Source organism: Vibrio sp. R10-SG-ISO4, assembly GCF_059834135.1.
Genome location: NZ_JCBDHJ010000017.1, coordinates 114,850 through 230,192 on the forward strand (window position 1 = coordinate 114,850; position 115,343 = coordinate 230,192).

Annotated in this window: 96 protein-coding genes and 1 pseudogene (2 of these 97 only partly in view); 49 read left to right on the plus strand and 48 right to left on the minus strand. The window is 50.1% G+C overall.

Annotated features, from left to right (window positions below; all coding sequences use genetic code 11):
* A protein-coding gene (gene fusA, locus AC6R03_RS11230; protein ID WP_500630782.1) for an elongation factor G crosses the window boundary here: on the plus strand, window positions 1–975 show its 3' portion. Its footprint begins 1,044 nt before the window's first position; the window shows 975 of its 2,019 coding nt (coding positions 1,045–2,019); the start codon falls outside the window, past its left edge; it ends in the stop codon at window positions 973–975.
* Window positions 976–1,093: 118 nt separating this feature from the next.
* Here the strand turns inward: fusA and AC6R03_RS11235 are convergent, their stop codons facing one another.
* Window positions 1,094–1,798 carry a TetR/AcrR family transcriptional regulator gene (locus AC6R03_RS11235; protein ID WP_487901414.1) on the minus strand — a complete coding sequence of 235 codons (705 nt, stop codon included), beginning with the start codon at window positions 1,796–1,798 and terminating at the stop codon, window positions 1,094–1,096.
* A 184-nt stretch (window positions 1,799–1,982) separates the two neighbouring features.
* Here AC6R03_RS11235 and AC6R03_RS11240 point away from each other — a divergent pair, with 184 nt between their 5' ends.
* The 4 genes from AC6R03_RS11240 (at window position 1,983) to AC6R03_RS11255 (ending at window position 8,044) form a co-directional block, all read left to right on the plus strand.
* Complete coding sequence (locus tag AC6R03_RS11240) at window positions 1,983–3,059, plus strand: efflux RND transporter periplasmic adaptor subunit (RefSeq protein ID WP_500630783.1); 1,077 nt, start codon at window positions 1,983–1,985, stop codon at window positions 3,057–3,059.
* Window positions 3,059–4,114 carry an efflux RND transporter periplasmic adaptor subunit gene (locus tag AC6R03_RS11245; protein ID WP_500630784.1) on the plus strand — a complete coding sequence of 352 codons (1,056 nt, stop codon included), beginning with the start codon at window positions 3,059–3,061 and terminating at the stop codon, window positions 4,112–4,114. The genes AC6R03_RS11240 and AC6R03_RS11245 overlap by 1 nt, the downstream gene beginning before the upstream one ends.
* Window positions 4,111–7,170 carry an efflux RND transporter permease subunit gene (locus tag AC6R03_RS11250; protein ID WP_500630785.1) on the plus strand — a complete coding sequence of 1,020 codons (3,060 nt, stop codon included), beginning with the start codon at window positions 4,111–4,113 and terminating at the stop codon, window positions 7,168–7,170. The genes AC6R03_RS11245 and AC6R03_RS11250 overlap by 4 nt, the downstream gene beginning before the upstream one ends.
* 169 nt (window positions 7,171–7,339) lie before the next feature.
* On the plus strand, window positions 7,340–8,044 hold the full coding sequence (locus tag AC6R03_RS11255; protein WP_500630786.1) for an aspartate/glutamate racemase family protein: 705 nt from the start codon (window positions 7,340–7,342) through the stop codon (window positions 8,042–8,044).
* 58 nt (window positions 8,045–8,102) lie between these two features.
* On the opposite strand, the gene AC6R03_RS11260 is transcribed toward AC6R03_RS11255, so the two are convergent.
* Complete coding sequence (locus AC6R03_RS11260; protein WP_500630787.1) at window positions 8,103–9,902, minus strand: choice-of-anchor I family protein; 1,800 nt, start codon at window positions 9,900–9,902, stop codon at window positions 8,103–8,105.
* Window positions 9,903–10,037: 135 nt separating this feature from the next.
* Window positions 10,038–10,223 carry a hypothetical protein gene (locus tag AC6R03_RS11265; protein ID WP_500629469.1) on the minus strand — a complete coding sequence of 62 codons (186 nt, stop codon included), beginning with the start codon at window positions 10,221–10,223 and terminating at the stop codon, window positions 10,038–10,040.
* Between the two features lie 256 nt (window positions 10,224–10,479).
* Here AC6R03_RS11265 and AC6R03_RS11270 point away from each other — a divergent pair, with 256 nt between their 5' ends.
* Complete coding sequence (locus AC6R03_RS11270) at window positions 10,480–13,278, plus strand: EAL domain-containing protein (RefSeq protein WP_500630788.1); 2,799 nt, start codon at window positions 10,480–10,482, stop codon at window positions 13,276–13,278.
* A gap of 114 nt (window positions 13,279–13,392) precedes the next feature.
* Here AC6R03_RS11270 and AC6R03_RS11275 read toward each other — a convergent pair whose 3' ends face one another.
* The 4 genes from AC6R03_RS11275 to AC6R03_RS11290 all read right to left on the minus strand — a co-directional run bounded on the left by AC6R03_RS11275 (window position 13,393) and on the right by AC6R03_RS11290 (window position 17,358).
* On the minus strand, window positions 13,393–14,769 hold the full coding sequence (locus AC6R03_RS11275) for a nucleobase:cation symporter-2 family protein (RefSeq protein WP_500630789.1): 1,377 nt from the start codon (window positions 14,767–14,769) through the stop codon (window positions 13,393–13,395).
* Between the two features lie 225 nt (window positions 14,770–14,994).
* Complete coding sequence (gene puuE / locus AC6R03_RS11280; protein ID WP_500630790.1) at window positions 14,995–15,924, minus strand: allantoinase PuuE; 930 nt, start codon at window positions 15,922–15,924, stop codon at window positions 14,995–14,997.
* A gap of 18 nt (window positions 15,925–15,942) precedes the next feature.
* A complete protein-coding gene (locus tag AC6R03_RS11285; protein ID WP_500630791.1) occupies window positions 15,943–16,674 on the minus strand; it encodes an aspartate/glutamate racemase family protein in 732 nt (243 codons plus the stop codon).
* A gap of 9 nt (window positions 16,675–16,683) precedes the next feature.
* Window positions 16,684–17,358: a GntR family transcriptional regulator gene (locus AC6R03_RS11290; protein ID WP_334551967.1), complete on the minus strand. Its 675-nt coding sequence runs from the start codon at window positions 17,356–17,358 to the stop codon at window positions 16,684–16,686.
* A 269-nt stretch (window positions 17,359–17,627) separates the two neighbouring features.
* On the opposite strand from AC6R03_RS11290, the gene AC6R03_RS11295 reads away from it, so the two are divergent.
* Genes AC6R03_RS11295 through AC6R03_RS11315 form a run of 5 tightly spaced genes read left to right on the plus strand, consistent with a single transcriptional unit; the run spans window position 17,628 to window position 23,940 of the window.
* Window positions 17,628–18,626 (plus strand): bile acid:sodium symporter family protein, encoded by a 999-nt coding sequence (locus AC6R03_RS11295; protein WP_500630792.1) that lies wholly within the window; start codon window positions 17,628–17,630, stop codon window positions 18,624–18,626.
* 31 nt (window positions 18,627–18,657) lie between these two features.
* Window positions 18,658–19,884: an amidase gene (locus AC6R03_RS11300; protein ID WP_500630793.1), complete on the plus strand. Its 1,227-nt coding sequence runs from the start codon at window positions 18,658–18,660 to the stop codon at window positions 19,882–19,884.
* Window positions 19,847–21,415, plus strand: a complete 1,569-nt coding sequence (locus tag AC6R03_RS11305; protein WP_500630794.1) for a gamma-glutamyltransferase family protein — start codon at window positions 19,847–19,849, stop codon at window positions 21,413–21,415. The genes AC6R03_RS11300 and AC6R03_RS11305 overlap by 38 nt, the downstream gene beginning before the upstream one ends.
* Complete coding sequence (locus AC6R03_RS11310; protein ID WP_500630795.1) at window positions 21,415–22,665, plus strand: pyridoxal-phosphate-dependent aminotransferase family protein; 1,251 nt, start codon at window positions 21,415–21,417, stop codon at window positions 22,663–22,665. The genes AC6R03_RS11305 and AC6R03_RS11310 overlap by 1 nt, the downstream gene beginning before the upstream one ends.
* 9 nt (window positions 22,666–22,674) lie before the next feature.
* Window positions 22,675–23,940 carry an allantoate amidohydrolase gene (locus tag AC6R03_RS11315; protein WP_500630796.1) on the plus strand — a complete coding sequence of 422 codons (1,266 nt, stop codon included), beginning with the start codon at window positions 22,675–22,677 and terminating at the stop codon, window positions 23,938–23,940.
* A 10-nt stretch (window positions 23,941–23,950) separates the two neighbouring features.
* Here AC6R03_RS11315 and AC6R03_RS11320 read toward each other — a convergent pair whose 3' ends face one another.
* From AC6R03_RS11320 to AC6R03_RS11380, 13 genes are all read right to left on the minus strand, one after another.
* Complete coding sequence (locus AC6R03_RS11320; RefSeq protein ID WP_500630797.1) at window positions 23,951–24,229, minus strand: putative quinol monooxygenase; 279 nt, start codon at window positions 24,227–24,229, stop codon at window positions 23,951–23,953.
* A gap of 115 nt (window positions 24,230–24,344) precedes the next feature.
* The gene (locus AC6R03_RS11325) at window positions 24,345–24,605 is read right to left on the minus strand and encodes an EF-hand domain-containing protein (protein WP_500630798.1); all 261 of its coding nucleotides are present in this window, start codon (window positions 24,603–24,605) and stop codon (window positions 24,345–24,347) included.
* 126 nt (window positions 24,606–24,731) lie between these two features.
* Window positions 24,732–26,033: a urate hydroxylase PuuD gene (locus AC6R03_RS11330; RefSeq protein ID WP_500630799.1), complete on the minus strand. Its 1,302-nt coding sequence runs from the start codon at window positions 26,031–26,033 to the stop codon at window positions 24,732–24,734.
* Window positions 25,979–27,346, minus strand: coding sequence for a guanine deaminase (gene guaD, locus AC6R03_RS11335; RefSeq protein WP_500630800.1), 1,368 nt, complete (start codon window positions 27,344–27,346; stop codon window positions 25,979–25,981). The genes AC6R03_RS11330 and guaD overlap by 55 nt, the downstream gene beginning before the upstream one ends.
* Before the next feature lie 2 nt (window positions 27,347–27,348).
* Complete coding sequence (uraH, locus tag AC6R03_RS11340; protein ID WP_500630801.1) at window positions 27,349–27,672, minus strand: hydroxyisourate hydrolase; 324 nt, start codon at window positions 27,670–27,672, stop codon at window positions 27,349–27,351.
* Window positions 27,669–28,187 (minus strand): 2-oxo-4-hydroxy-4-carboxy-5-ureidoimidazoline decarboxylase, encoded by a 519-nt coding sequence (locus AC6R03_RS11345; protein ID WP_500630802.1) that lies wholly within the window; start codon window positions 28,185–28,187, stop codon window positions 27,669–27,671. The genes uraH and AC6R03_RS11345 overlap by 4 nt, the downstream gene beginning before the upstream one ends.
* Window positions 28,174–29,076 carry a xanthine dehydrogenase accessory protein XdhC gene (gene xdhC, locus AC6R03_RS11350; protein WP_500630803.1) on the minus strand — a complete coding sequence of 301 codons (903 nt, stop codon included), beginning with the start codon at window positions 29,074–29,076 and terminating at the stop codon, window positions 28,174–28,176. Before xdhC ends, AC6R03_RS11345 begins: the two co-directional genes overlap by 14 nt.
* The gene (gene xdhB, locus AC6R03_RS11355) at window positions 29,069–31,429 is read right to left on the minus strand and encodes a xanthine dehydrogenase molybdopterin binding subunit (protein WP_500630804.1); all 2,361 of its coding nucleotides are present in this window, start codon (window positions 31,427–31,429) and stop codon (window positions 29,069–29,071) included. Before xdhB ends, xdhC begins: the two co-directional genes overlap by 8 nt.
* Window positions 31,422–32,834 carry a xanthine dehydrogenase small subunit gene (xdhA, locus tag AC6R03_RS11360; RefSeq protein WP_500630805.1) on the minus strand — a complete coding sequence of 471 codons (1,413 nt, stop codon included), beginning with the start codon at window positions 32,832–32,834 and terminating at the stop codon, window positions 31,422–31,424. The genes xdhB and xdhA overlap by 8 nt, the downstream gene beginning before the upstream one ends.
* 93 nt (window positions 32,835–32,927) lie before the next feature.
* Complete coding sequence (locus AC6R03_RS11365) at window positions 32,928–34,004, minus strand: BMP family ABC transporter substrate-binding protein (protein ID WP_334551951.1); 1,077 nt, start codon at window positions 34,002–34,004, stop codon at window positions 32,928–32,930.
* 296 nt (window positions 34,005–34,300) lie between these two features.
* Window positions 34,301–35,230 carry an ABC transporter permease gene (locus tag AC6R03_RS11370; RefSeq protein WP_500630806.1) on the minus strand — a complete coding sequence of 310 codons (930 nt, stop codon included), beginning with the start codon at window positions 35,228–35,230 and terminating at the stop codon, window positions 34,301–34,303.
* The gene (locus tag AC6R03_RS11375) at window positions 35,230–36,336 is read right to left on the minus strand and encodes an ABC transporter permease (RefSeq protein ID WP_500630807.1); all 1,107 of its coding nucleotides are present in this window, start codon (window positions 36,334–36,336) and stop codon (window positions 35,230–35,232) included. The genes AC6R03_RS11370 and AC6R03_RS11375 overlap by 1 nt, the downstream gene beginning before the upstream one ends.
* The gene (locus tag AC6R03_RS11380) at window positions 36,329–37,888 is read right to left on the minus strand and encodes an ABC transporter ATP-binding protein (protein ID WP_500630808.1); all 1,560 of its coding nucleotides are present in this window, start codon (window positions 37,886–37,888) and stop codon (window positions 36,329–36,331) included. The genes AC6R03_RS11375 and AC6R03_RS11380 overlap by 8 nt, the downstream gene beginning before the upstream one ends.
* Before the next feature lie 227 nt (window positions 37,889–38,115).
* Between AC6R03_RS11380 and AC6R03_RS11385 the strand changes: the two genes are divergently transcribed.
* On the plus strand, window positions 38,116–38,772 hold the full coding sequence (locus AC6R03_RS11385; RefSeq protein WP_500630809.1) for a TetR/AcrR family transcriptional regulator: 657 nt from the start codon (window positions 38,116–38,118) through the stop codon (window positions 38,770–38,772).
* On the opposite strand, the gene AC6R03_RS11390 is transcribed toward AC6R03_RS11385, so the two are convergent.
* Window positions 38,756–39,622: an AraC family transcriptional regulator gene (locus AC6R03_RS11390; RefSeq protein ID WP_500630810.1), complete on the minus strand. Its 867-nt coding sequence runs from the start codon at window positions 39,620–39,622 to the stop codon at window positions 38,756–38,758. The two genes, AC6R03_RS11385 and AC6R03_RS11390, sit on opposite strands and share 17 nt — an antisense overlap.
* A gap of 188 nt (window positions 39,623–39,810) precedes the next feature.
* On the opposite strand from AC6R03_RS11390, the gene AC6R03_RS11395 reads away from it, so the two are divergent.
* The gene (locus tag AC6R03_RS11395) at window positions 39,811–40,965 is read left to right on the plus strand and encodes an aminotransferase-like domain-containing protein (RefSeq protein WP_500630811.1); all 1,155 of its coding nucleotides are present in this window, start codon (window positions 39,811–39,813) and stop codon (window positions 40,963–40,965) included.
* Window positions 40,966–41,054: 89 nt separating this feature from the next.
* The gene (locus tag AC6R03_RS11400) at window positions 41,055–41,201 is read left to right on the plus strand and encodes a DUF2256 domain-containing protein (protein ID WP_500630812.1); all 147 of its coding nucleotides are present in this window, start codon (window positions 41,055–41,057) and stop codon (window positions 41,199–41,201) included.
* Window positions 41,202–41,315: 114 nt separating this feature from the next.
* Here the strand turns inward: AC6R03_RS11400 and tkt are convergent, their stop codons facing one another.
* On the minus strand, window positions 41,316–43,307 hold the full coding sequence (gene tkt, locus AC6R03_RS11405) for a transketolase (protein ID WP_500630813.1): 1,992 nt from the start codon (window positions 43,305–43,307) through the stop codon (window positions 41,316–41,318).
* 81 nt (window positions 43,308–43,388) lie between these two features.
* Window positions 43,389–44,339, minus strand: a complete 951-nt coding sequence (gene tal, locus AC6R03_RS11410; RefSeq protein ID WP_500628224.1) for a transaldolase — start codon at window positions 44,337–44,339, stop codon at window positions 43,389–43,391.
* Window positions 44,340–44,836: 497 nt separating this feature from the next.
* On the opposite strand from tal, the gene AC6R03_RS11415 reads away from it, so the two are divergent.
* Window positions 44,837–45,835 carry a sugar-binding transcriptional regulator gene (locus AC6R03_RS11415; protein WP_334551941.1) on the plus strand — a complete coding sequence of 333 codons (999 nt, stop codon included), beginning with the start codon at window positions 44,837–44,839 and terminating at the stop codon, window positions 45,833–45,835.
* 48 nt (window positions 45,836–45,883) lie between these two features.
* Here AC6R03_RS11415 and AC6R03_RS11420 read toward each other — a convergent pair whose 3' ends face one another.
* The 4 genes from AC6R03_RS11420 to moeA all read right to left on the minus strand — a co-directional run bounded on the left by AC6R03_RS11420 (window position 45,884) and on the right by moeA (window position 50,871).
* Window positions 45,884–47,830 (minus strand): methyl-accepting chemotaxis protein, encoded by a 1,947-nt coding sequence (locus tag AC6R03_RS11420; protein ID WP_500630814.1) that lies wholly within the window; start codon window positions 47,828–47,830, stop codon window positions 45,884–45,886.
* A 121-nt stretch (window positions 47,831–47,951) separates the two neighbouring features.
* Window positions 47,952–48,788, minus strand: coding sequence for a sulfurtransferase (locus AC6R03_RS11425; protein ID WP_500630815.1), 837 nt, complete (start codon window positions 48,786–48,788; stop codon window positions 47,952–47,954).
* A gap of 77 nt (window positions 48,789–48,865) precedes the next feature.
* Window positions 48,866–49,624 carry a molybdopterin-synthase adenylyltransferase MoeB gene (gene moeB, locus AC6R03_RS11430; protein ID WP_500630816.1) on the minus strand — a complete coding sequence of 253 codons (759 nt, stop codon included), beginning with the start codon at window positions 49,622–49,624 and terminating at the stop codon, window positions 48,866–48,868.
* Window positions 49,625–49,635: 11 nt separating this feature from the next.
* The gene (gene moeA / locus AC6R03_RS11435; RefSeq protein ID WP_500653664.1) at window positions 49,636–50,871 is read right to left on the minus strand and encodes a molybdopterin molybdotransferase MoeA; all 1,236 of its coding nucleotides are present in this window, start codon (window positions 50,869–50,871) and stop codon (window positions 49,636–49,638) included.
* A 221-nt stretch (window positions 50,872–51,092) separates the two neighbouring features.
* On the opposite strand from moeA, the gene folE reads away from it, so the two are divergent.
* Both folE and dbpA read left to right on the plus strand, forming a co-directional pair.
* On the plus strand, window positions 51,093–51,746 hold the full coding sequence (gene folE, locus AC6R03_RS11440; RefSeq protein ID WP_334551936.1) for a GTP cyclohydrolase I FolE: 654 nt from the start codon (window positions 51,093–51,095) through the stop codon (window positions 51,744–51,746).
* 187 nt (window positions 51,747–51,933) lie between these two features.
* Window positions 51,934–53,250, plus strand: coding sequence for an ATP-dependent RNA helicase DbpA (gene dbpA, locus AC6R03_RS11445; protein ID WP_487901541.1), 1,317 nt, complete (start codon window positions 51,934–51,936; stop codon window positions 53,248–53,250).
* 69 nt (window positions 53,251–53,319) lie between these two features.
* On the opposite strand, the gene msrB is transcribed toward dbpA, so the two are convergent.
* Window positions 53,320–54,474 (minus strand): peptide-methionine (R)-S-oxide reductase MsrB, encoded by a 1,155-nt coding sequence (msrB, locus tag AC6R03_RS11450; protein ID WP_500631245.1) that lies wholly within the window; start codon window positions 54,472–54,474, stop codon window positions 53,320–53,322.
* Window positions 54,475–54,697: 223 nt separating this feature from the next.
* Window positions 54,698–55,900 carry an aromatic amino acid transport family protein gene (locus tag AC6R03_RS11455; RefSeq protein WP_500631246.1) on the minus strand — a complete coding sequence of 401 codons (1,203 nt, stop codon included), beginning with the start codon at window positions 55,898–55,900 and terminating at the stop codon, window positions 54,698–54,700.
* A gap of 334 nt (window positions 55,901–56,234) precedes the next feature.
* Here AC6R03_RS11455 and AC6R03_RS11460 point away from each other — a divergent pair, with 334 nt between their 5' ends.
* The 4 genes from AC6R03_RS11460 to AC6R03_RS11475 all read left to right on the plus strand — a co-directional run bounded on the left by AC6R03_RS11460 (window position 56,235) and on the right by AC6R03_RS11475 (window position 59,806).
* Window positions 56,235–56,357 (plus strand): hypothetical protein, encoded by a 123-nt coding sequence (locus AC6R03_RS11460; protein WP_500631247.1) that lies wholly within the window; start codon window positions 56,235–56,237, stop codon window positions 56,355–56,357.
* 58 nt (window positions 56,358–56,415) lie between these two features.
* Entirely contained in the window at window positions 56,416–57,000 is a 585-nt protein-coding gene (locus AC6R03_RS11465) for an acyl carrier protein phosphodiesterase (RefSeq protein WP_500631248.1), read from the plus strand.
* A gap of 36 nt (window positions 57,001–57,036) precedes the next feature.
* On the plus strand, window positions 57,037–58,296 hold the full coding sequence (locus AC6R03_RS11470; RefSeq protein WP_500631249.1) for a DEAD/DEAH box helicase: 1,260 nt from the start codon (window positions 57,037–57,039) through the stop codon (window positions 58,294–58,296).
* Window positions 58,297–58,606: 310 nt separating this feature from the next.
* A complete protein-coding gene (locus AC6R03_RS11475; RefSeq protein WP_334551929.1) occupies window positions 58,607–59,806 on the plus strand; it encodes a type III PLP-dependent enzyme in 1,200 nt (399 codons plus the stop codon).
* Window positions 59,807–59,945: 139 nt separating this feature from the next.
* On the opposite strand, the gene AC6R03_RS11480 is transcribed toward AC6R03_RS11475, so the two are convergent.
* Window positions 59,946–61,073 (minus strand): acyl-CoA desaturase, encoded by a 1,128-nt coding sequence (locus AC6R03_RS11480; RefSeq protein WP_500631250.1) that lies wholly within the window; start codon window positions 61,071–61,073, stop codon window positions 59,946–59,948.
* A gap of 241 nt (window positions 61,074–61,314) precedes the next feature.
* Between AC6R03_RS11480 and AC6R03_RS11485 the strand changes: the two genes are divergently transcribed.
* The 3 genes from AC6R03_RS11485 (at window position 61,315) to AC6R03_RS11495 (ending at window position 66,293) form a co-directional block, all read left to right on the plus strand.
* Window positions 61,315–61,875, plus strand: a complete 561-nt coding sequence (locus tag AC6R03_RS11485; protein WP_487901456.1) for a GNAT family N-acetyltransferase — start codon at window positions 61,315–61,317, stop codon at window positions 61,873–61,875.
* A 98-nt stretch (window positions 61,876–61,973) separates the two neighbouring features.
* The gene (locus AC6R03_RS11490) at window positions 61,974–63,131 is read left to right on the plus strand and encodes an efflux RND transporter periplasmic adaptor subunit (RefSeq protein ID WP_500631251.1); all 1,158 of its coding nucleotides are present in this window, start codon (window positions 61,974–61,976) and stop codon (window positions 63,129–63,131) included.
* Between the two features lie 9 nt (window positions 63,132–63,140).
* Complete coding sequence (locus tag AC6R03_RS11495; protein WP_500631252.1) at window positions 63,141–66,293, plus strand: efflux RND transporter permease subunit; 3,153 nt, start codon at window positions 63,141–63,143, stop codon at window positions 66,291–66,293.
* Between the two features lie 93 nt (window positions 66,294–66,386).
* Here the strand turns inward: AC6R03_RS11495 and AC6R03_RS11500 are convergent, their stop codons facing one another.
* The gene (locus AC6R03_RS11500; RefSeq protein ID WP_500631253.1) at window positions 66,387–67,943 is read right to left on the minus strand and encodes an arylsulfatase; all 1,557 of its coding nucleotides are present in this window, start codon (window positions 67,941–67,943) and stop codon (window positions 66,387–66,389) included.
* A gap of 397 nt (window positions 67,944–68,340) precedes the next feature.
* On the opposite strand from AC6R03_RS11500, the pseudogene AC6R03_RS11505 reads away from it, so the two are divergent.
* The 8 genes and pseudogenes from AC6R03_RS11505 to AC6R03_RS11540 all read left to right on the plus strand — a co-directional run.
* Window positions 68,341–70,548, plus strand: a pseudogene (locus AC6R03_RS11505) (multiheme c-type cytochrome); the annotation flags it as partial.
* A 131-nt stretch (window positions 70,549–70,679) separates the two neighbouring features.
* Entirely contained in the window at window positions 70,680–71,660 is a 981-nt protein-coding gene (locus AC6R03_RS11510; protein ID WP_500631254.1) for an AAA family ATPase, read from the plus strand.
* Window positions 71,661–71,673: 13 nt separating this feature from the next.
* Window positions 71,674–72,639, plus strand: coding sequence for a DUF58 domain-containing protein (locus AC6R03_RS11515; protein WP_500631255.1), 966 nt, complete (start codon window positions 71,674–71,676; stop codon window positions 72,637–72,639).
* On the plus strand, window positions 72,636–73,124 hold the full coding sequence (locus AC6R03_RS11520) for a DUF4381 domain-containing protein (protein WP_500631256.1): 489 nt from the start codon (window positions 72,636–72,638) through the stop codon (window positions 73,122–73,124). Before AC6R03_RS11515 ends, AC6R03_RS11520 begins: the two co-directional genes overlap by 4 nt.
* On the plus strand, window positions 73,121–74,194 hold the full coding sequence (locus AC6R03_RS11525; protein ID WP_500631257.1) for a vWA domain-containing protein: 1,074 nt from the start codon (window positions 73,121–73,123) through the stop codon (window positions 74,192–74,194). The genes AC6R03_RS11520 and AC6R03_RS11525 overlap by 4 nt, the downstream gene beginning before the upstream one ends.
* Window positions 74,184–75,893, plus strand: coding sequence for a VWA domain-containing protein (locus AC6R03_RS11530; RefSeq protein WP_500631258.1), 1,710 nt, complete (start codon window positions 74,184–74,186; stop codon window positions 75,891–75,893). The genes AC6R03_RS11525 and AC6R03_RS11530 overlap by 11 nt, the downstream gene beginning before the upstream one ends.
* Window positions 75,890–77,185 carry a BatD family protein gene (locus AC6R03_RS11535; RefSeq protein WP_500631259.1) on the plus strand — a complete coding sequence of 432 codons (1,296 nt, stop codon included), beginning with the start codon at window positions 75,890–75,892 and terminating at the stop codon, window positions 77,183–77,185. The genes AC6R03_RS11530 and AC6R03_RS11535 overlap by 4 nt, the downstream gene beginning before the upstream one ends.
* Before the next feature lie 119 nt (window positions 77,186–77,304).
* Window positions 77,305–78,207, plus strand: a complete 903-nt coding sequence (locus AC6R03_RS11540) for a LysR family transcriptional regulator (protein WP_500631260.1) — start codon at window positions 77,305–77,307, stop codon at window positions 78,205–78,207.
* A 62-nt stretch (window positions 78,208–78,269) separates the two neighbouring features.
* Here the strand turns inward: AC6R03_RS11540 and AC6R03_RS11545 are convergent, their stop codons facing one another.
* Together AC6R03_RS11545 and AC6R03_RS11550 are read right to left on the minus strand one after the other, a co-directional pair.
* Window positions 78,270–79,958, minus strand: a complete 1,689-nt coding sequence (locus tag AC6R03_RS11545) for an alkaline phosphatase family protein (protein WP_500631261.1) — start codon at window positions 79,956–79,958, stop codon at window positions 78,270–78,272.
* Between the two features lie 21 nt (window positions 79,959–79,979).
* Window positions 79,980–80,753, minus strand: coding sequence for a formylglycine-generating enzyme family protein (locus AC6R03_RS11550; protein ID WP_500631262.1), 774 nt, complete (start codon window positions 80,751–80,753; stop codon window positions 79,980–79,982).
* Window positions 80,754–80,884: 131 nt separating this feature from the next.
* On the opposite strand from AC6R03_RS11550, the gene AC6R03_RS11555 reads away from it, so the two are divergent.
* Together AC6R03_RS11555 and AC6R03_RS11560 are read left to right on the plus strand one after the other, a co-directional pair.
* Window positions 80,885–82,204 carry an anaerobic sulfatase maturase gene (locus tag AC6R03_RS11555; protein ID WP_500631263.1) on the plus strand — a complete coding sequence of 440 codons (1,320 nt, stop codon included), beginning with the start codon at window positions 80,885–80,887 and terminating at the stop codon, window positions 82,202–82,204.
* Between the two features lie 4 nt (window positions 82,205–82,208).
* Window positions 82,209–83,246 (plus strand): tetratricopeptide repeat protein, encoded by a 1,038-nt coding sequence (locus tag AC6R03_RS11560; RefSeq protein ID WP_500631264.1) that lies wholly within the window; start codon window positions 82,209–82,211, stop codon window positions 83,244–83,246.
* A gap of 66 nt (window positions 83,247–83,312) precedes the next feature.
* On the opposite strand, the gene AC6R03_RS11565 is transcribed toward AC6R03_RS11560, so the two are convergent.
* The gene (locus tag AC6R03_RS11565; protein WP_500631265.1) at window positions 83,313–85,073 is read right to left on the minus strand and encodes a methyl-accepting chemotaxis protein; all 1,761 of its coding nucleotides are present in this window, start codon (window positions 85,071–85,073) and stop codon (window positions 83,313–83,315) included.
* Between the two features lie 151 nt (window positions 85,074–85,224).
* On the opposite strand from AC6R03_RS11565, the gene AC6R03_RS11570 reads away from it, so the two are divergent.
* Window positions 85,225–85,839, plus strand: a complete 615-nt coding sequence (locus AC6R03_RS11570; RefSeq protein ID WP_500631266.1) for a beta-phosphoglucomutase family hydrolase — start codon at window positions 85,225–85,227, stop codon at window positions 85,837–85,839.
* 117 nt (window positions 85,840–85,956) lie between these two features.
* Here AC6R03_RS11570 and AC6R03_RS11575 read toward each other — a convergent pair whose 3' ends face one another.
* Both AC6R03_RS11575 and AC6R03_RS11580 read right to left on the minus strand, forming a co-directional pair.
* Window positions 85,957–87,261 carry an inosine/guanosine kinase gene (locus tag AC6R03_RS11575; RefSeq protein ID WP_500631267.1) on the minus strand — a complete coding sequence of 435 codons (1,305 nt, stop codon included), beginning with the start codon at window positions 87,259–87,261 and terminating at the stop codon, window positions 85,957–85,959.
* 245 nt (window positions 87,262–87,506) lie between these two features.
* Window positions 87,507–87,980, minus strand: a complete 474-nt coding sequence (locus AC6R03_RS11580) for a CreA family protein (RefSeq protein ID WP_334551908.1) — start codon at window positions 87,978–87,980, stop codon at window positions 87,507–87,509.
* Window positions 87,981–88,152: 172 nt separating this feature from the next.
* Between AC6R03_RS11580 and AC6R03_RS11585 the strand changes: the two genes are divergently transcribed.
* Window positions 88,153–88,659 carry a GNAT family N-acetyltransferase gene (locus AC6R03_RS11585; RefSeq protein ID WP_500631268.1) on the plus strand — a complete coding sequence of 169 codons (507 nt, stop codon included), beginning with the start codon at window positions 88,153–88,155 and terminating at the stop codon, window positions 88,657–88,659.
* Between the two features lie 169 nt (window positions 88,660–88,828).
* On the plus strand, window positions 88,829–89,470 hold the full coding sequence (locus tag AC6R03_RS11590) for an HAD-IA family hydrolase (protein ID WP_500631269.1): 642 nt from the start codon (window positions 88,829–88,831) through the stop codon (window positions 89,468–89,470).
* 76 nt (window positions 89,471–89,546) lie between these two features.
* Here the strand turns inward: AC6R03_RS11590 and AC6R03_RS11595 are convergent, their stop codons facing one another.
* On the minus strand, window positions 89,547–90,002 hold the full coding sequence (locus tag AC6R03_RS11595) for a methylglyoxal synthase (protein ID WP_487901476.1): 456 nt from the start codon (window positions 90,000–90,002) through the stop codon (window positions 89,547–89,549).
* 25 nt (window positions 90,003–90,027) lie between these two features.
* Complete coding sequence (gene torT / locus AC6R03_RS11600; RefSeq protein ID WP_500631348.1) at window positions 90,028–91,020, minus strand: TMAO reductase system periplasmic protein TorT; 993 nt, start codon at window positions 91,018–91,020, stop codon at window positions 90,028–90,030.
* Window positions 91,021–91,109: 89 nt separating this feature from the next.
* Here torT and torS point away from each other — a divergent pair, with 89 nt between their 5' ends.
* A complete protein-coding gene (torS, locus tag AC6R03_RS11605) occupies window positions 91,110–93,995 on the plus strand; it encodes a TMAO reductase system sensor histidine kinase/response regulator TorS (RefSeq protein WP_500631270.1) in 2,886 nt (961 codons plus the stop codon).
* Between the two features lie 56 nt (window positions 93,996–94,051).
* Here torS and AC6R03_RS11610 read toward each other — a convergent pair whose 3' ends face one another.
* The gene (locus AC6R03_RS11610) at window positions 94,052–95,200 is read right to left on the minus strand and encodes an iron-containing alcohol dehydrogenase (RefSeq protein ID WP_500631271.1); all 1,149 of its coding nucleotides are present in this window, start codon (window positions 95,198–95,200) and stop codon (window positions 94,052–94,054) included.
* 144 nt (window positions 95,201–95,344) lie between these two features.
* Between AC6R03_RS11610 and AC6R03_RS11615 the strand changes: the two genes are divergently transcribed.
* Window positions 95,345–96,232: an AraC family transcriptional regulator gene (locus tag AC6R03_RS11615; protein WP_487901479.1), complete on the plus strand. Its 888-nt coding sequence runs from the start codon at window positions 95,345–95,347 to the stop codon at window positions 96,230–96,232.
* Window positions 96,233–96,401: 169 nt separating this feature from the next.
* Here the strand turns inward: AC6R03_RS11615 and glgC are convergent, their stop codons facing one another.
* From glgC to fruB, 5 genes are all read right to left on the minus strand, one after another.
* Window positions 96,402–97,619 (minus strand): glucose-1-phosphate adenylyltransferase, encoded by a 1,218-nt coding sequence (glgC, locus tag AC6R03_RS11620; protein ID WP_500627192.1) that lies wholly within the window; start codon window positions 97,617–97,619, stop codon window positions 96,402–96,404.
* A gap of 145 nt (window positions 97,620–97,764) precedes the next feature.
* Window positions 97,765–99,684 carry a GGDEF domain-containing protein gene (locus AC6R03_RS11625; protein WP_500631272.1) on the minus strand — a complete coding sequence of 640 codons (1,920 nt, stop codon included), beginning with the start codon at window positions 99,682–99,684 and terminating at the stop codon, window positions 97,765–97,767.
* A gap of 221 nt (window positions 99,685–99,905) precedes the next feature.
* The gene (fruA, locus tag AC6R03_RS11630) at window positions 99,906–101,642 is read right to left on the minus strand and encodes a PTS fructose transporter subunit IIBC (RefSeq protein WP_500631273.1); all 1,737 of its coding nucleotides are present in this window, start codon (window positions 101,640–101,642) and stop codon (window positions 99,906–99,908) included.
* A gap of 54 nt (window positions 101,643–101,696) precedes the next feature.
* Window positions 101,697–102,647 (minus strand): 1-phosphofructokinase, encoded by a 951-nt coding sequence (pfkB, locus tag AC6R03_RS11635; RefSeq protein WP_500631274.1) that lies wholly within the window; start codon window positions 102,645–102,647, stop codon window positions 101,697–101,699.
* Between the two features lie 9 nt (window positions 102,648–102,656).
* Window positions 102,657–103,787, minus strand: coding sequence for a fused PTS fructose transporter subunit IIA/HPr protein (gene fruB, locus AC6R03_RS11640; RefSeq protein WP_500631275.1), 1,131 nt, complete (start codon window positions 103,785–103,787; stop codon window positions 102,657–102,659).
* A 375-nt stretch (window positions 103,788–104,162) separates the two neighbouring features.
* Between fruB and cra the strand changes: the two genes are divergently transcribed.
* Window positions 104,163–105,140, plus strand: coding sequence for a catabolite repressor/activator (cra, locus tag AC6R03_RS11645; protein ID WP_500631276.1), 978 nt, complete (start codon window positions 104,163–104,165; stop codon window positions 105,138–105,140).
* A gap of 100 nt (window positions 105,141–105,240) precedes the next feature.
* Here the strand turns inward: cra and AC6R03_RS11650 are convergent, their stop codons facing one another.
* Entirely contained in the window at window positions 105,241–105,759 is a 519-nt protein-coding gene (locus AC6R03_RS11650) for a hypothetical protein (RefSeq protein ID WP_487901486.1), read from the minus strand.
* A gap of 216 nt (window positions 105,760–105,975) precedes the next feature.
* Here AC6R03_RS11650 and AC6R03_RS11655 point away from each other — a divergent pair, with 216 nt between their 5' ends.
* The 5 genes from AC6R03_RS11655 (at window position 105,976) to modC (ending at window position 110,928) form a co-directional block, all read left to right on the plus strand.
* The gene (locus tag AC6R03_RS11655) at window positions 105,976–106,773 is read left to right on the plus strand and encodes a MetQ/NlpA family ABC transporter substrate-binding protein (protein ID WP_500627188.1); all 798 of its coding nucleotides are present in this window, start codon (window positions 105,976–105,978) and stop codon (window positions 106,771–106,773) included.
* Window positions 106,774–106,903: 130 nt separating this feature from the next.
* Window positions 106,904–108,379, plus strand: coding sequence for a cobyric acid synthase (locus AC6R03_RS11660; RefSeq protein ID WP_500631277.1), 1,476 nt, complete (start codon window positions 106,904–106,906; stop codon window positions 108,377–108,379).
* Complete coding sequence (gene modA / locus AC6R03_RS11665; RefSeq protein WP_500631278.1) at window positions 108,376–109,131, plus strand: molybdate ABC transporter substrate-binding protein; 756 nt, start codon at window positions 108,376–108,378, stop codon at window positions 109,129–109,131. The genes AC6R03_RS11660 and modA overlap by 4 nt, the downstream gene beginning before the upstream one ends.
* On the plus strand, window positions 109,118–109,807 hold the full coding sequence (gene modB / locus AC6R03_RS11670) for a molybdate ABC transporter permease subunit (RefSeq protein WP_500631279.1): 690 nt from the start codon (window positions 109,118–109,120) through the stop codon (window positions 109,805–109,807). Before modA ends, modB begins: the two co-directional genes overlap by 14 nt.
* The gene (modC, locus tag AC6R03_RS11675; RefSeq protein ID WP_500631280.1) at window positions 109,804–110,928 is read left to right on the plus strand and encodes a molybdenum ABC transporter ATP-binding protein ModC; all 1,125 of its coding nucleotides are present in this window, start codon (window positions 109,804–109,806) and stop codon (window positions 110,926–110,928) included. The genes modB and modC overlap by 4 nt, the downstream gene beginning before the upstream one ends.
* A 55-nt stretch (window positions 110,929–110,983) precedes the next feature.
* On the opposite strand, the gene AC6R03_RS11680 is transcribed toward modC, so the two are convergent.
* On the minus strand, window positions 110,984–111,421 hold the full coding sequence (locus AC6R03_RS11680; protein ID WP_334551889.1) for a DUF3069 domain-containing protein: 438 nt from the start codon (window positions 111,419–111,421) through the stop codon (window positions 110,984–110,986).
* A gap of 169 nt (window positions 111,422–111,590) precedes the next feature.
* On the opposite strand from AC6R03_RS11680, the gene AC6R03_RS11685 reads away from it, so the two are divergent.
* Complete coding sequence (locus AC6R03_RS11685; RefSeq protein WP_500631349.1) at window positions 111,591–112,520, plus strand: GGDEF domain-containing response regulator; 930 nt, start codon at window positions 111,591–111,593, stop codon at window positions 112,518–112,520.
* 69 nt (window positions 112,521–112,589) lie between these two features.
* Here the strand turns inward: AC6R03_RS11685 and AC6R03_RS11690 are convergent, their stop codons facing one another.
* Window positions 112,590–113,825 carry a GGDEF domain-containing protein gene (locus tag AC6R03_RS11690; protein ID WP_500631281.1) on the minus strand — a complete coding sequence of 412 codons (1,236 nt, stop codon included), beginning with the start codon at window positions 113,823–113,825 and terminating at the stop codon, window positions 112,590–112,592.
* A gap of 218 nt (window positions 113,826–114,043) precedes the next feature.
* Here AC6R03_RS11690 and AC6R03_RS11695 point away from each other — a divergent pair, with 218 nt between their 5' ends.
* On the plus strand, window positions 114,044–114,415 hold the full coding sequence (locus tag AC6R03_RS11695; protein WP_334551886.1) for a late competence development ComFB family protein: 372 nt from the start codon (window positions 114,044–114,046) through the stop codon (window positions 114,413–114,415).
* A 10-nt stretch (window positions 114,416–114,425) separates the two neighbouring features.
* Entirely contained in the window at window positions 114,426–114,704 is a 279-nt protein-coding gene (locus AC6R03_RS11700; RefSeq protein WP_334551885.1) for an HlyU family transcriptional regulator, read from the plus strand.
* On the opposite strand, the gene AC6R03_RS11705 is transcribed toward AC6R03_RS11700, so the two are convergent.
* Window positions 114,697–114,972 carry a hypothetical protein gene (locus AC6R03_RS11705; RefSeq protein WP_500627181.1) on the minus strand — a complete coding sequence of 92 codons (276 nt, stop codon included), beginning with the start codon at window positions 114,970–114,972 and terminating at the stop codon, window positions 114,697–114,699. The two genes, AC6R03_RS11700 and AC6R03_RS11705, sit on opposite strands and share 8 nt — an antisense overlap.
* A 125-nt stretch (window positions 114,973–115,097) precedes the next feature.
* Here AC6R03_RS11705 and pntA point away from each other — a divergent pair, with 125 nt between their 5' ends.
* Window positions 115,098–115,343: the 5' portion of a Re/Si-specific NAD(P)(+) transhydrogenase subunit alpha gene (pntA, locus tag AC6R03_RS11710; RefSeq protein ID WP_500631282.1), read on the plus strand. 1,302 nt of this gene lie beyond the right edge of the window; the window shows 246 of its 1,548 coding nt (coding positions 1–246); the start codon lies at window positions 115,098–115,100; the stop codon falls past the right edge of the window.

Here is a 115,343-nt window from a genome sequence, read left to right on the forward strand (position 1 = left end):
GGGGATTTCTGCGTGCTCGCGAAAGTCGATGAGCTGGAGTTTGATGCGATTGTTCATGACTCTCATGATGAAGATGGCGTGAGCCTAAAAACGCTCGATTTCCCTGACTCTATGTACTCACTGTGCCTCAAACCGACCAAGCGTGGCGACGAGCAAAAACTGGGTGACGTACTGAGCAAAATCGCCAGTGAAGATCCCTCTCTGCGGATTGAGCACCGCGCCCGCACCAATGAGACCATCATCAGTGGTCAAGGCGAGTTCCACCTTAAAGTTGCGCTGGAGAAAATGGAGAGCGTCTACAAGTTAAAAGTGGAAACCAGTCAACCTAGCGTTGAGTACTTTGAAACCATCACCAAGCCAGCGCAAGGCCATTACCGCCACAAAAAACAGAGTGGCGGCGCGGGGCAATTTGGTGAGGTGAGTTTGTCGGTTCGACCGCTGCCGCGCGGCGCAGGTTTTACCTTTGTCAATAAAGTGGTTGGCGGCGCGATCCCCACCTCGCTGATCCCTGCGGTTGAAAAGGGTATCCGCCAAGCGCTAGAAGAGGGTGCGATTTCAGGCAATCCTATTCGTGATATCGAAGTGACTGTGCACGATGGAAAATATCACTCGGTGGACTCCAAAGAGATCGCGTTTGTCATCGCAGGGAAAAAGGCGTTTCTTGATGCGGTCAATCAAGCGGATCCGATTGTGCTTGAGCCTATTGTCCAGATGGAGTTGCAAATTCCTACTCAAAACGTCGGCGATGTGTCGGGCGACCTGTCGGGTAATCGCGGTTTGATTGAGGGGACGGTGCCGATTGACGGTAACTTCACGCGCTTGCAAGCGAAGTCACCGGTTAATGAGCTGCAAGATTACGCGCGCCGTCTACGCGCCCTCACCGGAGGCGAAGGCAGCTTTAGCATGACGCTCAGCCACTACGAGCCAGCGCCGGTTCAAGTGCAGCAGCAGGTATGCCAATCGTCGAACGCCTAAATGGGGGGAGTTTAAGTTGAAACGAGCGCCAACCTGAGTTGGCGCTTTTTTTGATTCTGAAGTTTTGGTTCTGAAGTGAATGCGGTTACCGACAAGCCCTTGGGTTGGCTAGGCGTGATTACTCACACGGCACATCGAAAATCAGCGCTTCCACGCTGGTGGGGTGGAGTATGTCTTGTGGATCCACATGGAACTTACGCGACATCATGGTATTGAACATGCGCCAGTGATTGAGTAAACACTGCTGATAATCACTGGTTTCATCTGCCCAAGTTTCTTTCATAAATGGGGTCAGGCTAGCGGCGCCGTGGGCAAACATCATCATCAGCCACTTCATTTCCAAAATCTTAATGGGTGCCTCAGGGTGCGCTTGGTTGTACTCGGTTTCGAGCGATTTGACGATGTTCTCAATTTCACCACTGTTATCGATAAAGTAATCAAACAGCGCATCTTCTTGGCGCACGGCGTCTGCGATCAGTTGGATCGGTTGCTTGAAGTGCAACATATTTGCCAACAAGTGGACCGCAAAACGATAGAGCTGCACATTCGGCGGTGCCCCTTCGGGCATGTTGTCCAAGATGGCACGCATGTACTTTTCCATGTAACGGTGCAGGCCGTCGCTGATGGCGTACCAAATTTGTTCTTTGCTGCCGAAATGATGGCGGATCAGGCTATGAGACACGCCCGCTTTTTCACTGATATTACGTAGCGACACGCGTTCGTACCCCAGCTCGCAAAACAGCTCAGTGGCGATGTTCATGATTTCACATTTGGTTTGCTCAGCGTCTTGTGCGCTGCGTCTACCTTGTTTTCTTTCTGTCATCGTTTTCTTTCATACATCTGCAACAGTGCAGTTTTACCAGATCTTAGTTCAACTTTCATTAAGCGGCGTGACAAACCGAGACACTATAACAAATTTTATATTGTACGTCTGGAAAATAAATATTGATCCCGCCAATAAAACTCATATACTGCACGAGTGTGTAATAAATCGTGATGTGATAATAATGGATACATCGATACAGTCTATGCCTACCTTGGCAAAGCTCGCGCTTGTCGCTGCGGTGAGTTCGTGGATAGCCGGGTGCAATCCCGCTAATTCAGAGGTCACCAACCCCGTGGTCAAACCCGTCAAACTGTTGGAAGTGCCTGATTTGGACAAAAAGCGTTTTGACTCGTTTATTGCCAATATTGATGCCACTGACCGCGCAGAGTTGTCCTTTCAAGTGGCCGGTGAAATTGACACCTTGGCAGTACGCATGGGCAGTGAAGTGAAAAAAGGTCAGGTATTGGCCGAGCTTGATGACACCGATTACCAATTGGCCTACGACGCGAAACTGGCCCAATACCAGTTGGCGAAAACCGCTTACTTGCGCGCCAAACAATTGCACGAGAAGAAGCTCATCAGTGTGGATACGTTTGATCAAAGTGAGACAGAATACAAAGCCGCCTCCGCCGCCCTAGAGCAGGCAAAGACAGATCTTCAATACACGAAGATCGTCGCCCCTTTTGATGGGGTGGTGTCCCTTACGTTCAGTAAAGAGAATCAAGTGGTTGCGGCGAACCAAGTGGTCCTCAATGTCATCAATAACGATGTGCTGGATGTGGTGTTCACCATTCCTGTGAGCTACGCCGAGCGCTATGGTTTGTCTCATATTGGTTCTTCTGACTTTGTGTTAGTGATGGATAGTCACCGTGACGTCATGATTCCTGCCAAATTCAAAGAGATTTCGACCGAGCCAGACAGCGACACCAACAGTTACCGCGCAAGCCTGACATTCACTCGCCCTGAAACGCTTAATTTGCTGCCGGGGATGACGGGTCAGGTGAAACTGCACAACGCGAAGTTGCAAGGTCAGTTTGCTATTGATGACAGTGCCTGGGTGAGCCGTGATCAGCATCATGGTGAGTTATATCGTTTTGATGAACAAACCCAAACGCTGGAAATCGTGCAAGTGATGGTGGATGCGCAAGGCCATATTACCTCGGGTCTTAACCAAGGAGACTTGATTGTGCAAGCCGGAGTGGAACGCTTGATGCCCGGCCAACAAGTCAAAGCGTGGACCAAAGAGGGAGGGATCTGATGAAGTTTTCTCATCTTTCATTGGTAGTGATGGCGGCCAGTCTGACGGCAGCATGCACGCCAGACAATGCGCATCGTCCGCGCCATGATCTGTTGGTTGAAACATACGAAGTGAACCACTCCGTCGAGAGTCAATTTCGCAATTTCAATGGCCAAGTGATGCCCGCAGAACTGACACCACTCTCTTTTCGTTTAGATGGCGAAATCAGCGCCATGTTGGTGAAAGAGGGTGACAGTGTCACTAAAGGTCAAGTGGTCGCGCTGCTCGATGATTCGAAAGCGAAACAAGCCTTGATTGATGCTCAAGTTCGCTACGAATTGGCGCTTAAACAGCAAAAACGCGGTGAAAATCTGCGCCAAGAGAACATGATTTCGAGCGCGGAGCTTGATCAACTGAGCGCCAACTTACAACTGGCGCAGGCAAACTTGGGCTTGGCAAAGGCACAAATGCACTATACACGCTTGAAAGCGCCGTTTGATGGTGTGATTGCGTCGGTTGAGAAGAAGAAATTTGAAAATGCCACACCGGGCGAGTCGGTGGTGTCACTGTATCAGTCGGATAATGTCTACGTGAAAATCGAAGTATCCGATTCTGTGCTCGCCATGCTAAATCCGACCGTGAACGCTAAGCAATATCAACCTGTCGCGACCTTTTCTGGCTTAAGTGGCAGTTATCCGATGCGCTATCTTGAGCACACCAGTGAGCTACACCCGCAAACACAAACTTACCAGTTATGGCTCAGTATGCCCGCTTTGGATCAGCGGTTACTTCCGGGCACTAGCGCCAAAATATCCGTCGATTTGGTCAAAGCGGGTTTGAGTCAAATCAACGCGTACCAAGTACCGATGACGGCCATTGATGCCGGGCGCGATCAGCAAGCCTTTTATGTCTGGAAACTGGAAGATGGCAAGGCGCATCGCTACGCCATCAATGTGGACCAAATTACAGGACAAGGCGCGCTGGTGGCCAGTGGTATTGAGCAAGGGGATGTATTAATTAACTCCAACCTACGCAAATTACGAGAAGGCATGGACATTTCAGGAGCGCAGCTGTGAGTATTGCCGAATATTCAATCAAGAACAAAGTGATCAGTTGGTTGTTCCTGATCATCTTAGCCGTGGGTGGCTACACCTCTTTCATGGATTTAGGCCGCTTGGAAGACCCGGCTTTTACGATCAAAGACGCCATGATTATCTCCACCTATCCGGGCGCGACCTCACAAGAAGTCGAAGAGGAGCTGACGTATCCGCTGGAGAAAGAGATTCGTCAACTGCCGTATATCGATAAAATCACCTCGACCTCGTCCATTGGCATGTCACAAATCACCGTGAGCATGGAAATGGAATACGGACCGGATGAATTACCGCAAATCTGGGATGAAATGCGTCGCAAGATCAATGATTTGAAGCCCAATCTGCCCAGTGGCGTCACTTCTGTTCAGATCATTGATGATTTTGGTGATGTCTACGGCGTCATGTTGATGTTGACCGGTCAGGATTACGACTACATCGAACTGAAACGTTACGCCGATTATTTACGTCGCGAACTGGAGTTGGTGCCTGGGGTGGGCAAAGTTGCGATCAGTGGTGATCAGCAAGAGCAACTGTTTGTTGAGATCTCTTTGGAGCGATTGGCGGCATTGAATCTTGATTTGAACTCCGTGGTGAGCTTGCTCGATCAGCAAAACAGCGTGCAATCGGCGGGTGAAATCATGGTCAATGGTCAAGTGCTGACCATTCGACCGAACGGTTCATTGACTTCTGAGCAAGAACTGCAAGATTTGATCATTCATGGCCGAGATACGGGGAATCTGATTCGTCTCAAGGATGTCGCGACCATCAGTCGTGGCATTGAGGAGAAACCGACCAATGTGCTGACCTTCAATGGTGAACCAGCGATCAACTTAGCCATCTCTTTTGGCGCGGGCGTCAATGTTGTCGAAGTAGGCAAAGCCTTGCAGGCGGAGTTGTCAGCGCTTGAAACCATCAAACCTGCGGGTGTGGATATCCAGTATTTCTACAATCAAGCGGCGGAAGTAGAAAAGTCCGTCGATGACTTTATTGTCAGCTTAGGCCAAGCCGTGGCGATTGTGATCGTGGTACTGCTATTTGCGATGGGGCTGCGTAGCGGGTTGATTATTGGCGCTGTGCTGCTGCTGACCGTGCTCGGCACCTTCATTATGATGAAGCAAAATGACGTTGAGTTGCACCGAATTTCGCTAGGGGCACTGATCATTGCGCTCGGCATGCTGGTGGACAACGCTATCGTGGTGGTTGAGGGGATTTTGGTCGGTCTCAAGCGCGGTAAATCTAAGCTTGAAGCGGCCACCGACATTGTCAAACAAACCCAGTGGCCATTGCTTGGTGCGACGGTCATTGCGATTACCGCGTTTGCTCCGATTGGATTGTCCGAAGATGCAACAGGCGAGTTTATGGGTTCTCTATTTTGGGTACTCTGCTATTCGCTGTTCTTAAGTTGGGTGACGGCCTTGACCCTCACGCCATTCTTGGCTGACTTGTTGCTCAAAGAAGCGCCGCAAAGTGACGACAAGGACGCTGACCCATACCAAGGGGTATTGTTTGCCATCTTTGGTGCGAGCCTTAAATTCGCCCTGCGTTTTCGTTGGTTGACTGTCGCCAGCATGATTGGTCTGTTGGTGGTCGCGGTCGGAGGCTTTGGCCTGGTTAAACAGCAGTTTTTCCCACCGTCCAACACGCCGATGTTTTACGTCGATATGTGGATGCCGGAAGGCACCGACATTCGTGAAACCTTGCAAGAGACGCAGAAAGTTGAGCAGTTTATTCGCTCAAAAGAGAACGTCGAGTTTGTCTCGACCACGACGGGTCAAGGCTTGCAACGTTTCGCGTTGACCTACCAGCCTGAGAAGAGCTATGAAGCGTATTCTCAGCTGCAAGTGCGCACCCACGATCGCGAGTCGATGTTCACCTTGCTGGAAGAGTTAGATCAGACTCTGGCTGTGAGTTTCAACAAGCCGACATTCCAGTTTAAGCTGATGGAATTTGGCCCATCGCCGGCGTCAAAAATTGAAGCGCGTATTACGGGCCCAGATCCTCAAGTATTGCGTGATATTGCGCTGCAAGTGGAAGACGTACTGCTCCAAGATGAAGGGGCACGAAATGTGCGTCATGATTGGCGTGAACGCTCCAAGCAGTTGGTGCCGCAGTTCAACGAATCGAAGGCGCGCCGATTAGGTATCTCGAAACAAGACCTTTCCGATACGTTGCAAATGGCATTTGGCGGGAAAACCATCGGCCTATTGCGGGATGGCACGCATATGTTGCCGATCTTGGCTCGTTTGCCCGAGCAAGAGCGCATTGATTTTGAATCGTTAGCCAATGTCAAAATTTACAGCCCCACGTTGCAAACTTACGTGCCAGTGGAGCAGGTGATTGACGGCGTCGCATTGGATTGGCAAGAGCCGCTCATCCAGCGTCGAGACAGAAAACGCACCTTGACCGTACTCGCCGATCACGATGTGTTGGGTCATGAAACACCGGCCAGCCTTTTTGCCCGCATACAACCGAAAGTGGAAGCACTGCCGTTGCCACAGGGTTATGAGATCTCTTGGGGCGGCGAGTATGAGTCATCAAAAGATGCCCAGCAGGCCTTGTTTGGTTCGTTGCCGATGGGCTACTTATTGATGTTCATCATCACTATGCTGCTGTTTAATTCGCTGCGTAAGCCATTGGTGATCTGGTTTACCGTGCCGCTCTCGATTATCGGGGTGTCGATTGGCTTACTGGCGACGGATATGCCGTTCAGTTTCACCGCGTTTCTTGGGTTACTGAGTTTGAGTGGCATGATTTTGAAAAACGGCATTGTGTTGCTCGACCAAATCAACATAGAACTGTCGGCAGGCAAAGATCCTTATCAAGCGGTGTTTGACAGTGCCATTTCCCGTGTGCGCCCGGTCAGTATGGCGGCATTAACCACCATTCTTGGCATGATTCCACTGGTGTTTGACGCCTTCTTTGGCTCAATGGCTATCACCATTATGGCAGGGCTTGGCTTTGCGACGGTACTCACGTTAATTGTAGTACCGGTACTTTTTGCCCTCTTATATCGAATTAAACCATCCACTGCCGGATAGTGAACCATACCTTGATTCGATAGTTAGGCAGCCCGGGGTTAAGCCGGGCTTTTTTACGCACTGAGAATGGGTTGGCCTGGCATTCGACCAACCCAACGGGTGCTTGCGAGCGATCTATGCCTGCTATAGAGTGGGCTAAGAGCATGATTCGAATTCACAAGGACAGAGTATGAAAACCATAGGCGTGATTGGCGGCATGAGTTGGGAGTCAACGGCAACCTACTACGCGCAGATCAACCAGGGAGTGAAAGCCGCGCTTGGTGGTTTGCACTCCGCAAAAGTGATTATCCACAGTGTCGACTTTGCACAAATTGAAGCGTTGCAACACCAAGGTGAGTGGGAGGCAACGGGGGGGATATTGGCGCAGGCAGCGCAATCGCTCGAACGTGCTGGCGCCGATTTTTTCATCATAGCGACCAACACGATGCACAAGGTGGCGGAGCAGGTTGAGCGCGCCGTGTCGATTCCTCTCTTACACATTGCCGATGCAACGGGGCGTGCACTTCAGGCGCAAGGTATCGAAAAAGTGGGATTACTCGGCACCGCATTTACGATGGAACAAGCGTTCTACAAACAAAGGTTAACGGATAAATTTGGTATTGAGGTGTTGGTGCCCAACGGCGTGCAGCGCCGATTGGTACATGACGTGATTTATCAAGAGCTCTGCTTGGGAACGCTCAATCCACGCTCGAAAAACGATTATCACACCATTATTGATGAGTTAGCGGCAGCCGGCGCACAAGGGGTGATTCTGGGCTGCACCGAAATAGGATTGTTGGTCAAACAGCAAGACACCTCAGTGGCTTTATTCGACACCGTCGCCATTCACGCGGCAGAAGCGGTGGCAATGGCGCTTGAGGAAGGCTCGCTTTAGACAGCGAATTCTTGAGGCTAAGTAGGCCGTCTGTTACGACGGCCTCAATTGAGCAGAGTTACAAATCAATGTGAAAAATCGAGGTTGTGCCGCTGACTTCATTGCCGACCGCGATAAAGTGCTCGCCAGCTCGAGTGAAATAATGAATCGACTCAGGGCCTAAATCACCGGCTTTAGGGTTGTAGGTCTCGTTGTCACATTCTCCCTCATCGACTTTGGTGCAGACAGGTTGGTTAAAATCACGCGGGTTCACATAGTGAAGGAACATCGCATCGCTAGGGTCCGTGACGTCATACACCATGATACCGCCTTGACGTTCTAAGCCAATAAACGCGTAGTGACGGTCGTTAATCTGAGCCACTTCGATCGCTTCAGGTTCGACGCCCTTATCATCACTGCGGTCGTCTGCACTGTCGTTGTTGTCATTGGTGCTGTTGAAGTGCTCCGGCTGCGTGGCGAAGACAATCTGTGCAAATTGATCGCCACTATCGTAAACGCGTTCGCCTTGCTCATTCCAAATAGAAAACGATCGCGCGCCAAACGCCTCGACAACCTCATCTTTCTGTAACGTCTTGCCTGGGTCGATCACCTTTAATCGTGCGAGCTGCTGATTATCTTTTAACGCGAGAGCCAGTGGATGATCGTCACTCACCTTGAGTTTTTTGCCTCGTAATTCATCGCTATACGCGATACAAAAATCGACTTTTGAACCATAATCAGCGGTGCCAGAGTAATCGTCGCCATCCCATTGGTAGCCCTTGGTATCGCATTGCTGTTGAGTGCTATCGAAACCATACTCGCGGCCATCCCCTTCGTTCGCGGTAACGATATAGCTGACGCCATCGACTGAATAGGTGGCAATGGAGTCGGGCATATAAAGGCCAACCAGCTGTGGGTAGGATTGAAAATGACCGAGCCTTTTATCTTTGTTTGAAGCATCAAGAGTGGCGGTAGACCAGGATTTCCCGCCCAGTCCATAAATGGCCTCAACTCGGCCTGTCGTCACATCAATTTTCGCGAGGGCGTTGTTCTCTTGCAGCGCCACAAATAGCTGACCTTTGTCATCAAAGGCAAGGTATTCCGGCTCGAGATCTTGGGCCACGCTGGCACCTGGAGCGGAGAGTCGAACATCACTACCCAATTCGTCGTGACGGACGCCACCTTCATTGAAATCGGTAAAGCCAATTTGCGTGACAATCGCATTTTGATAACCCGTTGAAAGGTCGATGAGGGTGACACTGCCTTCTGGATCGACGCTGTAATCGCTGTTGGGTTCTCCCTCGTTGGCGGCCGCGATATATCGACCGTCTTTGGAGAAACTCACCATATCTGGCAGTGCGCCAGCAGGGTAGGTGGTCAGCAGCTCAAACGTATCACCGCGGTAGAGAGCGATGATGCCCGCTTCTTGCTTGATGCTGTTTTCAATCGCGACCGCGATCCACCCCTGATGCGTTGAGACACTATTGGCTGCGCCAATCTCAATGCCTGCGTGTGTCGCCGCTTGCTGAAGATCGAGTTGCGTCTTCAAACTGGGGGCATGATCGTGACTAAGCGTGAGTACATCGACTTTCTTGGCCTGTGCGTTAACAACAAATAGTTGGTCAGTGCAGGCATCGTATTTGACGATTTCAGCGGCCGAGGTGGCAAACGGCGCATCGGCCGCGTATCGACCCACAAGCGTTAAACCTGCAATAGAAGTCTCACTTTGCGAAGGTGCGACAGTTGCTGTACAACTCAGCGCAGGAACAAGCGTACTGTTTTGTTCTGTAGGTGATGAGCAAGCGGAAAGGGCGGTCAACACGCCGGTGATCGCCAATGTACGAAGAGCAAAAGGCGCGGTATGAGATTGAAAAGACAAAGTAAATCCTCCTTGATGAATGTGGCTCTAGTCTAAGGAGGACTTATGAACAAACCGTGTCGCTTTTGTCTCATCAATGTGAAAGAAAAGTTGATATAGACGGATAAACCAAAGAGTGAGAGCGACTTCTACAAACTAACTTTGTTGTTGAGTAATTAAGTGCACAAGCTCATCTTCGGTAGAGGGGGTTTTTGCAAGCTCCAGCTCGCACTCTGCACCGCCCTTAAGCATGTAGACTCGAGTCGTGCAGTGATCGTGGTGAAACCAACGACCGTCGATACAAACGTCTGTATAGCAGCGAGGATCTTTTTTGAGCTCCATATGTTTCATCCCTGTTTGGTTGTTGTTACATTTTTCAACCTAACTTGGATTTTCTACAGAAAAAATGACCTGGCTCAAGCTTAGGGGAAATGTGGCAGACTCGCGCCGCTTGCGTTGCGAAAATGAAGGTTATAGGCTATTCATTTATTGAAGAAATCGCATAAATTGCGTAGATTCATTGCAAAAATGAAATACGCTAAACATCAAATGCTGAGTGACGGATGATAAAGGATAACGCGCAAAACTGGAGTAATGGATGAATCTAGGCCTTGGACGCTTTACTTGCTGGTGTGTACTGATGTGCTTAGTGGTCTCACTGAAAAGTTTAGCTAGTGATATAGACCATGCTCGCATTCTTGTGATCAAATCCTACGATCCCAACTTTCCTACCTACGCCGATATCTCTTATGGCTTAAACGAAGTGTTAGACCGAGATTCAGTCCTTCTCGATGTCTCTTATATGTACAGCAAACTCGTTTATGATGTCGTCAGTGTCGCCAATTATAAAAGAGCGATCTCCTACCAATTTCTCAACAGCCAGAAATACGACATGGTGATCACGGTGGACGACAATGCGCTAAGATTTGTACTCTCTGAGCGGCAAGGGCTGTTTCGTGACCTGCCGATTGTGTTTTTGGGTGTCAACAATGTTGAGCTTGCCTTATCTCTCAAAGGAGACAAGCAGGTATCAGGCGTGATTGAAGCTGTGTCATTTGATGAAAATATACAGTTTATCCAAGAGGCGATGCCCCACGTGGAGAACATTCATCTGTTAGTGGATGGTACTACCTCAGGGCGTGCCGACTTTGAGAAACTGTTTCGCACTATCGCAGACTACCCCGATTTTAATTGGAAAAAACTCGATTTAGCGACGCTTGCTTGGGGTGAATTGATAGAGGACATGGCGTCGATTGATGCACATAACAGTGTGGTCCTGCTGATTTCGGCTTATCGAGACAAGAACAACGTGGCCCTCTCTTTTGATGAGTCGGTGCATCTTATCACTGATGCTACCACTGCGCCGATCGTCCATCCTTATCAACACGGTATTGGTCAAGGGTTACTGGGTGGATTAGTGGTGGATCACCGCGCTCATGCGGCACTGGCGGGAGAGCTTGCTCACCGATACTTTCATCGTGGCTATTTTATTGAAGAGGACATGGTGGTTCAGCCGCCTACTAAGGCGCTGTTTGATTATGCTCAGCTCAAACGTTTTGGTATTAAAGAGCGCGACTTGCCCTCAGGCAGCCACATATTGGGCAAACCCGAGCCGATATTAAGTCGCTACTATGTCGAAGTCATGACGCTGTTTGGCTTGGTATTTATCATCTTAACGACCTTGGCACTGCTTGCATGGGTGAAAAAGCGCACCGCAGAGCAAGATGAAGACAAATTAAAGTCGATATTGAACAGCTTAGACTCTTACATCTACCTCAAGGATGAGCATGGTAGATATCTGTTTGCGAATAAAAAAATGTGCCAAAACCTCTCTTTGGACGAAGACGAGGTGCTGGGCAAAGACGACTATGACTTATTTGATGAAAACGTAGCAACGCGTATTTCAAGCGTCGATCAGTTAGTGGTCAATTCGAAAAAGCCCTACAGCAGTGAAGAAACCTATTGGCATGAAGATGTCGGCAAGAAGATGATCGTGCATACGCGTAAAGTCCCCTTGATGAATGACAAGGGCGACATCTACGCCATCTGTGGTTCATCCATCGACATCACCCGAAGTAAAACACAAGAGCGCATTATCGAGCAGATTGCTTATCAAGATCCGACCAACGGCTTGGGGAATCGCGTCAAACTCTTTACCTATTTGACGGATGTGATGTCCAAAAGCGAGTTTGTCGGCGGTCAAACTGCGGTTGGCTTTTTTGATATCGATAATTTCCGCTACATCAACGAAACCTATGGACACACTGCTGGGGATCACTGTATTGACATCGTGTTGGATAAATTGAACCGTCTAGTGGGCGAGTCCGGTCAAGCGCTGCGATTGGGGGGCGATGAATTTTATTTGGTCGTCTATGGCGAGACGCACGCTAGCCAAACCATCCGAGACATTCAGCGCCAGTTGCCAGAAGCGGTTAACATTTTAGGCAATACGATACCGCTAAGTGTCAGTGTCGGGATCTCACTCTACCCAGCAGAAGGGGTGACGGAGCCGGAGCAGCTTTTGCGCCGTGCGGAACTGTCATCCTATGAAGCAAAAATGCGAGGCGGGAACCAAGCGGTATGCCTTGACAATACTCAGGATCAAAAAGCGTCCGACAATGAGTTTATCACTGAGGTAATCGGCGCGATCCACCGCAATGAGTTGGAGCTCTACTTCCAACCCAAAGCCAGCTCTAAGCAGAAGAAAATCGTCGGCGCTGAAGCCCTTATTCGCTGGAATCATCCGGTCAAAGGCTTTTTAACCCCCAATATGTTCTTGCCAGAAGTGCATCGTTTAGGCCTCTTTAAACAGATCGATGATTGGGTGATTGAGCGCGCGATGGAGACGCTAGATGCCTGGTGTGAGGCGGGCTTAGCGCTTAATTTGAGCATCAACCTCAGCCACGAATATTTCAGTCAAACCGACCTGTTTGAGATACTACAAGACAAACTGGCGCGTTACCCAAACATCAAACAAGGTTTGCTTGAAATCGAGATCCTAGAGACGCACGCGCTTGAAGATTTGAATCACGTGTCGAACATGATTAAGAAGTGCCGTTTGTTGGGTATTCGTTTCTCGATAGATGATTTCGGCACTGGCTATTCGTCATTGACCTATTTACAGCGTTTGCCGGTCGATACCCTAAAAGTTGACCAAAGTTTTGTGCGCCACGGGCTACGTGAAGTGGACATCGGTATATTGAAAGGGATTTTGGTGTTTTGTCATGCACTGCACATCACCCCGATTGTTGAAGGGGTCGAAACAGTGCAAGAGTTGGAGCGCTTGAATGAGGTGGGTTTTGATTACATTCAAGGCTATTTGATTTCAAAACCGGTGACAGAGAATGCCTTTATCGCGCGAGTAAAAGCGCAACCGGCTAATCTTTCCAGTGCTTGAATTCCACTGCATAAGTACCACTGCATAAGTACCAGTGCTCGATGAATCAGCATTGACACCACTAAAAACGCCCGCCTCTGAAAAAGAGGCGGGCGTTTTTTAGTTAAAGTGTCGTTAAGCGACCGATTCAGCGTCGGTAGAGAGCGTAGCTTCCGCCTTTGGCTGAGTGGGGAGGACCAACGTCATAATGATCGCCGCAATACCGCTGGTTGTGACGGGAGAGCCGAACACGCTTTGCACCAGTTTAGGCATTTGGCCCAAGATGTCTGGCACGAGCATGACACCGAGACCAAAGCCAAACGAGACAGCCAAAATCATCAAGTTGCGACGATCCAATTTCTCGCGCGCGATGATTTTAATCCCAGCCGCTGCCACCGTGCCAAACATGACCAGCGTTGCGCCGCCGATGACGGGTTTCGGTATGGTGGTTAACACGCCACCAATGATGGGGAAGAGGCCTAGCACCACCAAAATCAGTGCCACAAAATAACCCACGTAACGACTGGCGATACCAGTTAAGTGAATGACGCTATTGTTTTGGCTAAAGGTGGTATTTGGAAAGGTGTTGAAAATCGCCGCCAGCATAGAGTTGACCCCATCCCCTAGAATCCCTGCTTTAATGCGCTTCAAATAGCCTTCACCAGAGACCGGTTGTTTGGTGATCATGCAATTGGCGGTAATGTCACCTGTCGATTCTATCGCGGTAATTGCGTAGATAACGGCAACGGGAATAAAGGCATACCAATCGAAATCGAAGCCGTATTTGAACGGTTGAGGGATGCTAAGTAGCGGCTGATTAAAGGCATTGTCGAAATTGACCATACCCATCGACGCGGCGGCGAGATAACCGACCACCATACCCACCAATATGGACGATAAACGCACCATCAGGTTTTTTGAACGGTTAAGCGCAATGATAGTGACAAGAACCAGTGCGCCGAGCACTAAGTTGTGCCAATCGCCAAAGTTGGGCGCTTTGACGCCACCGGCTAAATCTGTCATGCCGACTTTAATCAATGAGATGCCGATAGTGGTGACGACGATCCCTGTGACCACAGGAGTAATGATAAGTTGCAGTTTGTCGATGAACTGAGATAACGCAATTTCAATAAACGCACCGACAAAACAGACACCGAAGATCATCGCGAGAATCTCTTCTGGGCCACCCCCTTGAGATTTAGCAATGAACCCGGCCGCGAGTACGGCGCTAAGAAACGCAAAGCTGGTCCCTTGGACACAGATCATGCCAGCGCCAATCGGTCCGATGCGACGGGCCTGAATAAAGGTACCGACACCCGAAACAATCAGCGCCATACTAATGAGATAGGGAATATGCTGGCCAAGGCCGAGCACGCCACCAATGATGAGCGTTGGAGTAATAATACCGACGAAACTTGCCAGTACGTGTTGCAGACCTGCATAGAGCGCTTGACCCGTTGCGGGGCGATCTTCCAGTGCATAAATCAGGTCACTGTTTTCCTTGTGAGACATGTTGACTTCCTTGTATACAATATTGTTGACATTGTATTGATCAAGTTAGCAACCATTGTGCCATTCATAAATTGGATCGATAAATGAATAAATACAATGGCTTATGTCAGAATGGTCAAGAGACGAAGTCGCTAAGTTGCATAGACTTGGTGCAGTTGACCCGTTTTGGGGGTAGAGAAAGAAAAAACCGCCGGGTAGGAAGGCACCGCAGCGGCAAAACAGAAATTAGGTTGGCGGATGATGCTCTATCCAGTGACGGGCGATTTGCTCTCGCGTGGCGATCCACACACCCGAATGGGATTGCACGTAGTCGAGGAACTTTTTCAGTGCCATAAAGCGACTAGGTTTGCCTATGATGCGACAATGCAGGCCAATTGACATCATTTTCGGTTTGCTTTGCCCTTCTTGGTAGAGGCAATCGAAGTTGTCCTTGAGGTATTGATAAAACTCTTCCCCATGACTGAATCCATAAGGGGAGGCAAATCGCATGTCATTGGTATCCAGCGTGTACGGCACAATCAGATGAGGCCGCGTTTGTCTGGGCTTTTGTGCATCGGGTACTTGCGTCCAAAACGGCAGGTCATCCCCATAATAGTCAGAGTCGTAGAGGAGGTGGTCATGCTCGGCCACGAGAGCGCGCGTATTGGGGGAGTCACGTCCTGTGTACCAGCCGATCGGTTTTTTTCCTGTGAGCGTCTCTATGATTTGGAGCGCTTGCACCATATCTTCACGCTCTTTCTCAATCGGTGCGTCTTGATAGTGAATCCATTTCAAGCCGTGACAGGCAATTTCATGGCCATCGTCGAGTAATGCGTTGGCCACATCTGGGTTTCTTTGCAAGGCTGTCGCGACGGCAAAGGCGGTGAGAGGAAGACCTCGCGCTTTGAACTCATCGAGAATTCGCCACACGCCGACCCGAGAGCCGTATTCGTACAAGGATTCCATACTCATGTGTCTATCAGGGTAAGCGCTCGCGCCAGCGATTTCGGACAAGAAGGTTTCCGAATGTGCGTCGCCATGCAATACGCAGTTCTCGCCGCCTTCTTCGTAGTTCAAGACGAATTGCAGCGCAATCTTTGCCCCATTTGGCCACTTAGCATCAGGGACGTTATCGCGTCCATAGCCTGTATAATTTCTTGGATTATCCATATCCATTTGTATCCCTTAAGTTTTTTATTGACTCCAGTGCTGATAGCGGCCGTGAAAGGCTTTACCTATCGGCGCGCCATAATGACCGCACTTGGCCGTGTTAAGTTGTAAGCTGTACAAAGACTCCGCAAGCTTGACCGCGGCAGTGACGCCATCAATCACCGGGACTTGGAGATCTTGACTCAGTTCCGCCGCAAGATCTGACATGCCCGCACAGCCCAATACGATGGCTTCAGCCCCATCTTGCGAAAGCGCTTGACGGCACTCTTGGCGCAACTGTTCATACAGCGAGGTATGCACCGATTCCAAGGCAAGCACGGCAATGTCGGTTGCGCGCACACCGGTACAGAGATGCGCATAGCCGTAGCGCTGCAAAAGATGGTGGGCGGTGGGGACGGTGCGAGAGAGGGTGGTGACCACACCAAATCGATGCGAGACCAAACTGGCGATTTGAAAAGCCGCGCCGGCGATGCCGATGACAGGCGCTTGCGCTATTTCGCGCGCAGCATCAAGCGCGGGATCGCCAAAGCACGCAATGATATGCGCATCGACGCCTTGTTTCTCCCCGTCAGCGATAAGATCGAGTAAGGCCGCAGAGGCGATGGTTTCATCCAACGCACATTCAATGCTTTCAGGGCCGTGCTCAGGACAGCGAGCGAGGATGTCGCTAGAGGGTAGCGCGACAGTCAAAGCCGATTGGGCAATTTTATCTGTCATGGTAACGCTGGTGTTTGGGTTAATCAGTTGGATTTTCATAGCGCACCTTTACGAGTCCATGTTGGCAAACAGCTGAGTAAAATCAACGTGGGCATCTTTTTTACCTGTTAATGAAATCGACCGCTTAATATGGATCAAATGGTGTCGCATCCACTGCTGCGCCTTGTCGACTTGATGGGTGTCGAGCAAATCAATCAGCTCAAGATGATCGCCACAATCACAACTCACGCTCTCTCTGGTACCGTAGGCGGCGATAACCAAGGATGAGCGGTAGCATAACTGCTCGATAAACTCAGCTAAGACCGAGTTGTTGCCCATATGAGCAAGCTCATAATGGAACTTCGCCGTCAATTGAATGGAACGGGCTAAATCGCCGTCTTGTTCGGCTTGCTTCTCTTGCGCCACCATATCGCGAAAACGTTGCGACACTTTGAGATCCCAATTGTCCGAAATCTCACCGAGCAGCAGAGGTTCTAATGTAATGCGGCTATCCAATACTTCTTCCGCCTCTTGACGACTCGGACGACTGACCTGTGCGCCTTTATTCGGCTGAATCACGACAAAACGTTCAATCGCGAGGCGCTGTAGCACTTTGCGTATCCCGGTACGGCTCACCCCAAACGCTTCCGATAACTTGTCTTCGGGCAAACGCTCACCGGGCGGAAGCTGATGCTCAACAATGGCTTTGAGCATCTTTTGATAAATCTTTTCGTCGTTCGACATGATGACTCTCTATTTGTTTGTATACAATTCATGGTAGCAATATGTATACCATGTTGTGATCCCTTCAAAACTCAATCAGGTACGCAATCGAGTGATAAATCGGCCCGATTTGCACCTTTATAAAGCATAAATGCTTACTTTAAGTGCAATGAGCGATGAGTAATTTGTGGTTCGGTGTAGCTCTGCTGCCATTTAATTGTGGCACAATCTTTGTATTGATGATTGTATACAATGATTATTTAACTTTGATTGAGAGCTCAACAAACAAAATGAATCTATTAGCAAAACTTAAGAAAGAGTGGTTTTTGGTCGGCATGGTGGTCGCGATAGCGCTTGCGACGATCACGGCAGAGATTGGACGCTCCGGCGGGCCGATTCACTTGGACCAATTGACGGCGGTGGGGGTTGCCATTGTCTTCTTTCTTCATGGTCTGGGGTTATCGCCACAAGCGATTAAAGCGGGGTTGACCAATTGGCGCCTGCACATTTACATCCAGGTGGCGACGTTTGTGGCATACCCAATTTTATGGGTAGTGTTTGGCGATCTCTTTATCGCAACCATGCCAGCGGCTCTAGCGTTTGGATTTTGTTATCTCTTGGTTCTGCCGAGCACCATCTCGTCATCGGTTGCGATGACGAGTGTCGGTAAGGGAAACGTGCCGGGGGCGATCTTTAACGCGTCGCTATCGAGCATTATTGGTGTGGTGATCACCCCAGCTTTGATTCAGCTCTTTATGGGCTTTGAAGGGGTATCACTCAATCTGCTCGACTCCGTGTTGTCGATCGCTAAGTTACTTTTGGTTCCGATGATTTTAGGCCAGCTCCTTCGTCCTTACCTGCTGGCTTGGACGGAGAAACACAAAGCGGTGGTCAATAAAGTCGATAAGTATGTGATTCTTTTGATCGTTTACAACGCCTTTTGTGATTCTGTTATTAACGGTATCTGGAGTGAATTCTCTGCGGGGTTGCTGTTGACGGCGATTGCGCTGTGTGTGGTGATTTTGTTGGTGATGGTCCACTCCATTCAGTGGGGAGCAAGAAAAGCCGGTTTCGATCTTCCTGATGAAGTGGCGGCGGTGTTTTGTGGTACCAAAAAGACATTAGCTGCCGGGATCCCGATGGCGAAAGTCATTTTTGGAACCGATCCAACGCTCAGTATGTTGCTACTACCGATCATGTTGTATCACCCAATCCAGATTTTCTATTGCGCCGTGCTGGCTAACCGTTACGCCAAGCAGAGCGGAGAGGTAAAAGCCGCCGCGCTTTAAGCGCGCTAATCGGTGCAACCATTAAGGAAAGATGATGAGTAAGGATACTCGAATTTATTGCGCGCAAGGGCCACACTCTTTGGCGCCGACAAAAAAAGGCCGACTGAGTGGCACTCGGTTTGTCTTTAAAGATCTGTTTGATGTAAAAGGCTACCGAACGGGGGCAGGCAATCCACAGTGGTTAGCCACTCATGATGTTGCCAGCCACACATCGCCGCTCATTACCACTTTGCTTGAGAGTGGTGCAGAGTGTGTTGGGCGAGTACAGACCGATGAGCTGGCGTACAGCTTAAACGGTCAAAATATCCATTACGGCACGCCAGTGAACCCCAAAGCGCCTGACGCGATTCCAGGTGGCTCATCGAGCGGCAGTGCGGTGGCGGTAGCAACTGGAGATTGCGATTTTTCAATCGGCACGGATACCGGTGGTTCAGTACGTGTCCCGGCCAGTTATTGTGGGCTGTATGGGTTGAGGCCGACGCATGGTGCGTTGAGCCTTCAACATTGCTTTGAACTGGCGGCTCGCTTTGACACTGCCGGTATTTTCACCAGAGATTTGGCGATGATGGAGCGAGTATGGACGAGCTTGTCGACTGACCACGGTGCAGCACCTCACCAACGGTCCTTCTATCTTGATGAGCAGTGCCGTGCTCTTATGAGTGCCGATCACACCGAGCAGTTAACGCGCCTCGAAGCATCGGGTGTAAAGATTCAACAAGGTGACTATCTTGCGCGTGCGGGATGGACGCTCGATCAGTTAAGTCACCTGTTTCGTACCCTGCAAGGTTTCGAGATCATTCGCCAACACGGTGAGTGGCTAGAGCGCTATGGGGAGAGCTTGGACCCGGCGATTGCAACGCGCGTCGAGTGGGCAAGAACCTTGACCGAGTCACAGTATACAGCGGCTTGTGATGAGCAACAGCGATTCAAACAGGCGTTAGTGGAGCATATGGAAGACCATGCGTTATGGTGGCTACTGCCTACCACGCCCGCCGGAGCGCCGAAACTGACCATGCCAGCTAATGAATTGGCCGTTTATCGCAGCCAGCTTATGGGTCTGACGAGTCTTGCTGGGCTCTCTGGCTTACCGCAATTGCATCTCCCTAACGCCGCAGCAGCGATGCCGTGCGGACTCTCGTTTATTGGCGGTGCGCACAGTGAACGTGCCCTTATCCAGACTGCCATGCAACTCAACCTAGACACGAGCCAAGGAGTGGCCGATGAAGCATCAAACCGCGTTTACCGCCCCACATCATAAAGCCGCCGAAGTTGGCCAAGCGATTTTAGACGCCGGTGGCACGGCCAGTGAAGCGATGGTTGCCGCCGCTGCGATGATCTCAGTCCAATACCCCCATATGAATAGCATCGGAGGGGATGGATTTTGGTTGATTGCGAAACAAGGCCAAGCCCCAGTCGCGATTGATGGTAGCGGCGATGCGGCGGCGCAGGTGGATGTTAACGCCTACCGATCTCTGGGTGATGAACTGCCCGATCATGGCGCGCTTTCGGCCATCACGATGGCGGGCACGGTCGCAGGTTGGCAAGCAGCGCTTGAGTATGATCATGGCAATATGACGCTGGATAGATTGCTCACCCCCGCGATCGATGCCGCGCACGAGGGGATCACCGCGACGCAAAGCTTGGTCAATGCCAGTGAAAAAACCTATCAGCGACTGGCTTCGCTAGACGGGTTTGCCGATATTTATCTGAGTCAAGGTGAGACGCTCAAGGTCGGCGATCGTATCTGCAATTCGGCGCTGGCCAATACCCTATCGATGCTGGCAGAAAAAGGACTAGAGGATTTCTATCGCGGAGATTTGGCGCAGTCGATGGCCGATGATCTAGCCGCGATGGGTAGCCCTATCCGTCTTGAAGACTTTCATCAATTTCGCGCTAAAGTGATGCAGCCACTGCATGTCAAGACCTCCAAAGGCACACTGTATAACTTTGGTGCACCGACCCAAGGGGTGGCGTCACTGCTGATTTTGGCTATCTACGATCGTTTAGCGGTCAACGCTCAGACCGAAGTGGAGCACATTCACTGCCTCGTTGAAGCCACTAAACAAGCGTTTCTGATTCGTGATCGAGAGGTGTGTGATGAGGCGTCATTGCGAGAGCCTTTGCAGCATTGGCTCAGTGACGACAAGGTGGCTAAATGTACTGCTGCCGTGAATCCTAACCGCGCCCTAGCTTGGCCTCACCAAGCCAAACCCGGCGATACGATCTGGATGGGGGCCAGTGATCAATACGGCACCATGGTCAGCTTTATTCAAAGCATTTACTGGGAGTTTGGGTCCGGTGTTGTGCTGCCAAAGACCGGAGTACTATGGAATATCCGCTCCAAGAGTTTTTCTCTGGATGCGCAACATCACAATGTATTGGCACCCAACAAGAAGCCTTTCCATACTCTCAACCCTGCTTATGCTGAGCTCAGTGATGGCCGCAGAATGAGCTACGGCACAATGGGCGGTGAAGGTCAGCCCCAAACGCAAGCGTGCCTATTTAGCCGCTACCACTATCAATCTTACCCCTTGGATAAGGCGATCTCAGAGCCACGCTGGCTGTTGGGGCGCACGTGGGGCGATGCCACACACAACTTACGCTTAGAGCGCTCACTTGACCAACGCTGCGGCGCTGAATTGGTAGCGCTCGGTCACGACGTCACCACCGTCGACGATAATAACGAGCTGATGGGCCATGCTGGCGCCATTGTGCTGGATGAACAAGGAAGAGCCATCGCCAGTAGCGATCCGCGTAGCGATGGCCAAAGTTTTGTAGGAGAACAATAATGTCACAGGCCAATGAGCTATTTGAAACACTTAACCCACCGCAACGCCTTTTGATGGGGCCGGGGCCAATCAACGCTTATCCTCGCGTGCATCAGGCCATCGCTCAGTCACTGATTGGTCAGTATGACCCTGTGATGACCGGTTACATGAACCAAGTACAGTCACTCTATCGCGGCGTTTTTCACACCCAAAACCCGCAGACGATGCTGGTGGATGGCACTGCGCGCGCGGGGATTGAGGCGGTGTTAGTGTCGGTGTTAAAACCGGGCGACAAAGTGCTGATCCCCGTCATTGGCCGCTTTGGTCACTTATTGTGCGAAATTGCGACTCGGGTTGGCGCTGTGGTGAAAACCATCGATATTGAGTGGGGTGAAGTGTGCGCGCCAGAGCAAATTGAACAGGCGATCAAAACCTTTCAGCCAACATTGCTCGCCACTGTTCAAGGGGACACCTCCACGACCATGAACCAACCGTTGGCTGAGATGGGCGAGCTGTGTCAGCGCTATGGTGTGCTGTTCTATTGTGATGCCACTGCGTCGATTGCCGGTAATGAATTGTATGTCGATGATTGGCATCTCGATGCGGTGTCAGCAGGGCTGCAGAAATGTTTAGGCGGACCTTCGGGCTCAGCGCCGATTACGCTGAGCGAGCGCTGCGCTGCGCTAATCAACAGTCGTAAACACGTCGAAGCGGGCATTCGTGCCGCTCACCACGTTGATGGTGAAGAAGCACCAATCCAATCGAACTACTTTGATTTAGCCATGGTGATGGATTATTGGGGGCCAGAGCGCCTTAACCACCATACTGAAGCCACCAGCATGCTTTATGCCGCACGCGAGTGTGCAAGACTGTTCCTTGAAGAGGGCCCAGAGCAGGTCATCGCGCGTCACAAGCAAGCGGGAGACGCGATGGCATCGGGGCTTCGCGCGATGGGGCTAGAGCTATTTGGCAATCAAAATTACAAAATGAATAACGTGGTCGGTGTGGCAATACCGAGCGTTAAAAAAGCAGCGGGTGAGGTCGATGGCGATGCGGTGCGTCTTGAACTGCTGCACCGGTTTGGTATCGAGATTGGTACCTCGTTTGGCCCACTGCATGGCAAGATCTGGCGCATCGGTACTATGGGGTTCAACGCGAGGCAAGAGTGCGTATTGACCACCTTGGCGGCGCTGGAAGCGGTGCTGATCAAACACCAAGCGGACATCATTCCCGGTCAGGCAGTTCTGGCGGCTATGGCGCATTATCAATAAGGAGCAGCCATGAGTGTAGATACAGTGGATGATAAGAGGCACCAAGCGATGAGCATCGGTGCTGATCGCATTATGGCTCAAGCCGACCAACTCGCTCAGTGCAGCGCGGAACGGGGTGCGCTGACACGCGGATACCTGACCAAAGAGCATCGAAGTGCCCACGATCTGATCGCGAAATGGATGTGCGATGCGGGACTAGAAACCTGGCAAGACAGTGTAGGCAACCAGTGGGGGCGCAAAGTAGGCAGCGACCCTGAGGCGAAAGCATTGGTGCTGGGCTCTCACAGTGACACGGTCAGAAATGCAGGTAAATACGATGGCAACCTCGGTATTATTCTCGCGATTGAAGCACTGTCGCAACTAAAAGAGTGCCGCTTTCCGTTCCACATCGATGTGGTGGCATTTGCAGACGAAGAAGGGATGCGTTTTAACACCACGCTCATTGGATCGAGTAGTGTTGCAGGGCAGTTTGATCCCAACTGGCTCGATATCGCGGATGCCGATGGTATGACCATGGCAGACGCCATGCGCCAGTTTGGACTGGCGCCGAGTCTCGCAGGTAACGACGCGCGTAACGATCTGCTTGCCTATTTGGAAGTGCATATTGAGCAAGGCCCAGTGCTAGAAGCAGAGTCATTGCCCGTCGGTATAGTGACCGGTATTGCCGGGGCAAAACGTTTTACCTGCAAGGTAGAGGGCATAGCGGGACACGCAGGCACAGTACCGATAGATTTGCGTCAGGATGCGCTGTGCGGCGCGGCTGAAATGGTGAATTTTATTGAACGTTTTGCCCGAGAGCAAGAGATTGTCGCGACGGTGGGTAAACTATCCGTCGCACCGGGTGCGGTGAACGTGATCCCAGGTGCAGTCGAGTTTACTCTGGACATTCGCTCTCTCAATCAGCCGACGCTGGAGGCGTGTTGTGAGGTCGTCATCAACGAGTTGAACTTGATTGCGAAAAAACGTCGCCTACATTTCGACAGTGACAAGATATATCAAGCGCAAGCGGTCCTGTGTGATGCCGCCTTGCAGCAGCAATGGGCCTCAGTCGTTGAGTCGGTGACCGCTCAAACGGCGCGCTGTTTGCCGAGTGGCGCAGGCCATGATGCCATGGTGATGGCGAACGTGACCGACATCGCAATGTTGTTTGTTCGCTGTGAGAAAGGCATTAGCCACCATCCTAAAGAACAAGTGAATCAAGACGATGTCGCGGTGGCACTGGAATGCTTGATAGGCATGATTGATTCAATGAACCTCAAGGCAAAGTCGCCTTAACGCCCTCTAGCTAGGATTCAGTGATGTCGTAATATCTTGCGACATTCTGAGTCACTTTTCCCCACTGTGACTCTTGTACTCGTCGTTGATGCTGCAGAAATGCTTCATGATCGACAAACTCTTCATACACATCAAATCGATGGATGTCGTCAGGATTTTGCGTGACCTCAAAGCACAGGCAGCCCGGCTCATTTCGAGTGAGTCTACAGTGTGTCTCCAGTTCGGCCAATACGATACTACGATCTTCGAAGGGAATAATGATATGGCCGGAGAGTGTGACTTTGTTCATTGTGCGTCCTTGGTAGAAAGTGCCTTCAGCATACCGTGCCCATAGGTGAAATCATAGGGATGATAGCGATAAAAAACGCCCACTAAGAGCGCGTCTTAAGTGGGCGTTAAGTTCGTTAGTCGCGAGCCGGTGGACGGTGGTCACTCATAAATTGTGAGAGTTCCGCCTCGGTGACTTTTCCATCGCCATCGGCATCAATAGTGCTAAAATCACGGGCTAACGGCCCTTTGGCTTCATCAGTGGTGATGTAGCCATCGCTATTTGAATCGATATCGCTAAAACTTGGCGGCGGGCCCTTGCGATCCCCGTCATTTGCACAAGCGGTGGTGATTAACAGAGCGCCGAGTAGCGCGGTACCAATGGTGAGAGTTTTCATCGTATTTTCCTTGTTAACAATGATTGACACACAGCATTGGAGCCGTTGAGTGGGATTTGGTTCGTAGCTTTACATTTTCTTACATTTCCCCCTCCCACCAGTGTGAACTGGCGGGAGGGGGAAAGATTAATGGCTGTGACTAAGGGCCTCTTTAAGTTGCTGACGCTCTTGGTCTGTCATATTGGTTTTGTTGAGAAAGGGCATATCGGCCGACTCGACCGTACGCGCTAGAATGCGCGGGCTCCAGCGCTCAATATCTTGCCAAGAGTCGAAGATTGCGCCACTAGGTGCGACGGTGAACACATCGTCAGTCGGTGTGGCGCTGTGACATTGGGTGCAGCGCTGCTCAATGATCTGCGTCGCTATTTCGATATAGTGAGTACGATTGATATCATAAGCAAGGCCGGAAGTGCCTCCTTCCGACGCGCTCTGTTGATGCAGGGCTGAGTCCTGAGAAGTGGTCGTTTGAGTGGCCACACTGCTTGCGGTTGCCGTTGCACGCGAGGCTTTATTCGCTTGAACGGATCCCCAACTGACGAAAACCGCGAGAAGCAGCATGGCTATCGAGCTTGAAATGAGTACGCTTGGCTTCGATTTACCCGCATGCTTGAGGTTAAAGTAATGGCGTAAATACGCGCTGATCACCAAAATCAGCATCCCCACTAACCAACTCAGCGAGTGTTGGTAGATCATCGGGTAGTGATTACTGATCATGAGAAAAATCACGGGAAGGGTGAAGTAGTTATTATGGATAGAGCGGCGTTTACCCTCCAGTCCGGGAGCCGGATCGACCGCTTCACCCGCCGCTACTTGCGCCACCATTTTACGCTGGCCGGGAATGATTTTATGGAACACGTTGTTGACCATGATGGTACCCATCAATGCACCCATATGGATAAAGGCACCCCGACCACTAAAGATGTGGGTAAAGCCATAGAAGAATAGCGCACCAAGCGCGATAAGTGCGCCGCAAAATAGCCCAGCGTGACGCGAGAGGGGGGAGCGCATCAATGCTTCATAGACAACAACGCCGAGTGCAATGCCACCCAAGCCCAAACTCACGGCTTGGAGGCTAGTTAAACTCATGACTCTGGGATCAATGAGGTAGGCGGCAGCGTTAAAATAGTACATCCAAATCATTAACGCGGTGCCAGTGATCCATGTCGTGTAGGCTTCCCATTTAAACCAGTGCAAGTTGGTCGGCATGCTTTGAGGTCCAACCTGGTATTTTGCTACTTCGTAAAAACCGCCACCATGCACGGCCCATAAGTCGCCTTTGATACCTTTATCTTTCTTCCATTGCGGTGGATTTTCTAGGCTATTGTCAAGCCAAGTGAAATAGAAACTGGCGCCAATCCAGGCCACCCCACAGATTACATGAAACCATTTGATAAAGAGCGCAAACCATTCGTAGAGTTGTGGCCACATACTGATACATCCTTTTGATAAACTAAATTTCCGTGAACATAAGTGCGTTCGATGACACGCTCATCGCCTAGGGTGACAAGGGCGAAGAGTTGCTCATTCAAATCCTGACAGCGCGCTGTACGCTGCTTGAGCATGGGAAACGCGTTGAGATCTAACTCAACAAAATCGGCTTCCGTGCCGACGTTAAAGTTGCCAATACAGTGATCCAGCCCCATCGCGACGGCGGCGCCCTGGGTACACAAATATAAGGACTCAAACGCATCGAGACTGATGCCTTGTAATTGACAGATTTTGTAGGCGTCACTTTGGTTTTTAAGCAAGCTCAAACTGGTTCCGCCGCCGACATCACTGGCAATCGAAATAGGAATACCTGCCTCTTTTGCTTGCTGATAGGGAAACAAACCGCTGCCCAAAAACAGATTCGATGATGGACAAAATGAGATTGACGCGCCACTGCTCGCCAGCGCATGTTGTTCCTGATCGCTAAGATGAATCGCGTGACCAAATAGGGCTCGATCGCGAACCAAATGGTTGCGCTCATAGACGCTAAGGTAATCGCTGTCGTCTGGGTAAAGTGATTGAACCCAAGCGACTTCGTTAATGTTTTCGCTTAAATGAGTTTGAATGAAGGTATCTGGATGCTCATTGGCCAGTTGTCCCGCCTTCGCTAACTGCTCCGGTGTGCTGGTCGGCGCAAAACGCGGCGTGATGGCATAAAGAGCACGGCCATTTTTGTGCCAGCGCTCAATCAAGGCTTTGCTATCACGATAGCTGCTCTCAGGCGTGTCTTGCAGTGCTTCTGGACAGAATCGGTCCATCATCACCTTGCCACAGACCATGCGCGCATCGTAGTCTTGCGCGGCGCTGAAAAAAGCGTTGACCGACTGCGGATGCACTGTGGCATAGACACTGGCTGTGGTGGTGCCGTGGGCAAACAACTGTTGCAGAAAAAAGTCGGCTTGCTGCTTGGCGTAATGGGCATCGTTAAAACGAAGCTCAGTGGGAAAGGTGTAGGTGTTGAGCCAATCTAACAGCTGTTTTCCATAACTGGCGATGATCTCAATCTGCGGAAAATGAACATGAGAGTCAATCAGGCCAGGAATCAATAAACCGGAGTGAACCTTGACTCGTCCCTGTGTGAGAAGATCTTGGTTGGTAGAGTGGGCGAAGAAGGCGTTGGCATCACCCACATGAACGATTTTTCCCTCTTCGATGACCAGTACGCCATCGCGCCAATACTCATAGTGCTTTTGGGGCTCAGATGTCGCTGTTGGAAAGTGCAACAAGGCGCCACGGTGAATCTGTCTAGCCATGATTAACTGCCTCGATAACTGGAGTAAGCGTAAGGAGATAGCAGCAGAGGAATGTGGATATGACGCGTGTCTGAAACGCTAAAGTGCACGTCCACGTAGGGGAAAAAGGCGTTGGAAAATACGCGTTGGCAGTAGGGGGCGACTAAAAATCGCAGGGTATAACTGCCTGCTGCTAATGTGGTGTTTTCAAAACGGGCGCGGCCATCATCGTCGGTGTGCATGCGGGCGATGGGATCCTGTGCGCCAAGTGGATAGAGTGCCACTTCAATGTTTGCTGCGGGGTGACCACTGGCGGTGTCGAGGATATGGCAACTGAGCGTGTTCATAAATAAGCTTCCATTCTAATTTGACTGATTTTGATCTGTTCTTGCGCGGCTTCGCGCAGTTCCACTTCTCGGCTTCGAGCAATCCGGGATTCAAGCAGTGCAAGCATCTCTTTGGCACTTTTGTTGGTCGCGCAGACGATGAAGATGAAGCCGAATTTCTCTCGGTAGCGCTGATTGAGCGTGAGCAATCGCTCTAGGGTCTCTCTATCGGCGCTGGCCACGTGGCTCTGCTCTTTTTCACTGAGTGCTCGGCCTTGCGCGTATTTCTTTTCTAGACTGGCGAGATCGCCGATCATTGGATGCCCGGCAAAGGCCTCAAGCCAATCTTTCTCTTCAAGCTGCTGGAAGGCACGGCTTGCGCTATGGCGCAGTGCTTCACCGTCTTGAAAGGGTGCCGATTCCATCACCAAGGCTTGCCAGCGCAAACTGGCGCAAATCTGACTGAGCGCGAAGCCATCGAGCTGTGCAATCGGGCGTTTACGTGAGGTATCACTTGTGGTTTTAGCTGTGGTCATGCGCATTCCTTTTGAGTTGGGAGGTTACGAGTTGACGAGCGTCGTTGGCCTCGCGCCAGAGCGATTCTGGGCTCGTTTCTATCGGCGAGGATGTGTGGCTGGCAAAGTAAGCATTGAGCTGCGCTGCGACCGAAATAGCCACTTGCATCGGCAGTTTGCCTTTGACATCAGGATGCCCAATCGGGCAGGTGAGGTGCTCAAGCGTGGCCGGGTCGGCCAGTTGCTCTTTCAGGCGATAGCTAAAGCGCTGCTTTTTCCCCTCTGAACCGATTAAACCAACGAAAGCAAACCTGTTGGCATCCAAGGCTTGGCGAGTAATGTCGAAATCGAGGGCGTGATCTTGCGTCATCACCACGATGTAAGCATGGCTAGGTAGCGATGTAAGGGTTTGCGTGACATCCTCGATTAGATGGGTATGAATGTGGGCATCTTTGAGCGGAGCTAACCACTCGCTGCGGGTATCGGCAACATGCAACTGGCAGGGCAGCTCAGTTAAGATCCGACACAGCGCTTGGCCGACATGCCCGGCCCCAAACACGACGACGTGTGGTGTTTGGGTGAGGAAATACTCCAACATTACTTGCACACCGCCGCCGCAACACTGTCCAAGATCGGCGGCGAGAGAAAAGCGTTCGATGGTAAGAGTCGATTGGGATGTTGCCAGCCCTTGACGCGCTTTTTCAATCACTTGGTATTCCAAGTTTCCACCACCAAGTGTGTCAAACTGAGCGCTCTCGGTGATCACCATCTTAGCGCCTTGATTGCGAGGTACCGAGCCGACACTGGCAATCACGGTGGCGATGCAGTAAGCCACACCTTGTGTCTCCAGCTGCTGACAGGCACTGAGCCATGAGAGTGAGCGGGAATGGAGAAATGGCGAATTAGTCATGGCTGTGCTCCTTCGCTCGTTGCTCGAGCCAGGTCAGTTGGTCTTCGCATGCAGAGAGAATCGCCTCGCCGGTCGCAGGCGCATGCAGCAAGGCAGCGTGTTGGTGTTCGCTAATGGACGAGATCGCATCAAAAATGGCGCACCAAGCGCTGATGCCGTGCATAAATGGCGGTTCACCCACCGCTTTAGAGCGATAGATGCTGGTTTCTGGGTTGGGTTTGTCGAACAAATCGATGTGCAACTGTTTGGGGTAATCACCAATGGTGGGGATTTTGTAGTTCATTGGGCTGTTACTGAGTAAACGCCCATCGTGTGCCCAGACCAACTCTTCACAAGTTAACCAGCCTAAGCCTTGGATAAAGGCACCCTCAATTTGGCCTTTATCTATGGCCGGATTTAAGCTGTTGCCAACATCGTGGAGGATGTCGACGCGCTCGACGGTCATTTCACCAGTTAGCGTGTCGATCATCACTTCAGAACACGAGGCGCCAAGAGCGAAGTAGTAAAATGGTCGACCGCTCGCGCTGGCTCTGTCATAGCCGATTTTCGGCGTTTGATAGAAGCCGGTCGCGGAGAGGGAAACGCGGTTCATATACGCCGCTTGTACCAGTTCCGCCCAACTGACTGGCGTTGTGGTACCGATCAATTGACCGCCTTCGATATCGATCTCTGCGACTTGATAATGGCTTTTAGCAAACTCAATCAGCCTTTGTTTGATCTCTGCCGCCGCGTTGTGCGCCGCCATGCCGTTGAGATCGGCGCCCGAAGAGGCGGCGGTCGGTGAGGTATTAGGCACTTTGTCGGTGCGTGTTGAGGTGACCAGTATGGCGTCAAGTGAGACGCCCAGCGTTTGCGCGACGATTAGGCCTACTTTGGTGTGTAAACCTTGGCCCATCTCGGTGCCGCCGTGTGAGACCTGTACCGAACCGTCGGTGTAGACATGAATCAAGGCGCCAGCTTGATTGAGGTGCTTGGCAGTAAATGAAATTCCAAACTTCACCGGGGTAAGCGCCAAGCCTTTTTTCAAATATGGATGAGCGAGGTTCCACTGAGCAATCGCTTCTCGGCGCTGACGATAATCACAGCGATCTTCGAGCGATGTGATCAGTTCTCGCATCTCTTGGTGTTGAGACACGTCCATGCCGTAAGGCGTGGTGTGCTTATTCTCGTTATAAAGATTGTTAAGACGCACATCTAGCGGGTCTTGGCCGGTGGCAATCGCTAACTCTTGCATCGCTTTTTCCATGACGATCATCCCTTGCGGGCCACCGAAACCACGAAACGCGGTATGAGACACAGTGTCGGTTTTTAAGCGATGACCCACGATGGTCGCTTCACCGAGTGAATAGGCGTTGTCTGCATGAAACATCGCACGGTCGACAATCGCATCAGAGAGATCCGGTGAGTGGCCGCATAGGCCATGAATGGCAATATTTGCGCCTTGAATGATACCGTTGCTGTCGGCACTCAGTTGATAGCTTTGATAGAAAGGGTGGCGCTTGCCTGTTGCTGTCATATCGAGCGCGCGCGGCAAGCGCAGCTTGACCGCTTGTCGAGTGTAGTACGCACCCAATGAGGCTAAGCATGCCCATTGCGCCGCTTGGCTCTCCTTACCGCCAAATCCACCGCCCATGCGGCGCATATCAACGGTGACGCGGTTGAAATCGAGACCGAGCACTTCGGCAATGAGCTTTTGCACTTCAGAGGGGTGTTGAGTGGAACATTGAACAAAAATGCCACCTTCTTCAGTTAGGTGCGCCAAGCTGACTTGACCTTCAAGGTAAAAATGCTCTTGGCCGCCCACATGCAGTTCGCCATTAATCACCACATCCGCGCCTTGCTGCCAGTCGCGCGCTTTGCTTGAGCCCATTTGGTGCGGTGGCAGAAGTGGCGCTTGGCCAACTGCGTCTTGATGGTGGAGTATCACTCGGTCATCGACCTCATACTCCACCTCAGCGAGTGAAGCGGCGCGCCATGCTTGCTGGTGGCTACGTGCCAGCACTAATGCGATGGGCTGGCCGTGGAAATGAATGTGTTGGTCGATCGTCAGCAGTGGATCGCCGGGAAAAATCGCACCGATGTCTTTATGCGCAGGGAGGTCGCACTCACTCAGCACAGCGACGATACCATCTGCCGCGCGAACGCGCTCAACGTCCAAACGTGTGATTCGGCCTTTGCTGACGCTACTGGTGATCACCGCCGCATGCAAGCAACCCGTTGGCGTGGGGTAGTCGTCGACGAAACGGGCCTCGCCGCTGACTTGTCGGTCGGCGCTTTCATGCTTGACGGAGCGGCCAACAATCTTGGATGGCTGTCTGTTTTGAGCCTGTTCAAGTACGGTTAATTTACGCATGGTGCACCAACCTCACATCAATGTGCTGTGTTTGCAGATAGAAACGTTTTAGCAGGTTTTGCACTAACTTAACTCGATATTGCGCGCTGCCACGGACATCGGACAGCGGCTGAATAACCTCAGGAACCTTCGCTTGCGCCGCATGGACGATGGGCAGGCTCATAGGACGCCCGACAAAGACTTTCTCAAGTTCGTTGAGGCGCACCGATTTTGCGGCGACTCCGCCAGCGGAAAGGATGCAATTCTTGACGCGCTGGTCGCTATCTATCGTCATATTGATGCCTAGGGTGACCGTGGCGATGTCGTCTTCATAGCGTTTGCTTATCTTGTATATCGCGTGATGTTGATTGGGCGCGAGTCTGGGTAGGTGAATCGCACTGATCCATTGATGGTCGCGCAATAAGGTTTCACGGTAGCCCGTGATGTAGTCTTCGGGGGCGAACAGCGTTTTCGTCAGGCCATCATCCACTTCGATACGTCCGTTGAGGCTCATCAACAGAGGAGCAATATCGCCAATGGGTGAGGCGTGGCCTAAGCTACCGCCAAGCGTTGCGCGGTGGCGAATGGTTAAACTGCCCAGTCTTTCAATCACCTCATCGGCACTGGGGAAATGCTCGCGTACAAAGGCGTGTACACGGTCCATCGGCACCGCAGCACCGATACGCCAACCAGAGGTGGTCTCGGTGATGGTGAGAAGATCATCGACATTAGAGATGTCGATCAGTTCAGGTAGTGAGCGACCTTGTTGGGTGACTTCCAATGAGAGGTCTGTGCCACCAGCAATCAGTTTAGCGCTCGGCATTTGGGATTTGGCTTGCGCCAGTTCAAGGCGCGTTTTGGGTCTAGCGTAGTGGTGGCAAGCGGCGTTATCGACACTGGCCATCCAGGTTTTCACTGCGCTGGTGTCTTGCTCCAGCGGATCGTCGATTGACTGGCTTGCGATGGTGTTGGCGACCTCGATCAACGGGCCGTAGCCAGTACAGCGACACAAATTTCCTGCGAGGTAGTCACTCGGGTGTGACACGGTCTGTTTTTGCTTTGATAGTGCGTAAAGGGACATCACAATCCCAGGCGTGCAAAAACCGCACTGGGTGCCATTTTTGTCGACCACCGCTTGTTGCACCGGATGCAAGGCTTGCGCTTGTTTGAGGTGTTCGACGGTAATGATTTGCTTACCATGCAGCGCGTGAACGGGGGTGATACAAGCATTGATTTGTTTGTAGCTCAGTTCGCCGTTTGGGTCTGATTCCACCATTACAACAGTGCATGCGCCGCAATCACCGCTGGCACAGCCCTCTTTTGAGCCGGTCAGTTGTTTGTGTTCGCGTAGGTAGTTAAGCAACATGGTGTCAGCGTCGAGGGACGCAATCTTAACAACCTCACGATTGATCATGAGCTCCAACATAACTTCCTCTGTTCTTATTGTCTTGTCCAACTGGTCAACTATTTAGGTAAAAAAAGGCTCGCACCCGTGAGCGAGATGCGAGCCTAGGTAGGTTTAGTTAGGAATTTTTGCGTCGATACCTTCGACGTACCAGTTCACGCCCGCAAGCTCTTTGTCATTGAGTGTGTATCCCGCTGCAATGACTTCGTTGCCTTGGTTATCTTTCATCGGGCCGGTAAATGGATGGAACTCGCCAGATTTGATCTTCGCCTCGGTTTCGGCGATGGCGTCTTTGATCTCAGCTGGCAGGTCTGGATTTATCGAGACAATTTGCAGCAACTCATCTTTTAGACCACCCCAATAGTCTTGTGGTGCCCAAGTGCCATCCATCGTTCCCTGTACCGTTTTGATGTAATGCGGTGCCCAGTTATCTCGTACCGAGAACATGTGGGCTTTCGGCGCGAAGTGGCTCATGTCGGAAGCTTGTCCAATCCCCATCACACCGCGTTTTTCCGCGGCAATCAGAGGCGCTGGGCTGTCGGTGTGTTGAATAATGATGTCTACGCCTTGGTCGATGAGCGCGTTCGCGGCGTCAGACTCTTTGCCTGGATCGTACCAAGTGTTGACCCAAACAATTTTCAGTTTCACATCGGGGTTGACACTTTTCGCACCAAGATAGACCGAGTTAATGTCGCGGATCACTTCCGGAATAGGGAATGATGCGATGTAGCCAAGGGTATTACTCTTTGTCGCCATGCCCGCAGCAACACCAGACACATAACGGCCCTCATAGGTACGAAGAGTGTAGGTGCCAAGGTTTTTCGCCATTTTGTAGCCCGTGGCGTGTTCAAAGGTGATGTTTGGGAAACGTTTGGCGACTTTCAGTGTTGGGTTCATAAAGCCAAACGAGGTGGTAAAGATGACATCGTTACCTGATTTCGCCAACTGAGTGATCACGCGCTCAGCGTCAGCCCCTTCGGGTACGTTTTCGACAAAGGTGGTTTTCACCTTTCCAGCGAAATGTTTTTCCATCTCAATGCGGCCTTGGTCGTGCTCATAGCTCCAGCCATGATCGCCGACGGGACCCACATAGACGAAGCCGACTTTGACTTCATCTTCTGCAAGCGTTGAAGCTGAGAGCAACGAGGTCACGGATAAGGCCACCGCTGTCATCCACTGATTCATTTTCATGAAATTCTCCGTTTTCATTTTTGGTTTGAGTAGTAAGAACCTAAGCTGAAACTGATTCTTATTTATCTGCATAGCAAAAACTTGACCAATTGGTCGTATTTTTAGCCGAAGGGTGAAAATAATCGCGCAACGCCCGTCAAATCTGGTGTGGGGTGAGGTTTACGTGCTTCTTAGTTTCGATGGATTTGAGTGATGCGCGTGGTGGATGAGGGTGGTGTGATTCATTGTTGTGCGAAATGATACCGCCCGTGCACCGTTTTAATGCACGGACGCTATCACCACAATCATAAAAACAATCAATGGCGTTTGGGATCAAACGGTTTACCAAGGCTCATTGGCGTTGCCAATTTTTGGCGTAACTCGTTGGAACTGAGTAATACCATCACAACGATAGTGGCGACGTAGGGGGTCATGGCTAATAAGTTGGGCGAGATGTCCAAGCCGACCCCTTGCATCATTAAGTGCATAATCGACGTCAAGCCGAACAAGTAGGCACCAAGCATCAAGCGGCCCACTTTCCATGAAGCGAAGACCACCAGAGCCAGCGCAATCCAGCCTCGACCTGCTGTCATGTTCTCCATCCACATTGGGGTATAGGCTAAAGACATGTAGGCGCCCGCCAGTCCTGCAAGTGCGCCGCCCAGTAGCGTGACAAGGTAGCGTACTTTGATCACTTCAATGCCAAGGGCATTGGCCGAATGCGGGTTCTCACCGACAGCGCGGATCACCAACCCAGCGCGCGTCCGACTGAGCACCCAAGCACTAACACCGACCAGAACAAAGCTGGCGTAAACCAATAGATCATGTTGAAAAAGCAGCGGCCCAAGAAAAGGCAGATCGCTAAGCAGCGGAATTGCTATCGGTTGAAAGCCTTCAAGGGTGGCCCCCACTAAACTGCCGCCGAGGAAGGCGCTCAAACCAGTACCAAAAATAGTCAGTGCTAAGCCTGTCGCGACTTGATTGGCACTCAGGCTGAGTGTCAGTACACCAAAAATAAAGGCCATCGTCATACCTGCGACCATAGCAAGGAGAACGCCCATCGCGAGGCTGCCGGTGAAATACGCGCCGGCAAAGCCCGCCATGGCGCCCATCAGCATCATGCCTTCTTGGCCCAAATTCAGTACGCCGGTTTTTTCGCAAATCAGTTCACCAAGGGCGATGATGAGTAGCGGCGTGCCAGTTTTCAATGCTGCTATGAGCAGCGATTGGATAAGTAGTGCGTCCATTAGGCGGCTCCTTGGTGGTCAATTGGGTTAGTTTGAGTGCGGGCGAAAAGCGGTTTCACCATCACCAAGCGATAGTTGATTAAAAAGTCGCACGCAAGGAGGAAGAACAGCAAAGTACCTTGGAATAGGCCTGTCACCGCAGTAGGTAAGCCCAGCTCAATTTGCGCGAGATCGCTCCCCATATAGAGCACGCCCATAAACAAAGCCGCAATCACCACACTAATAGGATTTAAGCGCCCCAGATACGCAACGATGATCGCGGCGTACCCATAGCCTGGAGAGACAGACGGGATCAGTTGTCCAATGGGCCCCGTCACTTCCGCCGCCCCAGCAAAGCCCGCAAGCGCCCCCGCGAGAAGCATCACGCCCCAGACGAGTTTCTTTTCTGAAAAACCGGCGTATTTAGCTGCCGCCTTGGCCTCACCTAACACGCGCAGTTGGTAGCCGGGTAAGGTTCGAAACAAAGCAAATCCCGCGAGCAGCGCGATGCCAATGGCAATGACGATCGCCATCGAAGCTCGGCCGGATTCAAATAGCGGGCTTAGCATGACTGCATCGGCAAACATCACGGACTCTGGGAAACCAAACCCTTGCGGGTCTCTTAGCGGGCCATGTACCGCCCAGAGTAAGATATAGAGACCGACATAGTTGAGCATGATAGTGGTTAAAATGATGTTGGTGTGAAAACGTCGGTAGAGCAGGGTGGGGATGGCCGCCCAACCCGCGCCAGCCACCACACCAGCACCGATGGCGAGTACTAGATGAAGTGGACCTGATTGTTCGGTGGCGCTGATGGCAACCGCACTTGCTGCTACTGCGCCAATCAGCAGTTGGCCTTCAGCGCCAATATTCCAAATATTGGCGCGATAGCAGAGCGCCAAACCGACCGCACAGAGCATTAACGGCGTGGATTTCACCAACAATTCGCCGAGGTTATAACTGTCCTCAAACGGCATAACGACAAACACTTCAAAGGCGCGCACCGGACTGACATCAAGCCAGACAAACAGCAGGCTCGATAGCGCAAGCGTCAGCGTTATCGCAATGAACGGCGATAGCCACATCATCCACTGCGAGCTTTCCAATCTGGGTTCCACTTTAACCATGACTCACCCCCTGCGATTCGCTGCTTGCGCCTTGGTGGGAGGATGGCGATAAAAAGCCACCCGCGATCCATTCACCTAGTTGGTCGATAGAGGTGTCGTCGGTCTTTATGGCCGGAGAGACATGCCCTTCATAGATGGCGGCGAGGCGATCACAGATCATAAAGAGTTCATCAATATCTTCTGATACCACCAACACCGCAGCTCCTTGGTCACGCAGCGCAATCAGTTGGCGATGAATGGCGCTGGCTGCGCCGATATCCACACCCCAGGTCGGGTGGGCGCAAATCAGTAACGTCGGGGATTGAGCGATTTCTCGTCCCATGATGAATTTTTGCAGATTGCCGCCCGAGAGGCTTTTTGCTTGCGATTGCTCATTGCGACACTTGACCTGATTATCTTGGATCAACTGCTTGGCGAGTTGTTTGAGTTTGGGAAACTGAATCAAGCTCTTGTGATTTAAGTGGGCGGCGTGAGTCAGTAGCGTGTTCTCTTCCAAGCTCATCTCTGGTACTGCGCCTTGGCCAAGCCGGTTAGCAGGTACATAGGCAAGACCGCGTTTGCGCCTTTGCCCGGCATCAAGATGCCCAATCGCTTCGTCTTGCCATTGGATGCTGCCCTTACTGGCTCGTGTATCTTCGCCGCTAAGCGCCGCTAGCAGTTCTTCTTGGCCGTTTCCCGCCACTCCGGCGAGGCCAAAAATCTCGCCTGCATTAAGGCGAAGAGCGACGTCTTTTAATGCGCAGCCAAACGGGTGAGAGGCCTCGAGTGACAAGCCTTTCGTGTGCAGGACAGGGGCGCCGCCCTGCACTTTGTCATAGTGCTCTGAGAGGGTCGCATGCTCTCCAACCATCATCCTGGCAATGCTGTTGGGCGTTTCTTGGCTTGGGTCACACTCACCGGTCACTTTTCCGCCGCGTAGAATGACGGCTCGGTGGCATAAGGCGGTCACCTCTTTGAGCTTGTGGCTGATGAATAAAATGGCGCAGCCTTCTAAGGCAAGTTGGTTGAGCACCGCAAACAATCCTTCGATCTCTTGCGGCGCAAGTACTGAAGTCGGTTCATCGAGGATCAATAGCTTCACGTTTTGAATCAAACAGCGCAATATTTCAACACGCTGTCGTTCACCGATACTTAGGCTATGGACGTAACGATCGGGATCGACATGGAGCTGATATTGGAGACTTTTGTCGATGATCGTCTGTCTTAGGTTGTCAATGGTTGCCAGAAAGGCTTTATCCAATCCCAGCTCGATGTTTTCTAACACAGTGAGCGTTTCAAACACGGAAAAGTGTTGAAATACCATGCCGATCCCCATCTCTCTTGCTTGGGTCGGTGAGGCAATCGTGACTTCATGGTTGTTCCATAATATCGCACCGGATGTGGGCGTGTTTACGCCGTAAATCATCTTCACTAGGGTCGATTTCCCAGCGCCGTTTTCTCCAAGTAGCGCGAGAATCTCGCCGCTATGGAGTTTTAAATTCACTTTGTCATTTGCGACGACCCCTGGAAACACCTTTGACAGGTTCCAGAGCTCGAGAAGCGGTGCTGTCATGTTGAGCCAAGTCCTTTTGTTTTTTTTTGAATAGTATTGATGGGCTAAATGCAAAAAGCTGACCAATTGTTCAAGCCAACGTTGGGCTAGGCTCGCGATCCATACGGTGACAATCGATGAACTAAATCAGTGCGTATGCCTGCTCTTGGTGCAGATTCACAGGCTTGACAAGGCAATGAAATCGGGTGATTACTGTAAAAAGAGTCAGCATAAAACAAGGAGTCATTTTGAACGTCCAACTTGGGAAGGAAAAGCGCGCATCCTCGGGCGAAATCCGCAGGCGCAACGAACAGTTGATCTTGCAAGCCGCCGCCGATGAGTTTGTTAAGCATGGTTACAAAGGCACGTCGATACAAGCTATTGCAGACAGAGTGTCGCTGCCCAAAGCGAACATCCTCTACTATTTTAAATCCAAGTCAGGACTGTATAAGGCGCTACTGGAAGATATTCTAAACCTTTGGAATGACGGCTTTTCTGAAGATGCCATTCAGCGCGATCCTCAAGAAGTATTGCGGCGATATATCGTAGGCAAAATGCGTTACAGCCGCAGCCATCCGCAAGAGTCGAAAATTTTCGCTCAAGAGATCATCCAAGGGGCCCCCAACATCCGTGCGGCGATCCAATTTCCGGTTGTGGAGTGGTGCAGTGGCAAGGCGACCGTGATCAGCGCCTGGGCCGAGCGGGGGCTCATTCGTGCGGTTGACCCGTACCATTTGCTGTTTCTTATCTGGGGCGCGACGCAATTTTATGCCGACTTTGAAAGTGAGATTGAACTCATTAAAGGAGCTCAGCTCTCCGATGACGAGTATCAGCAGGCGCAAGAGTTTGTGGTCGATATGGTCCTGCGCGGCCTAAAACCGGATCCGGTCAATAAAAACCAATAGGCAGATAAAAATCGAGCTCAAAGTGTTCACTTTTGTTGGTGAAATGGTTATCGAAATAGTGCACGTAAGCCGGGGTAGAACCGAGCTTAAACCCTGACTGTGGCAGCCAACGTTCCAACACTTGACTGATTTGTGGTAGCAACTCCCCATACACGCCGGTCAAGCGAAACACGGCGTGTAACCCACCTGGAATCACCAACTGATTGACCAAGCTGCGTACCTTGATCGGTTTATCGATTTCAATACACGCCACATAGCGGCATTCGTCCAATTCTACCCAAGCGGGGTTGGAGTGGTGCAGGCCAAACTGGACGCTGGCGTCCCGCTGCTCTGAAAGCGCCCATGCATTGAGTACCGTCCACGCCTTTTTGATGGAACGGTTGTAGCCAGTATGACGAATATAGGCCGCAAAGCGCTCAGGCACCTGCTTGATTTGAGGCTCTGGTATCGGCTTATTGGCGGTGCGATGGTAGCCTGCAGCGATTTCTGGGTCCTTTAAATAGGTTTTGTCACCCGCGCGTAAATCTTGCTGACGCCACTCCCCCGGAGAGGCAGAAAACGTCGCTTTGAACGCTCGGCTAAACGACGAAACCGATTGAAATCCACAGCGCGCCGCGATGTCTGCCACCGAGGAGCCTTGGTCAAACATCAACTGGTTGGCGGCATACTCCATGCGGGTGCGACGAATGTACTTGTGCAGCGACTCACCGACAACCTGTTTAAACACGCGATGAAAGTGCTGTTCAGAATAGGCGGCGACGTTGGCAAGCGCTTTGCCAGGGAGATCACGGCTGATGTCTTTGTGGATGTAATACAGCACATCGTTGATGCGAGACAGGTGTTGGGCCATGGTTTGAGAAAAATCGCATAAATGGACATGTTGATAAGCATAAATGGACAGCGCAAAATGTGCAACGACAGGTAATATCGAACGCCATAACAGAATATTTCACTGCTCTCACTTGCCGTAAGTGAACAGCCTTTGATTAGGCGCAGCCAAGTGGTTGCGCTGCGAGTTTGAAACGCACAGGGTCCGATATGCACATTGCCAAGTCATTAGCCAACACGCCTTCTTCTTACATTCGCGAAATTCTTGCTGCTGCCTCAGACAAGAGTGTGATTTCGCTTGCGGGCGGTTTGCCCGATGAACAAACCTTTCCTATCGAATTGATGCGGCCGACGCTAGAGAGTTTGCACCTGCAACCTGACGTGTTTCAGTACGGTGCCACGGCAGGTTACGGGCCTTTGCTCGACTATTTAACCGATCACTACGATTTACCGTCCTCACACAGCGCGATGGTCACCACCGGATCGCAGCAAGGGCTGGATTTGATTGCGCGTGCCTACATTGACCCGCAAGACACAGTGGTGATGGAAGCACCAAGTTACCTCGGAGCGATGCAAGTCTTTGGGTTAGTGGAAGCGAATATCGTCACAGTGTCACAGACAGAGCAGGGGCCAGACTTGGAACAGCTTGAACAGGTTTTCCAAACTCAGCAACCGAAAATGTTCTACGCCGTACCGGATTTTCACAACCCAACTGGGGTGTGTTGGTCACTCGATACGCGTGAGCGCGTTGGTCAGTTGTGTGAACAGTATCAAGTCACCTTGATTGAGGACGCGCCATATCGCGAGCTGCGTTTTGCGGGCACGGCACTGCCAATGGCGTCAACGTTCTGCCCGCAACACTCGATTGTGTTGCGCTCCTTCTCCAAAATCGCCTCACCGGGTCTGCGTGTAGGGGTTGTGACTGGCAATACCACCTTCTTAGCACCACTGATCAAAATTAAACAAGGCGCCGATTTGCACTCCAGCGTACCGATGCAAGCGGTACTGCTTGGTCTGTTGCAAAACCCTGCGTTCAGTCAGCACATTGAGACGATTCGCACCTTGTACCAAGCGCGTTATCAGAGTTTATACCGCTCTCTCAAAGCTTCATTGCCTGCTGGCTGTGATGTACGCCCAGTACAAGGCGGCATGTTCGTCTGGCTCACCTTACCGGAGTGCGACAGCTTCAAGCTCGCTACCCAACTGCTTGAAAATAAAGTCGCGGTGGTCCCAAGTAACGTGTTTTACCCCGCCGGCGCGAAGGCCTTCCCAGCGCTGAGACTTAACTTCACCAATGCAACCGAGCTGGAGTTGACCATCGCCGTCGAGCGTTTGGTTGCAGGTCTCACCGATATTCTCAGTTAACCCCCACGCATGTCGCCTGATCGGACTGTGTCGGGTGACGTATCATCAAACATGACCCACTCATAAGATGATACGAGCCCACAGGCGACATGCACAAAAAACTGACCCTTCCCGAAAAAGTCTGCCCTATTTGCCATCGGCCGTTCCATTGGCGTAAAAAGTGGCAACGCTGTTGGGATGACGTGAAATATTGCTCTGCGCGCTGTCGCCGAGACAAGTTCCGTCGCGACCCATAAGTGGAAAGGCTGCTTAACAGCGTGTCATTTTAGCTTTCTTCGTTGAACGTTGAGACCGAAAAAAATGCCCCGCTATCACTAGCGGGGCATCGTTTATCACAGCTGAATCCGTCGTTAACCGATCAGTGTTTTCGCGGTTTTCACCACGTTTTCTGTCGTGAAGCCGAACATTTTGAACAGTTCGCCCGCTGGCGCGGATTCACCGAAGGTGGTCATACCGATGATCTTGCCGCCGAAGCCCACATACTTGTACCAGAAGTCCGCAATACCTGCTTCGATGGCGATACGTGCGGTCACATCTGATGGTAGTACGGCTTCACGGTAAGCGGCGTCTTGTTTGTCAAAGGCATCGGTTGATGGCATTGAAACAACACGCACTTTCTTCCCTTCCGCGGTGAGCTCTGCCGCAGCGTTAACCGCCAGCTCAACTTCAGAGCCTGTTGCGATAAGGATAAGCTCTGGCTTGCCTTCACAATCTTTCAGGATGTAACCACCGCGAGCGATGTTCGCGACTTGCTCTTCGCTACGCTCTTGCTGTGCAAGGTTCTGACGAGAGAAGATGAGAGACGTTGGGCCGTCTTTGCGCTCGATCGCGAGTTTCCAAGCGACAGCGGATTCCACTTGGTCACATGGACGCCATGTGCTCATGTTTGGCGTGAGACGTAGCGAGGCCATTTGCTCAACCGGTTGGTGAGTCGGGCCATCTTCGCCAAGGCCGATAGAGTCGTGCGTGTACACTTGGATGTTCTGAACTTTCATCAGAGCCGCCATGCGCATTGCGTTGCGTGCGTATTCCATGAACATTAGGAAAGTTGCGCCGTATGGCACGAAACCACCGTGCAGAGCGATACCGTTCATGATAGCTGTCATACCGAATTCACGTACACCGTAGTGGATGTAGTTACCCGATGCATCTTCCGCAGAAACTGACTTAGAGCCAGACCACATGGTGAGGTTAGAAGGTGCAAGGTCAGCAGAGCCGCCAAGGAATTCTGGTAGCATAGCACCGAACGCTTCTAGCGCGTTTTGAGACGCTTTACGTGATGCAATGTGTGCAGGGTTCGCTTGAAGGTCAGCGATGATGGCGCTGGCTTTCTCTTCCCACTCGGCAGGTAGCTCACCGTTTACGCGGCGTTTGAATTCTGCTGCAAGCTCTGGATATGCTGCTTCATAAGCTGCAAGTTTCTCGTTCCACGCTGCTTCCTTAGCTGCGCCTGTCTCTGTCGCGTCCCATTGCGCGTAGACATCTTTCGGAATTTCAAAAGGACCGTGCTCCCAACCTAGTTCTTTACGTGTCGCTGCAATTTCTTCAGCGCCGAGTGGTGCACCGTGACAGTCGTGTGAACCCGACTTGTTAGGTGAACCAAAACCGATGATGGTTTTCGTACAGATTAGAGTAGGGCGAGGGTCTGCTTTAGCGGCGATGATGGCGGCGTTGATCGCTTCAGGATCGTGACCGTCTACCGCTGGGATGACTTGCCAGCCGTACGCTTCAAAACGCTTCGGCGTATCGTCAGAGAACCAACCTTCAACGTGACCATCGATAGAGATGCCGTTGTCATCCCAGAATGCGATCAGCTTGCCAAGGCCTAGCGTACCCGCTAGAGAACAAGCTTCGTGAGAGATGCCTTCCATCAGACAGCCATCACCCATGAATGCGTAGGTGAAGTGGTCAACGATGTCATGACCCGGTTTGTTAAATTGCGCTGCAAGCGTTTTTTCCGCTAGCGCCATTCCGACTGCGTTAGTGATACCTTGGCCAAGTGGGCCAGTGGTGGTCTCGATGCCCGGTGCGTAGCCATACTCTGGGTGGCCAGGGGTTTTAGAGTGCAGTTGACGGAAATTTTTCAGGTCGTCAATCGATAGCTCGTAGCCGCTTAGGTGCAACAATGAGTAGATCAGCATAGAGCCGTGGCCGTTTGATAGTACAAAACGGTCACGGTCAGCCCACTCTGGGTTTGAAGGGTTGTGGTTGAGGTGAGAGCGCCACAGCACTTCTGCGATGTCTGCCATACCCATAGGTGCGCCCGGGTGACCTGAATTGGCTTGTTGTACGCCGTCCATGCTCAGCGCACGAATGGCATTGGCTAAATATTTGCGATCCATAATAAATACCGACTATTAGATGGTTTCTTAAAAAGATGTGAAGAGGGGAACGCAAACGTTCCCCTTTTTAAATTCTGTTGATTAAAGTTTCGCTTCAATCATGGCTTCAAGTTTGCCTTGGTCGACAGCGAAGTTGCGGATACCTTCTGCCAACTTCTCAACCGCCATTGGGTCTTGGTTGTGCTCCCATAGGAACTCAGCGTGTGTCATTGGTGCTGGACGCTCAGCGGCGCCTTTAGAGTCAACCAGTTTCTCAACCACTTCACCTTCAGCTGATTCGAGCTCCGCAAGAAGAGCAGGTGCGATAGTGAGGCGGTCACAGCCAGCGAGTTCGAGGATTTCGCCGATGTTACGGAAGCTTGCGCCCATAACGACGGTGTTGTAACCATACTCTTTGTAGTAGTTGTAGATCTTAGTAACAGAAAGTACGCCTGGATCTTCTTGAGCTTCGAAGTCACGACCTTCCTTCGCCTTGTACCAGTCCATAATGCGGCCAACGAATGGCGAGATGAGGAATACACCCGCTTCAGCACACGCACGAGCCTGAGCGAAAGAGAAGAGAAGCGTTAAGTTACAGTTGATGCCTTCTTTCTCGAGGATTTCTGCTGCGCGGATACCTTCCCAAGTAGAAGCCAGTTTGATCAGGATGCGATCGTTGGTGATGCCTGCATCGTTGTACATTTTCACCAGTTGGCGTGCTTTTGCGACACTGCCTTCGGTGTCGTAAGAGAGGCGAGCATCCACTTCGGTAGAGATACGGCCTGGAATGGTTTTTAGGATCTCTTTACCGATGTTAACAGCCAGCATGTCGCAGGTGTCTTGAACTTGTTGCGCTTTGTCGCTGCTTTGAGATTTTGCATAGGCAATCGCGTCATCGATAAGAGGGGCATACTCAGCAATTTGTGCCGCTTTAAGAATCAAAGATGGGTTCGTAGTGGCGTCTTCTGGTTGGTATTTTTTTATCGCTTCAAGTTCACCAGTGTCAGCGACGACAGTTGTCAGTTTACGAAGTTGTGCGAGTTTGTTGCTCATTTCGATCATCCTATTTCTTGGGTGTCCACATCCGTACCTAAGATGTGTGCGGTGCATTGGCAAGCGAGTGCGCGGATCGTCTTATGAATTTGATGCGTTAGTGTCATAAAAAGGCGAACCACGACCACAATGTTTCCAGCGTCTGAGCAGTTGTTGTGAACATTTGCTCTAACGTTGAGTAAATGATGGGTCCATAATTATCTGATCTGGGGTTAAAGTCAATGCTAGATCCTGATGTTCAGTGAGCTTTATCAAGCTTTATTTGTCTTGGCATGACGTCAAAAATTGATGAAACGTTTGCGCAGCCAAAGCTTGCAAGAACACTGGGTTGAACTGGGTCAAAATTCTTGTGAGAAAATGTATCAGCTGTGAGCAAATGTTGGTATTTGATGAGAGGGTGACATATGCTACGAGCTTGAGCGTTTGTTACAGACGGATATCCATTCCATCTGACTCGGTAAGTCCTGATTGAATTACAAGGACAGTAAAGGTGAAGCATGAGTAAAACACAGCAAGAGGTCTCGGTTGATAGCACCGATTTATTGACAGAAATCTCGGTGGCTTACTATCAAGATGGGGCAACCCAGGAAGAAATATCCAAAAAATTTGCCGTCTCGCGCGCCAAAGTCGGACGGATGTTAAAGCAGGCCCGTGACGAGGGCATCGTTGAAATTACCGTCAAATATCATCCAGTGTTCAGCGCCAAAATTGAGCAACGCTTGATAGAGCGCTTTGGCGTGAAGCGGGCACTCGTCGCGCTCGATCAGCCCAGTGAAGAGTTGCAGCGCCAGCAAGTGGCGGGGTTGGTCTCACGCTATATGGCGAGCACGTTACAAAATGGCACTGTGGTGACGGTCGGGCAAGGGCGCAACGTCTCAGCGGTCGCTCACCATGTCGGTGTGATCCCACAACGCGAGGTGAAATTTGTTTGTGGGATTGGCGGTATACACCCGCGCGGTGGGATGTTTAATGCTGACCATATTTGTCGTCAGTTTGCCAAAAGTTATGGCGGCAGTTCAGAAACCCTCTACGCCCCTGCTTATGCAGAGAACCGCGAACAAAAACTGGCGTTTATGCAAAACGGTACGGTAAAGCAGACGTTAGATCTCGCGCGCAAAGCCGATGTCGCCCTAGTGGGCATCGGTGACATGAGTGAAAACAGCTATATGGTCGATTTGGGCTGGTTCAGTGCCGAAGAAGTTGTTCAGGCGCGTATGCAGCAGGGGATCGTTGGGGATTTTGCTGGCTATGACTTTTTTGACATCCACGGCGTAAGTGCGACCACAGTGATGAGCGACAGGGTGATAGGGCTGGGCATAGAAGAATTTAGGCCCATCTCGCAGGTGATCGCCATAGCGGCAGAAAACAGTAAGCCTTTGGCTCTGCTGGGCGCATTGCGAACCGGCGTTATCGATGTTATCGCGACCAGTGTCAGCAATGCTTTGACCGTACTGAACTTGGATGAACAAATGAACCCAGCGGGGGATTCAAACTAGCACCACCGCGTCAGGGCGCGGTGGTGTTTTAGGTGTTTGTGAACTGGATTAAGCGGTCTTAAAGCGTTTCATTTGCATGTCGAGGTATTGCGCCACTTCTGCCAGTTCAGTAGCGGAAATCGCAATGTGTTTGATGGTTTCGCTGTTATCTCGAGTGATGTTGGCGGTTTCAGTGATGTTTTCGCTTACAGAATTGGTGACCATGCACTGCTCTTCGACCGCCGCGGCAATTTGCAGATTCGAGTCTTCGAGTTCACCGATGGTGCCATGAATCGCATTGAGCTTACCGGAGGTGACCTGCGCTTGGGTGTTGACGTGTGTGACTTTATCGTGGCTCGAATCGATGGATTTGCGAGCCGATTCCGCGCCAGATTGTAATTCACGAATCATGGCCTCGATCTGGCCCGTCGCATCTTGAGTACGTTTGGCAAGTGTTCTTACTTCATCAGCCACCACAGCAAAACCACGTCCTTGCTCACCAGCACGAGCCGCTTCAATCGCTGCGTTCAGGGCGAGTAAGTTGGTTTGCTCTGCAACACCGTGAATCACTTCCAATATCGAGCCGATGTTCATGGATTGATCATAAAGCGCGAGGACTTGCTCAGAGCCAATAGACATGGCTTCATCCGCGCTTTCAATGGCTTGCAACGTTTTCTCAACGTCACCTAGGGTTTCACTGATGTCTTGACCCGCGCGCTGAGTGAAACTGGCTCCGTCTGTGGCGCTTTGCGATATTTCGGTCGTGCTGGTGGAAAGCTGCTGCACGGCGGAGGCAATTTGATCCATTTCGGCACGCAGACGATCCGCGGATTGGTCTGTGGTGTGCGTGATCGCCTGCAACTCTTCTGACATGTGTCCGACTTTGATACACGAGTCCGCGACCGTCGCAACAATATCGCGCAGTGATTCAATGGTGTTGCGCATGTTACGTAATAGCTGCGCAATTTCATCTTTACCTTTGACCTCGACCTCAATCGACAGGTCGCCCTCTGTCAGAGAAGTAGAAACCTCTTGCACCTTCATCAACCCTTGTCGAATCGCTCGCGTGATCATGACTGCTGCTGTAAGTGACACCAGAATGGCAAGCAGAGTAAGAATCACGATCATTTCAATGGTTTGTGCTTTTTGTTCACTTAGCACCTCTGTAAGTGTGACTTGCTGGTCCATCGATTCAAGCTTGATCGCTTCGAGCTCATGAGAGATGTCTTCGCCCAACTCAAGCATGCTCTTTTCTGCTTGGTGCTGAGTGTCTCTCAGGGTAATGACTTGCTCAAAACCTTGTTCATAGGCTAGGCGCTGCACAATGAACTCAGCGAGCAGCGCCTTATCCTGGCTAGAGGTAATGAGATCGGCGAAACGTTTTTCAAGCGCTGGGATTTCAGTTTGAAAATAGGCACGAATGGTCTCGATGGTTTCCGGCTTCTCTTTGTGAAGGTAATTGAGCACTTCGATATTGGCGAGTAAGAATTTCTCCATCACCATCGACGAGTAATACTCAATATCGGCATCGCCGTTGCTGTGCGCAGATTCAATCATGGATTCGAGGTCGTATAGGGCCTTTTTCTCCAACTCCACCATGTCAACGAACACTTTCTGCTCCACTTGCTCGGCGGAGCGCTTAACCACATCAAACGCTTGATGGAATTGTTTTGCCTCGTCGAGCACCGCATTGAGGTGTTTGGTACGCAGTGGATCATCGGTGAGCTTCAAATCGTCTGAGATGATGCTGATCAATTTGTTGTAGCGTTGGTTGTAGATATCAAGTTGCTTGGGGGAGAGCGTGTTGGCGTATTGCAGGGCGCTCAAACGGACTTTGAGAAAATTGGCTTGTATCTCACCAGCCAGTGTCGTTTCTTTGGCAAGGTGACCGTACTGTTTGAAGTTTTGACTGGCGCCTGTCATACCCTGATAGCTGTACCATCCTGATATGGCGAAAAATATCAAACAAGTGGCAAACGCAAGCCTCAGTTTGTTTGCGATCGTCAGGTTGATCATGCCGCTTCTCCGCATTAATCCGTTAAACCTCAATTAAGCGTATACGCAAATAGGAGAAGCGCCATGTTTGAACAAATAAAACTTTAGTTTAGAAACGAATTACCACTAAATAGTGAGTGGGTTAGCACTCGATAGGCAGGTCAGGGCGACTTCCCCATTCCGTCCATGAACCGTCATAGACCTGCAGTTGGCGATGGCCGAGCTCATACGCCGCGAGGGCTAAAATGCAAGCGGTGACGCCAGAACCACAGCTGAATACTAACGGTTGGTTGTCCTTGTGCGACGCAAGGCGTGAGGCAAATGCCGAAGCGAGAGCGTCACGGCCTTTCATTTGCCCGTTGTCGATGAGTAAAGAAAAAGGCAAGCATTGAGAGTGTGGAATATGACCACTACGTATCCCTTCTCTGGGTTCCGGTACTTGGGCATCAAATCGGGCTTGTGAGCGGGCGTCAAGTATAGTGGCGCTTTTTGCGTTAGCAAACTCTAGGACAGCATCCGCATGGATAAATCCAGCTTGGCTACGTTGGCCCTCGAAGTTACCCAACCCTTTGGGTGCATTGTGGGCTGGTTGCGTCGCATAACCTTGCGCTATCCAAGCAGGTAGGCCGCCGTTAAGCACATAGACCTGCTCGTGGCCCATGCTTTTTAGCATCCACCACGCACGCGGCGATGCGAAAGTGCCCGTATTGTCGTACACCACAATCACACTGTCATTGTTTAAACCCAATGCTTGGGCTTGACGGTTAAAGGCGCTTTCACTTGGCATCATATGTGGCAAGCCATAACTTGGATCGTGAAAATCATCATCATAGTTAAAGCGCAGCGCGCCAGGGATCACCTGATCAAGCACTGGCGCAGGGGTATTGGGGATCTGGAATGAAATACTGGCATCCAATACCACCAGCTCTTGGCGATGAAGGTGCTCATGGAGCCAGTGGGCGTTAACGAGTGCTGACATTGATTTTCCTTATTCGTTTTCGGTGCTGATTTAGGTACGCCTGTTTGATGTGATTTGAGCGACGTCCAGACAGGCGGTTACTGCTGTGAGCCGCAGACCTGACAATCAGGTTGTTTCATCAGTGCCATTTCACGCCAGTTGAGTGTCAGCGCGTCAAACATGAGGAGTTTACCTTCACAAGGCTGACCAAAATGGGTGATGACTTTGATTGCCTCGAGTGTCTGCATCGCGCCGATAATTCCGACCACGGGAGACATAACGCCGGCCTCCACGCAGCTCAGCGCATTGGCGCCAAATAGCGCGCTCAGGCACTGGTAACACGGTTTGCGCGCGTCTTGGTAAGTGAATACGCTTACTTGTCCTTCCATGCGGATCGCTGCGCCAGAAACAAGTGGAACTTTATGAGTAAAACAAAGGCGGTTTAGCTGATTGCGTGTTTCTACGTTGTCACTGGCATCGATCACAAGAGAATGAACGCCAATCAGCTGGGAGAGACGAATGTCGTCCAAACGCGACTCGACGGTATGCACGACGACGTGCGGATTCAATTGACGTAGAGACTCCGCCGCAGATTGGACCTTTTTCTTGCCAATGTCTTGGTCATGATGGAGCACTTGGCGCTGAAGGTTCGACAGCTCAACCTCATCATCGTCAACCAAGGTCAAGGTACCGATGCCAGCAGCGGCGAGATATTGACTGGCCGCGCAGCCAAGGCCCCCGGCGCCCAGAATGAGGACAGAGGCCTCTTTGAGCGCTTCTTGACCGTCAAAATCAAAATCGCGCAAGATAATCTGGCGATTGTAACGGAGCATTTCTTGATCAGATAACATCACCAAGTTCCCCCTTATTAGTACAAGGTTGAATTAAAGAGCTGAATGTGAACGGTTTCGCCTTCGGCAACATTGCCCCGTTCGCGCTCCAAAATCACGAAACAGTTGGCAAGGCTCATAGAACGAAAAGCGCCAGAGCTTTGATTACCCGTCGTTTCAACCACAAATTGCCCATTTTCGATTCGGTAGATACCACGTTGATAATCGGTACGCCCCGGCGATTTTTTGAAGGCGGTTTTGGTTACGGCGGGAATCATTGGGGGCGCCTGCCACTGCGTGTGTCCGGCTAATTTCGCTAACATGGGTTGCACCAACACGTATAGGGTCAAAACCGCAGAGACGGGGTTACCCGGCAGCCCACAAAACCACGCACTGGAGAGTTGACCAAACGCGAACGGTTTGCCCGGCTTGATCGCTAGCTTCCAAAAACCAATTTCGCCGAGCTGTTCGAGGATGTCTTTGGTGTAGTCCGCTTCACCGACACTGACGCCCCCCGAGGTCACCACCACGTCAGCCAGTCTTTGTGCCTGTTCAAATGTTGACGCCAGCTTTTCAGGACAGTCTGGTACTATGCCTAAATCAATCGGCTCACAGCCAAAATTTTCAATCAGCGGTTTGATGCCGTAGCGATTGCTGTCGTAGATTTGTCCGTCAAGTAGAGGTTCGCCTAGTGGCTTCAATTCATCCCCTGTGGAGAAAAACGCCACGCGAGGTTTACGTACCACATCAACATGACTTACCCCCAGCGTCGCGATCATGGGAATATCGCGGGCCGTCAGTCTCGCCCCTTTGGGTAACACCACATCGCCTTGGCGAATATCATCTCCGGTCGGGCGAATATTGTTGTTGGGTTTGACATCGGTTTGCAGAAAGCGAACACCCTCATCACTCACTTCGGTATTTTCTTGCATGACCACGGCGTCGGCACCGTCAGGAATTTTTGCGCCAGTCATGATGCGAATGCAGCTTCCTGCTGGCCATTCACCTTCAAACGGTTGACCTGCGAAAGATTTACCCGCCAGTGGCAAGATCGCTTGCTTGGACAGATCCGCACGCCTGATGGCATAGCCATCCATCGCAGAGTTATCAAAAGGGGGCACATTAATAGGCGAGAGAATATCTTGTGCAAGGACAAAACCGATCGCGTCGGCGAGCGGTAAGCGTAGGGTGGTTTGAATCGGCTTAATCGGCGACAGCATTTTTTCCATCGCCTCTTCAATGGGCATTAGGCCCGGTGCGTCACAGCATCCCATAGAGTAAATTCCGTTGTTTTGATTATTATTCACCCCAAATAACCACAGGTGTTTAGGGTTGACGTAATGGTTGACACTCTACCATACAAAAAGCAGCACAAATCAATCCCCGTCAGTAAAATGTGGATGTAATTATTCAAAAATCCGAGTATCCTTGTCAGCCATCCGAAAGGGGTAAATATCCCGATTTGACGGCAGTTAGAGTATTAAGAGGAAGTCGAATGTCAGGTCTTAGCGAGTCCGCGAAGTTAGTAAAAGAGGCGCTAGAACGTCGCGGGTTAGAAACCCCGATGGTGCCCAACGAATTTAGCCGAGACGAAAAGAAGCAGAAGATCGAGCATCATATGCGTGAGATCCTCGCCCTGCTTGAGTTAGACCTAAGTGACGACAGTTTGGAAGAGACGCCGCATCGCATCGCCAAAATGTACGTGGATGAGATTTTCTCTGGCTTGGATTACGCCAACTTCCCTAAGATCACCGTGATCGAAAATAAGATGAACGTCAGTGAGATGGTCCGTGTTAAAGACATCACCGTGACGAGCACTTGCGAGCACCACTTAGTGACGATCGATGGTCGTGCAGCGGTGGCGTACATTCCGCGCGGTAAAATCATCGGTTTGTCCAAAATTAACCGCATCGTACGATTTTTTGCTCAGCGTCCACAGGTCCAAGAGCGAATGACTCAGCAGATCTTGGTGGCCTTGCAAACCTTATTGGAGTCGGACGATGTCGCGGTAACGATCGATGCCACTCACTATTGTGTCAAATCTCGCGGCGTAATGGACGCGACCAGCGAAACCACCACCACGGCGTTGGGGGGAATTTTCAAATCGAACCCCGCGACCCGACATGAGTTTTTACACGGTATTCGATAGATAAGTAAAAACCGCTTCTTGTGAAGCGGTTTTTCGTTTTACCCATTTTAAGCGTTACGAGCGCAGACCAAGCGCTTGTTGCAGTCGCCACCGCGCGAACCCATATTGAAACAACAAGGACACCAGAGTGAACCTTTCATTTGACCAACTTAACCTCAAAACCGAACTCAAGCAGACCCTAGATTCGATGGGCTACACTGAGATGACGGCCATTCAGCAGCAGGCGTTGCCGCTTATTCTCGACGGGCAGGATGTCATTGGTCAGGGGAAGACGGGCTCTGGTAAAACCGCGACCTTTTCTCTTGGCGTGCTGAACAATCTGAATGTGGGTCGTTTTCGTGTTCAATCATTGGTGCTGTGTCCTACTCGAGAGCTGGCTGACCAAGTGGCGACCGAGATCCGCACGCTGGCGCGAGGCATTCACAATATCAAGGTACTGACGCTGTGTGGCGGCATGCCAATGGGCCCTCAAATTGGCTCATTAGAGCATGGCGCGCATATTTTGGTCGGTACACCGGGGCGTTTGTTGGATCACCTCAGCAAAGGTCGTATCAATCTTGATGAGCTGAACACTCTCGTTTTAGACGAAGCGGACCGCATGCTGGACATGGGTTTTGAAGAGGCCATTGATGCCATTTTGGCTGAGGCGCCAACAGATCGTCAAACCTTGCTGTTTAGTGCCACTTTCCCAACCAACATCGACAGCTTAGCGCACAAAGTGATGCGCGAGCCTAAGATCGTTAAAGTCGAGTCGACCCACCAAAGCAGCACCATTACTCAGCAGTTTTTCCAACTGGAGAGTACCGAGCAAAGAGACGATGCCCTTGAGGCATTGCTTCTGACGCATAAACCTGAGTCGTCAGTGGTGTTTTGCAACACCAAGCGAGAAGTGCAAAACGTGACGGATGAGTTGTCTCAGCGCGGTTTTAGCGTGGTCGAGTTACACGGCGATATGGAACAGCGTGAACGTGAACAAGCCTTGACTCGCTTTGCCAACAAGAGCATTTCTATTTTGGTTGCCACTGATGTGGCGGCGCGCGGATTAGATGTCGACAACCTTGATGCAGTCGTCAACTTTGAGCTGTCACGCGATCCTGAAGTGCATGTTCACCGAATTGGCCGTACCGGTCGTGCGGGCGCAAAAGGGATGGCATTGAGCTTTTTCAGTGAAAAAGAGCAGTACCGCGTAGCGCGAATTGAAGAGTACATGGACATAGAGATCACACCACAATCGGTGCCGGAAAAGCCGATGGAAAGACCTTATTATCCAGCGATGCAAACCATCCAAATCCTCGGCGGTAAGAAGCAAAAAGTGCGCGCGGGCGATATCTTAGGAGCGTTGACCAAACAAGCAGGCATTGATGGCAGTAAGATTGGCAAAATCAACATCCTACCCATGGTGTCTTATGTCGCGGTGACGCATGATGCCGTCAAAACGGCATTAAAACAGCTGCAAACCGGCAAGATGAAAGGCCGCACCTTTAAAGCGCGTGTGATGAAATAATCGTCATTACACTCGATGGAAAAACAAAAATAGCCAGCGTCTTTGCTGGCTATTTTTATGGCGATTCAATCAACCTTCGAATAAATAGAGATAGTGCTCGTAGCCCTGTGTAGCCATCTCCTCAAGCGGAATAAATTTCATTGCCGCTGAGTTCATGCAGTAGCGTAACCCTGTTGGCGCCGGGCCATCTTTAAAGACGTGGCCTAGGTGAGAATCAGCGAATCGACTGCGTACTTCCGTTCTTGGGTAGATGAGCTTAAAGTCGGTTTTAGTGACAATGTAACGCTCATCGATCGGCTTGGTAAAGCTCGGCCAGCCCGTGCCTGATTTATATTTATCGGTTGATGAAAACAGCGGTTCACCAGTGACGATGTCCACGTAGATGCCAGCTCGTTTGTTGTCCCAATATTCGTTGTCAAATGGGCGCTCAGTCCCTTCCTCTTGGGTTACGTAGTATTGCAGATCGGTTAGGCGAGCTTTGAGTTCGTCATCGCTCGGTTTCACGTAGGTTGTCACCTCTGATGTCGAGCCACTGGCTTGACCGGAACTTTGGTCGATCATCTCACGCAGCGTCACTGGGTTTTCGTTGCGGTCTTCACCAAAAATCGAGTCCAGATATTGGTCGCGTCCAGATGCGTAGCGATAGTAGTTGTAACGCACTTTACTCTTTTTGTAGTAGTCCTGATGGTACTCCTCTGCAGGCCAGAAGGTATCAAACGCAATGAGCTCTACTTTCAGTGGCTTTTTAAACACGCCTAACTTGTCCACCTCGGCGAGGAATTGGCTGGCAATATCGCGCTGTTGGGGGTTGTGATAGAAAATGGCGGGGCGATAGTGACGACCTCGGTCAACAAATGAGCCCTGGTCATCGGTAGGATCGATATGACGCAGCAGCTGATCGAGCACTTGCTCATAGCTTACTTGAGAGGCATCAAAGGTCACCTGAATCACTTCGATATGCCCGGTTTTGCCTAAAGAGACTTGTTTATAGGTCGGATTGTCGAGCGTACCACCGGAATAGCCGGACACTACATCAATCACACCGTCCAACTTTTCTAGATCCGATTCCGTGCACCAGAAACATCCGCCGGCGAGCGTTGCGGTTTCTATCTGAGCGGCGTTCGTTGAGGGGCTATCTCCCGCGCTTTGTGTATGACCAAGAAAAGACGTCGCCACTGCCGCAATGGCAATAAGGGCTAAGGTCACGTGACTGTTCAGTTTCATATCAACCTCGTTGAATTTGACTATCTCTACACAAGACAGAGCCAGTTACGAAAAACTTTCACATAAAATCGTCTCCCTATACTCCTATTCCACCCCCAACGATCAAACTCGCTCCCACAACCCACAACCCACAACCCACAACCCACAACCCACAACCCTCATACGCAAAAAAGGCAGCCACGCTGCCTTTCCATCATCCATAATCACTGACTATTAATGTTGCTTAACCCAGAGCTGGGAGCCAACCTGCAGTGATGAGCACTTGCGCGCCGACAATGATAAACCCACTCAGCCCACATATGTTCAGCGCTATGTTGCCACCGATGACTTGATAGCCCGCGCTTTGATGAGTTTGTCTTGAGCGCTTCACCATCCATACAGGTAGGAATATCGCCAATACCGCCAAGGCAATCGCCGCGTAACCGAGCGCCATAATAAAGCCTTCAGGATAGAAAAGGGCAAAGCCCATCGGCGGCAAGAAGGTCACGACGCCGATGACCCAACGATTAGGGCGGCGTGTCGATGTCGTCAGCGAATCGCCGAGGAACTCGAACAAGCCTAAACTGACACCGAGGAACGAAGTCAGCAGTGCAAGGTCAGCAAACAGGCCGATAGTTTGCGCCAAGTTAGATTGATGGACTTGTTCGCCCAAGGTGCGAATGAGCGCGCTCAGGCCTTGGTTGTCCATCAGCGTACTTTGACTGACGACGCCCAGAGTCACCAACTGCCAAAATAGGTAAATCACCAAGGGGATCGCCGAGCCAATCATAATCGCTCGGCGCAGTGAGGTCGTGTGGCCGTCCAAGTAATTCACAATGGCGGGAATACTGCCGTGAAAACCGAATGAGGTGAAAATCACGGGAATAGCGGCGATGATCAAACCTTGCTCAATCGGAAGGCTCAGTAGGTAAGATTGTGTCACATTGGGTGCTAGGAAGGTCAGCACCAACGCCATCGCGAGCAGCTTCACGCTAAAGAGTACGCGATTGACTTTATCCACGGTGCTTGTGCCAATGGTCACCACGACAGCAACAATGAGTGTAAATACGATGGTGGCGATGGCAGGTGAGACCTCAATTGAGGCAATTTGCGTTATACGCTCACCAAACTGCGCGCCACCCCCTGCGATGTAAGCAGCACAGAGTGCATAGAAGAGAAACATCATGGCAAAACTGGCGAGCCACTTTCCTCGCTTACCGAGAAATTGCTCGGCCAATGTGTGCAGTGTCGCTTTGGTGTCGGCGTGTTGATGCAACTCGACCATCAATAGCGCGGTGTAAGCCATCAGCGCCCACAAGACGAGCATGATGAGTAGAGAGGTGGAAAATCCGATCCCAGCGGACGCAAGTGGCAGGGCAAGCATACCCGCACCTATGGTGGTACCAGCAATGATCAAAGTACTACCGAAAACCTTTGATTTAGACATGTATGAAATTCTTTACGTGTTATTGGTGTTTGGTTAGAGAATAATGGCGTTAATAAGGGCAGGGTTAGTGCTTTATTTAACTTGATGGTGATTATGTTGGAGCTTTCCCTTGAGATCAAGTGAAATGTACAGATAAAACTCCATTAATGTACATATTTATTTACAATTGGCTGTGTAATGCCTATTCGGGCGGTCATGCAAACGTTTTGCACTGCATCTCAGTGCGCTATCCAGTGCCAAGGGGTTTTACTTTTCAAAAAAGTGTCATATAACAGACGTATAAAGGAGACCTGCTCGAGGCTCGGGCAGGGGAAATGAAGAATAAGGAGGTCTTATGAGTGACCAAGCAATCAACGAAGAGAATCTTGAACTCCTCGATGCGATGGAAATCGGGTTTGATCTATCAAACTACGATGAAGAAACACTCGAACTTGCCAAAGAAATCTTTGGTCAGTAAGTGTTACCCAACCCTCTTTTAGAGAATAGCCAGTGCAGATGCGCTGGCTTTGTGTTTTATGAACTACCTTGCTCACCTACATATCGCGACCGCGTGTGATTCAAACCTAATGGGAAACTTGCTCGGGGATTTTGTTAAAGGTAACCCTGAGGGGCGTTTTCATCCGTCGGTGGTGGATGGCATTAAGTTGCACCGATTTGTCGATTCGTACACCGACCGCCACCCATTAACCGCGCAGGCAAAGTTGCTTTTCGCCCGTGAAAAAAGGCGTTATGCGCCCATCGCGTTAGATATGTTCTGGGACCATGCGTTAGCCTGCCGCTTTGATGAGTATCATCCCGTCTCGCTTGAGCAATTCAGTCAATCTGCGATGCGCACCGTTCTACGCCAAGCTCAGCAGACAGAGCAGCCACTACCTGAACGTTTTATGCGTGTTGCTAACGCAATGCACCAAGATCAATGGTTGAGCTCGTATCAAGAGCTCGACAACATCCGCTTTGCACTGAGCCGAATTGCTCAGCGCTCGCCTAGAATGACGCCATTGGGGCATTGCGGTGAGGATTTAAGCAGAGAATCTGCTCACTTAATGGCGATTTTCGACCAATTGTATTCAGACGTACTCAACGCTGCGCACAGTTTCTGATAGAATCGCCGACCCGACTCTATTTGGAATTGCACAATGTCTCTATTTACTCAACTTGGTCTTGATTCTTCGCTTGTCGCAGCGGTGGAACGTTTGGGTTTCGATACGCCCACAGCCATACAAGAGCAGGCCATTCCAAAAGTACTGCAAGGAGTCGATTTGTTGGCCGGTGCGCAAACCGGTACGGGGAAAACCGCCGCGTTTGGTTTGCCGATTATCCAACTTTTAAGCCAAGCGGCGTTAAAGCGCGATCCACAAAGCAACGATGTGCTGGCGCTGATCGTAGTGCCAACGCGTGAGTTAGCGCAGCAAGTGTACGACAACCTCAGCGCGTACAATCAGACCAGTGAGTTGCACATTGTCACCGCGTATGGCGGCACAAGCATCAATGTACAAACGCGTCACCTCGCCAATGGCTGTGATATTTTGATCGCTACGCCTGGGCGCCTGCTTGATCACCTTTACTGTAAACACATCCAACTTAAGAAAACACGTTACTTGGTGTTGGATGAAGCGGATCGCATGTTGGATATGGGTTTTATGCCTGATATTCAGCGCATTCTCAAAGTGACAAACCCGGAGCGTCAAACACTGTTTTTCTCTGCCACGTTTGATAAACGCATCAAAACGCTGGCGCACAAAATGCTCAATGATCCGCAAGTCGTGCAAGTGTCTCCGGCCAACAGTACCGCTGAGAAAGTGGAGCAGATGGTCTATCCGGTCGACAAAAAACGCAAAGCGGAATTGTTGGCCTATTTGATTGGATCTAAAAACTGGCAGCAGGTGTTGGTCTTTACCAAAACCAAGCAGGGCAGTGATGGCTTGGCCAAAGAGTTAAAGTTAGATGGCATTAAGGCTGCTTCTATCAATGGTGATAAAAGCCAAGGGGCACGTCAACAAGCGCTAGACGATTTCAAATCAGGTAAAGTGCGTGCGTTGATTGCCACGGATGTCGCCGCGCGAGGCTTAGACATTGCGCAATTAGAGCAGGTGGTGAACTTCGATTTACCTTACAAAGCGGAAGACTACATCCACCGGATTGGCCGTACGGGTCGCGCGGGTCAAGCCGGGCTAGCGGTCTCTTTGATGGCAAAAGACGAAGAGTACCTACTGGAAGCGATTGAGCGTTTGCTTGATCAGCGCTTGCCACAAGAGTGGCTGGCGGGCTTCGAACCGAGTCTGATTGAAGAGATGGAACCTGATCGTGCGCCAAGGAAAAAAAGCCGTTCATCGGAAAAGCGTAAAATGAAAGCCAAGCTGAAAATTCATGCGGGACGCGGTAAGAAAAAGGGTTGATCACAGGCGTTAGGTCATCGTGTGGAGTGAATAAAGAATCCTTATCTAGACGATAAAAATAAGTCTCTTTTCTTTTGCCCATTTCCTATTGCACTGACCGACTCATGACCTTACTATCGCCCTGCTTCTTGATGATAGCCAATCCGAGTACATCACATTCTGTTTTGTGGCAAGGCGATAGAGCAACTATCCAAGAGTGACTTTGACTGCGCGTATTGCGCTTTATTGACGCTCCATTGTTCATCGATTTGCTTACCCCTCCAATAGGGCAGCGCGACGAGCAATGCCTAAATTGTTGGAGAAAGCTATCATGGCTAACACACACTCAGTACTTGGTTTTCAATCTTTTGCTTCCCCTGCGATGGCAGCGAGTGAAGCGCAATTCATCGAATCAGCGGTGAGCCAATATGGCGCACCTTTGATGCTCCTCGATTGCGACATCATTCGTGAACGCTACCAAGCGCTAAGCCGTGCACTGCCGAATGTCACCTTGCACTTCGCACTTAAGCCACTGCCACACCCTGCTGTTGTTCGCACTCTGCTTGAAGAAGGGGCGAGTTTTGACCTTGCCACTACCGGCGAAGTGGAATTGGTGGCCGAGCAGGGCGTGCCTGCTGAGCGCACGATTCATACTCACCCAATCAAACGTGATGCCGATATCCGTGATGCCTTAGCGTACGGTTGCAACGTGTTTGTGGTCGACAACTTGAACGAGTTGGCGAAGTTTAAGCCTTATCAAGATGAAGTTGAGCTGCTAGTGCGCTTGAGTTTTCGCAACAATGAAGCGTTTGCCGATTTGTCGAAGAAATTTGGTTGCACGCCAGAGCAAGCACTCGTGATCATTGAGACAGCGCAAATGTGGAATATTCGCATTAAAGGACTCTCTTTCCACGTGGGTTCACAAACGATGAACCCGCAGAAATACGTCGACGCGATTCACGCCTGCCGTGATGTCATGGACAAAGTGGTGGCGAAAGGGCTTCCGGCACTGAGTACTTTAGATATCGGCGGAGGTTTCCCAGTGTGCTATACACAAAAAGTGATGCCGATTGATGAGTTTTGCCAACCGATCAACCAAGCACTTGCTACCCTACCAGAAACAGTGCAGGTGATTGCTGAGCCAGGACGTTTTATTGTGGCAGAGGCAGTAACCAGTGTGGCATCGGTGATGGGCCAAGCGGAGCGTGAAGGTCAGATGTGGTACTACCTAGACGATGGTATCTATGGCTCGTTCAGTGGTCTCATGTTTGATGATGCGCCTTACCCAATGGCGGTACTCAAGCAAGGTGGCGAGATGATGCCAAGCGTACTGGCAGGTCCAACCTGTGACAGTATTGATGTGATTGCGGAAAACATCATGCTACCGATGCTCGAAAATGGTGACTTGGTGGTGGGCCGCATGATGGGTGCGTACACTAGTGCGACCGCGACCGACTTCAACTTTTTCAAACGTGCGACGACGGTGTTGATCAACGAGCATCGTGTACAAGACGAGCGTATGATTGGCTAATAGCAAGAGTGCGGCTAGAGCGGCACTCTAATCAAGACAAGCCATTATCGAAACATGAATGCAACAAAGGGAGCGCCAGCTCCCTTTGATCATTTAAGGCTTTTACTTTAGATACATTAGACTGAACAAAGTGTTCTGATTAGGCGTATTGAGCGATCTGTCCTTCCCAGCGACGTTTTTGTGCGGCGAGATCCTGTTTCAACTGTTGATAGCGCAGTTTTAAGAGGGATTGCTCGTAGCGCTCAACCATGTTGCTTTTCTTCGCTTCGAGGACCTGCTTCTTCACCTCGTAGTAGTCGGTCATTTTGCTCATCAACTGCTCAAACTCTTTGTTGAGCGTATCGCTGATGAGGCTCGCATTTGGCATAGAGCGAATGTTAGATTTGGCGCGCTCTAGCGTCATTTTTGCGCGCGCTTTCTCTATCTTAATCTTTGGAGTTACGCGAAGTTTCTCTGCCAATCCTACCCATTCACAACTTTTTATTAGCCACTTAGTTGGATCGTACTGCCACCAATGAATACCATTGCGGTAGTCATTTTCAAAGATGTGGTGGTAGTTGTGGTAACCCTCGCCAAACGTGAAGAACGCGAGAATCCCGTTGTCACGTGCGGTGTTCTTGTCCGTGTATGGTTGAGCGCCCCAGATGTGCGCCAATGAATTAATGAAGAAGGTTGAGTGGTGACTCAGCACCAAACGCACGACGCCCACCATCAACACCATGCCCCAAACATCGCCATATAGAAGGCCAAGGCCCACAGGAATACCAAGGTTAGTCACCAACGCGAGTAAGAGATAGTGTTTGTGTTGCCACATCACGATCTTATCTTTCTGTAAGTCGCGGCAGTTGGTGTAATCGGCGTAGATCTCTTGATTGTAGTTTCTTAGCATCCAGCCAATGTGAGAAAACCAAAACCCGCGTTTGGCCGAGTATGGATCTTTGTCATTGTTGTCGACGTGTTTGTGGTGGACGCGATGGTCAGAACTCCAATGGAGGATACTGTTTTGCAGAGCAAAAGCACCACCGAGCGCAAACAGCAATCGGATAGACCAGTGTCCTTGGTAGGTTTTGTGGGACCACAAGCGATGATAGCCTGCAGTAATGGAGAGATTACAAAACGAGTACGTCACCACCAGCCAGAACCAGTGTTGCCACTGATAACCAAACTCGATGCCATACCACGGAGCGGCAATCGCAGCGACTAAAAAGGTAGAAACAAACAGTAAAACATTGACCCAGATGAGAGGCGGCTTTTCCTTAATCGACATGATGCAAACCTTCAGCTAACACGTGTTCGCTAGAATAGTCAGCGTACACGTGTAAGTCAAACGAAAGTTGAAAGGACTGAGAGCTAAATCTGTAACAGAGTAATTCACTGTTTGGTTTGCAAAGTGAACCAAATAGGCCCGGATTTATTGCTTATCTTTGACAGGATGTTTGGCTTTTTGTTAAATGTTCAATAGTATGAATGTGTAATTCATCCTTACAGGAAGTAATAAGGAACTATAAATGGAAATAAAAGTAGCGGAATATAGCGACTTCGAGCGTATAGCAGGATTGCATGCAAAAAGTTGGCAACGCTTCTATTCTGGCATCCTATCTAAAGCGTATCTCGGAGAAGAGGTACAATCCGAACGTAAAATCATCTGGCAAACGCGCTTAACCAATCCACCGTTCAATCAAGCGGTGTATGTGATTGAGGAAGGTGGGTTATTGTGCGGCTTTGTGTGTGGTTTTGGTAATCATGATTTTGAGCGCGGCACTATCATTGATGCCCTTCATGTGGATGACTACTTTCGCGGTCGCGGTATTGGCCTGACACTACTCAAAGCGATTGCCGATTGGGCACGTCAATATTTCCCTGATAACGGCGTGTATCTTGAAGTCCTCAAGGGGAATCAGCAGGCGATTGATTTCTATGAGCATATTGGTGGTCAGTTAGCACAAGAGAGGCTATGGAATGCCCCATGTGGTACTCAAGTTCCAGAACTGGTTTATACCTGGCCATCGCCCGACGTTTTATATCAACAAGTTGATAACTTATTGCAAAGGCGTTTAGTTACAAACTGATACACAATACGGTATCGCTCTGATACTTCTCGGACAGAAGCGATGTGAATTGTGTTTATGTTCATGATGAACCTATTTCATTTCATTAGCGGTTTATCATGAAAAAGACGTTAATCATCACTGCGCTCACCAGTGCGCTTTTTATTACAGGTTGCAACGATTCTTCTACGGCTGCCCAAGGTGGAGCAGCGCCGTTAGTGGTCGTTGAACCTGTCACTGAAATTTCCTACCAAGAAAGCAAATCCTACATTGGCCGCGTGGAGGCGCTGGAAGACACCAACATCACGGCGCAAGTGACAGGCTACCTTAAAGCGCGCCATTTTGACGAAGGGCAGATGGTGGCAAAAGGTCAGCTGCTTTTCACTATCGAACCTTCTTCATTTGAAGCGCAATTGGCGAGTGCTAAAGCAAGCTTGGCACAGGCCAACGCCGCGCTGAATAAAGCGCAACTCGATTTCGAACGCGGGAAAAACCTGTTGCCCAAAGGTAGCATCTCGCAGTCAGAATTTGACAATTTGAATGCCAACTTGCTTGGCGCGCAAGCACAAGTTGAAGCAGGCAAAGCGCAAGTCAACTTGGCAGAAGTCAATCTCTCGTATACCCAAATTCGCTCACCGTTTTCGGGTCGCATCAGCGAAAGCCACTTCAGCACCGGCGATCTGGTCTCTCCGCAAAGTGGCGTGCTGACAACGCTCGTCAGTCTTGACCCTGTCCACACCGCGTTTAGCGTCAGTGAACGTGAACGCTTAGCCCTCGGGATGGATTCAATCAAAGGCGATGGCCGTGAAGGGGCCCACTCTGTTGAGGTACAGGTGCTGCTTGAAAACGGTCAACCTTTTGACCACTTTGGCGAGCTGGACTATTTAGGGAATCGTATCGATCTCAACACGGGCACCATTGCAATGCGCGCGCGTGTGCCAAACCCTGATTATCGCTTGCTTCCCGGGCAACATGTGCGTGTTGAGTTGCGAGAGAAACAAGCAAAGCCGGCGGTAGTGGTGGCAAGACGTGCAGTACAAACCGACTTAGAAGGGCACTTTGTTATGATCCTAGCAAAGGGGAATATTGCTGAGCGCCGCAACGTGACGCTTGGTCAGCAAACACCGCAAGGAGTCATCATTCGAGATGGCGTGATGGCTGGCGAGCAGGTAATTACCCAAGGTCTGCAACGTGTCCGTAATGGCGTGCCTGTCCATGTTTCACCACAAGATGAAACGTCAAAAAAAGAGACGTCGTCAAATGCGACGCAATCGTAAGGGGGCAGGATGCTGAGTCGTTTCTTTATCCAGCGCCCTAAGTTCGCGCTGGTCATCTCGATCATATTAACCTTAGCTGGGGCGATTGCATTGGCAATCTTGCCGGTGGCTGAGTACCCGAAAATTAGTCCTCCTTCGGTCAGCGTGAGCGCGTTTTACACCGGGGCGAGTGCCGAAGTCGTTGAGCAAGCCATTGCCGATCCGATAGAAACCTCGGTTAACGGCGTTGAGAACATGATCTACATGTCATCAAAAAGCGCTAACGATGGTTCGTACAGCCTCAATGTCACCTTCGATGTCGGGACCGATCCAGATATGGCGCAGGTGAACGTGCAAAACCGTGTCTCGCAGATTGAGTCCAAGCTGCCCCAAGAAGTCCGTATGGTTGGGGTGACGGTGAAAAAACGCTCGCCTGATTTGCTGATGGTGCTTAACTTCTACTCACCCGATGGTAAGTATGACGATCAGTTTTTGATCAACTACATTAACCTCAACGTCAAAGATCAGCTCGCGCGAGTGAAAGGCATCAGTGAAGTTAACGTTATTGGAGGAGGCGAATACGCAATGCGTGTTTGGCTCGATCCAGACAAGATGGCTAACCTGAAACTGACCACATCGGATCTCTACGCCGCGCTCAGTGAGCAAAATGTGCAAGTGGCTGCCGGGCGAGTGGGCGCTGCTCCGTATAGCGAAACACAGGAAGTGCAGTTTAACCTGGTCACTAAAGGGCGCTTGGAGAGCGTTGAAGAGTTTGAGCACGTGGTGCTGCGCGCTAACCAGGATGGGTCGACGGTCTATCTGAAAGATGTGGCAAGAGTGGAACTGGGCAAAAAGTTTTACGACGGCAGTGGTCAGTTCCGTGGCCGCGATGCATCGATCGTCGCGTTATCACTGCAATCGGATGCCAATGCGCTGGAAAGTGGTCAAGCGGTGATGGATTTGCTTGAACGCATGAGCGCCAACTTCCCAGAAGGCATGGCGTATGAGACCAGTTATGACACCACAGTGTTTGTCGCTGAATCGATCAAAGGGGTGGTCAAAACCCTCATTGAGGCGATTTTGTTGGTGATTGCGGTGACCTACCTGTTCTTAGGCAGCGCGCGAGCGACCTTGATTCCGGTCTTTGCCATTCCGGTCTCCTTGATTGGTACTTTTGCCATCATGCAAGCGACGGGCTTTACGATTAACACAGTCACCTTGTTTGGTTTGATTCTGGCCATCGGTATTGTGGTTGATGACGCGATTTTGGTCATCGAAAACGTGGATACCACGATGGCGAAAGACCCGACCATTTCCCCGCATAAAGCCACTTTGCTGGCGATGAAAGAGGTGACAGGGCCGATCATTACCTCGACGCTGGTGTTGCTGGCGGTGTTCTTACCTGTTGCTATGTTGCCGGGTATTACCGGCATTATGTACCGTCAGTTCGCGTTAACCATCTGTATCTCTGTGGTGATTTCATCCATCAACGCGCTGACCCTCTCGCCGGCACTCTGTTCTTTGGTGCTAAAACAAGGCGGAGGCAATACCGCCCGTTGGTTTAACGTCTTCAACCGCGGGTTAGATAAAGTGACGCATCGCTATGGTCAAATCGCGGGTTTCTTGGTGAAAAAGACCGTTTTATTGACTGGATTCTTTGTTGTGGCCGTGGTAGCGGTCGGCTTTTTCGCTAAAACGACCTCTACCGCTTTTGTTCCCCAAGAGGACAAAGGGATCTTGTTGATCAATGTCCAGTTGCCTGACTCTGCGTCTTTGTCGAGGACTGAGGCGGTCACGGGTTCGCTGATTGATTTGGTCAGCCAGGAGCCGGGCGTAGATGCCGTGACGGTAGCGAATGGCTACTCCTTTATGACCGGTGCCGCAGCGTCAAACGGTGCATCTCTGTTTGTTAAACTGCATGATTGGGATACGCGCAATGCGCTCACAGGTGATCACAGCGCCAACGCGATAGCCCAGAGGATCAACGGTAAAGCAGCGATGACACTACCGCAGGCGGTTGTATTCGCAATGGGACCGCCTGCCGTGCCAGGCATGGGCGCCGCGTCTGGATTTGAGTTTGTACTCGAAGACACGTTGGGACGTAGCCGAACCGATCTGGCGCTGGTCATGGGGCAGATGATTGCAGCGGCCAATCAGCAAGCTGAGATCGCGTATACCTTCAGTACCTTTAGGGCGAACGTACCGCACTATTACATCGATATTGATCGTGAAAAAGCACAGCAATTGGGCGTGCCGTTGTCGTCGGTATTCCAGACGCTGCAAGGCAACCTGGGTTCACTCTATGTCAACGACTTCACCATGTTCGGTAAAAACTTCCGCGTTACGATGCAAGCCGATGGCGAGCATCGCCGCGGCATGGACGATTTGCAGCGTTTCCATGTGCGCAGTCAGTCGGGAGAGATGGTGCCGCTGAGTACTTTGGTTAGCTACGAGCAGGTGTTTGAGCCCGATGTGGCATGGCGTTACAACATGTACCGCAGCGCCATGATTCAAGGACAACCGGCACCGGGTTACTCCAGTGGCGATGCGATTGCAGCGATGGAGCGAGTCGCTGCGGAAGTGTTACCACAAGGCTACCAATACGAGTGGACAGGCATGGCCTACCAAGAAGTCTTAGCCGGTAACCAAGCGATCTTCGCGTTCGCGCTGGCGTTGATTTTTATTTACTTATTCATGGTGGCGCAGTACGAAAGCTGGAGTATTCCACTGGCGATCATCTTGGTTGTGCCGGTTGCAACGCTCGGATCTTTCTTGGCGTTAAACCTTGCCGGAATGCCACTCAATCTTTATGCGCAAATCGGACTGGTGCTGCTGATTGCCTTGGCGGCGAAGAACGCCATTTTGATTGTCGAGTTCGCTAAGGTCGAGCGCGAAGAGAAAGAGTCATCGATCGATGAGGCGGCAGTTCAGGGCGGTAAGCTGCGTTTTCGCGCCGTTAATATGACCTCTTGGTCGTTTATCTTAGGGATCTTCCCATTGATCTTTGCCAATGGCGCGGGCCATATCAGTCAAAACTCGTTAGGTGTTTCTCTTATCGGCGGGCTGTTGTGTGTTCTACTCGCAGGTACTTTCTTAATCCCAGGTTTCTACGCTTTGGTGCAGAGGCAGAGGGAAAAAATACATGGTGGTCCGACGAAATTAATTCCGCTGGATGATGAATAACTTGGATTTTACATACGGTTGAATGCATAAAAAAACGCTCTGCCATGTGGCAGAGCGTTTTGCTTTGAATGAACTTATAACGAGTTAGGCTAATTACTTAGCTGTCGCCGCTTCAAGCTGCTTCAGTTTTCCTTGAAGCATCATAACGTTCTGGTTGAAGTTACCTGGGTTCAACACTTGGCTTGCTTGGAACGGGTACTGGTTGATCGTTGCCAAGAATGGTGCGATCTGCTGTTGTACCGGAACAAACAACCACATGTTATCTGCCATCCAACGTAGGTACAGACCAGATTCGTGTGGTGCTTTTTCAAATGGGTCAGCGCGTAGGTGAACAATTGAAGGCCAGTTGGTTTGGAAACGTACGCCGTCAGCGATGTTACCTTCCATATGCGCAAACTGAACTTTAAAGTCATTCCAACGAACAGCATCTAAGTCACTGTTAGCTGAGAAGTAAAGTAGAGACTCACGAGGACCTTTCTCTTCTTTGCCTTCAAAGTAAGGTAGGAAGTTGTAGCCATCTAGGTGTACACGCCAGTTCTTACCGTTGTATTTCGCACCCTTATCTGATTTTAGCTTATCTACGACTTTGTCATCGCCAGCCGCTGCAAGTAGCGTTGGGATCCAGTCTTTGTGAGACATGATGTCGTTGATCTTAGTACCAGGTTCGATTACGCCAGGCCAACGAACCAATTGAGGTACACGGAAACCGCCTTCCCAAGTGGTGCCTTTTTCGCCGTGGAAGAAGGTTGCACCGCCGTCTGGCCATGTGCCTGTTTCAGCACCGTTGTCGGTTGAGTAGATAACGATCGTGTTGTCAGCAACACCCAGTTGATCGAGCTTGTCTAACAGCACACCAACGTGATCATCGTGTTCTAACATACCGTCAGCGTAGATAGAGATGCCTGATGCGCCTTGGTATTTCTCTTGTAGACGAGTCCAAACGTGCATACGTGTGGTGTTGTGCCAAATGAAGAAAGGTTTGTCCGCCTTAACTGCACGCTCCATGAAGTTCAATGATGCGTCTAGGAACTCTTCGTCTGCCGTTTCCATACGCTTACGCGTCATTGGGCCTGTATCTTCAATCTTACCGTCAGCCGTTGACTTAATAACACCACGTGGAGCGTATTTTGCGCGGAACTCGGGATCTTTCGGGTAGTAGTAGGTCTCTGGCTCTTCTTCTGCGTTTAGGTGGTAAAGGTTACCGAAGAATTCGTCAAAACCGTGCGCAGTAGGAAGGTGTTTGTCTTGGTCACCCATGTGGTTCTTACCGAACTGAGCAGTCATGTAGCCCTGTTCTTTAAGAAGATCTGCAATGGTTGGAGCCCAATCAGGAATACCGTGATCTGAACCTGGCATACCGATAGTCAGAAGACCAGTACGGAACGGTTCTTGACCTGTCAAGAAGGCAGCACGACCTGCAGTACAAGATTGCTGACCGTAGTGGTCAGTAAACAGTGCACCCTCGTTAGCGATACGGTCGATGTTTGGGGTTTCGTAACCCATCATGCCGTTGTTGTATGCACCGATGTTGAAGATACCAACATCGTCACCCCAGATCGCTAGGATGTTCGGTTTATCCGCAGCGACAGCCATGGTAGACGTAGCGATTGCCGCGACACCCATAGCCAGTTTGCTTAGATGGTTAGCCATAAGGACTCCAATAGTTATGTGAGTTGTGTAGAACAAAGACTTTGCTCTTATCGCCATACAATAGTAGCCAAATTTGTGAAAGTCTCTTTATAGTTAATATAACCTAAGGTTATGCGCACTTTTTAAGTTGCTGATTTAACGGCATTAAATGATTAATTGACCTTTCGTTCTGTAAAGTTAATGGCGAGATGTGAGAGCAGGTTCAATTATTTCGGTGATGAAGTGAAGTCGAATAACCTTAACGCGTATGATTTAAATAGATTTATTTGAGGTTGGAGAAACTATGTCCATAGGGATATCAGTAAGCAACAAACTGAGATGTTTTTTACAATGTTTGACCCATTTGGGACTCATGATGACTGGCGTTCTCTCATTTCCCTCCAACGCAGAGTTCCAGTACGTTGGCTCTGAGGCTTGTATCGATTGTCACCAAGAGCCTTATACTGCATGGCAGGGTTCTCACCATGATATGGCGATGCGCCATGCTAAATTCGATTCAGTGCTCGGTGATTTCCAAGATGCGAGCATGACGCACAATGGGAAAAAATCTCGGTTCTACAAAAAAGACGAAGAATATTGGGTCACCTTGGAAGGACCAAACGGTGAAATGCAAGATCATCAGATTCTTTATACCTTCGGTTTTGACCCTTTGCAGCAGTACATGGTTGCCTTTGATGATGGCCGAGTACAACTGATTCCCTATGCATGGGATTCAAGACCTAAATCAGGTGGTGGACAGCGCTGGTTTCATCTTTACCCAGATACGACGCCCACCGATGAGTTCTATTGGACCAATAGTGGCCAAAACTGGAACTTTATGTGCGCTGATTGTCACTCTACTAACCTCAAGAAAAATTATGATGCCGAGAGCAATCAATACAACACGACTTGGTCAGAAATCAATGTCGGCTGTGAAGCGTGCCACGGCCCGGGAAGTGAACACGTTGAGCAAGCAACGCAGTATGCCAATCAGCCGCGCAGCGAATGGTCAAAGCAGAGTGCCCACCTTGGCTTTGATCGTGATTTAGGCCAATCCGTGGCCAATTGGGTTTATCAAGAAGGGCATTCGACCTTACAGCCAGACGCAATCGTACCGACAGCGCAAGTGCAAACTTGCGCCCAGTGCCACAGCCGTCGGACCCAGTTAAATGAGACGGGCGATCACGTGAACGGATCGTTTTTTGATAAGTACCGCTTAAGCTTGATCACACCAGAGCTTTATCACCATGATGGCCAAATTTACGATGAAGATTATGTATACGGGTCGTTATTGCAGTCGCAGATGGCGAGAAAGGGTGTAACGTGCAGTAATTGCCATGATCCGCACAGTGCGAAGTTGAAAGTGGCGGAAGAGGCCGTTTGTGCACAATGCCACCTAGCTTCTGAGTATACCCCAGAGAAGCACACCTTCCATGCTGCAGGCAGTGAGGCGTCGAAATGCACGACGTGCCACATGCCCGAGACGACGTACATGCAGGTCGATCCACGGCGCGATCATAGTTGGCATGTGCCACGTGCGGATATCGCCAAACATATTGGTACACCCAATGTGTGCACTGCTTGTCACACAGATCAAAGTGCGCAGTGGGCGGACGAGCAAGTCGCTGCATGGTTCCCAGACTCTCCTTATCGAAATCAGCAACATTTTGCCGTGGCTTTTTACGCCGATGAGATTGGGCATCAAGGCAGCGCCGATGCACTTGCTTACAGCGCGCAAGATGCCTCGTTGGCGCCAATTATTCGCGCCTCTGCACTAGAGCGTATGGCGGGAAATCAGAGTCAAAATACGTTGATTTCGCTCGCGCGAGCAGTCAAACACGACAATGAGATGATTCGCCTTGGCGCCATTGAAGGGGCATCGGGGTACGAGTTTGCTGATCAGTGGAAAATACTCTCACCGCTGCTTAGTGATCGAGTCCTTGCCGTGCGAACCGAAACCGCCGCCGCGTTAGTCAGTGGCTATTTGTCGATGAGTGCGGAACAAAAAGCGCAATTGAAACCGGCGCTTGAGGAGTATATCGAGATTCAACGCTTTAACGCCGATCGCGGCTTTGGTCGTGTTAATCTTGGCAATGTGCACCGTCAGATGGGCGACAGTGGGCAGGCCGAACGTTTGTATCAGCAAGCCATCCAAATTGAGCCCTATTTTGAGAACAGTTACATCAACTTAGCCGATCTTTACCGCACTCAAGGCGACGAGAGTAAAGCACGTGAGGTGCTGCTGAGTGGTCTTACTGCGCAGCCGAACTCCTCGATCATCCCTTACAGCCTAGGGTTATCCTTGCTTCGCAGCGGCGATCGAGCAAAGGCCAATGATTATCTGGCCATGGCAGCCAAAGGCGCGCAAACCAATGCCCAATATTGGTATGTGTACGGTCTTGCCCTTGAGGGCAGTGATGTAATGGCGGCCAGTCAGGCGCTCAATCAAGCGTATCAAGTGGGCGGAAACCCTCAACATCTTTATGCCCAGTGTGAAGTGTTAGCGCGCAACCGACACAGCGCTGAGGTAGACGAAGCCCTCAAGGCGTGTCTGGGCACATTGGCGCAAGTGGTCCCCCCAGAGGTGGTGGGGCAACTGCGCGCGCGGCTTGGATTAACGCCTTAGTAAGGGGCGAAGTATGACAGGTATAACCAATAGTTATAGGGTAAATCGCTAGGATAGGGCAGATGCCATACGGTCTCATTGGAGACGAGCGAGTAGCAGCAACATTGCGGTTAAATAGAGTGGAGCACAAAATGAATCAAGCACAGCAGGCCATTGCCGCCCTGATTGAACAAACAGAGAAGAGTGTTATCGGGCAAAGCCACGTCGTACGCGCATTGGTGATTGGTTTATTGACCAATGGTCACATCTTGTTAGAAGGCTTACCGGGTACGGCGAAAACACGCTCGGTCAAATCGCTGGCGAACCTTCTTAATACACGCTTTGGCCGCATCCAATTTACGCCAGACTTGTTGCCTTCCGATGTGACGGGCACTGAGGTGTATCAAGAAATCGATGGCCATCACCAACTCCACTTCCAACCGGGTCCGATTTTCAATTCGATTGTTTTGGCTGATGAAGTGAACCGCGCGCCGGCAAAAGTGCAGGCGGCGCTCCTTGAGGCAATGGCCGAGGGCACGATCACGGTCGGCGATAAAACGCACACCTTACCTGAGCTATTTATGGTGCTCGCGACGCAAAACCCCGTCGAGCAAGAGGGGACCTACCCCTTACCAGAAGCGCAAATGGACCGCTTTATCATGAAAGTGACGGTCGACTATCCAGAAGACGAAGCGGAGCGAGACATTATCCGCCTTGTACGCAGCGAGGAGTTGGGTGCGGCCAATCGTGCGACCCCAGATTTAAATACAATTGAAGTCAAGCATGTGTTGGACGCGCGCAAACAACTGCCATCCATTACCGTCGGCGAGATGGTAGAAAATTATATCGTGGCACTGGTGATGGCAACGCGTAAACCCGAGCGCTACGGAGAAACAAACCTCGCTCAGTGGATCGAGGTGGGCGCGAGCCCACGTGCGTCAATTGCGCTTGATAAGTGCGCGCGCGCAAGCGCTTGGCTCGCAGGACGTGACCACGTCACGCCAGACGATGTGCGAAGCGTTGCACCTGCGGTGCTCGGTCACCGCTTTACCTTGACTTATGATGCGTTGGCCGATGGTGTTGATCATCAACGCGTGGTCAATGAACTGCTTGATTGTGTAGCGATTGGATGAGTAAGGGGCAGTGATGGCTAAGCCGACATTAGCACCGAAATCACAAGGGCTCGACCCAAGGCTCTACAGTGATTACGCCACGTTAGTACGCCTGCAAGCTCAAGCACAATCCTTCACGCTGCTGCCGCATTTAAAATCGGCCAGCGTATTGGCGGGGCGCAATACGTCACTGTTTCGTGGCCGTGGGCTCAACTTTGAAGAGCTGCGCCATTATCAGTTAGGCGATGACATTCGCAACTTGGATTGGAAAGTGACCCTGCGCACCGGTAAGCCTCATGTACGAAGCTATACCGAAGAGAAAGATCGTAACGTGATGATCTGCGTTGACCAACGCAGTTCGATGTATTTCTCTTCTGTGCAGGTGATGAAATCTGTGGTGGCCGCGGAAGTGGCTGCCTTGTGTGCTTGGCGCGTCCTTAAAGATGGCGATCGGGTCGGTTTTTCCCTCGCCTCTAGCCAGTCTATTGTGCACAGCAAATCTCAGCGCAGCCAAAATCAACTGCTTGGTCAGCTCAAACACCTGGTTAAGGCCAACCAAGCGCTCAATGTGGACAGTACCGATACTGCGTCCGTGAGCTTTTCCCATTGGATGGAGCAACTGCAACGCATGCGCTTAAAACAGACCACTATTATCATGATCAGTGACTGGCACGACTGCCAAGATCATGATGTTGATCGTCTTAAGCAGCTCCAACAACACAATGATGTGCTGGCGGTGATGGTCAGTGATCCCTTAGAGCAATCACTGCCGTCCCGATTGGCCACAATGAATTGGGTGGTTGGCGATGGCGAATACCAGTTGAATCTCGATAGTCGCAATAAGCTATCTCAAGCCAATGTAGAGTTGGAGCAAAGGATGAAGAATCAACGTCAATCGCTCAGTCGTTTGATGGCGTCGAAGACCTTGCCGTACATTGAATTGGCCACCGACGGTGAACACATTGCGCAGTTTCAGCGCCGTGTAGGAGGGCGAGGATGAGTATGACACATACGCCACCAAGCACCTACATTTTGCGTGATTTGCACGACGTCGCTGTGCCCGCGAGCATCAGCTGGTGGCCACAAACCTTGGGTTGGAAACTCGTCGCGCTGTTTATCCTGCTCGCTGCGCTGTATGGCGGCTACCGCTATGCGCGCTTTTGGTGGCGCAATCGCTACCGCCAAGAAGCGCTGAACGCCATTGCAAGGCTTGAACTGAACGACCCCCAGTTTGCTGCGCAGCTCTTTCACATCATTAAAGTGGTGCTGGTCTATCTAGATAGCCGCAACAGTCCGTTATTTGGCGCCCCCTTTACGGATAAGCTCAATGCCATTTGCTTGGATTCGCCGTTTGACGCCTCGCTTGCTGAGCGTTGGATGAATCATTTAGTTAATCCCGCTGCGCCACTTGGCGATCACGACAAACAAGCGCTGATTGCGCAATCGAAACAGTGGCTGAGTCGTCATCAGGAGCGCGCACGATGAATAGTTGGCAAGGTCTTTTATCCATTAGTGGCTTTGAGTTCTCTTATCCCGCTTGGTTTGTGGTGTTGCCGCTGCCACTGTTGATCTATTGGTGGGCACCGGCTTATCGCACCAAGCAGATGGCGACCAAAGTGCCGTTTTTTACCCTTTTGGTTGAATCGATGGGCGAGGCGCCAAGTCAAGGGGCAAGCCAGCTTAAACCGACTTGGTGGCAGCGTGCGACGTTGCTGCTCTCATGGGTGTTGGTGGTGATGGCACTCGCTAAACCGACAGTATTGGGCGAACCACAAGTAAGAGAAAGTATCGGCCGTGATGTGATGGTGGTGGTCGATTTATCCGGGTCGATGGCTGAAACCGACTTTACCAGTGCCTCAGGTCAAAAAGTCTCCCGTCTTGATGCCGCAAAAGAAGTTCTGGAAGAGTTCGCGCAATCGCGCCAAGGGGATCGACTAGGCTTGATTCTGTTTGGTGACGCAGCGTTTGTGCAAACACCGTTTACCGTTGACCATGACGTGTGGCTTGAACTCTTGTCGCAAACCGATGTGGCGATGGCAGGGCAGAGCACCCACCTTGGCGATGCGATGGGTTTGGCGATCAAAGTGTTTGAACAAAGTGACAGTAACACGCAAACAGCAGACGAGGCTCGCGCACGCGAAAAAGTGGCGATCGTCCTCACCGACGGGAACGACACGGGCAGCTTTGTTGAACCCATCGATGCGGCAAAAGTCGCCAAAGCAAAAGGGGTTCGTATCCACGTTATTGCGATGGGCGATCCGCAAACGGTGGGTGAAACTGCGCTGGATATGGAGGTGATCGAACGGATCGCCAGTGAATCCGGTGGACGTGCGTTTGAAGCGCTTGACAGGGCGGCGCTTAGTGATGCCTATCAGATCATTTCAGACATCGAACCCGAACTGTTTGAAAGCCTGACCTATCGGCCGAAACAGAGCATTCATCATCAGCTCATCGCCGTGGTTGTGGTGATCTATTTACTCGCGTTTGCGCTGGCGACAAGCAAGCGCATTCATCGAGCGCGCCGCTCACAGTCAGGAGGTCAAGGTGTTCGATAGCCAGCTGTGGGTACAGTTTTTTACCCAGTTTCATTTTATTCGTCCTTTCTGGTTGTTGGCATTGGTTCCAATGTTGCTTTTGCTTTGGCTGCGTTGGCGTGAAGAGAGTCAACCGAGTTGGCAGGAAGTCTTACCAGCGCACCTTAGAAAGGCGTTAACCATTGGTGATACAGGGTGGCGCAAGCAGCTACCCCTCAAACTGTTGGTGATGATCGTCACTTTGGCGATTGTGGTGTGCGCAGGCCCTTCATGGCAGCGCGAGGCGTCGCCGTTTGGCGAAGATCGTGCAGCGATGCTGGTGGTGCTCGATAGCAGTGACACCATGCTGGAAACCGATGTCGCGCCAAGTCGACTAGAACGTGCAAAACATAAAATTCGTGACTTGTTAGCCCTTCGAAGTGGTGGCAGCACGGGACTGCTGGTCTTTGCGGGTAGTGGTCACACTGCAATGCCCCTGACGCAAGACGTCGCGGTGTTTGCGCCATTTTTAGCCGCGATCGAACCAAGCATCATGCCCGAATCGGGCAAGAACGCCGATACCGCGTTGGCGCTTATCGACGATCAGCTCAATCAGCAACCGGGCTCAACAGTGTTATTGGTGAGTGATGGCGTCACGCCGAGTGCTATTGATGCCTATCAACGCTTTTTTGCTGAGCGTCCTTACCAGCTCGTCATTCTGGCGGCGGGCAATGAGCAAGTGGCGAGCACCAGTCAGGCGAAATCCCCACTCGACCTTCAGTCACTCAATCAGTTGGCGGATGCTGTCGGTGGAAGAGTGGTTGAAATGAGCATTGATGAGAGCGACGTCGAGCGGATCAACCGTTACGTTGAGCGTAATATGCAAATGAACGGCGATTCGGCGATGCCTTGGCAAGATATGGGGTATTGGCTTTTGATTCCGGTGATGTTGCTGATGTTGTTGTGGTTTAGAAAAGGCTGGCTGGTCCAGTGGTGTTTGGCCCTAACATTGCTTGGCTCGGTAGGCTTGCCATCGCCAGTGCTGGCGCAAACTGTTTCGACGCATGCCGAATCACCCGTAAACGTTGAAGTACCGACGATGCTTGATGAGGCGGCGCAGTGGTGGTGGGATCTCTGGTTAACCCCAGATCAGCAAGGCCAGCGCTGGTTTAACCGCGGCGACTATTTACGTGCAGCCAAACATTATCAAAGCCCGTTGCATAAAGGCGTCGCCTATTACTACGCCGCTGAGTACAAGCTCGCCCACACGGCGTTTCTTTCGATGCAAAATGATCAGCGTGATGAATCGCACTATCTCGGTTTGTATAACGCCGCCAGTGCCTTGGCGCGTCAGCGGGAATATTTAGCCGCGCGCAACTTGCTCAATAGTTTGCTTGATGACGAGAATCTGCCCGAAGCGCTAAGAAAAGACGTGCTCAATAACCGCGATGTGTTGGCTGGGATCGTTGAGGAGATCAACCGCTTAAGCGAGAGCCAGACCAGTGTGTCGGATGGGTTGGAAGACTCGTATGAGTTGTCTGATAACCCTCAAACCGCCGATGGCGCCGAAGAGAATACCGTTGAAGAGCTGCTCAACAAAGAGAGCTTAAACGCCCGCGAGATTTTAGGCAGTGATGAGCTCGCGGATAAGTGGCTAAAACGAGTGGAAGCGGATCCCAAACGTTTCTTACGCACGAAATTTTATCTTCAGCAGCAATCGGCGCAGGGAGAGTCTCAATGAAATCCATCATGGTTTGGCTAACGTGTGCCTGTTTCGCCGCTTTAATGTCGACAAGCGTGCATGCCCAGACGTTTGGCGGTAAACAGCGCAGCGCACAAGTCGAAATCCGCGCTTGGCTAGGTGACGAACAAGCGCCAAGCGCAACGCCACAGTTTACAGTCAACGAACAGATTGTCATGACAATTGATGTCAGTACGCCGCGTTGGTTTACGGCAGGGACGAATATTCAAAACGTGGAGTTGGCAAATGTGATTGCGATGCAGCGTAACCCGAGAGCCACCAACTACACGGAGCGTCGTAATGGCGAAACCTGGTCACACCAACGTTGGGAGATCACGCTCTATCCTCAAGCGTCGGGAGATTATGTCGTACCACCGTTGGCTTTGGCTATCACTGTGTCGGCGGAAGATGGCAAGCCGTTGTCCGGGACGCTGCAAACGCCACCGTTACCTTTTCAGGTTATATTGCCTTCTGGTCTGAGAGACACGCAAAAGAGCTGGTTTAGCGCTAGTGCGGTTGAGGTTTCCCAACAGTGGCAACGCTCCAATGAAACGCTTCATGTCGGGGATAGCATCACGAGAACGGTAAGTATCACGGCCAATGATAGCCTCTCCGTTTTGCTGCCCGAACTTCTCGATGGGTCGCGATCGGATTTTTACCAAGCCTACTCACAACCCAGTGCCCTCGACGATACACAGCAGCGAGGTAACTATCGTTCAGAGCGTAAAGAAGAGGTAGTGTATGTCTTGCAGCGAGGTGGAACCTTAACCTTGCCCGATATCGAATTCCAGTGGTGGAACAGTGAGACGAAGCAACTTGAGCATATGACGATTGAGGGGCAGAGTTTTGTGATTAAACATACGCTCAGCTCTTGGCTTAAAGCCTACGCGCCTTGGTTGATTGCGCTGCTTGTTGTCTTGTTGAGCGTTACTGTGTTTGCTCTGCTAACGCTGCGTTACTATCGCACGCCCCCAACACCCACTTGGCTCGTGTTTAGACGTACGCTGAAAGCAAAAGAGTGGGGCGCCGCTAGAGCATTGATTTATCGCGAACACCGCGCACGAACGGGCCGACGCACACTGCTTTCTAGTCAGCCGCTTTCTGACGCGAAACAGGACGACGAGTGGCAGATGCAAAGCAGCGCTTTGCAAGCGGGGAGCGACGCGGTCAATGTCTATCAAGCGTTATGGCGCCTTATCCGTCAAAGCACAGGCCGTTTTAGTGCGAGATTCAATCGCGTCGCCTTGCCTAAAGCACTCCCTGATCTTGCTAAGAACAAGCGTGATTCTTGATGGAAACACGCTTTGTGTGGGTGATTTTCGCCATATAGACAGCATTTTGTGTGTTTTCATTTCGATACCGAGTGGTATTTTCGTTACAATAACGCCTTTCCTGCCCAGCCTGTATCGATATGAAAACCACAGAACTTAATCTTATCCCCATTTTTGTTGCGATCTTCGAAGAACAGAATTTATCTCGTGCGGCCACACGCTTGGATATCAGCCAACCTGCGGTGAGCAAAGCGTTGGCGCGCTTGCGAGATATTTACGACGAGCCCCTGTTCCATCGCAGTACCAGTGGGGTAGAGCCTACCAGTTTTGCCATTGATATCTATCCTGCGATGTCGGCCGCGCTAAAAAACTACACCTCGACGCTCTCAGCGTCGCGCGAATTTGACCCGAAAGTCACCAATCGCACCTTTTCGATAGCCTCTGTTTCTGTCCCGAGTTACCAGTTGTTGCCCTTGCTGCTCAAGCAGATCAGACAGCATGCACCCAATATCGCACTTGAGATTCACCCTCTCTTTACTGAAGACTACGAAAGTGATTTGCGTCTGCAACGCTATGATTTGATTATTGATATTGAGCCTAGAGACCGCACGAAACTCAAGTATGAGCAGCTATACAGTGAAGAGATGATCGTGGTTTGTGCGAAGGATCACCCGCGCATTGGCGATACCATTTCGATCGAAGGATTCTTGGAAGAGGAGCACGTGGTGGTCTCGCGCTGGCAAAGCCGCACTAGTTTGCTCGGTGAGCATATTACCGAACTGGCAAAGCGCAAGGTGGCGTACCGCGCGTCAGGCGCTTTTGAAATGCTGCCTGTTATCAGTGGCGGTGAGTACATTGGTATCTGGCCGTGTCGTGCGTTAAAAAGCTTTACTGAGCAATATCAGTTGAAGGCGATCCCATTACCTTTTAGTAACGCTGAGCAGAAACTCAGTATGATCTGGCACCCGAGCCGCACTCAAGAAAGCGGACACGAATGGCTAAGATCGCAGTTGAAACAGGCGGTGAAGGCGTTAGGGTATTAGTGCTTTATGCCAAATTTAAAAGGGCTTCAATGCAAGCCCTTTTCCTTAGAGTTCTTGAACGGTTACTTCTTCACTTCCGTTAGCACATGCCCAGTGGCGCCGCTCGGTAGGGTGATGCCTAAGTAGTTAGATAGCGTTGGTGCGATGTCGTAAGGCGTCACGTCGCGGTTGATGACTTGAGCTGGTACCTGATGGCCAGCAAAGATCACCGGAACGTGAGTGTCGTAACGCCAAGGTGAACCGTGGGTTGATGCGATGGTGAGGCCATCCATGTCGTTGATGTAAGTACGCGGTGCGAACACCAAGTACACATCACCAGAGCGATCTGGGTGGTAGTTGTTTTTCACCATATCAAAGACACGCGTATTGGGTAGGCGGTTCGCTGCTACGTCGCTTGATGTGACCGCATAAGCAACGCCTTCCACTTTGCGAACTTCTTCAGCAATAGCGGTTTGGACATCCGCCAGTGCGATTTTCTTCTTCGCAATCACGTCGTGATCAAGATAGATGTATGGTTGCGCGTAAAGGCGTACGGCTTCTTTACCTAAACCGAACTCGTTCTTTAATCTTGCTAACACGTTGTCATTGATGATGTTGTTAACATCAAAGTAGCTTGCTTGACGAAAACCGAGTTGGCTAGCGTTTGGTGACACTTCAGGCACACCGTGGTCAGCTGAAAGGATAATCAGTGTGTTCTCCAGACCAATGTGGTCATCGACGGTTTTAAATAGTTTTGCCAGAGTGCGATCTAAACGAATCAAGTTGTCTTCGGTTTCTAGGCTGTCAGGTCCGTACAGGTGGACTACGTAGTCGTTCGAAGAAAAACTCACCGCGAGATAATCGGTAAAGCTACTTTGTCCAAGGTGCTCTTGACGCAGCAGGGTTTGGGCAAAATCGCCCGTAATTTCATCACCTGCTGGACTCACTGTTAGCATGGTGGAGAAATATTTAAAGCTTGACGGCCCGTATGGGTGAGGGAAGGTGCGAGCGAACCCTGCCAAATCGAGTTTGTTCTCTTGGCTGATTTCATCCAGTGTGTATTGATCGCGCTCTAGGCTGAGCTCCCAGCGTTGACCACTATACTGGTTCGGGATCTGTTTTTCGTTCCAGCGTGACACCCAGTTTGGGTATTGATCGTAGTAGTAGTCACTGGTGACAAATTCAGACTGCGATTTAGAGAACCAAAATGCTTTCCCGGTGTGACCTGCTAAAGAAATCGCACCACGGTCTTTAATCGAGACAGAAAAAACTTTTGCTTGCCCGTTTGATGCTACAGTCAGTTCATCACTGAACGAGCTCGCGAGGATAGGCGCGGGAGATCGACCGTCCTGCAGCGCAGTTTTCTGTGTGGGATCTATTTCAGTGGATTTATCGACGCCAGCACCAGCAGAGAGCATGGAGTAGTTCGCGTCTTCGACGTTGTACACCAGTCGTTCTAATTGTCGATCATACCAAACATTACCTACCATACCGTGAACAGAAGGCGGTGCACCGGTCGCGAGTGACACGTGCCCCACAATCGTCTCCGTGTTGCCATGTTGGTAATGGGCGTTGGTATAATGTGTACCTTGATCCATCAGATAGCGGAAGCCACCCTCACCAAAGTTCTGTTTGTAGCGCTCTAAGAGGTCACCACGTAAACCATCAACGGTGACTTGTAACACCAATTTTGGCTTAGCCTCTTCGGCCAATACCGTAAACGGTGCAGAAATCAAAAGTGCACTGGCGGCACCAAGCCATACTGTTTTCATACCATTCCTTTTATCGTAGGGTTAATCTTTCGCCAATCTCAAACCCATGTCAGACATAATGATGGTTTGACTAGCGAAGTCGCGGCGGAAGTTTTCTGACTCGTTTGCGCTGTAGGCGAAACTGCCACCCCGGACGGATTTATGTGCAAGACCGAGGTCACTGTGTTGAGCGTTGTTAGGGTTATCGGTTGGACCAAATCGATAAAAGGTATCGTCGAAGGCATCAATAACAAATTCACCGACATTACCTGTCATATCGTATAAGCCAAGCTCGTTCGGTTGCTTTAGACCTACTGGATGGGCACGGTTGTTCGAGTTTGCATCGTACCAAGCCACATCATCAATATTATTAGAACCGGCGTAGGTATAACCTTGACTGTGGATACCGCCTTGAGCGGCAAACTCCCATTCAGCCTCGGTCGGTAAGCGATAGTTCTCTCCCGTCATTTCGTTGAGCTGCTCCACAAAGTACGTGGCTTGCTGCCAACTTAAGTTGTTTACTGGTACCTGAGGGTCTTTGAAAAAACTTAATGATGAGCCCATCACAGACTCAAATAGATCTTGAGTTACCTCAAATTTAGATAAGTAAAAACCATCGACCTTCACGCTTCTTGCGGGGCGCTCTGCTTTGGTTGTTGTTTCTGAGTCACTCCCCATGACAAACTCACCGCCTTCAACCCAGACCATATCTTGATTTATTTGTTCAGCGAGTGGATGTGCAGGTTTACTTGCACAACCGGCAAGAGTAAACACAAATAGAGGTATAGAAAGAAGGGATAGACTCGTTTTCATCATCTGTTCTCTGGTAATGTGAGTGTATTGATAATAGCACTTTACACCATAAGCTTTGGTTATAACCCCTATAACATGAACTCAAGGAATACCCGCAGTACACTAACGGTACACAAAAAGATGAAAGGTGATGTATGCAAATTACTCAAGGTCCTCAGTTTCAAGGTAAGGCGTCGAAGCGCATGCATGTGATGGCGAAACCCATCGGTGCAGCGTGTAATATCGATTGCCAATACTGTTACTACCTCAGCAAACAGGACTTGCTTGAGTATAAAAAAGGCTGCTCGCCGCGAATGTCTGATGAGACACTAGAGCACTACATCAAAACTTACATTGAAGGACAAAATACCCCTGAAATCATCTTTTCTTGGCAGGGTGGTGAGCCGACGATGCTCGGACTTGACTACTTTGAAAAAATCGTTGAGCTACAAAATAAATACAAGCCAGATGGCATTGTTATTTCTAACGATTTGCAAACCAACGGTACCTTGTTAAACGACGAGTGGTGTGCGTTCCTTGCCAAAAACAACTTCCTGATTGGCCTAAGTATTGATGGCCCAGAGATGCTACACAATGCGTACCGCACCAACCGAGCGGGCCGTGGTACGTTTAAGCAAGTAATGGCGGCGGTTGACCTGCTGCACAAACACAAGGTGAATTTTGCCACCTTGACCTGCGTGAATAATCTCACCAGCCAAAACCCGCTTGAGGTCTACCGCTTCCTACGTGATGAAGTGCGCTCACCGCAAATCCAGTTCATTCCGATTGTGGAACAAAAGACGTTCCGCACTACGGCGCCGCAAACTTGGCCCGCAGGAGAACAACCCAAGCAGGGCGATAAACGCCTGATCCCGGGTCACAAAGATTCGGTGATGGAGCCTTGGTGTGTGTCGGATATGGCATGGGGTAACTTTTTGATTGCGGTATTCGACGAGTGGGTGAAGCACGACATTGGCAAAGTGTTCGTGCAATATTTTGAAGCGAGTATTGAAACTTGGATGGGGCGTAAAAACCCACTGTGTACACTGGGTGAGTTGTGTGGTAAAGGCCTCGCAATGGAGCCTAACGGCGATCTTTACACCTGCGACCATTATGTCTATCCAGAGTATAAAATTGGTAATATACATCATCAAAAACTCGATGATGTTGCTTACAGCGCCGAACAACAAAAATTTGGTTTCGCTAAATCGCGTACGTTGACGACACAGTGCCAGCAATGTGATTACCAGTTTGCTTGCTACGGTGAATGTCCCAAAAATCGCTTTATTCGAACCGCACAAGGTGAACCTGGCTTGAATTATTTGTGTGCAGGTTGGAAAAAGTTCTTCTCACATGTCGATCGCAGTATCGCGTACATCTTGCGTGCAACACGTCATCCTGTCGCTCATGGTAAGTATAGTGACTCCGTTGTTCGCGAAATGATGCAACAACGCAATGAATTGAATAAGGGGTAATATTATGACTCGTCCATTTTCAACTATCGCATTGCTTGTTGCTGCGCTGAGCGTTTCCACTGTGGTTGCTGCGCCTAATCAAACGAATCCAGTGGCACCGAGCCCACTCATGCCACAGGTGGAAACCCAAGCTATCAATCCGGTTCAATTGGCCTACAATGCTCAAGACACGCGTTTGGACAATGAAGAAAGAGCAATGGCATTGATGGCGCTTGCGAGTTACCCGAGTGAGAACGCACTCGTTGCCGTTGCTCGTGGCTTAAAAGATGAGAGCGCTGTGATTCGTCATGGTGCGATTGTCGGCTCTCAGGTATACCCGATTGAGCATCGCTGGCGCATGGTTTCTCCTTTGCTTACCGATGCCGAGCAGATAGTTCGCGTACGAGCGAGTGCGAACCTGGTTCAAGACTTCAATGCGTTAAGTCAACCGCAGAGAGAGCAACTGTCTGAATCGCTCAAAGAGCTTGAGACAAGTCTCGCTGAACAAAATGATCCAGAGTCTTTATTGTTGCTGGCAAACGTGTACCGTTGGACAGAGCGATGGAATCTCGCTGAGCCTATCTATGTGAATTTGGTAGAGAATGATCAATACTCGACAGAGCTTTGGCTCGCTTATGCAGACAACTATCGTGCACAGCAACTGAATGATAAGGCTATCGTGATCTTGGATCAGGCACTGGAACTGAATCCCGAAGCCGCCGCGTTGTATTATTCGAAGTCGTTAGCCTTGGTTCGCACAGATGAGAGAAAGCAGGCAGCGAAAGAAATGGACATCGCCGCAAACCTTGCGAAAGATAATAGTTACTACTGGTATCTAAACGGTGTGTTACAAGAGTCGTTGGATATTGAAAAATCGACTCAGTCTTTTGAGACTGCTTACCTTATATCAGGTGCTCCAGAACAGTTATATGCTCTTTGTGATATTTATATCCGTTACGATCATGATAAATCCGAGCCATGTATGGATGAGTTAAGTCAAGTCGCCCCAAGCTATGTCATTGATGAACTCAGAAGTAAGCAAAATGCCAACGTCACTCAATAGAGCGAAATAAAAAGGCGCGCCCAATCGTTGAGCGCGCCTTTTTACCTCATAGCTCTAATAGGTACGTTACTTGGTTTTGAACTCCGCCACCGCTTTGTCCATCTCAATCGCTTGAGCTGAGACATTATCGACTTCGAGCAAACAGAGTTTGGCTGATTCCATATTGCCCTCTGAAATCGAGTTGAGCTCGGTGATGGATTCACTGACTTGATTCATCACAATCCCTTGTTCTTCAATCGCCGAGGCGATGCGCTCAGAGTTGGCTTGGATGTTGTCCATATCGGAGATGATTTGCTCCAAACTCGCATCCAATGTTTCCGATGCTTTCAAGGTCTCAGCGCCTTGCTCGTTACACTTATCGATATTGGTGACCACTTCGGACATTTGTGACTGAATCGCGCTCACCACTTTGGTGATGTCTTCGGTCGATTGATGCGTTCGGCTTGCCAATGCGCGCACTTCATCGGCCACCACGGCAAATCCACGTCCTTGCTCACCGGCACGTGCAGCCTCTATCGCCGCGTTGAGCGCAAGTAGGTTGGTCTGTTCAGCAATACCTTGAATGATGTTGACCGCATCACCAATCTTGTCGACGTGATGGTTGAGCGATTGGATAGAGGTCTGGCTCTCGCCTAGAATGCTCGACAGCTGATCAATATTACGCACCGTGGATTCCACCACCTCACGACCTTTATGTGCATTGATCGACGCTTGATGAACGCCCTCCACCGCCACTGAGGTACTTTCTGAAATCTCATTGATGGTCGACACCATCTCTTGAACCGATGTGGCCATCGTGGAGGTGTGATCCGCTTGGACATTAAACTGAACAATGACATTTTCCAGTTCTTGATGCATGTTACCGGTCGTGGATGATAGATGCGCCGATTTCTCTTGAGTTCCTGAAATCAGCCCTTCAAGTTTATCGAGGAGACGGTTGAAGTATTGACTGATGGCGACCAACTCATCTTTACCTTTGAGATTGGCACGCAGTGCGACATTATTAGTCCGCGCGATCTCCTGAATCAGAGAGAGCAAGGTGGATACTTGGGTGTTGATAGAGCGAGCGATTTGCCAGATAAAGCCAATGATAACTAAAGAGACGATCACGGTAACACTTAACTTGAGGGTCGCTAGGCGAGATTGGGTTTGCGCCGAGTTTTCACTGAGCGCTGAAGAGAAGCTTTTAAATTGGTCCTCGACCGTGTGAGACAGGCCGCGTGTCTGCCCCAGTAGCCCCTCATTGTATTTTAGGCCGACCTTTTTGTGTTGAACGACCAGCGCTTGCGCCGCATTGAGCAGTGATGAGGCATTCGGCGGTAGCAAGGAAGAGTCGAACTCACCTTCTAGCACTTTCTCATTAAAATCGGCGAGCTGAACCAATTGGTCACTGTCGAGTGATGGGCGAATGGCGTCTAACGCTTGGTTGTAGCGACCAAGCAGTTGGTCTTCATCATTGAGACCATAGGCCTGAAAGGCGGACACCAAGCTAGCAAAGCCTTTTTGATAGGCGAGGATGTCTGTGCGTAATTGTTTAGAAGACGGCAGTTCATGAGCCTTTAAGAGAGTCGATAGTGTTGCCTCTTTGGCTAAAAACTTATCAATATTGTCATTGAACGAAGTGAGATATTTGGCGTCTTTTCTGAGCAGAAAATCTTTCTCGTTACGACGCAAATTGAGCAAGCGGACTTCAAGCTGAGCGACGAGTAGATTCGCTTGATTGAGTTCATTGGTCACTTTGGCAAATTGGGTGGTGGAGAGCAACAATACGCCGATACCGACGATGGCGACTGCCCCTAGAGAATAGAGCTTACTCTTTATGTTCATAATTGCTTCCTAAAAAAGGTGTAACTCATTATTGTTGTTATAGTAATGTGCATACTCTCAAGCTAGTTCAGTACTGAGATGTTTGTCAATCATACTCATGACTACTACTAAAAAACTAGTTTCTTAACCCATTTAGCTTTGTGAATTTTATATGAAGGAATTATTACATTCGTATCAAGGTCTCATTTTTGACATGGATGGCACCCTGATTGATACCATGCCCGCACACTTGTTGGCGTGGGAAAAGACGGCCGAGCATTTCCAGTTTCCCTTTACCCGTGAATGGCTGCACGGCTTAGGTGGCATGCCGAGTTTTAAAATCGTCGCTGAAGTGAACAGCAAGTACGGCTTGACGTTAGATCCCAACGAAGTGGCGCAATTTAAGATGGCGACATTTAGCAGCCTTAATGATCATGGAGAGCCGATACAAGCCACGATGGCGATTCTCGACCACTTCTACGGTAAAAAGCCACTGGCGGTAGGGACAGGCAGTCAAAGGCAGAGCGCGATGCGCTTGCTGGAAAAAGCGAACCTCATCGGGAAACTCGATGCGATTGTCACTGCCAGTGATGTTGAGCATCACAAACCGAACCCGGATACGTTTTTACTGGCGGCGGAGCAGCTTAAGCTAGCGCCGTCTCAGTGTGTGGTGTTTGAAGATACGCATCTCGGCCGTCAAGCCGCGCACGCAGGCGGAATGGATTGTGTCATGGTGGAAGGGGAAGCCTTGGTCTTTTACCCCGTGCCAGTTAAAGGCGAACAATAAAATGCGCGATAGCTTGTCACTACCGCGTTCATAAGTAATTCGCGTTTAAACGTATCTCGCGTTTATCACGTATTTAAAGCAGGTTTATCGCAACTTTAAATTGTATTTAGCGCGACATTATCGATCCCAATAGGCTTCTTCGAGACTGTCTTCACGCTCTGGTAATGCTCGACCCAATCTCGGCGAGTGTTGCGTGAGCACCTCGTAGCTTACGCGGTTCGCGTACTTACAGATCTGTGATAATGATGAGTAAGTCAAAAACGGCAAGTCATGTTTAGACGAGTTGGGCACGTTCATCTTGTGGTGGCTGTTGGCTGCCATGTCATGGAGCAAGGCTGATAATGCCGCATCGCCTGCGCCGTTGGTGTTTTTGATCTCGAGTGGACCACCAAGGTACGGACCAATATGCGAGTAAACTTTCAAAGGCGACAGACAGTCTTGTTTGCGCATCGCGCGGCTAAATTCATACTTATTAAACTCGGCGATGTTGCCCGGCAATAGCGGTAGTTCCGTATCACGCTTTGCTGATTCATCGGTGTAGCCCGCCATGTAAAGGCCAATAGGCCCCGCTGTACACAGCACGAGGTCGACCCATTCTAGCGCTTTATCAGCCGCGAGCAGAGGATCTTTCTCACCGGTAAGCGCTTCGCCTTCTTCCTCGTTCATCGCGATCACTGAAATGTTCTCTTTGATGTACTCTTGCCACCACGCCGCGTTGCCTTCAATCACCCACTTGGTACCCAAGGTCAGCACAACAGGAACCTGTTTTTGCTTGGCGATTTCAATTGCACGTGCGACCGCTTTTGGCATCGGATCTTCTGGCTTACCGCGCATTAGATAAGAAGAGACCACCAGTGCCGAGGCTTTATCAAACACCTCTTCAGGAATGCTTTCCGGACGCAGCTGATTCATGTGACCTTCATTGATAGCAAACGTACGTTCGCCATTTTCAGAGATCAAGGTATAGCAGCGGCCAATCGATCCCTCGACCATTTGCAAATGATTGAGATTCATACGAGAGGACGTGCGACACAAATAGCGATAGGCAAAGGAGCCAACCTCAATGTTCTTCGACATTACACCCAGCAGCACCGATTTGCTGTCCGCAAGCACGGAGTAGTTGTGTAGGGTGTTGCCGATGGTATCACCGGGGTATTGGTGTGTGATCAGTTCGCGTTCCACCAGCTCTTGATATAGCGCATCGGCTTTGTCCTCTTCGAGTACCAGTGAGTGTCCTTTGCTCAGCTCGTATTTAGCGAGGAAATCATCATCGACGCGCGCTTCAATATCAACGATGGTTTGACCGACACCGACCACGATAGGGCGGTAGAGCTTCGGTGCTTGCTTCATCTGATTGATCAATGGATCGCGATTGTCAGTAGGAAAGTAGTGCTTAGATTTACGTTGGCCAGGAAATTTCATGCTCAAAAAGGACAGTAAAAAATTTTCGCCAGTTTAACACAGAAGTGTCTTTCAAATTTCATAAAAATTACATAACAATGAGATTTTGATCAAAGAAACATGTCGGACAGGGAGACAGTCGAGATTGGCTTAAAGTCGGCTGTTGATTTAAGAAATAAGGCGAGCCAAAACAGCTCGCCTTAAGCCTGCCCACCCCTAGCATGACTTGGATATAGGGCGGGTCAGTCTGCGTGTGATTAGCGCAATTACTGTGCAGCGACAGGGGCCTCCACATACGCATCGGTACCCCAAAGTGGCACGGTCGACAGACTGTGTTTGAAGCTACCTTCGGTTTCTTTGGTTGTGTACGAAAGATAGAGGAGGGACTGTGTGTCGGCATCGTAGATGCGGCGCACTTTCATGGTTTTGAAGAAGATGCTTTTTGACTTTTTGAACACCACTTCACCCGACGCGCTCTTATCGATTTTTGCAATCATATCCGTGGTGATTTCGCCGGTTTGACGGCATGAAATGGAACTGTCGCTTGGATCGGAGAGGCTAAGATTCGCTTCAATGGATGCGATGTGGCAGGTCACGCCTGTCACCACCTCATCTTGCAGTGAGGTGATCTTAATGTCTTTCAATGTAAATAGACCGAGTGAAACGTCACCCACTTCGTTGCTATCACACGCGGTGAGCAGCAGTGAAGCCATGGCAACGCCAAGTAATTTTATCCGCATGGCCGCTATCCTTTCTTAAATAATGGTTGAGCTTTGTGATTGTCGAGCTAATTATGAACCAAGCTTATCTGTTTTATGCTCAAGCAGCCAATAGTTCAATGAAAAACTTGTCGCATCATGATCTTATCGTTAAGCTCATGACGATAAGACTCATGACGTTAAAAGATATCCCATGCCCAATACCGCCTCTGCCATCACCGAGATGAAAAACCAATGGCTTGCCAGCCAAGTGGACGTTGAATTTCCAACGCCAGAGAGCCTCAAAGGGCACGAACTTTATCAAGCACGCGCTTCAGAGCGAGAGACACACTTGCTTGATCTCAGTGAGTTGTCTCTAGACGAATTCAGTGAGCAAGATGTGTTTGTGGCGGATTTTCATCGCATGACCGTGATGTTTGCCTTGCAACAGGCCAAACAGTGGCAAAGCCAACAAGACAGGGAGTGGATTGTTGAGTTTTTCACTCAGATCATCTACTCAGCGCCTTGCCAATTGATCGTTGCGTTTAAAGGTAATCAACCCGTTGGCGCAGCGTTGGTGACCACGCATCAAGGTGCTGCTTTGGTTTCAGATGTCGTGGTGGAGCCGGAATACAAGCGTTCTGATCTGATTGCAGCGATAGTGAGTAAACTTGAACTCAATCAATGTGATGCTGTATATGCTGAACACAGCGCACATTAAGCGCACGAGATAGTCATTATCTTCATCATTTATTCTACCTACCATTCGTGACGCGTGCGAGGGTTCTCAGCAAAACCCTTCCCTTGTCACTTAAAGTGTTAAGTGACGCATTTGAAATCGTGGCCGCTCGTTTACTATTTTGTTTAACGAATTAACAGAGTGTGCGGCTATGTCAGAAACCCAATGCGTGATATTTGATTGTGATGGAACGCTAATCGACAGCGAGAAGCTGTGTTGCCAAGCGCTGAGTGAGACGTTTCATCATTTTGGTGCTGGGCTTTCTACTCAAGATGCCTTAGCCCATTTTGAAGGGGGGAAGTTGGCTGACATTTTAGCAGCAACGAATGAGCGCCTTGGCTGTCGAATTTCAATTGATCAACTCGAACCTTTTTACCGTGAGCGGCTAGATGACTTGTTTGAACGTCATTTAAAGCCCTCGCCCGGTGCCACCGAGCTTTTGAAGCAGCTCGAAGCGAAAGGGATTGAGTACTGTGTGGCTTCAAATGGCCCAAAAAGTAAAATCCGCCGATCGCTTGAGCTGACAGGGCTTTACCCTCATTTCGAGAATAAGATTTTTTCTGCGTTCGATACCAACAGTTGGAAACCTGAACCGGATCTGATTTTATATACTGCCATGACCATGGGATTTCGCTTAGAAAATTGTGTCTATGTTGATGACACAGTCAAAGGGTTAGAGGCAGGGATTCGAGCGGGGATTAAAACTGTTCACTATTTGGGCGTCAATAATCGAGTGCATGAGCACGCCCTGCCCAAAATTCACGATTTACGCGAACTGACCACCTTGATGTGAAGCGATCGATAGACAAAAACAGCCTGCGACGGTGGCAGGCTGAATACTTGATAAGCGAACTAGGTGAATGAAGGCGTTAGGTACGCTTGGCCAGATACGCCGGGTAGTCAGGGATCTCAATGTCCACTTCTTTCTCAAGTAAGCTCGACTCAAACAGGAACTTGGCCGTTGCGCGGTTGGTAGCAACTGGAATATTCCATACGCTCGCAATACGCAATAGCGCTTTGACATCTGGGTCATGTGGAACCGCGTTGAGTGGATCCCAGAAGAAAATCAGCATGTCGATTTTCCCTTCCGAAATGAGGGCGCCGATCTGTTGGTCCCCGCCCATCGGGCCACTGATCATACTCTTAATGGCAAGGCCGGTCTGTTTACTTAGCATGGTGCCAGTTGTGCCAGTGGCATAAAGAAAGTGACTCTGTAACTTTTCTTTGTTTTCCGTTACCCAGCGCAGCAACTCTGGCTTGCAGTTGTCATGCGCGACCAGCGCAATGTGTTTGTGTGCAGGTAGGGTACGTGTTGTTTTTTCCATGAATGTTCTTCCTGATTATGAATCGTTATTCTTTAGCTAAGACATTAAAAATGGGTCGGTATTCGGATGGAGACAGCGAGGCTTCGATAACCGAACGTGGTAAATGATTGGGCGTTAGCTTAACAATATCGGGCGCAATATGCCTGTCAAAAGGCGCTTGTTTGAGAGATTGAACCGCTTGACGAACCGATAGACGACCTTGCAACACCATCTGATCGCTCGGTGCAAACAGCACTTTATTGCGAAGTAAACCGCGATAGACGCCATGACTGAGGTAGGTAGAGACAAGACCGATATGCGCGCTCTTTCCGCCGAGGCGCAACTCACTGATTGCCGCTTCAATCGCGACCGCACTGCCAATTAGGTAATGGATATCGCGGTTTTCTGTTACGCGCTGAACTAAATTGCGTTGCAGCTCTTTGTCGTTGTCTGCCCAATACACGCCGGTGATAGTGACATCACTGCCTTTAATTGCAGCCTCGATGCCTTGCATCACAGGTTTGGTGCCACCACTTGCCACGGGGCCGGGAAGCACCGCGACGTTAACATGACCACTGCCTTTCGGGTGACGTTTTGCCAAAAACTCGCCAGAGAAATAGCCCATCTCATACCAATCAACACCGACCTCGCCAAGCAAGACGTCATCGTCGTGCTCGGCACTGTCTAACTGATTGATGGTGGCAAAAACCGGGATATCGGCAGAGAGTTGCGCTAATTTGCCCAAATAGATGTCTGGGGCAACGGTACCGAGCAATATCGCATCGGCTTGCCAATCTCGACAGCGTTGCAACTGAGCGGCCTGTTTACTCTGATTGGGGTAGCCGCCCGCTTCCAGTACTTTCAGTGTCACGTTCTGCGCTTGGGCTTCTTGCACCATGCCATAGTTGACCGACAGCCAGTACGAGTCTTTTAGATGCGGATAAAGCGCGCAGATCTTAAACGCGGGTGAGGCAATCGCCACCGATGACCATGATACAAACAGCGCACCAAGCAGCAGAGAGGATTTCAGTGTTGGGATCAAAGTCATTAAGCAATTCATTGGTAAAGTCGTGATAAACCTTGCAAAATATAACCCAATATTTCGGTGTACAGAAGCGATGATTTGTTATGTTACTAGCCAAGGCCAGCATTGGGCGTACGCTCTTATTCGCCTTTGTCTCAATGGGGCTGCTGGTTGTCATCTCGGCGCTGATCGGCATGGCGGGCTTTTCTATGGTGGCGAAAACCGAGCGCGGCGTGGTCAATACGGCAATTCCCTCCATGGTGGAAGCGCGGCAAGTATCGGAGCTCAGCGCTCGTATTCTCTCATCTGTCCATACCTTATCGAACGCGAAAACCGCTCAGCAACATCGTGACTCAGGTCAAGCGCTACTGACACAGCTCGAATCTTTGTTATTGCACATTAAACAACTTGGCGCAGAGGCGTTTGATTCAACCTTATTGGAACAGTTAGAAATCGATGTCGAGCAGGTGATTGATAACGTAGTGCAACTGGGCGTCGTGGTGGAAAAGCGTTTGAGCTTTAACCAGCAACTTTCGGCAGATACGAGGGAGATGCGCCAATTTGCAACGGAGCTTGAAGAGCTCACCCGCACCCAAGTGGCAAACACCAGTACTATCGCGGTGGCCAACGTGACGCATATCTATAATCTGCTTGGTGAAAACAAGCTCACGGATGCCTACCAAGCGCTGGATGCGCTGGTGGAAGTGGACATGGATTTGTCTGAACGTTTGCACGAACTGCATCTGCTGGCGTTTCGATTGCTCAATCAAATTGAAGAGTCGCGGACCATGAATGATGCGCAGCGTATTGAGGTCGTCAGATCCGCATATCAGAACAACATCGAGATTATGCAGCGACGGGTTATGGGAGTCGAAGATCCCACTCGCTCACAGCAAATGGCCGACTTACTGGAACAATTGGCGCAGCGACAATCGGTATTTACGCTATTGCTTGAGCGATACCAAAATGAGCTTGCCGCACAGGCGCTGCTCCAAGCTACCTTTGATCAATTTTCTCAGCTCAACTCGACAGTGACACATCTAGTGGATCAATCCAACCGCTCGACTACTACAGCGGTTGAACGGCTTAAAGGCACGTTGAGCTATGCGCAGTGGCTCTTGGCGATTATTACCGCGCTTGGCTTAGCGGTGGCCATACTCATTGTCTGGCGCGTTGTATATCAATCCGTGCTCAAACGTTTGGATAACTACTCGACCGCACTGCTCACGATCTCTAAAGGGGATCTTAATGTGGATTTTGAGGTGCGTGGTAAGGATGAGTTAGCAGAGATGGGGCGCGCGATTCTGACCGCCCGAGACACCGCCAAAGCGCTGAAAGTGGTGGCTGACAGCGAAGCGAAAGCCAAACAAGCGCTTGAATCACATAAAAGCCACCTGGAAGAACAGGTTGAATTGCGCACTGAGCAACTGCAAACGGCCAATCAACGTCTCAATCAAGAAGTGGAGCAGCATGCTGATGCGCGTTCACAAGCAGAGCAAGCCAGCCAAGCGAAATCCGCCTTTTTAGCCACCATGAGCCATGAAATTCGTACGCCGATGAACGGAGTACTCGGCACCGCCAGGCTACTGACAGAAACGCCGCTTGATCAACAGCAGCAGCGTTACGTCGACATCATCACCCACAGTGGGCGAACCTTGCTGGCAATACTTAATGATGTGCTCGATTACAGTAAAATTGAGGCCGGGCATATGGAGATTCGTCCGGTGTCATTCCCTATCCGCGCTATGGTGGAAGATGTAGTGGCGCTGCATCAGGCCGACGCGTTGGCTAAAGGATTGTCACTCTCATATACGGTTGAAAGCGATGTCGCCGAGAGCGTGTTTGCCGACAGCACGCGTCTTAGCCAAGTGCTGAATAACTTGGTGGCGAATGCGGTTAAGTTTACTGATAGTGGCTACATTGATGTGTATATCGCCAATGATCCAGCGAAAGCTGAGCACGTTTTGTTCGATGTGAGTGACAGTGGCGTAGGAATAGCCCAGCCAGATCAAAGTGAGCTCTTCTCTGCGTTTACCCAAGTGCATCAAGGACAAGGCAAGCTGGGTGGAACAGGGCTTGGGCTTGCGATCAGCCAAAAAATTGTGCGGGCGATGGGCGGCGAGATTGCGCTTGAATCGGATCAGAATCAAGGCAGCCGCTTCTACTTTTCTTTGCCGATGCCTGTAGGGGCGACATCACGCAAAGATTCACACAATCATACAGTGACAACACCGTCTGCTCGCGTATTGCTGGTAGAAGACAATGAAGTCAATCGCTTTGTCGCTGAGGGATTTTTGGCAGCGCTCGGGCATCACACCGACGCAGTCGACACCCTCGCTAAGGGAGCCGCGCGATTTAAGGCTCATACTTATGATATTGCGCTGATTGATATTAATCTTCCAGATGGCAGTGGTGTGGACTTAATGCAAAACATGAAGCGTGACACCGATTGCGAGACGAAGATGATTGCGGTGTCTGCGCACGTGTTCAACCAAGAGGTCGAGCGATACCTGCAAGCAGGATTTGATGGCTATCTACCCAAACCGCTAGATAAAGACGCCCTCGATGCCATGATTCATACATTGATGACGGGAGAAACGGTTGATGATACGCCGCGCCAACCCGCGCCTATAAATGCAGAGGCTCCCAAGCTATTGAACACACAACTGATTGACACCGACATCAAGGTGTTGGGTTTAAGCCAAGTACAAGAACTCGCCGATCTTTTTGCCCGCACTACCCAGACATCGTTAACTCAACTGGAACAGGCATTCGTCGAAAATCATCCTAGCGAGGTGTCTGACATCGCACATAAATTGAAAGGCTCTGCTGCCAGCTTGGGCTTGGAGCAACTGAGAGTACTTTGTCACCAATGGGAAAACTCGCCGAGCGAAGTGGGCAACGACATCACCGGACTTCGCGAGGAGGTCGATAAGTCTTTGCAAGCATTGCAGGCTTATTTAAAGGAAAGATCGGAGAAGCGTGAATAGGTTAAGGAATTAGAAAGAGCAGCGTTTGCTGCTCTTTGCGTTATTAAGCGTTTTGATTAGGCGATCGCCGCTTCAAGAATTTGACGACTGGCCTTAAGGTCAATGGCTTGGTTTTCACCGAGCGCCGACATGCCGTGGCTCTCTAGTTGTGATACGACACTGTCAACGGCCGCGCCTTTATCTGCCTGATACTCATCAAACTGTGTTGACACACCGAGTGAGTGGTAGAAGGCTTCAATGTGCTGAATCGTCTCTTCGGCAAGGTTGTCGCTGGCAGCTAGACCGAAGACGTTTATGCCCATCTGCTCGAGTTTGCCTTTTTTCGCCGCTAACTGGTTGCGCAGTAGGGAAGGTTGCACAATCGCCAGTGAACGTGCGTGGTCAACACCCCAAAGCGCCGTAAACTCATGACCAATCATGTGCGTTGCCCAATCTTGCGGGACACCTGCACCGATCAAGCCGTTAAGCGCTTGGTTGGCCGTCCACATCAGGTTTGCGCGCCACTGATCGTTGTCACGGTCAGCAAATTGTTCACCGAGCTGTTTTAGGTTTTTCAACAATGTTTCTGCGTAGCCATCTTGAACCATAGCGCCATGTTGGTAGGTGATGTACTGCTCACAGACGTGTACCCACGCATCAACAATACCGTTGACCAACTGTTTTTCCGGTAGGGTTTTCATTACGTCCGGGTCCATCACAGCAAATTTAGGCTGCACGAAAGGTGACATGAATGCCAACTTATCATGCGTTTCCGCTTTAGTGATCACGGCGCCTGAGTTTGACTCAGAGCCAGTCGCTGGCAGGGTCAGAATCGCAGCAAGTGGTGTGGCCGAAGTGACAGGGTGTTTACCTGTCAGAATATCCCAGCCGTCGCCATCAACGTGTGCAGCAGCAGCGACGTATTTAGAGCCGTCAATCACTGAACCACCACCCACAGCTAAGATGAAATCGACCGATTGCTCTTTAACGATCGCTACCGCTTTGTCGAGTGTTTCTTTGGTTGGGTTTGGCTCAACGCCAGAGAATTCAACCCAAGAATGCGCGTTGAGTGCCGTGACCACTTGGTCATACGCGCCGTTTTTCTTGATGGAACCACCACCGTAGATCACGAGTACTTTTTGGTCTGTAGGAATTTGCGCAGCGATGTTTGCGATCTGACCTTGACCGAATAAAATTTTGGTTGGATTAACATAGGTGAATTGCATTGACATTACCCTCTTGTGTTATTGGGATAGTATTGATTTTGTATGTGTGCATAATAGTAATCAAATGAGACGGGATAAAGGCGAAATTCTGCATTTATTTTGCCTAATCCTACTTATATTGCTTAGGTGAATAGGTGGTAAGCGATGACGCTGGTGGATTGGATGGAGCAATACGTTGAGCAAAATGGCCTTGACGATTTGGAAGGGGTAGTCGGTACCGCCATTGAAGGCGTGTGGTTTTATCGAAGCTCCAAGGGGAATAAACGCCAACCTTTGGTCTACCAGTCGGGCGTGATCATATTGGGGCAGGGGACAAAACATATCTATCTTGGCGATAAGCCCGTTAAATATGGTGGCGATGACTATCTTGTGGTCGGCGTACCGCTCCCCCTTGAATGTGAAGCCATTGCTGATGCTGGCAAGCCACTGATGGGGTTAACGGTCGATGTCGATCCTCAAGTGCTGCACCGTTTAGTCAATAAGCTTGAAGAGCTAAACGTTCAGCCAAAGGCGATGACGCCTGCGCGCAGTGAAGGGCTCTCTTCAGTGAGTATGGACAACGATATGATGGACGTGAGTTGTCGAATCATGAAGGCACTTTGTCATCCTGTAGAGAGCGCTCTGTTAGGTGAGTCTCTAACTGAAGAGTTGGCACTGAGAGCGCTAATGAGCAGTGAAGGGCATGTGTTGTTCGATTTAGCCAAGCACGAAGGGCATTACGCGCGCGTCGCCAAAGCGCTCGAGTATGTGCATCATCACTACCATGACTCACTCACTGTTCAAGGGTTGGCTGAGACGGCGAACATGAGCATTTCCGCTTTTCATCAAGCGTTTCGCTCTGTGACGTTAGAAACCCCTATTCAGTACATTAAAAAGGTGCGCCTAAACAAAGCGAAAGAGTTGATTCATCTTGATGGATTGAAGGTCAGTGAAGCCGCAAGGCGAGTCGGTTACAACAGCACCTCGCAATTCTCCCGGGAGTACAAGCGCCATTTTAACGAAACACCTCGTGCTGGCGCGTTAGCGGCGTAACCGAGCTATGTCCTAAAAAGGGGAAAGTGAATCGCACGCAATTTGCTGTGTTAATCTGATCGCAAATAGGTGATAATTACTCTCAACAAATCGAAGATTTGTCACCTACCCCTATAGGAGATCTAGTCAATCTCTGAGTGAAGCCTCTAACTTAGGTTAGAGGCTTTTTTTACGAAAAACTGTAACTTTCTGGCACCACCACGATCCCGTCTGATGAAATCTTAAAGCGCTTGGCATCTTCTTTCGCATCGACGCCAATTTCTGTGTTGGCGGGGATTCGGACGTGCTTATCAACGATGCAGTTGACCAAGCGGCAGCCTTCACCCACTTCAACATCATCAAACAAGATGCTGCCAGCGATAGTGGCGCCGTCGTTAATACGCACGTTGGGCGAGATAATGGAATGATGCACTGAGCCACCGGAGTTGATCACGCCATTGGCAATAATGGAATTAATGAAAATACCCTCATTGCCTGTGGCTGAGGAGACGGTCCGTGCTGGAGGAAACTGAGACTCGTAAGTGCGAATTGGCCAGTTTGCCTGATAGAGGTTCATTGGGGGAACGGGTTCGAGTAAATCCATATTGGCCTGATAGAAGGAGTCAATAGTACCGACATCTCGCCAGTAGCAGTCTCTGTCAACTCGACCTTTGTCGTTGCAGAAGTTATAAGCGTAGACGCCTTGCTCTTGGATGAGTTTTGGAATGACGTCTTTGCCAAAATCGTGTGAAGAGTGGCTATCTTTGGCATCCACTTCTAGAGAGCGGGTCAGGGTTTCCATATCGAAGATATAGATGCCCATCGACACAAGACTACGCGTATCATTGCCCGGCAGTGATGGCGGATCTAGCGGCTTCTCAATAAAATCGTCGATGCGGCCGCTTTCGCCCACAGAGACACAGCCAAAGGCTGAGGCTTCACTGCGCGGGACGTCCATACAAGCAATCGTCAGCTTCGCGTTCTTGTCGATATGTTCTTTGAGCATCTCCGCGTAATCCATGCGATAGATGTGATCGCCCGACAAGACGATGACATATTTGGCATCGCTGCGGCTCAAAAGCCATAGATTATGGTAGATTGCATCAGCGGTGCCTTCATACCACTTACCACCACCCCGCATTTGAGGTGGAACGGCGGTGATGTACTCGCCAAGTTCAGGGTTAAAAATCGACCAGCCATCTCGTAGATGTTTTTGTAATGAGTGAGACTTGTACTGGGTAAGGACGAGGATTTTCCGAAGTCCAGAGTGTAGGCAATTGGTTAGGGTGAAATCAATAATACGGTACTTTCCGCCAAAAGGAACGGCAGGTTTTGCGCGATCGTCCGTGAGGGGGCTAAGACGAGAGCCCATTCCTCCAGCGAGAATGACCGTGAGAGCGTCTTGCATACTATTCTCCATAATAGTGCGGGGGTACTACTGGGGTATCAAGAACCGAGCCAACCCGAAGGTGATGGTGTTACCTAAGTATAGCGTTCGATAGGGCGTTTATCTGCGCTATCGTGGTGCGTGAACAAAATAATCTTGCACCAATTTAGACGAAGGCTTGCACCTGATCACTTTTGATCACGGAAATGCGATTTCTGCCCAGATATTTAGAGTCGTAAAGCGCCATATCGGTGCGTTTGTAGGTCTGACTTGGATTCGCGCAGACATCACTGACACCGCCACTTATCGTCACATTATGCATAGAGTGTTGTTCAACCACATTGCGTATGCGATTCGAGACGGCTTCCGCCTCTTCAACCGAGGTGTTAGGCATGATGACAGCAAACTCTTCACCACCGACACGGGCGAGCAAATCCGTTTCTCTTAACTCACCTTTCAATAACTGCGCCACGCTTTTAATCACGTGATCACCGACATCGTGACCGTACTGGTCGTTCACCTGCTTAAAATGGTCAATGTCGAATAAACAGAGCGCTGCCTGTTCCTCTTGCGGATAACGCTTCACACGCATGCATAGGCTTTGCAATTCAATATCAAACTTGCGTCGGTTCCATTGCGATGTGAGGGCGTCTTTTTCACTCAATCGGCGCAGTTGCTGTTCCAATGCCTTCAATTCGGAGATATCGACAAACGAGGCGACATAGAACTGAATCTTGCCATCGTGATTCTTGACCGTTTGTATGCGCAGCAACTCAGTGATAAGGGTGGCATCTTTGCGTCGATTGATGATTTCGCCCTGCCAAATTCCCCTTGTATGAATAGACTCCCACATCTCACGATAGAACTTTTGCGTATGTTCTCCGGAGGCAAACATCGACGGCTGTTGATCTTTGACCTCTTCAAAGGTGTAACCACTAATCCGGCAGAGCTCGTCATTCACTTTGATAATCCGATTGTCTTTATCTGTGATCATCAGAGCAGACATACCGTTTATCGCCGCGCGGGCAATTTTGCTTTCCAAGCTATTTTTGTGGTGATTGTCATTCCAAATGACAAAGGATAGGGCAATCAGAAAAATCACCGCCGAGACAGAACACAACTGAACAAATAGCTCAAAGCGTTCGGCGCGACTGATTTGGTTAGCCTGCTGCGCAGGCATAGTCACGAAGAGCAAAAGCGATTGAGTATGCTGACCGAGGGTAAAATCGATGGTTTGATAGGTCAGCCAAGCATTCGACTCGTGCACTGTTCCTGAAGCGTTTATCGCTTGCTGTCGCCATAGCAATGGGAAGTCATTGGCGACAGAATGCTGGGCTCGGCCGGGGAGCAGATCACCAAACAGCGTCGCTGTATCGGGAGACAGCACATAAAAGCCGTTTGCATTAGCAACGATGGGCTTCGAACCGCTGTTGTCTCGATACGCCAACTCGTCATAAATCATCGACAGATTGAGATTCGCAATAAAGTAGCCTTGTCGGACGCCAGAAGTCGCAACGGGCACGATCACGCGCAGCGCCGGCGTGTACGGGCGTGCGTATTCACCGTGCTCAATCTCGAGATCAATGCCATACACCCCCAGTTGGCCGTCTTCCAAGCTCTGCGCATAAGAAAAATAGTTGCGCCCGGATTTATCTTGCAAAAATACATCTTCAACGATTTGGGTTGTACGACCATTGTGGTTGATACGAATTTTTTCTTGGCCATGGATGTCCAAATAACGCAGTTGCGAGTAGTAGCCTTGGGTTCGAGCGACGAGGGCCCAAAAGTCTTCAATTATACTTCGTGAGAGCGGAGAGGGAGAGTCGATAGCACGGTGCAGCAGGCCATTGTTGGCCAGTTCCATCACAGAGAGTTGGATTTTTTGATTGATGGCATTGAGCTCTGCCACCGCGTAATTGACTTTGGCTTGCTCAATCATGGCGACTTGTTGTGCAGTACGAGTCTCGAGATCATCAAGTCGCTCATAGAAATAAATCGCAGGGACAACAGATAGTGCGCTAAACACGAGGATAAATTGCAACAAAAGTTTGGTCGGAGAGTAGTAGCGCATTGCGTCTAGAGTCATCTTCTGGATTTATTCATCGAAAAGTTTACCCCAGGGGGATATGCAATACTGTGAAGATGGTGGGATTCTATTGAGCTTAACACCCGTTCCAATATTTTTCTTGGGTATTGTGTTTTATATCAATAGAGTTGTTTGATTGCGCCGCTCTAAGCGATAAAAAAGCGCCCCGGAGAGGAGCGCTGAGCAGATTAAGCATAGATCTAATAAAAGGTTGGGGGGTGTTATGCTTGTGCTTGAACTTGTTTTGCGTCACTGCGTGCTTTTAGGAACGCGTAACCAAAGCCTGTTACTGCTGTACCCGCTGCGATAGCGACAAGATACATGACGACTGGAGTAATCGCGTTCGGGATAAGAAGAACGAACAGACCACCGTGTGGTGCCATCAGTTTAGCGCCAAACAGCATAGACAGAGCACCAGTTAACGCGCCGCCTGCCATACACGCCGGGATAACGCGCATTGGATCTTTTGCTGCAAAAGGAATCGCACCTTCCGAGATAAAGCATAGGCCAAGTACGAAAGAGGCTTTGCCTGCTTCTTGCTCGCTTTTCTCAAATTTGTTTTTCGCGATAAAGGTCGCCAAACCCATGCCCAGAGCCGGTACCATGCCCGCCGCCATGATGGCTGCCATCGGTGCGTAAGTTTGTGATGCCAATAGGCCAACACCAAACGCGTACGCTGCTTTGTTGACTGGACCACCTAAGTCGAAACACATCATCGCGCCAAGGATAATTCCGAGAAGTACTGCGCTGTCAGAGCCCATGTTGTTTAGGAAGTCTGTTAGACCGTTCATAATGCCGGAAACAGGACCACCGACGATGTAGATCATGACCAAACCAGTAAAGAGGGTCGCGACAAACGGGATGATCAAAATGGGTTTGAGTGCTTCCATCGATTGCGGAAGTTGTACTTTATCTGCAAGGAATTTCGCGGCGTAACCAGCGATGAAACCTGCGGCGATACCACCAAGGAAGCCTGCGCCTGTTGAGCTTGCGAGCATACCACCGACAAGGCCCGGTGCCAGTCCTGGACGATCCGCAATAGAAAAGGCGATGTAACCGGCGAGCACTGGGATCATCAGCGCGAATGCTGAACCACCACCGATGGTCATCAATGCTGCGGCAAGCGTGCCTTCTTCTTTAAATGCTTCAATACCAAAGACAAAAGAGAGCGCGATAATCAAACCACCTGCAACCACGACAGGGAGCATATGTGATACACCGGTCATTAGGTGTTTGTAGGCCCCTTTCTTCTCATCTTGAGCGGAAGATTGATTAGCTGAGCCAGAATGTTGGTAAACCGTCGCTTGTTCAAAGGCTCTATCCATCTCTTCGGCGGTTTTCTTCAGGGCAGGACCGGTTTTAGTACGGTACATTTTTTTGCCGTTGAAACGATCCAGTGGCACTTCAATGTCCGCGGCGATGATCACTAAGTCTGCGTCAGCAATTTCTTGGTCTGTGAGCTGGTTTTTCGCACCGACCGAACCGCGAGTTTCTACTTTGATTTGGTGACCACGACGTTTGCCTTCTTCTTCGAGTGCCTCAGCAGCCATAAAGGTGTGCGCCACGCCTGTTGGGCACGCTGTGATGGCCACAATCTTCTTCGCAGAAGAGGTGGCTGGAGCTGCAGCAACCGATTGTGTCGCACTGGAAAGGAGTTGTGCTTGGCTAGTTGCTTGCTCAAGGAATGCAACGGCGTCTTTGGTTACAGCGCTGATGTCACTGCGGAACACTTTTTTGCCGACAAAGCGCGCGTCGTCAACTTCAGTATTCGCCGCAATGACGATCACATCCGCTTGATCGATGTCCGCTTGTGAGAGCACATTGGTGTCGACAACGCTTGATTGGCATTCAATGGTCGCGTTCCATGCAAGTTTCTTCGCTGCTTTTTCTAACAGTCCAGCAGCAAGAATGCTATTTGCCACGCCGCTCGGGCAGGCAGTAATGATGGCAATATTCATAATGATAACCTTCTGTTCCTTAGTTTGCTTCTACGTTTTGGCGAACGGATTCGCTTAGGCAAGCTCATTAACTTGAGTATTAAGCTTAATTTGATCCAGCTCTTGTTGGCTGGTCACACCAACGCCGACTTGACTCACTGCAAGTGCAGAGAGGGCTGTGGCAAATTGGAGTAATTCGGTTTTTGGCATCTGTTGCATGTGGCCCCAACATAGACCCGCGACTAACGTATCGCCGGCGCCTACTGTGCTGACCACTTGCATTCTTGGCGGCTTGGCGTGGAGCCATTGATCGTCGTGCAACCACATCACACCGTCAGCGCCCATTGAAACGACAATGTTGTCGATGCCTTTGTTAGACAGGGTTTGTGCCGCGTTTTGGCACGCTTCTCGCGTATCCAGTGTTTGACCTAGGAAATCGCCCAACTCTTCCTCGTTAGGTTTGATAAGCCAAGGTTTGGCATCAAGCCCTGCGGCAAGTGCGGCTTTACTGCTGTCAAACAGGACTTTTTTGCCACGTTCACGCAACTGCGCGATCCATGCTGCGCACTGAGCCGGTGTGACACCACCGGGTAGGCTGCCAGCAAAGACAAAGTAGTCATGATCGATCGCCAGTTCGTGCAGAACTCGCTCAAATTGCGCGATTTGAGCATCGTTTACTTCGACGCCAGGAAAATTGATGTCGCTGACCTCGCCATTTTTCTCCACCAACTTGACGTTGATACGAGTGGAGCCGTCAACTTCGACAAAGCGATCCGTCACACCGATGTTTGAAAACAGTTGGTGGAACAGCTCAGGGTTATCTTTACCTAAAAAACCCGTGACAGTGACGTCAGCACCTAAATCGCGTAGGACCATAGCGACGTTGACCCCTTTGCCCGCCGCTCTTAGGTTGCTCTCTTTGACAAGACTCACGCTACCCACATTGAGGGTATCCAGACTACCGGTCAGATCGAGCGCTGGATTCAACGTGATGGTCACGACTTTATTGGTTGCAATCTCAGACATGGTCGCCCCTTAACCTTCACCAAGGCCAGATTGAATCGCGCTGCCAATGGCTTCCAGTGCTTGAGGTGCATCTGCCCCTTCTGCGGTGAATTGCAGCTGATGACCGTGTTTAACACCAAGCGCAATCACTTTCATTAGGCTTTTCGCGTTAACGGCTTTGCCGTCGCCATCAAGGTTTGCAACGCGAATGTTCGACTCAAACTTTTTCGCTTCCGCCACCAACATCGCGCCCGGTCTTGCATGTAAACCATGTGCGTTTCGAATTTTGAAGACTGCGGTATTGCCATCAGCGCTGGCTTGCTCTGCTTGTTCGCCTTTGAGTAGCGCGATGACTTGCTCGGCACTACCATCAAGCAATGAGGTGTGTTTTTGTTCAAAAACCAACTGCGTCAGGTTTTCTAAGATTGCTTGGTGTGCATTGTTGCACGCTGCAAAGGTGATCAATGCTTTGACGTTTTCACCGTCAAATTGGCATTGATTCGCCGTGGAAACAAAAGAGACACCGCTACGCTGAACGCCTTTTTCACTGCCGACTAACCAAAGCCCTTGACCAAGGTGGGTGGGTGTTTTTGATACGATATCGGCAACAAAATCGTGGTTTGCGCATCCGGTATTTTTGAGCAAACCAGAGGCGACAGCGCTGAGCTGGACCATATCACTGGCTGGAAAGCCCACTTGAACTAACGACGCGTCGAGATCCACTTCTAACTGAACATCGCCATTCAGGAGTGCGACGATTTCATCCGCGGTTTTTACCGATTTTAGGCGTTCTTCAACGCCGTCAGCGCTAAGTACTTTGGTCAATTGCTTAAGAATGCCCAAGTGTTCGTCCGATTTTGCCGCAATACCAATGGCGACGTAGACACGGTTACTGTCACCCCATTCTACACCGTCAGGGAAGTGGTGAATCGCAACGCCTGTCTCTTTGACCATGTGACGGGTGTCGGTGGTTCCGTGTGGGATGGCTATGCCGTTGCCTAAAAACGTCGAGTTTTGCTTCTCGCGATTGAGCATGCCCTCGACGTACTGCGCGTCGACTAAGCCTTTATTCGCTAGTGTCGATGCAATGTTTTGAATAGCGGCAAATTTATCATCGGCCTGTTGCGATAGGGTGATATCAGTTTTAGTGAGCTTGAGCATGGCGCTTCTCCAGCATAAAAGTCATACAGTTCGTTCTCAGTCTGTGGGCGCGGAGTGCAACTTCTGTTGTCTCTTCTCGCTATTTACTTTCATCTTTTTACTGGGCAGTCAGTATAGCTTGAGACCAGTAACTACTTTAGTGAATCGATTCAGCAAATTCGCGCCACAAAAAAGTTTTAGCAAAGAATGGAGTAATATCTATGAGGTTCCCGCCTCAATACTGTTCAACTTGGTTGAAAATAGTGACCTTACTCTTGTTTTGTTCTTTGCTGAATCCTTTCAGCTTTTATACTGAAACGTTTCAGCTTATAATTCAACTCAGCGATAGATCTTTGATGAATTATTATGATCGTGCGCACAGATTAAGGTAGAGATATGACACTAGATGAAGTAGCCAAATTGGCCGGTGTGTCCAAGACAACCGCAAGCTATGTGATTAACGGCAAAGCACAAAAATATCGGATCAGTGAAAAGACACAACGTAAAGTGATGGCGGTGGTGGAAGAGCATAACTATCGCCCGGATCTTGCCGCCAGTACGCTGCGCGCAGGGCAAAGTCGATCGTTTGGGTTGGTGATCCCTGATTTAGAAAACACCAGTTATGCCAAGCTTGCAAAACTTCTCGAACAAAGCTCTCGAAAAGCGGGCTATCAAATATTGATCGCTTGTTCAGATGATGACGCTGATACCGAGAAAAACGTCGTCAATGCGTTGATCAGTCGTAAGGTCGATGGGCTGTTTGTGGCGAGCGCGATGCCAGATGCCAATGAATTTTATCTCGACATCCAAAATAAGGGCACGCCGGTTATCGCGATTGACCGTCCCTTGGACGATGAGTTTTTTTCATGCGTGATCAGTGAAGACTTTGGCGCGGCGAATGAGCTCACTCACTCCGTAATTAGTGACGCCGTCACAACTATTGGCTTAATTGGTGCACTTCCAGACCTCAATATCTCTAAAGAGCGTGAGTTGGGTTTTAAGACGGCGGCAGAAGAGCGAGGTTGCAGTGTAGTAATTGGCTATGGTGACCACTTTAACCGTATTGACGCGAAAAAGGTGATGCGTACTTGGCTGGCCAACAATGAGCTCCCCAATGCGATTGTGACCACCTCGTATACTTTGTTGGAAGGGGTATTAGACGTATTTCTCGAGCAACCAGAGTTGGTCAAAGGCATCAAACTGGGGACCTTTGGTGATAACCGTCTGCTTGATTTCCTTCCCTTTAAAGTGAACTCTTTGCCCCAACAATTTGAAATGATTTCAGACAGCGCGTTGGCGTTGGCACTTAACGCATCGGCAAAACGTTACCATCCGGGTATTGAGTTGATTCCACGTGAGTTGATTGTTCGCTAACCGTTTTAACTAAGATAAGGTTACTAAAACAGGGATACTAAAACCGTGGAACTAAAAAGCGCCAAGACGGCGCTTTTTTCACATCAGAGCAGCACGATCATCAGTACTGAAAACGAACGCTCATCGTCAATTGTGGACCATAGAGTCCGTTGTTTCTTGTCTCGGCTGATAGCGACATCTGCTGAGTAGAGTGAAAACGAAGTCCGGCGTGAAAGACAGAGGAATCATCCAAACGGCCTAATCGCATCGTCGCTTCGACTTGTTCAGTCAACCAAAGACGACCGCCAATGTTCATTTCAATCTGCGTGTCACTGTCACCTGCTACATATTTTGTTTGGTGAAGTAGCATTTGACCATACACATCCGCAAATTGTGTTACTGGTCCATTAAAACCGATACCACCGGCAACGTCATAATCGCCATCAAACTGAGAATCGGCGCGAATGATCAAATGGGAGTTTTCCGTGAATAGAGTGGTGAACTCACCGCCTAATGTCGAGGGATTGGCGCCTACACGCACTTCAAAGTAGTTGTAGCTGAAGTTATTCGCTTGTGCTGATGTCGCCGCAAGAGCCAGCGCGCTGGTAAGTAGGATTTTTTTCAAAACAGTCTCCGACATTGTCAATTTTCCGTCTAAGCGCCACATTGGCTTGGCGTTTTTGCCTAATGAAAATAATATTAGCAAGTTTTAAGCCAGCCATTTGAGGTGGGTGTCATTATTGATGATTTAAAATGATTTGTCGCCTACGAATTGAATTGATTGATTTTTTATATAGAAAGCTTACAGTGGAGCTCTAGCCATCTAAAAGGCTTTTATTAACAATGAGAGGGAAATATGAAGTTAGTCAGTAAGGTGTCGTTGTTAGCATTCATCACGGTAGTCGGACTTACCGGGTGCGGCGAAAAAGAAGAGTCAGTGATTAAAGTTGGAGCGACGGTTGGCCCACACGCCCAGGTTGTCGAGGCGGTAGCAAAACAAGCCGAGCAGCATGGGTTAAAGGTGCAAGTGATCGAGTTTTCGGATTATGTCACGCCAAACGCGGCGCTTGATGATGGCAGTATCGATATCAATAGTTATCAACATCAACCATTTTTAGACAGCTTTAATCAAAATCATGGTACAGAACTTGTCTCAATCGGCCGTTCAATCCTCATGCGTATGGGACTTTACTCAAATAAATACCGCACTTTAGATGCGTTGCCAGAGAAAGCGCGTATCGCGATACCTAACGATCCGACTAATGGTGGTCGCGGTCTATTATTGCTTGCTGATGCGGGAGTGATCACCCTGAAAGAGGGCGTTGGATATGCGGCAATGCTCACTGATGTTGTGGACAACCCTAAACAGTTCGAATTCATCGAGGTCGATGCGGCGCAGTTACCCAGAACTCTGGATGATGTCGATGCTGCGGCAATCACGATGAACTATGTGATGTCATCAGGGCTTGATCCGCAGAAACAGAGTATTTATCTCGAATCGACCGATGCCCCGCTCGCTGTTATGGTCATCGCGACCCGTAAAGGGGAAGAGACTAAACCTGAGTATCAGCAGTTTGTTGAGATCTTCCAATCGCAAGAGACTAAAGCCTTCCTAGCCAAGCAGTTTGGTAGCACGATTGAGGCGGCGTTCTAATTCGCAGAATGATTGAGAGCCCGAGGCATTACCACCTCGGGCTTTTTTTATCGAAACATTAGCGATTGCAAGGTGGGAGTGGTATCGTCAGCCAACATAACGGATGGATTTATTGTAGTTTTTTCTTTATATGAAAACGCCTCTTCAAGCCCTAATGGTACAGGGTACAACCTCTGACGCAGGAAAAAGCGTCGTCGTGGCAGGTCTTTGCCGAGTGTTGGCTCGCCGTGGTGTGCGAGTTGCCCCATTTAAACCACAGAATATGGCGTTAAACAGCGCCGTAACCTCTGATGGTGGTGAAATTGGTCGCGCCCAAGCGGTGCAAGCTTTAGCCTCCGGTGTCGAGCCTAGTGTTCATATGAATCCAGTATTACTTAAGCCCAATTCCGATATTGGCGCACAGGTGATCGTGCAAGGTAAAGCACTGAGTAATATGGAAGCGTGTGGTTACCAGAACTACAAACAGTTAGCGCTGCCTTTTGTGATGGACTCGTTTAGTCAACTGACCGAACACTATGATTCGATTATGATCGAAGGCGCTGGTAGCCCCGCAGAAATCAATCTACGTGAGAATGATATCGCCAATATGGGCTTTGCTGAGGAGGCGGATGTGCCCGTCGTGATTGTCGCCGATATTGACCGGGGCGGCGTGTTTGCTCACTTGTACGGCACTCTGGCCCTGCTATCAGAGAGCGAGCAGCAGCGAGTCAAAGGATTTATTATTAATCGCTTTCGTGGTGATATTTCACTGCTCGAACCTGGCCTTGATTGGCTGGAAGAAAAAACCGGCAAGCCTGTTATCGGCGTGTTGCCGTATCTGCACGGGTTTGAGTTAGAGGCGGAAGATGCCATCAATACTCAGCAATCGCTCAATTCGAGCGCGAAGATTCAGGTTGCGGTGCCAGTGTTTACTCGGATCAGCAATCACACCGATTTTGATGCGTTAAGAAGCAACCCAGACATTCACCTTAGATACGTAGGTAAGGGGGAGTCGCTGTCGGGAGCAGACGTCATTATTTTGCCGGGCTCAAAATCGGTCCGCAGCGATCTTGCCTACTTGCGCAGTCAGGGATGGGATCGCGATATCCAGCGTCATCTTCGTTTAGGCGGCAAAGTGATTGGCATTTGTGGTGGATACCAAATGCTGGGTCAGAAAATTGATGATCCTTTGGGGTTAGAAAGTGACGCAGGCAGCACAGCAGGGCTAGGGTACTTGCAGACTCAAACGGTGATCACCGACTCCAAAACGCTAACGAATGTGGATGGCCAACTCTCATTAAATGGCAGCACGGTGCCCGTATCAGGCTATGAGATTCACGCTGGTCGCACTCAAACCACAGATGTATCGCCCATTATGCTCAGTTCGGGTGAGAGGGATGGCGCGTTGAGTGAGTGTAATCAAGTCTTTGGGACCTATTTACATGGTATCTTTAACTCGGCCGAGGCGACGACGCAGATTATGCGTTGGGCAACCGATGAGGATATCGGCGCGATAGACCATAATGCGCGCCAACTTGAAGCCATCGATCGTATTGCTGATGCCATCGAGCAGCATTTGAAACTGGATTTACTCTGGCCAGAACTAGAGACACAGAACAAACAATGAAACAACGATTTTCACTTTTCTTCGCTTTGTGGTTAAGCCTTGCTTTTCACGCTCAGGCGCAAGACAAACTCACGGTCTATGCTGCCGCGTCGATGACCAATGTGGTCTCAGAGCTCGTGAATGAATTCGAGCAGCAGCGTGATGTTTCGGTGACCACTGTGTTTGGTGGCTCGTCATCCCTAGCGCGGCAAATTGCCTATGGCGCTCCCGCAGACGTGTTTATTTCAGCGAACCATCAGTGGGTGCAATATTTGATCGACAACGGCAGTGTAGAACCACACCAGGTGAAACAGATAGCGGCAAACCAACTCGTCGTCATTGCCAAGAAGCAGATCGCTTTGGCTGTCGGGGACGTTCAATCTTGGCAACAAGCGCTAAACGGGCAAAGACTCGCGGTTGGGCAAACCGACACGGTTCCCGCTGGTATCTATGCGAAACAAGCGCTGACTTGGCTTGGCGTCTGGCAGAGCGTAGAGATGTCGCTCGCGCCGAGTAAAAGTGTTCGTGCTGCTCTAGCGTTAGTGGAGCGAGGTGAAACGCCATTAGGGATTGTCTACAAAACCGATGCGATGCAATCAGAGACGGTGACAGTGGTAGCCACGCTTTCAGAGCGTAGCCACGAACCGATTCAATATCCTGCTGCTGTTGTGAGTGACAATGTCACGGCGAACGAATTTCTTGATTATTTGCAAACGCGTGACTCAAGAGCCCTGTTTACACAATACGGATTTTTAGTCAGTGATGCTCAGTGATTACGAGATTCAAGCCTTATCGCTCAGTTTGAAAATAGCGGGGGTGGCGGTGCTATGGCTGATCCCCCTCGGTATCTTGTTGGCGTGGTTGCTGGCTAGAAAGTCGTTTCTCGGACGTAGTGTGCTAGATAGTCTTATCCACCTACCACTGGTGTTACCCCCTGTTGTGATTGGCTATTTGCTGCTGATTTCCCTTGGTCGCCAAGGCTGGCTTGGCCAGTATCTGTTTGAGCATTGGGGGCTGGTCTTCGCCTTCAGTTGGAGAGGCGCGGTAATTGCGTGCATGATTGTCTCTCTACCATTGATGGTCAGGGCGGTTCGTTTGAGTCTAGAGTCCATCGACCCACGCCTTGAAGAAGCAGCGGCCACATTGGGCGCTTCCCCGTTGAAAATCTTTACCACCATTACACTGCCTTTAACCCTACCAGGTATTATTACCGGTACTATGCTCGCCTTTGCGCGCAGCTTAGGTGAATTTGGTGCCACCATCAGTTTTGTCTCCAACATTCCTGGCGAAACGCAAACCATTCCTTTGGCGATGTATACCTTTATCGAGACCCCGGGCGCAGAGTATGCAGCAATGAGGCTTTGTCTCATCTCAATTGCGATTGCGTTACTCTCTCTGTTTATCTCTGGCTGGTTAAGCCGAGTTAGTCAAAAAAGGCTAGGGCAATGACGAATTCTCACGCGCTGAACGTTCAGTACCGCACCCGACTCGGTGATCAAACGTTTGATATCGACCTTGAGTTGCCCAATCGCGGCATTACCGCCATCTTTGGCCGTTCGGGGGCGGGCAAAACCAGTTTGATTCATTCTGTCGCTGGTCTTCATACGCCCCTAGAAGGGCGGATTCAACTCAATGACCGTGTGTTGTTTTGCTCGCAAAATAAGATCAATGTCCCGGTGCATCAGCGCAATGTGGGTTACGTGTTTCAAGAAGCCCGCTTGTTTCCCCATTATCGCGTTGAAGGTAACTTGCTGTATGGCGTGAAGGGGGATGATAAGGCACATTTCGATAAGGTGGTGGACACGCTCGATCTCGGTGCGCTGTTGAGTCGTTACCCTAAAGCGTTGTCTGGGGGAGAAAAGCAGCGCGTCGCAATAGGACGAGCATTGCTGCGCAAGCCAGACATACTCCTGATGGATGAGCCGCTTGCGTCATTGGACATGCCGAGAAAGCGCGAAGTGATGCCATATCTTGAGCAACTTGCTGCCGATATCGACGTGCCTATTCTTTATGTTTCCCACAGCTTGAATGAAGTATTGCGTCTGGCTAATCAACTGGTGGTGATCGATGACGGTCGGGTGGTGGCTTGCGATAATATTGAGGCGGTTTGGTCTTCGGACGTCATGCGCCCGTGGCACTCGTTTTCGGAGCAAAGCTCGCTGTTCGAAGCTCGTGTCCTGCGCCACAATCATGACTATGCGTTGACTGAGGTGAGTTTAACGCCTGCGCATTCGCTCTGGGTTCAAAAAATCAACGTCCGTGAAGACGACTTAGTACGGCTGCAAATTCGCGCCAATGATGTCTCTTTAGCTCTAGAGCCGCCAAAGCAAACCTCGATTCGTAATAGCCTTAAGGTCACGATTGAGGAATTGGAAGAGGTGCGTCATGGTGAGCAACGGCAAAGTGTGACCGTCTATTTGCGCCTAGATGAAAGACGAACCCTCAAAGCGACCATTACTCAGTGGGCCAAAGATGAGTTGAATTTAACACCTGGGATGACGGTCTACGCCCAGATCAAAGGCGTGAGCGTGACTCAAAAAGACATTGCGCTTGCTCACGGTGACAGGTAGCCATTAAAAAAGCGCCTTGCGGCGCTTTTTCAACAAAACGGTTGTGATGCGATCATTACTTCGCAAAGACATCCGTAAAGTCGCGTTTAAGAATAGGGTCGCGGCGTGCTTTTTTAATTTGCTTAACCATATCTTTTACGCAGTTGTGCAGGACTTGGTCGAGAAGCTGCGCACGGTACTCTTCTTTTTGCTCATCTGTCATCTCTTTAGGCAGATTAAGCGTTGGAAACTCTTCCATTACGTTAAGCCCAGCAAACGCTTGGCTTACCGACACAAGCGCATGGAACTGCTCAAAGTTATCGAGAACATTTTGCGCACTGTTTGGCAGTTGTTCCCAAGATTCGCGCACGGCTTCTTCCGATACTTCATGAATTGAGACGACCATGTTGTGCATAGCTTCTGGTACGCCATCAAACTCAATCACTTGACGAAGTTCAGCGGAAACGGTGGACAGGTCTACGACAGCTTGTTCTGCTTGATTCTCGTCAGACATAAGGATGCTCTCTTTAATTACTAAAATTAGGGCGTTATCGTAAAAAAAACCGTATAAAAGTCAACATAAGTTGGCTGAACATAGGGCGGTAAGGTATGCTCTTAGATAACGGATTACGATATTCATGAATTAAATCAAGGTAGTTAGCGTGGATAAAGCAGGTTCTTCGATGAAAATCTTGCTAGTGGATGACGTGCAAATGGAACGCATGCAGCTAGCCATTCGACTTAAGCAGCTTGGCCATACGGTCGAAATGGCGGATTCTGGCGCCGGTGCTTTGGATATCTATCCCACCTTTGAACCTGATTTGGTACTGCTCGATATCAGCATGCCGGATATGAACGGCTTTGAAGTTTCATCTCGAATTCGTGATTTGTATGAAGAGTGGGTACCGATCATTTTTCTAAGTGGTCACGATGAGCCGGCGATCATCGCTAAAGCCATTGAAGCTGGCGGCGACGACTACTTGATTAAGCCCGTGGATAAAATCGTTCTTAACTCTAAGTTGATTGCCATGCAGCGCATCGCTGCCATGCGCCGTGAATATAAAAAGAAATCCGCCGCCCTTGAAGAGGCCAATCGTCTGCTTGAAAAGTTGGCGACAGAAGATGGCCTTACTAAAGTCGCAAACCGTCGCTCAATCGATGAAAAAACTCGTGAGCTGATTGCGTTTCATGGTCGCCATCATCTGCCCCTCGGGTTCATACTGCTGGATGTAGACCACTTTAAACTTTACAACGACACGTACGGCCACATTGAAGGGGACAAGTGCCTTGTTGCCCTTGCGAGTGCATTGTCGGGCTTGTTTGTTCGTAATGGCGAAGTGGTGGGCCGTTATGGTGGTGAAGAGTTCATTGTGCTGCTCGGCTATACAGATGAAAACAAGGTTGAGCAAGATGCGCAGCGCATCCACAATACCGTTGAAGCGTTGGCTATCGCTCACGAATCTTCATCCATTCATCAAAACGTGACCGTGTCACAAGGTGTCTATTCCTTTGTTCCTAGCGGAAAGGAGACATTGGAGTCGGTATTTGAGAAAGTGGATAAAGCTTTGTACCAAGCCAAGGCGTCTGGCCGAAATCGATACGTGATTGTGTGAGCGCTGGTTGCACTCTTCATTTATGCACTCTTTATTTATGTTGCACTTGATTTACGCGTATTGGGTTTATTATGCGTAAGCGACTCGGTTACGCCCGGCCTTTTTCGCTTTATATAAAGCGTTGTCCGCTTCTTTAATCACTTGAGAGACTTTGCGTGTTTCCTGGCTGTCGCAGACACCAATACTGATGGTCACGCTTACCGAGTCTGGGTTTTTCGCCGAACCGCGCTGTTTCGTCCCTTGTTTGTTGTCTTTTGGCCGCGCAGATTGATCGCGTAACATCATTTCGTACTCTTCAATCGACACTCTCAACGCCTCTAGATGCTCTTTTACCTGCTCGGCGTACCGCCCTTTAAATATGACGGTGAACTCCTCACCCCCGTAGCGATACACTCGGGCTCTACCGCCCACTTGCTGAAGTTTACTGGCGACTAAGCGTAGCACATCGTCGCCGGTGTCATGGCCATAGGTGTCATTGAACGACTTAAAGTGATCAATATCGAGCATGGCAATCGTAAATTTTCGACCCAGGTGTTTTAAGTCTGACTCAAGTGCCAATCGTCCAGGGATATTGGTCAAACGATCGTTAAACGCCATTTCGTAACTGGCTGACAGTAAGTAAACCAGCAGCAATATGCCTGCAAGAGAGAACATGGTGCTCGAAATAAAAGGCACATGGAAAAAGATAAAAGTCACAGATGCAAGCAGTATTGATGAGTAAATCACCACATCGATAATGCGATTTTTTGCCATGACCAATATCGCGCCACTTAAAGTGATGGCAAACATGTAAAGCACAAGAATCAGTGGGATTCGCGATACGGCGGGTTCGATAAATAAAAATGTTGAGTTGATGTCGTCGAAACCACCATCGTAGAAGTGAGCCAATACGAGGTAGCACCAGACGATAATAAGTGACAGTGTCACTAGATAAAGCCCAAATGAGCGAGACATTAAACTCGAATCTTTGTAGGGATAGACACTGAGTAGTGCAATAGGCAGCAAAAAGGCCAACAACGACAACTCAAGCACCGTTGTGCCGGTCGATAGTGGAGATTGTAGTCGAGACTGTATCAACCAGTAGGCAAGCAGAAGGGTCGTGGCGACCATGGCTATTCGGCTCTGTTTGAACGCGTTCGCTAACGCTATCGCACAAATAAACAGAACAAAAGGCAGTTTCGAGGTGATATCTAGGTTGGCTTGCGTCAATGTGATGACATTGTTCATACCAGACGCGATGAATATCAGTAGCAGTAGCGGAAACGACAACCGAAACCAATTAGCGGAAACTACTGACAGTGACATGCAACAACCAAACCCACAGAAAAAGACACATTGAATAGCAAAAGATAAGAATACTTTGATTTGCTGAAAATCCAAGCTTTTTACTAAACTTAAGTAGCAAATTGGATCATATGTTTAATGTTTGAACACCATCATATCTAAATGACTCTATTGCATGGCAATTTTAGGTAATGTTCCACATACTGATACCAGAAGCATAACGAAAAGGAGTGATTGATATGCAGATTAGCGTTGATGTCCACAATTACATGGAAACCTTAGTTGGACACGTGCTTGCGCGAGAAGAATTTACTCAGAGATTCGACCATGATCAATTGGCCGATTTAGCGTGTCTTGCGCTAAGTCAATTGAGGCCTGTCTACATCCGTTTTGATGTCGACTTTCTCTCTGCACTCCCAGAAGAACGTTTAGTGGCATTAAAAGAGTATGCTGAGACAGCGGTCTCTTCTGCTGTGAGCCTGATCGTTGACGACCGCCGTAAAAATCGTAAAGATGAGATTCCGGTGATCATCAACAAGCCTCGTTTTGATGATGACTTGGAGCTGGAATGGTTTGAGAAACCGATTGTATCCATGAAAAGTCGTAAGTAAGGAGTTATAAATGGGATTGTTTTCACGTCTATTTGGTGGCGGAAAATCACAACAAGCCGTCGCGGTAGAGCCGGTTGAATATAAAGGTTATCTCATTTATCAAGAATCCATTGCAGAAGGCGGTCAATACCGTATTGCAGGACGTATTGAGAAAGAAAAAGAGGGCGAGATCCTATCACACCGTTTTATTCGCTCGGATGTGCTCGCTAGTAAAGACGATGCCAATGAATTGATGCTGAAAAAATCACAAATGTTCATTGATCAAATGGGTGACAGTATTTTTAACTAACAGTTTTCGTTAACAGTGACGTAATAAGACGCGTAATGGGAAAGTAACCCATAGAGAGTTCGCCTGATTGATTATTTTGCTGTGATAACTCCTCAATTTGATGAACATCATACTCTAAGAAGCCATTAGCCGTTATGCTGATGGCTTCTTTGTTTTGGTGAGTAAGATAATTTGTTGTTTTAAAGGAAATTTTTGCTTGCACTGGACGCAACTGGTTTGACCTCCTATCAATGGTTTCTGTCTTGTCCTTTTTGTCGTTCAGACGCACAATCCTTCATTCCCAACGGTTATAACTCATGATTTTTTCAGCAAGTTTTTAAAAAGACTTGCAGTCTGTTTTTACGTTGGATAAAAACAAATCAAACAGTGTTGCGAATAGTCAAGGAATAGCTAATGCAGATTGGTGTGCCAAGAGAGTCGCTCCCCGGTGAGACGCGTGTTGCTGCGTCACCCAAATCGGTCGAGCAATTAATTAAATTGGGGTTCAGCGTTGCCGTTGAATCAGGAGCAGGAGAGAAAGCCAGTTTTGATAATGGTGCGTTTGAAGCCGCAGGGGCGAGCATCGTCTCAACGCAAGACGTGTGGCAATCAGACGTCATGTTAAAGGTCAATGCGCCGATTATCGATGACACGCTGGAT

Coding starts and splice junctions, on each gene's coding strand:
- AC6R03_RS11475 (WP_334551929.1), top strand. CDS start 58,607: ATGGCTAACACACACTCAGTACTTGGTTTTCAATCTTTTGCTTCCCCT.
- AC6R03_RS11580 (WP_334551908.1), bottom strand. CDS start 87,980: ATGCGGATAAAATTACTTGGCGTTGCCATGGCTTCACTGCTGCTCACC.
- dbpA (WP_487901541.1), top strand. CDS start 51,934: ATGGGCTACACTGAGATGACGGCCATTCAGCAGCAGGCGTTGCCGCTT.
- AC6R03_RS11595 (WP_487901476.1), bottom strand. CDS start 90,002: ATGGAAAAAACAACACGTACCCTACCTGCACACAAACACATTGCGCTG.
- tkt (WP_500630813.1), bottom strand. CDS start 43,307: ATGGATCGCAAATATTTAGCCAATGCCATTCGTGCGCTGAGCATGGAC.
- AC6R03_RS11490 (WP_500631251.1), top strand. CDS start 61,974: ATGAAAAAGACGTTAATCATCACTGCGCTCACCAGTGCGCTTTTTATT.
- AC6R03_RS11625 (WP_500631272.1), bottom strand. CDS start 99,684: ATGACTCTAGACGCAATGCGCTACTACTCTCCGACCAAACTTTTGTTG.
- AC6R03_RS11515 (WP_500631255.1), top strand. CDS start 71,674: ATGGCTAAGCCGACATTAGCACCGAAATCACAAGGGCTCGACCCAAGG.
- AC6R03_RS11310 (WP_500630795.1), top strand. CDS start 21,415: ATGTCACAGGCCAATGAGCTATTTGAAACACTTAACCCACCGCAACGC.
- uraH (WP_500630801.1), bottom strand. CDS start 27,672: ATGAACACGCTCAGTTGCCATATCCTCGACACCGCCAGTGGTCACCCC.
- AC6R03_RS11700 (WP_334551885.1), top strand. CDS start 114,426: ATGGGATTGTTTTCACGTCTATTTGGTGGCGGAAAATCACAACAAGCC.
- AC6R03_RS11570 (WP_500631266.1), top strand. CDS start 85,225: ATGAAGGAATTATTACATTCGTATCAAGGTCTCATTTTTGACATGGAT.
- AC6R03_RS11270 (WP_500630788.1), top strand. CDS start 10,480: ATGAATCTAGGCCTTGGACGCTTTACTTGCTGGTGTGTACTGATGTGC.
- AC6R03_RS11295 (WP_500630792.1), top strand. CDS start 17,628: ATGAATCTATTAGCAAAACTTAAGAAAGAGTGGTTTTTGGTCGGCATG.
- AC6R03_RS11525 (WP_500631257.1), top strand. CDS start 73,121: ATGAATAGTTGGCAAGGTCTTTTATCCATTAGTGGCTTTGAGTTCTCT.
- AC6R03_RS11315 (WP_500630796.1), top strand. CDS start 22,675: ATGAGTGTAGATACAGTGGATGATAAGAGGCACCAAGCGATGAGCATC.
- AC6R03_RS11550 (WP_500631262.1), bottom strand. CDS start 80,753: ATGATGAAAACGAGTCTATCCCTTCTTTCTATACCTCTATTTGTGTTT.
- AC6R03_RS11390 (WP_500630810.1), bottom strand. CDS start 39,622: ATGGCCCAACACCTGTCTCGCATCAACGATGTGCTGTATTACATCCAC.
- AC6R03_RS11545 (WP_500631261.1), bottom strand. CDS start 79,958: ATGAAAACAGTATGGCTTGGTGCCGCCAGTGCACTTTTGATTTCTGCA.
- xdhC (WP_500630803.1), bottom strand. CDS start 29,076: ATGACTAATTCGCCATTTCTCCATTCCCGCTCACTCTCATGGCTCAGT.
- AC6R03_RS11375 (WP_500630807.1), bottom strand. CDS start 36,336: ATGGTTAAAGTGGAACCCAGATTGGAAAGCTCGCAGTGGATGATGTGG.
- AC6R03_RS11680 (WP_334551889.1), bottom strand. CDS start 111,421: ATGTCTGACGAGAATCAAGCAGAACAAGCTGTCGTAGACCTGTCCACC.
- AC6R03_RS11290 (WP_334551967.1), bottom strand. CDS start 17,358: ATGTCGAACGACGAAAAGATTTATCAAAAGATGCTCAAAGCCATTGTT.
- AC6R03_RS11330 (WP_500630799.1), bottom strand. CDS start 26,033: ATGTGGCCACAACTCTACGAATGGTTTGCGCTCTTTATCAAATGGTTT.
- AC6R03_RS11535 (WP_500631259.1), top strand. CDS start 75,890: ATGAAATCCATCATGGTTTGGCTAACGTGTGCCTGTTTCGCCGCTTTA.
- AC6R03_RS11300 (WP_500630793.1), top strand. CDS start 18,658: ATGATGAGTAAGGATACTCGAATTTATTGCGCGCAAGGGCCACACTCT.
- AC6R03_RS11470 (WP_500631249.1), top strand. CDS start 57,037: ATGTCTCTATTTACTCAACTTGGTCTTGATTCTTCGCTTGTCGCAGCG.
- AC6R03_RS11255 (WP_500630786.1), top strand. CDS start 7,340: ATGAAAACCATAGGCGTGATTGGCGGCATGAGTTGGGAGTCAACGGCA.
- glgC (WP_500627192.1), bottom strand. CDS start 97,619: ATGCAAGACGCTCTCACGGTCATTCTCGCTGGAGGAATGGGCTCTCGT.
- AC6R03_RS11560 (WP_500631264.1), top strand. CDS start 82,209: ATGACTCGTCCATTTTCAACTATCGCATTGCTTGTTGCTGCGCTGAGC.
- xdhA (WP_500630805.1), bottom strand. CDS start 32,834: ATGTTGGAGCTCATGATCAATCGTGAGGTTGTTAAGATTGCGTCCCTC.
- tal (WP_500628224.1), bottom strand. CDS start 44,339: ATGAGCAACAAACTCGCACAACTTCGTAAACTGACAACTGTCGTCGCT.
- AC6R03_RS11380 (WP_500630808.1), bottom strand. CDS start 37,888: ATGACAGCACCGCTTCTCGAGCTCTGGAACCTGTCAAAGGTGTTTCCA.
- AC6R03_RS11695 (WP_334551886.1), top strand. CDS start 114,044: ATGCAGATTAGCGTTGATGTCCACAATTACATGGAAACCTTAGTTGGA.
- AC6R03_RS11690 (WP_500631281.1), bottom strand. CDS start 113,825: ATGTCACTGTCAGTAGTTTCCGCTAATTGGTTTCGGTTGTCGTTTCCG.
- guaD (WP_500630800.1), bottom strand. CDS start 27,346: ATGGCTAGACAGATTCACCGTGGCGCCTTGTTGCACTTTCCAACAGCG.
- AC6R03_RS11660 (WP_500631277.1), top strand. CDS start 106,904: ATGAAAACGCCTCTTCAAGCCCTAATGGTACAGGGTACAACCTCTGAC.
- AC6R03_RS11425 (WP_500630815.1), bottom strand. CDS start 48,788: ATGTCAGCACTCGTTAACGCCCACTGGCTCCATGAGCACCTTCATCGC.
- AC6R03_RS11455 (WP_500631246.1), bottom strand. CDS start 55,900: ATGTCTAAATCAAAGGTTTTCGGTAGTACTTTGATCATTGCTGGTACC.
- AC6R03_RS11235 (WP_487901414.1), bottom strand. CDS start 1,798: ATGACAGAAAGAAAACAAGGTAGACGCAGCGCACAAGACGCTGAGCAA.
- AC6R03_RS11555 (WP_500631263.1), top strand. CDS start 80,885: ATGCAAATTACTCAAGGTCCTCAGTTTCAAGGTAAGGCGTCGAAGCGC.
- fruA (WP_500631273.1), bottom strand. CDS start 101,642: ATGAATATTGCCATCATTACTGCCTGCCCGAGCGGCGTGGCAAATAGC.
- modA (WP_500631278.1), top strand. CDS start 108,376: ATGAAACAACGATTTTCACTTTTCTTCGCTTTGTGGTTAAGCCTTGCT.
- AC6R03_RS11265 (WP_500629469.1), bottom strand. CDS start 10,223: ATGGAGCTCAAAAAAGATCCTCGCTGCTATACAGACGTTTGTATCGAC.
- pfkB (WP_500631274.1), bottom strand. CDS start 102,647: ATGTCTGAGATTGCAACCAATAAAGTCGTGACCATCACGTTGAATCCA.
- AC6R03_RS11480 (WP_500631250.1), bottom strand. CDS start 61,073: ATGTCGATTAAGGAAAAGCCGCCTCTCATCTGGGTCAATGTTTTACTG.
- AC6R03_RS11540 (WP_500631260.1), top strand. CDS start 77,305: ATGAAAACCACAGAACTTAATCTTATCCCCATTTTTGTTGCGATCTTC.
- AC6R03_RS11565 (WP_500631265.1), bottom strand. CDS start 85,073: ATGAACATAAAGAGTAAGCTCTATTCTCTAGGGGCAGTCGCCATCGTC.
- cra (WP_500631276.1), top strand. CDS start 104,163: ATGACACTAGATGAAGTAGCCAAATTGGCCGGTGTGTCCAAGACAACC.
- AC6R03_RS11285 (WP_500630791.1), bottom strand. CDS start 16,674: ATGAAAATCCAACTGATTAACCCAAACACCAGCGTTACCATGACAGAT.
- AC6R03_RS11240 (WP_500630783.1), top strand. CDS start 1,983: ATGGATACATCGATACAGTCTATGCCTACCTTGGCAAAGCTCGCGCTT.
- AC6R03_RS11590 (WP_500631269.1), top strand. CDS start 88,829: ATGTCAGAAACCCAATGCGTGATATTTGATTGTGATGGAACGCTAATC.
- xdhB (WP_500630804.1), bottom strand. CDS start 31,429: ATGCGTAAATTAACCGTACTTGAACAGGCTCAAAACAGACAGCCATCC.
- moeA (WP_500653664.1), bottom strand. CDS start 50,871: ATGGGATGCTGTGACGCACCGGGCCTAATGCCCATTGAAGAGGCGATG.
- AC6R03_RS11655 (WP_500627188.1), top strand. CDS start 105,976: ATGAAGTTAGTCAGTAAGGTGTCGTTGTTAGCATTCATCACGGTAGTC.
- AC6R03_RS11400 (WP_500630812.1), top strand. CDS start 41,055: ATGCACAAAAAACTGACCCTTCCCGAAAAAGTCTGCCCTATTTGCCAT.
- torS (WP_500631270.1), top strand. CDS start 91,110: ATGTTACTAGCCAAGGCCAGCATTGGGCGTACGCTCTTATTCGCCTTT.
- AC6R03_RS11615 (WP_487901479.1), top strand. CDS start 95,345: ATGACGCTGGTGGATTGGATGGAGCAATACGTTGAGCAAAATGGCCTT.
- AC6R03_RS11685 (WP_500631349.1), top strand. CDS start 111,591: ATGAAAATCTTGCTAGTGGATGACGTGCAAATGGAACGCATGCAGCTA.
- AC6R03_RS11500 (WP_500631253.1), bottom strand. CDS start 67,943: ATGGCTAACCATCTAAGCAAACTGGCTATGGGTGTCGCGGCAATCGCT.
- AC6R03_RS11650 (WP_487901486.1), bottom strand. CDS start 105,759: ATGTCGGAGACTGTTTTGAAAAAAATCCTACTTACCAGCGCGCTGGCT.
- puuE (WP_500630790.1), bottom strand. CDS start 15,924: ATGGATATGGATAATCCAAGAAATTATACAGGCTATGGACGCGATAAC.
- folE (WP_334551936.1), top strand. CDS start 51,093: ATGTCAGGTCTTAGCGAGTCCGCGAAGTTAGTAAAAGAGGCGCTAGAA.
- AC6R03_RS11495 (WP_500631252.1), top strand. CDS start 63,141: ATGCTGAGTCGTTTCTTTATCCAGCGCCCTAAGTTCGCGCTGGTCATC.
- fruB (WP_500631275.1), bottom strand. CDS start 103,787: ATGCTCAAGCTCACTAAAACTGATATCACCCTATCGCAACAGGCCGAT.
- AC6R03_RS11575 (WP_500631267.1), bottom strand. CDS start 87,261: ATGAAATTTCCTGGCCAACGTAAATCTAAGCACTACTTTCCTACTGAC.
- msrB (WP_500631245.1), bottom strand. CDS start 54,474: ATGAAACTGAACAGTCACGTGACCTTAGCCCTTATTGCCATTGCGGCA.
- AC6R03_RS11465 (WP_500631248.1), top strand. CDS start 56,416: ATGAACTACCTTGCTCACCTACATATCGCGACCGCGTGTGATTCAAAC.
- AC6R03_RS11345 (WP_500630802.1), bottom strand. CDS start 28,187: ATGACCACAGCTAAAACCACAAGTGATACCTCACGTAAACGCCCGATT.
- AC6R03_RS11370 (WP_500630806.1), bottom strand. CDS start 35,230: ATGGACGCACTACTTATCCAATCGCTGCTCATAGCAGCATTGAAAACT.
- AC6R03_RS11610 (WP_500631271.1), bottom strand. CDS start 95,200: ATGCAATTCACCTATGTTAATCCAACCAAAATTTTATTCGGTCAAGGT.
- AC6R03_RS11485 (WP_487901456.1), top strand. CDS start 61,315: ATGGAAATAAAAGTAGCGGAATATAGCGACTTCGAGCGTATAGCAGGA.
- AC6R03_RS11275 (WP_500630789.1), bottom strand. CDS start 14,769: ATGTCTCACAAGGAAAACAGTGACCTGATTTATGCACTGGAAGATCGC.
- AC6R03_RS11395 (WP_500630811.1), top strand. CDS start 39,811: ATGCACATTGCCAAGTCATTAGCCAACACGCCTTCTTCTTACATTCGC.
- AC6R03_RS11415 (WP_334551941.1), top strand. CDS start 44,837: ATGAGTAAAACACAGCAAGAGGTCTCGGTTGATAGCACCGATTTATTG.
- AC6R03_RS11320 (WP_500630797.1), bottom strand. CDS start 24,229: ATGAACAAAGTCACACTCTCCGGCCATATCATTATTCCCTTCGAAGAT.
- modC (WP_500631280.1), top strand. CDS start 109,804: ATGACGAATTCTCACGCGCTGAACGTTCAGTACCGCACCCGACTCGGT.
- AC6R03_RS11420 (WP_500630814.1), bottom strand. CDS start 47,830: ATGATCAACCTGACGATCGCAAACAAACTGAGGCTTGCGTTTGCCACT.
- AC6R03_RS11510 (WP_500631254.1), top strand. CDS start 70,680: ATGAATCAAGCACAGCAGGCCATTGCCGCCCTGATTGAACAAACAGAG.
- AC6R03_RS11245 (WP_500630784.1), top strand. CDS start 3,059: ATGAAGTTTTCTCATCTTTCATTGGTAGTGATGGCGGCCAGTCTGACG.
- AC6R03_RS11365 (WP_334551951.1), bottom strand. CDS start 34,004: ATGAAAATGAATCAGTGGATGACAGCGGTGGCCTTATCCGTGACCTCG.
- AC6R03_RS11460 (WP_500631247.1), top strand. CDS start 56,235: ATGAGTGACCAAGCAATCAACGAAGAGAATCTTGAACTCCTCGATGCG.
- AC6R03_RS11520 (WP_500631256.1), top strand. CDS start 72,636: ATGAGTATGACACATACGCCACCAAGCACCTACATTTTGCGTGATTTG.
- AC6R03_RS11585 (WP_500631268.1), top strand. CDS start 88,153: ATGCCCAATACCGCCTCTGCCATCACCGAGATGAAAAACCAATGGCTT.
- AC6R03_RS11305 (WP_500630794.1), top strand. CDS start 19,847: ATGAAGCATCAAACCGCGTTTACCGCCCCACATCATAAAGCCGCCGAA.
- AC6R03_RS11325 (WP_500630798.1), bottom strand. CDS start 24,605: ATGAAAACTCTCACCATTGGTACCGCGCTACTCGGCGCTCTGTTAATC.